Genomic DNA, 115,343 nt, shown 5'->3' with positions numbered 1-115,343 from the left:
ATTTAGGATTCACATCCAAAATCTGACGGTCTTGAGCACCAATAGCTCTGGTTGGAGTACCATCTGCATTGTATTCACCGGTATATCTCACTTTGATCATACCTGCATTTCCACCAGGCTCCAGGATGTTGCGGTACGGATCTTCTTCTTGCCACAGGCCAATTTTTTCGTAGTCGTAGATGACATTGATTGGGTGGCCCACAAACCACCAGTTGGTTTCATCTCTAGGGTTTTCGCCAACAAGTGAAACGATTTTGTTGCGGTTGCCATACATATTAAGCCCTGCTTCCCAAGTCCAGCCGTTCAGGTTATCCAAGATCACCCCATTAAGGGATAACTCAATACCCTTGTTTTGGGTGGCACCAATGTTGGCTGTATAGCTGTCCACACCAGAGGTATAAGGCAATGGAACTCCTAACAAAATATCTTCAGTCTTTGTAATGTAGTACTCAAGAGTACCTGATAAACGGTTGTTCAACACTGCAAAGTCTAAACCATAGTTCCAGGTTTTAGAAAACTCCCATCCTAATCTTGGGTTTGGAAGTTGGCTCACATATAAACCGGTTTGGTAATTGGAAGGACCAAAGTTGTATGGTCTGGAATTCAACAACCCTAGAGTGGCATATGGGGCAATTGATTGATTGGAAGTTCTTCCGTACCCAACACGCAGTTTCAACATGTTGATAGCTGAGACACTTTGCATGAAAGACTCTCTGGCCACATTCCAACCTAGTGAAACCGCTGGATAGGTATGCCATTTATAACCTGGTGCTAACCTGGAAGAAGCATCAGAGCGAACAGTAGCAGTAATCATGTACCGATCATCATACGAATACATCGCCCGACCCATCCATGACATCAAACCGCTTTTCCAATATTGCTGATCATTTGGATTAACAGTGATCTCACCTGCGGCCAGACCCAGGTTGTAGAACTGGAAAGCATCCGCTGGAATGTCCCTGGCCGCAACCCGTGACCTGTTGAATCTGGTATCTGAGGCAGAGTATAAACCTACAACATTGATATTGTGCTTATTAGCAAAGGTACGGTCATACGTTAATAAGTTCTCAATGGTCCAGTCAGTAGTCACCTGGTTGCTGACAGAGGCCGTTGAAGGAGTTGTAGCAACAGCATTGTTAATGCCCGGACCTGTATAGGCACCACCTTGGCTCTGGCGGTAGTTAACCCCCAAGTTAACTCTGTATTTCAGGCCATCTACCCCCGGAATCTGCAATTCGCCAAATACGGTATTGTAAGAAGACAAGGATCTTGTTTGGCTCAACCAGCTATCTTTCAGATCCTCAACAATATCTCTTGTGTAGAGCCATTGTTGATCTTGCGGCATTTGGATTACCCGTTTCAGGGTGCCGTCTGCATTGTAGGGGTTGGCAAGAGGCGATAAACTCAGGATACCATACAAGCCCACGTTAGAACCTTGGGAGAGGCTGTAGTTGTTGTTTGTCGTGAATCCTAAGCGGACATGCTTCCCAATACCTTGATCCAGGGTACCACGCACTGAGTAACGGGTATACTCCTGCGTAGGAATTACCCCTTGCTCATTGTAGTAACCTGCGTTGAAGTTGTAGCGGCCACCTTCAGTACCTCCAGAAACGCCCAAATCATGGCTCATGGTCATACCTGTTTTGTAAAACATGTCCTGCCAATCAGTATCCACATCATTGGATTCATCAGCACCCTGGCCTTGGTAACCTGAAGCTTTGCGAAGCGCAGCCAGTTCTGGGCCGCTCATCATGTCGTATTTAGAGAAGATTGTTTTAGCCCCAACAAAGGTATTATAGCTTAACTGTGGCTTCTGACCTGCTCTACCTCCCTTGGTAGTAATCAACACCACCCCGTTGGCACCACGTGAACCGTAGATAGCAGTGGCAGAGGCATCTTTCAAGATGTCCACACTCTGGATATCATTTGGGTTTATATCGCCAATAGACCCTGGGAAGGGAATACCATCCAATACAATCAGGGGGTCATTGCTGGCCGAAAGCGAGCGAGTACCCCTAATCCGAATTTGGGTAGCGGCCCCTGGCTGCGACGATGACTGCGCAAATTCCACGCCTGGCAAGCGGCCTTGCAAGGCTTGGGAGATATTCGCAGAAGGCACCTCCCGCAAGGCATCGCCATTGATAGAGGCCACAGAACCGGTTACCGCTTCTGCTTTCTGAGTACCGTAGCCAATCACCACCACCTCATCAAGGGTCTGCTGGTCTGAGGCCAGCGTAACGTTGACGGTAGTTCTGCCATTGATAGGAACCTCTTGCGGCAGGAAACCAATGTAAGAGAACACCAGGGTACCCGTGGCAGAAGGCACGGAGATAGAGTAGTTTCCTTCCACGTCTGTGGGAGCCGCGGTTGAAGTTCCCTTCAGGAGCACGGTAACACCTGGCAAACCGGTCCCAGCGTTATCAGTAACCCGGCCGGTCACCGTCACATTGCCTTGGGCAAAGGACTGCAAACTAGCCAGGAGGGCAACAACCAGCATCAAGGCCAGTTTCATGGTTCCCGACTTCCGTAGCAGGGAAATCGAAGACCTGGGGTTTTGGGTAAGATTACCTTTCATACATAAATTGATTTGAAGTGTAGTGCTAGTAAGAGGTTAAGTGGTTAGTATATGGGTGATTGTTAAATCCTTCTTTCAAGGCCCGGCCGCTCGCTTTCCGTTTTCAGCCTCTTAAACTTTCCTGCCACAAGTAATCCAATGCTCAGGGCCAGCCCGTCTTTGCAACTTGAGGCAATGTTTTTTTGCCAAAATTTCAATCCTCAAATCTTACCACCCTGCCTGCCCGTACAGGACAGAAGCAAGTTTTTGGGGCAAAACTGGTCTAATTTCCTAGTTTTAATTGCACTGGGCTTACAAACACCCCTTCAAGGGTGCTTATTGACTCTACAAACTTGTATATTATTTTTAAATATTACAACCGATTTCATACATATTTTCAAAATAAATAGCAGAAACAAGGTCCCTGTTTTTGAAATTTGTGAAACTTACCTAATTTTATGGCACATGTACGTCATTTTAGAGCAACGCTACTCCAAAAAGGTCTAAAAGGTTTCTGCTCAGGGGCAAGAACCTGCTGTTTTCAGGCCCCTTTTTGAAAAATTGCTAAAAAACTGACGCACCCGGAACTGCTTCTATCGGGATTTTCTTATAATAAAAGACAGTTAACTTTTTAACAACTGAAACCGATTGCATACTTTTACCTAGACGGACCGCACCAGCATGGAGAAGGACATTACGATATATGACATAGCGCGGGAGCTTGACCTGTCTCCCACTACCATCAGCCGGGCCCTGAATGACCACCCAGCGGTGAACCAGAAAACCAAGCAGCGCATCTCTGAGGCGGCGGCCCAGATGGGGTACCGGTCTAACCTGTTCGCCAGCAACCTCCGGAAGCAGCGCACCAATACCATCGGGCTGATCGTGCCCCGGCTGGACAGCCCGTTCCACTCCTCCGCCATTGCCGGCATGGAGAAGATCGCCAACGAGGAAGGCTATAACCTCATCATCAGCCAGTCGCTGGAAACCGTACAGAAGGAGATTGCCAACGCCAAGACCATGTTTGACAGCCGGGTAGACGGGCTGCTGGTGTCGCTTTCCTTTGAGACCGAGAACCTGGACCATTTTGAGCGGTTCATCAGCAAGGGAATTCCGGTGATTTTCTATGACCGGGTGGCAGAGCATAAAGACTGCACCAGCATTGTCATAGACAACCTGCAGGCGGCGTACAAGGCCACCTCGCACCTCATTGAGCAAGGCTGTTCCAACATTGTGCACATCACCGGAAACCTGAAGCGCAACGTCTACGCAGACCGCCTCAAAGGGTACAAGTACGCGCTCATAGACCATAACCTGCCGTTTACCGAATGCAACGTGCTCACCGGCCAGATGACGGAGGAAGCCGGCAGACAGGCCGCCGAGCAGATCCTGGCCATGGATCCCTTGCCCGACGGCATCTTCGTCTCCAATGACACCTGTGCCGTGAGCTGCCTGAAAACCCTGAAGCAGGCGGGCATCTCCATTCCCCGGGACATGGCCATCATCGGGTTTAACAATGACCTTACCTCGCGGGTGGTGGAGCCCAACCTAACCACCATCAACTACCCCGGCCAGGAAATGGGCGAAGTGGCCCTGAAGGTGCTCCTGATGCAGATAAACGGCTCCACGGAGGGTATTCCCAGCAACACCATCAACCTCAGGTCAGACCTGATCATTCGGGAGTCTTCCCTGAGGGGCAAGGTGCTGGCCAAAAAGAAACCGTTACTGCTTTAACCGGCCTTCACGCCTCGCCACCGCGCCCATGCAAAACCTTTACGCTCCCCACCACCTATTCCGCCTGTTTTAGGGCCTTTTTTCTGAAAAGGGCCCTAAAACGCGTCACCCTTGTCCTGGCCCTGCGGGCAGACAAATCCCCCACACCCTGAACCAGATATGACAAACATGATCCGTACGAAATCATTCCTGAGTCTGCTTCTGCTGACTGCCTTGCTTTCGCTGCAACTGACCACCCGGGCCGAGGACGGCTACCGGCTGTGGCAGCGCTATGACCAGTTGCCCAGTAAGAACCACCTGAAACAGTACCGGCAAAGTCTGGGCGAGGTGATGGTGCAGGGCTCCTCCCCCACCCTCACGGTGGTAAAGGAAGAACTGCAGACGGCCCTGGGCGGATTGTTAGGCCAGCCAGTTACCATTACTGAGAACTCCCGCAAGAAAGAAATTCTGGTGGCGGGCACGCCTGCCTCTTCCGCCCTGATCAAGGGCCTGAACCTGGAGGCCGACCTGCAGAAGGTGGGCAAGGAGGGCTATGTGCTGGTCTCTAAGAAAGCCGGGGGCAAAAAGTACACGGTCATTGCCGCCAACACAGACCTGGGGGTGCTCTACGGCTCCTTCCACCTGCTGCGGCTCCTGCAAACCCAGCAAGACATCAGCAACCTGCAGGTGAGCAACAGCCCCAAGGTGCAGCACCGCATCCTGAACCACTGGGACAACCTGGACCGCACCGTGGAGCGCGGTTACGCCGGTTTCTCCCTGTGGGACTGGCACAAACTGCCCCAATACATTGACCAGCGCTACCTGGACTACGCCCGGGCCAACGCCTCCATCGGGATTAACGGTACCGTTCTCACCAACGTGAACGCCAACTCGCTGGTGCTTACCCCAGACTACCTGAGAAAAGTAAAAGCCCTTGCCGACACGTTCCGGCCCTACGGCATCAGAGTATACCTCACTGCCCGCTTCAGTTCCCCCATTGAGATTGGCAAGCTGAAAACCGCCGACCCCTTGAACCCCGAGGTGATTGCCTGGTGGAAGAACAAGGTAGACGAAATCTACCGCTACATCCCAGATTTCGGGGGTTTCCTGGTGAAGGCCAATTCTGAAGGCCAGCCCGGCCCGCAGAACTACAACCGCTCGCACGCCGATGGCGCCAACCTGCTGGCCCAGGCCCTGGCCCCCAAGGGCGGCATTGTGATGTGGCGCGCCTTTGTGTATGACAACAACGTGCCCGAGGACCGCGCCAAGCAAGCCTACACCGAGTTCAAGCCCCTGGATGGCACCTTTAAGCAAAACGTGATGGTGCAGGTGAAGAACGGCGCCATTGACTTTCAGCCCCGCGAGCCGTTCCACCCCCTGTTTGGCGCCATGCCCAAGACTCCGCTCATGATGGAGTTCCAGATTACGCAGGAGTACCTGGGCCAGGGCACCAATCTCGCCTACCTGGCGCCCATGTTCAAAGAAACCCTGGCCGCCGACACCTACGCCAACGGCAAAGGCTCTACCGTAGCCAAAGTGATAGACGGCAGCCTGCACAACTACTCGCTCACCGGCATGGCGGGCGTGTCCAACATCGGCAATGACCGCAACTGGACCAGCCACCCCTTTGGGCAGGCCAACTGGTACGCCTTCGGTCGCCTGGCCTGGGACCACAGCCTCACCTCAGAGGAGATTGCCGAGGAGTGGATCAAGATGACCTTCTCGCATGACCCGGGGTTTGTGGCACAGGTGAAGAACATGATGATGGGCTCCCGCGAAACGGTGGTGAACTACATGACCCCGCTGGGCTTGCACCACATCATGGGCTGGGACCACCATTACGGCCCGGGCCCCTGGATCAAAGACAAGCCCCGCGCCGACTGGACCTCGGTGTACTACCACCGGGCCACCGAGAAAGGCATTGGCTTTGACCGCACCAAGACCGGCAGCAACGCGCTGGCCCAGTACGCCCCGGATATACAGGCCCAATGGGGTAACCCCGCTACCTGCCCGGAGGAGTTCCTGCTGTGGTTCCACCACTTGCCCTGGGACTACAAAACCAAGTCGGGCAGAACCCTCTGGAATGAGCTGTGCTACCGCTACAGCGGCGGCGTGGACTCCGTGAGGGCCATGCAGAAAACCTGGAATACCCAGCAAGGCAAGGTAGATAAGGAAAGATTCAAGCAGGTGCAGATGCTGCTGACCATGCAGGAGCAGGACGCCAAGATGTGGCGCGATGCGTGCCTGCTGTACTTCCAGACTTTTTCAAAAAGACCAATTCCACAAGAACTTGAAAAACCGGCCAATACCTTGGAATATTACATGAGCTTAGACCCTAAGTTTGTGCCCGGTATTTAATTAGAATTAACCCATACCCATGAGTCAACCAACCACTTCCTCCGCCAAAGTAGCCATTGTCACGGGCGGTGCCTCCGGCATCGGCCTGGCCATTGTAGAGAAATTTATCCAGCAGAACGTCAAAACCATTGTCATTGGCCGCGACGAGCAGAAGCTACAAAGCGCCAAAGACACCTTTGGGGAGCTATGCCATACCATTTCCTTTGATTTAAGTAACCTGGCCGGCATTCCCGCCCTGGTGGAAAGCATCGTGCAGGAGCATGGCCAGATTGATGTGCTGGTCAACAATGCCGGCATCAACCAGAAAAAGCCGTTTGTAGAGGTAACCGATGAGGACTTTGAGCGCATCATCCGTACCAACCTTACCTCTGTGTTTGTGATGAGCCGCGAGGTGGTGAAAGCCATGCTCCCGCACGGGCAGGGCAGCATCATCAACATCAGTTCCATGGCCTCACAGTACGGCATCCCCAAAGTAATTTCCTACACCGCCTCCAAAGCCGGCATTGAGGGCATGACCAAAGCCATGGCCACCGAACTGTCGCCCATGGGCATCCGGATTAATTGCGTGGCCCCGGGCTTCATCAAAACGGCCATGTCGGCGAAAGCCATGGAGAGCGACCCCGAGCGCATGAACAAGGCCCTGGGCCGGACGCCCATGGGCGAATTCGGTACGCCGGCCGATGTGGCCGAAGCCGTGTACTTCTACGCCACCGAAGGCGCCAAATACGTAACCGGCACCGTGCTGCCGGTAGACGGCGGAAACTCCATCGGGTTTTAATCTATGCCAGCCGCCCCTTCTGCGGAAGGGGTGGCTGGTACGAAACCTGGCAAGGCCGTTTCCGGGCTGTTTTCTGGGAACTAGAGCCAAAAGACGTGCAGGTTGAAAGCCGCTTTTCAGGCGGTTTTCCCGCTTCGCTCCTGATGGGCCCGGCAAACCAGAAACCTGCTTGTTTTGTAAAAGCAGGCCTAAAACAGGATAGATGCCTTTCCGTTGACTTGGTACTCCCAGTCATATCGAGTTACTCAGGTTGGCCAGGTACTACCGTCACCTATAATCATGATTTTAAGTTAGACGCCGCGGTACGGCTGTTTGCTCCTTCGCTTCATCTATAAAACTGATAAGTACCTTCTAGTATGAGAAAGAACAGAATTCTGGTAGCAGCCGGCGTGGCGTTGGCTACCTTAGGCTCGGTGGCCAGCACCAACCTGCCCGCCGAGACCTCGTTGAAATCGGTGTTCAAGAATGATTTCCACGTGGGGGCGGCGCTCAACCACCGGCAGGCCATGGGCCAGGACCCCAAAGCCGAGGCCATCATTGCCCAGCATTTCAACACCATCTCGCCGGAGAACCTGCTGAAGTGGGGAAGCGTGCACCCGCAGCCCGAAACGTTCAACTACAAGCCCGCCGATGCGTACGTGGCCCTGGGCAAGAAGCACAAGCAGTTTATTGTGGGGCATACCCTGGTGTGGCACCAGCAAACCCCCAACTGGGTGTTTGAAGACGGCGCCGGAAAGGCCGCCAGCAAAGAGCAGCTCCTCAAGCGCATGCAGGACCACATTGCGGCGGTGGCCGGCCGCTACAAAGGCCAGATCAACGGCTGGGACGTGGTGAACGAAGCCCTGAACGATGACGGCACCCTGCGAAACAGCAAATGGTACCAGATCACCGGCGAGGAGTACCTGGCCAAAGCCTTTGAGGCCGCCCAGAAGGCAGACCCCAAGGCCGAGCTCTACTACAATGACTACAACATGTGGAAACCCGCCAAGCGCGACGGCGCCATCAAACTGGTGAAAAGCCTGCAGGACAAAGGGCTGAAAGTAACCGGTATTGGCATGCAGGGCCACTGGGGTCTGGAGCATCCCTCCATCCAGCAGATTGAGGAAAGCATCGTGAAGTTCTCGGCCCTGGGCAAAGTGATGATTACCGAGCTGGACATTGACGTGCTGCCCAACCCCAGCAACCGCCAGGGCGCAGACATTGACGCCACCTTTGACTTTGACCAGAAATACAATATCTACACCAAAGGCCTGCCCAACGAGGTGCAGCAGAAACTGGCCCGGCGCTACGCCGAGATTTTCGCCCTGTTCCACAAGCACCGCGACAAGATCAGCCGGGTGACGTTCTGGGGCGTGACCGACGGAGACTCCTGGCTGAACAACTGGCCCATCAAAGGCCGAACCAGCTACCCACTCATCTTTGACCGCAACTACCAGCCTAAGCCCGCCCTGGAGGCCATCGTGCAGGCGGTGAAAAAGAAAGACTCCTAAGCCGCCGCTTCCAGCAGAAAGCTAGGGTACCTTTGAAAGCAGCGTCCCCGTTTTGGGGCAGATTTTACGGAATCTGCCCCAAAACGGGGACGCTGCCTTTATGGCCGTTTGGCGAGATTAGTCTGGTTTGGCCTTTAGCTGGGCCTCTTCCAAAGCCCGAAGTTCCTGCAACAGGTGCATGGTGACCGGGCCGGGCTTGCCGGTGCCCACTGGGGCACCGTTCACCTGCACAATGGGCAGCACCCGCTTGGTGGTACTGGTCATGAAGGCTTCCCGGGCCCGCCCGATGTCCTCCAGGGTAACGGTGCCTTCCTGCATCTGGTAATGCCGGCCGGCCAGTTCCAGCACATTGCGGCGGGTGACGCCCAGCAACACATCTTTGTCTGGGGTGAGCACCGTGTGGTCCTTCGTGACCAGGAAAAAGTTGCTACGCGGAAACTCGGTGACCACGCCCCCGCGGTGGTACAGCACATCATCGGCCTGCTGGGCTTTCACCTGCTGCAGCAGCCGGATGCCCATGGAGTAGTTGATGGTTTTGGCCCGGGGCAGCTCACGCACGTAGTCGTGGGTGATGATCCTGAGGCCGGCGTCAATCTGCTCGGGGCTGGGCAGGGTCAGGGGCTGCTGCGTGATGATAAGGTTGGGCGCGGCCGGCTCGTAACCGTTGGCCGAGTACCCGCCCGTGAGAATCATCTTGATACCCGACTCGGGCAGCCCGTTCATCTGGATCAGGCGCTCAATAGTAGCCTTTAGGGCCTCCTCCGTCAAGGGCACCTCCAGGTCCATGAGCAGGGCAGAACCATAGAAGCGGTTCAGGTATTGGTCCAGGAACAGGGGCTGGTTTTCCTGCACCTTGAAAAAATCAAACACGCCGTAGCCGCGCTGGATGGCCAGGTCGCTCACGTGCAGAAAGGCGCCCTCCAGCGGCAGGAAATCATCGTTCAGAAAAGCAAAGGTGTTATGGTCTGATAACATGGTGTTTCTTTAAGAGGTCTAAGGTTTTCTCCAACGGCAGCGCCTCCACCCGGGTCTTGTGATAGCCCACGGTGGTCTGGGCTTTGAACAGGGCGTTCAGGATGGCTTCTTCGGTGGCTTCAATGGTGGCCATGAACAAAGGCGACATGTCATCATTGCGCAGGTACGTGGTGGTCTGGGTCCTTTCCTTGCTTTCATACGGAACCCGCAGGCCCGGGTGGGTGGAAAACGCGATCACGTAATCGCCGCTGCCGTTAGAGACAATGCCGCCGGTTTTGCCCAGTCCCAGCATGGCCCGGCTGGCCATGCGCTCCAGGTTGCGGGCTTCCACGGGCGCATCGGTGGCCACCACAATCATGCAGGAGCCATCGGCCTTTTCCAGGATCTGCTGCCGGAAGGAGAACCGTTCCAGGGCCTCGCCCACCGGCACCCCGGCTACCTGTAGCGCGCCGCCGAAGTTGGTCTGCACCAGCACGCCCACGGTGTACCCGCCCAAAGCCGCCGGCAACTTGCGGGAAGAAGTGCCCACCCCGCCCTTAAACCCGAAGCAGATGGTGCCCGTGCCGGCGCCCACGTTTCCCTCTTCCACCGGACCCGCCTTGGCGCTCCTGATAGCCTCCACCACGTGCTGCTCCGTGACGTGCCGCCCCCTGATGTCGTTGAGGCCGCCGTCGTTGGTCTCGCCCACCAGCGCGTTCACCGACTGCACCCGCTCGTTGCCGGGCTGCCGCAGCGTGTAGTCTACCACGGCGTTCATGGCGGTGCCCACGCTTAGGGTGTTAGTGAGGATGATGGGCGTTTCCAGGTTGCCCAGTTCCTGCACCTGCGTACTGCCGGCCAGTTTGCCAAACCCGTTGCCCACGAACACGGCGGCCGGTACTTTCTCCTGGAACAGGTTGCCGCCGTGCGGCAGAATGGCTGTTACGCCGGTCCTCACGTGGTCGCCTTTCACCAGGGTCACCTGCCCCACCCGCACGCCGGCCACATCGGTGAGGGCGTTGAGAGGGCCGGTGGGCAGCACCCCAATCCTGATGCCGTAGTCGCGCACTCGTTTGCGGTCCTGGGCGTGGGAGGACAACACCAGGGTGAAGAGCAAGGAAAGCAGCAGGGGCAGCAGATGTTTCATGGGCGGTGCGTGGTTACAGGGGTAAATCTATTGGTTCTGTTCCAATTATCCCATGCCAGGGTGCGTTCCCCTGCCGCCGGTTTTGCCTTAAATCGGGAAAAAGGGGCCCAAAAGGCATTTTATTTTCTGCCGCTTTAGAGTATCTTTCTACAAAATCCATACGAATGAACAGACGCAACTTCTTACGAACAGGCTCTCTGGCCGGCATCACCGTTTCGGCCTTAGGCCTGGGGGCCTGCGCCACCGCCCCTACTACTTCTGCCACCCCACCCAACCAGGACACCGCCCCGGCCCCTACGCCGGCCACCGCTGCCAATGCTTCGCCCACGGAGTTTCAGCTGAACGAGGTGACCATTCAGGAACTACAGCGCAAAATGCAGTCTGGGGAACTCACTTCAAAAGCCATCACGCAGCTGTACCTGGATCGCATCCAGGCAGTGGACCAGAGCGGACCCAAGCTGAAATCGGTGATTGAGGTGAACCCAGACGCCCTGCAGATTGCCGAGGCCCTGGACCAGGAACGCAAAGCAGGCAAGGTACGCGGGCCGCTGCACGGCATTCCGGTCATGGTCAAGGACAACATTGACACCCACGATAAAATGTCTACCTCGGCCGGCGCCCTGGCCCTGGCCGACAACAAAGCGGCCAAAGATGCCTTCATTGTCACGCAGCTGCGCAACGCCGGGGCGGTGATCATCGGGAAGACCAACCTGAGCGAATGGGCCAATTTCCGGTCCACCAACTCCTCCAGCGGCTGGAGCGGCCGCGGCGGCCAGACCCGCAATGCCTACGTACTGGACCGCACGCCCTGCGGCTCCAGCTCGGGCTCCGGGGTAGCCGTGTCGGCTAACCTGTGCGCCGTAACAGTGGGCACCGAGACCAACGGCTCTATTGTGTGCCCGGCGGCGGTGAGCGGTGTGGTGGGTCTCAAACCCACCGTTGGCCTGGTGAGCCGTACGGGCATTATCCCCATCTCCCACACGCAGGACACCGCCGGACCCCTTGCCAGAACGGTGACCGATGCCGCCGTTCTCCTGGGTGTGCTGGCCGGCGTAGACCCCGCCGATGCCGTCACCAAGGAAAGCTCAGGCAAGGCGCACCAGGACTACACCCGGTTTCTGGATGCCAACGCCCTGCAGGGCAAGCGCATTGGCGTGGAGAAGTCGTTCATGCAGGGCCACGTGGCCATTGACGCCCTCCTGCAGAAAGCGTTGGACCAGCTCAAGAGCAAAGGCGCTACCATTGTGGAAGTGGAAGTGGTGAAGAAAATAAGGGAAGTGTCTGGCAGCAGCTTCAAGATTCTGCAATATGAGTTCAAAGACGGCGTGAACAAGTACCTGGCTTCTGCCAACGCCCGGGTGAAATCGCTCCGCGACGTGATTGAATACAACAAGCAGCACGCCGCTGAGTCCATGCCTTTCTTTAAGCAGGAAATCCTGGAAATGTCTGATAAACTGGGCGACCTGAACACCAAGGAATACAAGGAGGCGCTGGCCAAGCAGGTACCTGGTTCGCGGGCCGCCATTGACAAGATCATGCAGGACAACAAACTGGACGCCATTACCGGACCTACCTACGGCCCATCGTGGTGCATTGACCTGGTGAACGGCGATTCCTTCACGGGGTACGGGTTGTCTACCCCGGCGGCCCTTTCGGGATACCCGCACATCACGGTGCCCATGGGCCAGGTGCAGGGCCTTCCTATCGGGCTCTCGTTCTTCGGGAGAGCGTACTCAGAGCCTCAGTTGCTGGCCATCGCCTACGCCTACGAGCAGGTCTCGCAGAACCGCAAGGCGCCCCAGTTCCTGAAGACTGCTACGCCTTCATAACCCATGCTTATTTCCGGGCTGATTCTGAAAAATCAGCCCGGAAACGGGTAAGGCTGGATACCGTTGAATGGCTAGTCACTTGTAGGTTATGCTGTAAAGGATTTTTTGGGCGAAACAGGCCGGCGCTGAACTAGCATTACTACCGCTGGCCCACAAGATCCTTTCAGGATAACAAAATGGGGAATCCAAAGGGACCTTCAGGATGACGATAAAAAGTGCTTTGGAAGGGCTTCGTTAGTAGGTAATCAATAGGAGTAGTCAGAAGTTGGTGATTCTTGCAGGTGGTTGCTTGCCTGAGTTCTCCAGGTTGATTTACAGTTAATTCAGATTGACTGAACACCCAATCAAAAAGGGCTTGAACCGGTGGTTCAAGCCCTTTTGCATTTGACGTTACACTGAAATCCTGCGGCAGCTGGCACATACTTACCGCAGAATGCGATTCGGGGCCGTTTTCTGAAAATCGGCCCGAAAAGACCCGGGGTCCTATACTTTAGAGACCGCTGGCCGACGGGTGGCTACTTGCTTGGCCGATTTTTTCTTGAGCTTGTTCCACCAGATCAGCGTTCCCGTGATGGGCAAGCTGGTGGCAATCAGGCAGGAGATGAAATAGATGATCTTGGAGAAGGTGCCGAAGATCTCGCCCAGGTGCAGCCCCCGCACAGAGGCGGCAATCTGCTCGTTCAGCTTCTTGTCTTCAAACTTCTCTACCTTGAGGGCTTTGCCAGTGTACTGGTCCAGCTGGACCTTGTCAGAGGCGGCCAGGGTAAAGAACCCGCTCTGGGTTTTGTTCAGCACCACGGCGGCGGCGGAGTCTGGGGGCAACGAGATGCGGTAGTTTCCTTCATAGGGCAGAAGACCGTCGGCAATGGCGATCATCTCTGCCAGGGTAGGCTTCTGGGCGGCGAACCCGGCCGGGTCTGAGTTCAGGGGCTTTTCGGCGCGCTGCTTGAAGATCTTGTCTCCCAGCAAGGCACTGGCCCCGTCGCGGTACCATTCAAAAGACCAGCACAGGCCAGTAAGGGCCATGATGAGCAGCAGGAACGAAGAATAGAACCCCAGGGTATTGTGCAGGTCATGGTTGAGGCGCTTCCAGTTGCCGCTGGTTTTGATCTTGAGGCCCTGCTTCCAGTTCTTGAGCTTTTTAGGGAACCAGATCACCAAGCCGGAGAGAATGATGAACACGAAGATGATGGTTGCAGCGCCCACCACAATCTTGCCCCAGTTCAGGGTGCCGGGCTCGGCTTTCACCATGAGGGTGCGGTGCAGGCCTTCCACAGTGTGAAAGAACTCGCTGGCGGGCCCTTCGGTGGTGCCTTTTACCTCGCCGGTGTACTGGTCTACCAGGTACGTGGTGCCGCGGCCGCCACCGGAACCACCTTTCCCGCCGGGTCCGCCCTTCTTGCCTTCCCCTCCTTTTGCGGCAGCGGGGCCGGCGGCACTTTTGGCTTGCTCGCCTTTGCCTTTTCCGCCTTTCTCACCGCCTTCTTTCTTGAGGGTAAGGCGATACGGCTTGGTGGGGTCTTGCGAGATCTGCAGGGCGGTTACCTTGCCTTTCTGGCTGGTTTGCAACTGGGCAGTGAGTTCATCTGGGCTAAGGGCCACGGCGTTGGCCGGCACCTGCACCTCATACTTCTGCGGCTCCAGCGCCTCCTCTATCTCGGTGTGGAACGTGAAGAGGGTGCCGGTGAGGCACACCACAAACAACACCAAACCGCTGGCCAGCCCCAGCCATAGGTGAAGGTCGTTGAACAATTTTCGCCAGGTGAACTCCTTTTTCATATAGGATCTTATAAGTGGTTGCTGCTGCTGCTCCCGGCAGGGAGCGCGGTTTGCCTACTGCCGGGAGATCAAGTGTATCTGTCTGCTAACCTAAAAGCGGTACGTAACGGTTCCTGAGAAATTGCGGGGCTGGATGCGGTCAATAAAGTTAGACCGGTAGGCATCATACCCCACTTTGTCAAAGATGTTGTTGAACAGCACCCGCACGCCCCAATGCTCCTGGAACTCATAGCCTAACTGCGCATTCACCAGAGTGTAGGCCTTGTTGTACCAGGGCGCGGTGTTAGGGTCAATGTTGTGGTACTGCACTCCGGGCAGGGTCCAGTCGTTGTATGGACGTTTGCCCAGGTAGTAGGTGCCCAGTCCCACGTTCAGGCCTCTAAGCGCCCCTTCCAGCACCGAGTAGTTGGCCCAGGCATTGAACGTATGCTTGGGGGTGTTGTTAGGCGCCGAGCCGGGCACAAAGGTAGTATGTTCTTTGTATTGGGCATCAATGTAAGCGTAACCGGCCACCAGTTCCAGGTTGGGCAGCACGCGGCCCGTTAACTCCACCTCGGCCCCTTTGCGCTCATCGTTGCCGCCTTTGGTGTAATAGCCGGCCGCTACCACCGCGCCGCTCTCGTCTACCCTGAACACCTGCAGGTTCATGTCTTTGTTGTTGATCTGGAACAGCGTGAGGTTGAATCTGAGCCGGTCATGGAACCAAGACGTCTTCACGCCGGCCTCGTACTGGTCAATGCGCTCCGCGCCCAGGGCGTTGCCGTTCACATCCACCACCGAGGCGGTTCTGGGGTTGGTGCTGTTGGTGTAAGAGCCAAACACGTTGATTCCTTCCCGCACGGTGAACAAAACGCCGGCCAGCGGATTCCAGAAGTTAGAGCGCTCAATTCTGGAGCCCTCTGGCGTACTGGTCTGGGTGGTGCTGTAGCGCACCCCGCCGTACAACCTCACCCAAGGCGCTAGTTGAATCACATCCTGCAGGGTAAGGCCCAGACGGGTGTCAAAGGAGTGTGTGCCGCCGGTGCGCTGGAAATTGGCGATGTTGGCGGGCAAGGTATTGGTGATGGTGGCTGGATCCAGCACGTTGATCTGGTCTACGGCAATGGAGTTGAACACGGGCTCTTCCAGGTCAATGGTGCGGTAGTCAAACCCAACCTGGAAGGTGTGTTTAATAAAGCCAGACTGTACATCGGCCCCCACTAAATCCACTTGGAACACGCTGCTTTTGTCAAAGCGGGCCTGGTTGTGGGCAATGGAGCGGTTGTAGATGTTTACCTGGTCAACATTGATTCCCTTGCTGGCATCGGTCTTTACCGGGGCCAGCGAAGTACGGATGGCGTCTGAGTCATAGTTAGACCTAAAGAAGGCGGCCCGCAGGTAGATCTTGTCCGTCAGGTCGCGTTTCACCCGGGCGGCAAAGGTGGTGTGTTTCACCGTGGAAATGTCTGACTCAAACCCCAGGAACCGGTCACGGGGCAGGTCATAGATCTGGTTTTCTTTGTTGCCCACGCTCAGGTTCACGGTACCGGCGTCAATGGTCTGGTTGTTGTTGTAGTAGTCCATCTCCAGCACCACCGAGGTTTTGGCGTCTGGCCGCCAGGCCAGCGACGGGTTCACGTAGAACGATTCCTTGGTCATGTGGTCGCGGAACTTGCCGCCGGTCTCGTAGGCGCCGTTGATCCGGAACGCCAGGGTGTTGGTCTCGTTCAGCACGCCCTGCACGTCAAACGTGGGCCGCACCAGGCCAAAGCTACCCACCCGCAAAGAGGCCTGCCCGGCATTCTCAAACTTGGGCGTTTTGGTGACCACGTTCACAATTCCGCCGGGGCCGCCCAGGTCGGTGGCCGTGCCCATGGTAATGGAAGAGGCACCTTTCAGTACCTGGATGCTTTCCACGCCTTGCATATCAGTGGAGAAACCCATGCCCCGGAAATCGGTGAGGACCCGCACGCCGTTCTTCAGGGTGGGGATGCCCCGGAACCCGCGCGACGAGATACTCTCGCGCACCCCGCCGTAGGTGGCGTAGGTATACACGCCGGGCACGTTGCGGGCCGCTTCCATCACCGTTAAAGCACCTTGTTGCTCAATCAATCGGTCAGAGATCACTGAGATGGACTGGATCTGGTCAATGGGTTTGAGGGGAAGGCGGGTGATGGCGTCCAGTTTATCGGGCTGCTTTTCGCGTTCGCCAAACACCTCTACCTGCTTAATTTCATTGGAAACCGGGCGAAGCACAAACGAAAGCTCCAGTTCCTGGTTGCTCTGCAGCTGAAACTTCTGGTCTACGGTCTGGAACCCGATCATGGAAACCCTGATCTGGTAGGTACCTTCGGCCAGGGGCCTGATTTCATACGCACCGGTCTCGGTGGTGGAGGTGCCGTAGGCGGTGCCTACCAGCGCCACGGTGGCGTAGGCCAAGGGAGAGCCGTTTTCCTGCGTAATGGTGCCCCTGATGAGGGAAGTATGGCGCTGCGCGAAGGCAAGCTGGGAGAAGAAGAGGAAGAAAGTATAGAGGGTTAGTTTTTTAAACATTACCTAGGGGTTTATAGCAACAAGGCACATCTGGGTGAAACAGCAGGGGGCAAACTCGTCAGCCCGCCACCCTTGTTATTTAGACATCTTCTAAACAGCAGCAAACTAACTACCTATTTAGATTAATTACAAATAATGAAGCTAAAATCTGCCCGATCCCGGAACTTTTCTGGCGCAGGCCCAAACAACTGCCCGTTCAGGGGTTTTCGGGGCCTTTTTCAGTTTCCGGGCAAAATCCGGCTGGCGCCGATTTCAAGGTAGAGATGCGGGTGGGACCGTTTCCGGGCTGTTTCCCAGAAAATGCCCCCAAAACAGGCCAACAGCCGCGCTACCAACCGAAAGCGCTCTTTCAAATGCCCGGGGCGGTGCGTAACTTACTGCGCATTTATACCTCTCTATGCTAAGAAAACTGATCTTTACCGGGGCTTTGCTGGCGGGCGCGTGGGGCGCGGCCCAAGCCCAGAACACACCGTCCTGGATGCGCTACCCGGCCATCTCGCCCGATGGGCAGACCATTGTGTTCACCTACAAGGGTGACCTCTACCGCGTGCCGGCGGCCGGCGGCAACGCCATTCCGCTCACCGCCCACGAGGCGCACGATTTCATGCCGGTCTGGAGCCGCGACGGCAAAACCATTGTGTTCGCCTCAGACCGCTACGGCAACTTTGACCTGTTCCAGCTGCCGGCCACCGGCGGCGAGGCGCAGCGCATGACCTTCCACTCGGTGAACGAGTACCCCTATGAAGTGGGCCCCGACAACAAGACCGTGTACTTTGGGGCGGCCCGCCAGGATGCGGCCGCTAACCGGCAATTCCCTACATTTTACCAGCCCGAGCTCTACAAGGTGGCCCTCACCGGCGGCCGCGTGCAGCAGGTGTTGACCACCCCCGCCGAGGACGTGAAACTGAGCCAGAACGGCCAGACCCTGCTGTACCATGACAAAAAAGGCGGCGAGAACCAGTGGCGCAAGCACCAGGTGTCATCGGTGGCGCGCGACCTCTGGAGCTATGACACCAAAACCGGCCAGCACACCAAACTCACCACCTACGCCGGCGAGGACCGTACCCCCGTTTTCGCCGACAATGAGAAAACCATCTATTATCTGAGCGAGGCCAGCGGCACCTTTAACGTGCACAAGATGGCCGTGGGCAACCCGGCCTCCGGCAGCCAGGTAACCCAGTTCACCAAACACCCGGTGCGGTTCCTGAGCGCGTCTGCCAACGGCGTGCTGTGCTTCAGCCAGGACGGTGACCTGTACACCATGCCGGCCAACGGGCAGCCCCGGAAAGTGAACGTGGTCATCGCCGCCGACGCCAAAACCAACAATGAGCGCATTGTGCCGGTAGCCGGCAACGGCGTGCAGGACCTGGCGGTGTCGCCCAACGGCAAGGAGGTGGCCTTTATCTACCGCGGCGAGGTGTTTGTCTCGGCGGTGGAAGGGACCGCCACCAAGCGCATCACCAACACCCCCGAGCAGGAACGCAGCGTGAGCTTTTCGCCCGATGGCAAGACCCTGCTCTACTCCAGCGAGCGCGGCAAAGGCTGGAACATCTACCAGACCCAGCGGGTGCGCGAGGAAGAGCCTTATTTCTACGCCTCTACCCTGCTCAAGGAAACTGCCCTCATTGACAACGACAAGGAAAACTACCAGCCCCAGTTCTCGCCAGACGGCAAGGAGATTGGCTTTGTGGAAGACCGCATGACCCTGAAGGTGTACAACCTCAAGGACAAGAAAGTACGCACGCTGCTCACCACCAATGAGCTGTTCTCCATGCGCGACAACGACCTGTACTTCACCTGGAGCCCCGACAGCAAATGGATCTCGTTTGAGTTCTCGGAGCCCGGCTACTGGAACGGCGAGGTGGGCATCATTGCCGCCGATGGCAAGGGCAAGCGCATGAACCTCACCGAGAGCGGCTACCAGGACTCTGAGCCGCAGTGGATGCTAGGCGGCAAAATGCTCATCTGGCAAAGCACCCGCGAGGGCATGCGCGCCCAGGCCAACAGCGGCGGGGCCCAGTCAGACGTATTCGCTCTTTTCCTCACGCAAGACGCCTATGACAAATTCAGGCTGAGCAAGGAAGACTACGCCTTACTTAAGGAACAGGAAGAGAAAGCTGCCAAGGAGAAAGACAAAAAGAAGAAAAAGGACGAAGACTTGGCCATTGACTGGGAAGGCCTCAAAACCCGCAAGGCCCGCCTCACCCTGCACTCGTCTAACCTGTCAGACGCGGTTGTCTCCAAAGACGGCGAAACGCTCTACTACCTGGCCCGCTTTGAGCGGGGCTACAATCTCTGGAGCACCAACCTGCGCACCAAGGAAACCAAAATGGCGGTGACCCTCAACGCCAACCGCGCCACCATGGACTGGGACAAAGACCAGAAGCACCTCTTCCTGCTGGCCGACGGCCGGGTGATCAAACTGGACCCTGCGGCCAACAAACAGGAAAACGTGAGCATCAGCGGCGACATGAACCTGAACGTGGCCGCCGAGCGCGCCTTCATGCTGGAACACGTGTGGCGCCGCACCCAGAAGACCTTCTACACCGCCGGTTTCCACGGGGCCAACTGGGAGGCCTTGAAGCCCGACTACGAGAAGTACCTGCCGCACATCAGCAACAACTATGAGTTCTCTGAGCTGCTGAGCGAGCTGCTGGGCGAGCTGAACGTGTCCCACTCGGGGGCCAGCTTCTCCAACGTGCCGGTCAACGCCGATGCCACGGCCTCGCTGGGCGTGTTCTTTGACCAGAACTTCACCGGAAACGGCCTTAAAATAGAAGAAGTAATCCTGGAAGGCCCGCTGCAGAAAGCCGGCCTGGACGTGAAACCCGGCATGATCATAGAGAAGATTGACGGCGAAACGCTCACCCCGGACAAAGACTACGCGCAGTTCCTGAACCGCAAAGCCGGCAAGAACGTGCTGCTCACCGTTTTGGACCCTGATTCCAGAAAACGCCGCGAAATCACGGTGAAGCCTATCACGGCGGGCGAAGAGAACGCCCTGCTGTACAAGCGCTGGGTGCGGCGCAACGCCGAGGAAGTAGACCGCCTCAGCAACGGGCAGCTGGGTTACGTGCACATCCCCAACATGAGCGACCCCAGCTACCGCACCGTGTACGAAGAAGTGATGGGCAAGTACGCCAACCGCAAGGGCATGGTGGTAGATTCGCGCAACAACGCCGGCGGCGACCTGGTGGCCGACCTGGCCATGTTCCTGAGCGGCAAACAGTTCCTGAGCTACACCACCGACAACCGCTCGGTGGGCCTGGAACCTTCCTTCCGCTGGACCAAACCTAGCATTGCGCTGGCCAATGAGGCCAACTACTCAGACGGCCACTGCTTCGCGTTCAGCTACCAGGACCTGAAACTGGGCAAGCTGGTGGGCATGCCGGTGCCGGGCACCTGTACCTTTGCCGGATGGGAAAGCCTGCAGGACAACAGCCTGCGCTGGGGCGTGCCGCCGCTGGGCGTGAAAGACGTGCAGGGCCGCTACCTGGAGAACCTGCAGACCGAGCCAGACGTGAAAGTAATGAACGAGTATGACCAAGTGAGCAAAGGCAAAGACCAGCAACTGGAGGTAGCCGTGCAAGAACTCCTAAAGGAAGTGAAATAATCCATTCCGCTTATTACTGAAAGCCCCGGCCCTACCGCCGGGGCTTTCTTTTTGCGTATGATCCTACCATGAACGACAAAGACCTGAGCAAATTCCTGAGCCTGGTACTCCGGCACCAACCCCAGAAGATCGGGATCACCCTGGACCCAAACGGCTGGGCCGAGGTGGCAGAACTGCTGAACAAAATGCAGCAAAAAGGCATGCCGGTTGATCTGGAGCAGCTGCAGCGGGTGGTTGCCACCAACCACAAACAGCGCTTCGCCTTCCACCCGGACCAGACCAGGATCAGGGCCAACCAGGGCCACTCGGTGCCGGTAGATGTGGGACTTCTTCCCGCCACTCCGCCGGAGATCCTGTTTCACGGCACATCCACGGCCAGCGCTGCGGCGATCATGGGGGAAGGAATCAGGAAACAGTCCCGCCTGCACGTGCACCTTTCCGCAGACGTGCCAACTGCGTTGCAGGTAGGCCGCCGGCACGGCAAGCCAATCGTTTTCAGGGTGAAAAGCCAGGAAATGCACCAAAACGGTGAGGTCTTCTATCTGTCTGAAAATGGCGTCTGGCTCACGGAGTACGTGGCTCCGCAGTACCTGGAGGTAGACCCCGCCTCCGCAGATTTGCCCCTGCCCTGAATTGATACCGCAATAACTCCGCGGGCAGCCTCTGTTTCAGGCTTAGCGGTGCTGAACCGTTTCAGGGGTCCTTTCCTGAAAACGGCCCCAAAACGCTTCTCCCATTATTTTAAGAGAATACCTGCGGAAGCTGCTGCCACAGGGTGTAGCCTCCCATCCAGGCCATGAGCAGCACCACCAGTCCCCCAAAAAAGGTGAGCCAGACCGGATGCCGGTACGCGCCCACGGTTTTGCGTTGGTGGGCCGCCACCAGAATGGTGGCCAGGGTAACGGGCAGAATCAATCCGTTCAGGGCCCCGGCCAGCACCAGCAGTTGCACCGGCTTGCCCACCAAGACCAGGACAAGCGTGGAAACCAGGATAAACCCGATGATTACCCAGTTCTCGTACCGCTGAATGCCCCCGTGGAAGGACTTGATAAAGGAAACAGACGTGTACGCCGCCCCAATCACCGAGGTAATGGCCGCTGACACCATCACCACCCCGAAGAGCTTGTAGCCCACCGTTCCGGCCGCCAGCTGAAACATCGAGGCCGGCGGGTTGGCATCGTCCAGCACCAGGCCTTTGGCCACAACTCCCAGGGAGGCCAGGAACAGAAAAACCCGGATGAGGGACGCCACCGAGATGCCCCAGATGGCGCTGGTTGTCACCTGCGGCAGGGCGGCCGGCCCTTTCACCCCGGCATCCAACAGGCGGTGCCCCCCGGCAAAGGTGATGTACCCGCCCACGGTGCCTCCCACCAGCGTAATAATGGCGATGACGTCCAACTGGTCGGGCAGAAAGGTCTTCTGGAGCGCCTCTCCCACCGGGGGAGCAGAGGACACCGCCACGTACACAATCAACAAGATCATCAGGAAGCCCATGGCCTGGGCAAACCAGTCCATCGCTTTTCCGGCCTCTTTCACCAGAAACACGGCAATGGAAATGGCCGCCGCCATCCAGGCCCCCGTCTCCACCGACACGCCAAACAGCACGTTAAAACCCAGGCCTGCCCCGCCCACGTTCCCGATGTTGAAGGCCAGTCCGCCCAGCACAATCAGCACCGAGATCACCAGCCCCAGGCCCGGCAGCACCGCATTGGCAATGTCCTGCGCCCGTTTCTCAGACACGGCAATCACCCGCCACACGTTCAGCTGCACGCCCAGATCCAGCAGAATAGAAACCAGGATCACAAACCCAAAGCTGGCCCCCAGGCTGCGGGTAAACACCGTGGTTTGCGTCAGGAAGCCCGGCCCCACCGCCGAGGTGGCCATCAGAAACGCGGCCCCCAGTAAAACACTCCAGTCCTTTTTTTGTGGCATGAGCGATTGCGTGAATGATTGAATATGGGAGAGTTTGTTACATCCGTTTCGGGGGCATTTTCCCGTTTTAGGGCAGAAAACAAAATTACTCCTGTTGAAAAATGGCTGCCCTTCTGAGCTGCCGAAAAGGTACCGGCCTGGTAGGGTTTATTGAACCGCAGAGACCTGAATGCCTTCCTGCCGCAGCGCATCCCTGATTTGCCGGGCGAACGGGAGGGCGTGGGCCCCATCGCCGTGCAGGCACACCGTATCTGCCTTGATGGCCACCTCGGTGCCCTGTTGGGAGACTACTTTCCCTTCCTTCACCATCCTGATGACCTGCCGGAGGGCTGTCTGGGAATCGGTGATCAGGGCGTTGGGCTGGGTTCTGGGAGTGAGGGTTCCGTCTGGCTGGTAGGTGCGGTCGGCGAAGACTTCCTGGGCAGTCTGGAGGCCCAGCTTTTCGCCGGCCCTGATCAGTTCGCTGCCCGCCAGGCCGTACAACAGCAACTGCGGGTTTACCTTGTAAATGGCTTCGGCGATGGCCTCGGCCAGGGGGGCGTTCACGGCGGCCATATTGTAGAGAGCACCGTGGGGTTTAACGTGGTGCAGCGTTCCTCCCTGGGCGGTCACAAAGGCGGCCAGCGCGCCTATCTGGTACACGGTGAGGGCGTAAGCTTCCTGGGGTGAAATGGCCATCTCCCGCCGCCCAAAGCCCACCAGATCGGGCAGGCCGGGGTGTGCCCCAATGGCCACCCCGTGTTCCAGGGCAGCCCGCACCGTTTTTTCCATTACCAGGGGGTCGCCGGCATGAAACCCGCAGGCCACGTTAGCAGAGGTGACGTAGGGCAGAATGGCTTCGTCCTGGCCCAGGCGGTAGGCTCCGTAGCTTTCGCCCATGTCACAGTTTAAATCCACAGAGAGGGTCTTGCTCATCTTTTACGTTTTAGGGAAAGGGCACTTTTAAGTTGCGCTAGGTGGCGCTCCTGCTCGTACAGCAGCCGGTAGGCTTCTTCCAGGGTTACCTCCTGAAACCGGATGCGCTGCCCCGGCAGTACCTGGGCCAGGGCAGCAAGATCGGCGCGGATTACCTGCCCTATCCGGGGGTACCCGCCGGTGGTCTGGTGGTCGGCCATGAGCACGATGGGGTTTCCCTGGGGCGGCACCTGCACCGTGCCAAAGGTCACAGCCGTAGACAGCAGCTCGCGGGGCTCCGCCAAACCGAGCGCAGGACCTGCCAGCCGGTAGCCCATGCGGTCCGACTGGGGCGTTACCTGGAACGGCTGCTGCCAGAAGGCCCGCTGGCTTTCCCGGAAAAACCACCCGTACTCCGGCCCCTGCAGCACCCTGATCACCAGCTCCTGCCGGAAGCCCTGGTACCAGGCTGGGCGCACAAACCAAGTTGTCCGCTCAAGATTCTGGTGCCCCGTTTCCCAGCCAAGAGGTGGGAATTCTGGGTTGGAGCTGCCCGGGCAAGGCACCATCGCCTGCTCCTGCAGCGGCGCGCCTTTTAAACCGCCAATGCCCGCCCGCAGGTAAGTAGACGCGCTCCCCAGCACCAGCGGCACCTGGATGCCGCCGGCCACCGCCAGGTAGCCCCTGGCGCCCTGCCTGGCCCTGCCCACTTCCAGCAGAGCGCCTTTCCTTACCAGCAGGGGCCGCCAGGCAGGAACCGCCTTGCCGTTGATCTGGGCCGCGAAACTACCGCCCGTGAGGGCAATGAGGTGGTCTGCCGCAAACCGAAGGCTGGGCCCCAACATGGTAAATTCCAGGGTGGCGGCCTCCTGGGCATTGCCCACCAGCCAGTTGGCCACCCTGTGCGCCACGGGGTCCATGGCTCCGCCCACTATCACGCCCTGCTGCTGGTAGCCCCAGCGGCCCAAATCCTGCACCGTGGTGAGCAGTCCCGCTTTTTCCACCCTAAGGCTCATGCGTGCCTCCCTCCTGCCAGTGGCGGAACTCCTGCTCAGAAATGGGGTAGAACCTCACGGTGTCCCCGGCTTTGAGGAGGCTGGGCGATGAACTGTCTGGCCGGAAAAGGGCCCGTGGCGTACGCCCGATCAACTGCCAGCCGCCGGGCGTTTCCAGCGGGTAAACCCCGGTCTGGTGACCGGCAATGCCCACCGAACCAGCCGGGATGGCCCCGCGCGGCGTGGCTCTGCGGGGGGCGGCTATCCGCTGATTCATGCCGCCCAGGTACGGAAACCCCGGCGCAAACCCGATCAGGTACACCACGTACTCCGGCTGGGTGTGTAGGGCAATCACTTCTTGGGGCGTGAGCTGGTTGGTTTGGGCCACAAATTCAAGATCTGGCCCAAAAACGCCGCCGTAACACACCGGTAGCATGACCGCCTCCGTGGCTTCAGGCGCAGCCCCCGGTTCCATTCCTTGCAGCAGTTCCTCCACCTGCCGGGCTACCCGGTGGTACGGGGTTGGGTGGCAATGGCCGCTTACCTGCAGCGGGTTAAAGTAGACGGTGACCGTGGTGTACGCCGGCACCAGCTCCAGGAACCCGGGGAAAGGCCGTTGGGCAAGCCGGCGGGCGCAGGCCTGCACCCGCCGGAACGTTTCGGGCGAAATGGTGTCGCCCAACTGCACCACCAGGGCCGCCTCGCCCAGCGGGTACAGCTGGTACTTAATTTTCTGAGGAAGGGAGGCCGCCGGGTTCGCCATTTCGTTTGGGTTGGTGGTAGTTAGTACACCGCCGGGCTTTTGAACGGAACCAGGGCCAGCAGCACCGCCTGCTCATACAGTTCCTTGCGGTCCAGCACGCCCTGCGACAAGATACCAATGGCACCGCCTTTTTGCTTGGAGTTTACCTGCCTAAAGATCTGGTCGTTGGCGGGCCCCAGCTCCACCCCCTGGGCGACCAGCTGGGCCACGGCCTGGGGCAGGAAGAAGGTGCCTGATCGGGCCTTGCCCACTTTCTCGCCGGCCTGCACCACAATCCAGGCGAAGGTGGCCAACTCCCCGTCCGTGGCTTGCACGCCCCCTTCCAAGCCCACCCAGAAATCGGCGTCGGGGTGGGCGGCGCGGGCGTTTTGAACCCGGTTGAGGGCCCCGGTGAGGGTTTCCTCGTCTGAATAGGGCTGGTCGGCCACGCCCGAGGCAACCGACACCGGCTCTGCCCGGAAGGTACTCTCGGGGAACATCCGCTTCAGGCCGGCCAGGGCCGCCTGTACTTTCACGGGGTTGGTAGAGGCCACCACTACTTTCTTTTCCATCATGGGCTAAGGTCAAAAGGTCAACTGGGGCAGGCCGACTCGGTTTTAGGGCCTTTTTAGGCAAAACAGGCTGAAAACAGAGTTCCTTCCCCTACATTCCCCTGCAAGAAAAGAGAAGTTTGTAATTTTGAAAAGCATGAAAACTAACTTTAGCAAATACTTTCTCACAGGCTCGCTTTTTCTGAGCGTGGCCGCCACTACCGTTTCCTGCCAGCGGGGTCCTGCCGGCCCCCACCCAACCGCGGTTACCGTAGAGGCCGGGGTCTCCAAACGGCTGGCCGAGGCCAGGAAACGCGCAATCTCCAACCTGGCCTACCGGCTTGCCTTGGACATTCCGGCCCGGAAGCAAGACCCAATTCAGGCCAGTGAGACCATTACCTTTGACCTGACCGACCCGAAGCAGTCCCTGCCCCTTGACTTTAAGGAAAAGCCCGAGAACGTGGCCCAGCTTACCGTGAACCAGAAACCGGTACCCGTGGAGTGGGTGAATGAGCACCTGATGCTTCCGGCCAGATTCCTGAAAAAGGGCCCCAATACGGTGGAGGTCCGGTTTGTGGCCGGCAATCTGTCGTTGAACCGGAACAAGGACTTCCTCTACACCTTGCTGGTGCCCGACCGGGCCCGAACGGTGTTCCCCTGCTTTGACCAACCCGACCTGAAAGCCACCTTCGCCCTCACGCTCACCCTCCCCCGCGACTGGAGCGCTATCGCCAACGGGGCCGTGGAGGAAGAAACCATCAGCGGCAACCGCAAGACGCTGCGGTTCAGGCAGTCTGACCTCATCTCCACGTACCTGTTCTCGTTTGCCGCCGGCAGGTTCCACTCCATTGTGCGGGAAGACAGCAAGCGGGCCATGCGGTTTCTGCACCGCGAGACCGATGCCTCCAAGCTGAAGGAAAGCCAGAGCCACATCTTCCAGCACCACCAGGATGCGCTGCGCTTTCTGGAACAGTACACGCAGATTCCGTACCCGTTCCAGAAGTTTGACTTTGTGGCCATCCCCGACTTCCAGTACGGGGGCATGGAGCACGTGGGGGCCATTCAGTACAAAGCCTCCACCCTCTTCCTGGACCAAGGCGCCACCCAGGACCAGCAGATTGCCCGCGCCAGCCTCATTGCCCACGAGACCGCCCACATGTGGTTTGGCGACCTGGTGACCATGCCGTGGTTCAATGATGTCTGGATGAAGGAAGTCTTCGCCAATTTCATGGCCGACAAGATTACCCAGCAGACTCTGCGGCACGCCAACTATGACCTTAAGTTTCTGATAGACCACCTGCCCGCCGCCTACAGCGTAGACCGCACGGCGGGGGCCAACCCCATCCGTCAGGAGCTGGACAACCTGCAGGATGCGGGCTCCATGTACGGCAACATCATCTACCACAAAGCCCCGGTCATGATGCGGCAGCTGGAGCAGCTCATGGGCGAAGAGCCGTTCCGGAAAGGGGTGCAGGACTACCTCAAGAAGTACGCCTTCGGCAACGCCACCTGGCCCCAGCTCATTGAGATCCTGGACCAGTACACCCCCGCCGACCTGCAAGCCTGGAACCAGGTGTGGGTGAACGAGCCCGGCCGGCCGGTCATTGACTACTCGCTCCAGACCAACGGCGGCAAGATAGAGCGGCTGGTGCTTACCCAGCAGGCTGAGGATGGTTCTGACCGGCTCTGGCCCCAGTTTTTCACGCTTATCCTGGTCTACCCAGACCGCACCAGGGAGATACCGGTAAACCTGAATGCGCGGCAGGTGACGCTGCAGGAGGTGGCGGGCGAAGCGGCGCCGCAGTACGTGGTCTTCAACACCAAAGGCCAGGGCTACGGCGTGTTTCCGGTAGATGCCCGGGGCACCTCGGCGCTGTTCAGCCTCAAAGATCCGGTGGTACGGGCCTCGGCTTACATCAACCTCTACGAGAACATGCTCAACGGCCGCTCAATGGAACCGGGGCAACTGCTGGCGCTTTACCGCGGCGGCCTCCAGCAGGAAACCGAAGAGCTGAACCTGAAGCTGCTCACGGGCCAGTTGTCGGATATTTTCTGGCGCCTGCTCCGCCCCACGGAAAAGCTTCAGCTGGCCCCGGCCCTGGAACAAGAGCTATGGACGGCCCTGGAGCGAAACCCCGATGCCAACTCCAAGAAACTCCTGTTCAAAACCTACCAGAGCATTGCCCTGACCAAAGCGGCCCAGGACCGGCTGTACCAGATCTGGGACAAAGAGCAGCCCCCTCAGAACGTCACCCTTACCGAGGAAGATTACACCTCGCTGGCCTTGGCCCTGGCCGTACGGGACTACGCCGCGCCCACGCCCGTTCTTGCCAAACAACGCACGCGCATCCAGAACCCCGACCGTAAGCAACGGATGGAGTTCCTGATGCCGGCCCTTTCGCCTGAGGCGGCCGTGCGCGATGCCTTCTTTGCTTCCCTCCAGAAGGAGGAAAACAGGGAGAAAGAAGCCTGGGTGGTCACTGCCCTGGGGTACCTGCACCATCCCTTGCGGGCCGCCACCTCAGAGCAGTACCTGCCCGCCAGCCTGGAGCTGCTGCAGGAGATTCAGCTTACCGGCGACATTTTCTTCCCCTACAACTGGCTTTCGGCTACGCTGGGTGCTTACCAGAGCCCTTCGGCAGCCCAAACGGTGCGCACGTTCCTGCAGCAGCACCCAGCCTACAACCCTAAGCTCAAGGCCAAGATCTTACAGGCCGCCGATCCTCTGTTCAGGGCAGAGAAACTGGTGGGCAGCGCCAAATAAAGAGCTGATAGTTAATACTTAGCAAGGCAGCCGGTTCACGCAGCGTGTCCTTGCGCCGCCAGGAAGCATCTACTTGGGTTTATTTGCGTACAAGCCCAAGCAGCCGGTTAGCCCACCGGCCCCACAAGCGTGTTGGCAGCTTTCTGTCAACACGTTTGCTTTACGCCCAACAAGTGGCCCCAAGACCAGGCAAAGGGAGCAGCGCGAGGCTTCAATCTACTAAAACCACAAGAGAAGGAACACTGGACATGCAGGTGAAGGATAAACTCAAGAAATACTACCAATATTATCAGGAACTGAAGGCGCAAGGCGGCCCTGAGGAAAACACCCGGCTGTTTGAGGCGGTCATTGAGCTGGAGGAGGAGATCATGGCGGCCTACGGCATTCCGCCCACCCACGACCACCTGCAGATCCTGTGGCTGTTCACCGAGGCTCCCGAGCTGTCCCCGGAGGTGCTCCAGGAGGCGCAGGCGCATTTACAGCAGGCCGCCACCGCCCACCTCACCGCCCCCGTGAAGACCAACCTGGAGGTGCTGCTGGAGGCGCGGGAAGAAAAGCAAAGTGCCTTCAACGTGCTGCCCGAGATTGGCCAGCCTACCCACGACTACCCCATTTTCCTGTATGAGGAACTGCTCTTGAAGGGCAAAGCCACCCCAGAGGCGGTGCTGCAGGAAATGGAAACTGTAAAGGAGTTGGATTGCTACAGTGAGGTGGCCACGCTGCTGTACCAACACCGCAAGTCATTCCGCCGAACCAAGATCTACAAAACGCTCAAACCCCAACTCCACTTCCTGGACCTGTACCTGCAGCAGTTGCGGACCCTGGGAGAGAGCGGCGAGGGCAGCACCTTTGTCTCGGCCATGGTGGCCCAGGCCGAAGCGGAAGAAGTCCGCCAAGCCTCCGCAGGAAACCCGAAGGGCATAGACCCGGCCACCTACACCCCAACCTCGGTCCTGCTCACAGACCCCGTGGAAATAGAGGAGATTGTGTATGACGAAGACACGGCAGTAACCGTGAACGGCACCCTGCACGCCGCCCCTGAGGCCAAAAGCATTTCGCTGGGGTTTGCCATGGAGGAGCTGGTGGCCCTGCTTTCAAACTACCCAGACCAGGGAAAGCTGGTTCTGGAGCTTTTTCAGCAAATCGCCCAGAAAAGGCTCCCCGACTCGCCGCACGTCATTGACCTGCGCGACTCCACCGGAAGTACCCTTACCGTTGATCAGCACTTTTTCAAGGTGTACAAACCCCTGGTGGTAGATGAGGAAGGCCGGCACCAGATCATGCAGGAAGAATTTTACCTGGTGGAGGAGGTGATAGACAAGGCCGCTGCCCACGAGGCCCAGGAGGACACCACCAAGGCATCGTTGCAGGGCATTCTCACCCAAATCCTGCAACGATACCACGTGTACGTAGGGCTGCTTTATGAAGGCGCCGATGAGCAAGAGGCCCGCCAGCAAAGCGGCTTGGGTGATTCTACCCTGTTTGAGCTGGCCAAGATCTTGTACAGCCTGGAAAAGCACGGTTCTTAGGCTACCCACGCAGCATTTCTGGTTTTATTGGGAAAGGTTAATGTACTTCTGCTTTGGCCTGGCTTTCTGTTTAAGGGCTGTTTTCAGGATTCTGGCCCTAAAACGCCCAGGCAGAAAAATTCTATTTGAAACTTACCAGGCTGTTTTACAGCCAAATGCCTTGCGGTCCCAAAAAAATATATAAACTTTTTCTTCCTGGGTTTTGAAGATTAAAACCAACCCTCTACATTTGCACCATCAAAACGGAATGGTCCGTTCGTCTAGGGGTTAGGACACCAGATTTTCATTCTGGTAACAGGGGTTCGATTCCCCTACGGACTACAACGGCTTGACAAAAGGTCAACCAACTACTACATCCTTATTTTGGTCCGTTCGTCTAGGGGTTAGGACACCAGATTTTCATTCTGGTAACAGGGGTTCGATTCCCCTACGGACTACTCAAAAGCCTCTCAGTTAACTCTGAGGGGCTTTTTTATTGCTCTTCGGACACTATTCGGACACCAATATCCCACGATACCACAATAAGACTGCAGTTAGCCTTCTTTTCAAACAGCCTTTTGTTGGAACCACTGGAGGGCAACTTTCACGTAAAGGTGATCATATCAACCTGCAATACTAGTAACCCTATTCTCCTACTATGCCTAGCTATTGATGCTAAGTTTGAATTTCATAGGATAGGCAAGGAATTACTCGGACTTAGACACCAAGCAGACAGAAGGAATTGAGTATTTGAATTAGCTGATTACAAGAATAGCATTTGCTAGAACTGAGGCGAAAGTAAGCAGCAGAAGCTGCGCAGACAAGCAGCAAACAGGATAGTTGAAGCAAGGATTATTTTGAAGTGAAATGCAAAGTAAATTTACCTAGGTGATGCTAGTGTCACGCGCTAAAACATCGAGTTGTTGTTGGCTGAGCGCTTGGGTATTACCTGCAATACATCCCAATGTTCCACTATTTTCCCGTCATCGTCAAAGCGGAAGATATCAATACCGGCATAATCCTCGTCGGTGGGCCAATGTTGGTAACAATGCAGTACCACTAAATCGTTCTCTGCAACCGCTCTCTTGACTTCCACACGCTTGCCTGGGTACTCCCTTGCCATCCACTCAAAGTAGGCGATGAAAGCCTCCTTGCCGTCACCCACGTGCGGGTTGTGCTGGATGTAAGTACCCCCTACATATTTTTCAACCGCCTCGCTGGGGCGACACTGATTGAACATCAGGTCATAGAAACCCATGGCATTCTGTTTAAGCTGCTCACTTCTGTTCATAGCGAGACCAAGTATGGTAAATAAACAGACGGACGTCCTCCTACCAAGTGAAGTACGCCCGTCTGTTTGTGAGGTTAAACGCGGTTAAAACCCAAACTTACCGTTCTGGTTCTTCCACTCTTCCTTCGGGGTGATGGTCTCCAGCACGTCCCAGTGTTCGGCGATCTTGTGGTTCTCCACCCGGAACAGGTCATAGAAGGAGGTGTGCTTCCCGGCGAAACTTCCCTCGCTTACCACCAGCACGAAGTTGCCCTCGCCTAGCACCTTGTGGATAGTATCGTACTTCATGGTGATGCCAGCCTTGCCCATCGCCTCCAGCGCAGCACCTAGTCCTGACAGCTGGTCGGCAATCTGAGGGTTGTGCTGAATGTAGTTGTCACCATTGAAGTAACCTGCCAGCTTCTCCATGCGACCGTTCACCAAGATGTCATCCACAAAATTTTTCACCAAGGCTTTGTTTACCTCTGTCTTCTCCAGGTCTGTGGCTTGCGTGGGGCCGTCAATCATAGTATGGCCGCTCGGGTTAGGGGAGGTCGGCGTCTGCTGGAGGTTGTCCCAATGCTCTACTATCTTACCGTCCTCAAAGCGGAAGATGTCAAAGCCAATCTTTGGGCCGAAGAAGTTATAGTCCGTGTGGGCGAACACGAAGTCGCCGTCTTGGAAAACGCGCACGGTATTTACCTTCGCTGAGTTGGGAGGAAGCTGAGCCAATGCCGCGCCGAAACCGGCAAGACCATCTGCTATGCCCGTGTTGTGCTGGGTGTACTTGTTAGGGTTGATTACGGCCACAGGAGTCGACTCACCCGTCTCAATGGCTTTCAATAGGTCTACTACTTGTTTCTTGGTCATTTCCGTCTTCTTTAGGGTTGATTGGTTGATTAACTCAGAGGAGCAGCTGCTAAGTCCCATTGCCACGGCTAGGGAAAGTACTGATGCTTTTAAAATCTTCATGGTGTTTCGCTTTGATTACATCACAAAGGTCCGGCTAATCAGGGCGGGCGGAAAGGTAGGTTTGGGCGGAAGGATGATACATTCAGTCCAGCGCCAGACTCTCGCGAAATTCCACGGGCGTGGTGCCATGGTGCCTGCGGAAGAACTTGATAAAGTTTGTGGGCTCGTCAAAGCCCAACTCGAAACCGATCTCCTTGATGCTCTCACTCGTATGGGCCAGGAGGCGCTTGGCCTCCAGCATCACCCTGGCGTCGATCACATTCTTGGGCGACTTCCCCAATACCCTTGAGGTGGCTTGGTTCAGCCGCTTCTCAGTGACGCTCAACTCGCCCGCGTAGCTGCTCACCAGTTTGAGTTGCCTAAAATGGGCGTCAACCAGGTCCTTGAACAGGATGGTGTAGTCCAAGTCGGCGCCAGGCTTTATCGCGGTGAATCCCTGCTTCCGGCGCTCCCGCTCGGCCAGCAGCAGGAAGCTGTGAAGACAGTTCTGGAGGACTGCCGCGTGGTTTGGCTCGTGGGCGTTCCCTGCCTCCTTTTCCATGAGCAGGAAGAGGTCCTGCAGCATATCGGAGGCTTCCTCTATCTGGATGCGGGAGACATCAAGTAGGTCGTTGAACAGGATTGAGTTGCGCAGGAACTTGAGGTCCTTGTCGGTCTTGCAAAAGAAACTGTCCGTGAACAGGATGGCTTTGGCCTCATACCTCACAGCTGAGTCAAACAACTGCACGGTGTCCTTCTTCAGAAACAATAATGTACCGGGTGTTATGGCGACAGGGCTAAAATCTGCCAAATGGGTGGGTGCCCCCTTTTGAAACCAGATGACGTGGTAAAAGGCAGTCCTATGGGGAGAGGTCAAGATTTCCTTTTGCTTCTGGTATAAATCTGAGATGGAGACAATCTCAAATTCAGCCGGCAAGCCCTTCTTGAAACCGTAGGTCCTTATTTGCTCTGTCATCGCTGTTTTACGCTGGCCTGTCTCATGGATTGGGCGGGATTGTTACTCCTACGTTAATGAAAGTATTGATAGCTAGTTATGCGTGGCGGTTGACTTGATGAGGCATAGCTGTTGGAGTGCTTAGTGGAGCTTACAGAAACTTATAAATAAAGCTATTCTCATATCGAGGCCACGCAATTTTAGCATTAATGTACCTAGCCTATAATGGCTCTTATGTTCAGAAGGCGGCAGGCATTGCTGCGAAAACCTGGGAGCTGTCCTGTAAAGTTTCCGTTTTCCGGGACACCGCTTGACTCGATTCCAATGGTAGATAGCCCGAAAAGCCAACGGAAAGCCAACGGAAAAGACAACGGTTAGTCGACGTGAAACGCACCGTTGGCCATGGTTTAGGCCAATGGTGCAAACAGAGGTTCCACAGGGCCCGGAAAGCGTTGACCCAACCTTTGTTAATGTGATACCAAAATCTGGCTCGGGAACCTGCTGTTTGATGGGACAGCTGCTTTGCTCTTGCTCCCCTGCTACCCTCTACTTGGCTTCCACCGAGGGAGAAGGTAGCGCCCATGGGCATTGCCCCGCAGTGCCACAAAGAGCAGTGGTGGTGCTGATGGGTTTACTGCTGGCATAGGAGCCACGCTTCTGCATCAGTTTCCTTGTCAAAGGTCCTGATCTCAAACTCATCATCTATGCGCTGTATCAGGGTCTCTACGGTGAGGGTGGCATAATAGCTGGCGGGCACTACGTACGCCAGGTAGCGCAGCCCTGCTTTGCGCATAGCGGGCGCCCATTCGTTTTGAGCCCATTCCAAGGCCATGTCCCAGGAGCCAATCACATTCTGATTGCTGTTCAGGAGTTTGGAATAAGGCTTTTCTTGGATCATCTACAGAAATTTATAGCCGCCCTCCTTTACCGTCTCAACAGACTGTACGCCGTACCAGTAGCCATAGAGCAGTGAATCGGTTTGGCTTCTTCTGGCCCGGAAAAAAACGTCACCGAATACTTTTTTGAGTTCTACCTGATCTTCCATGATAATTCCGTCAACTAAGGTTAGATGCTATTGTTGTCTAAAGAGTACTGTCTCAGCCATTGCCGGGCAGCGTCCATGTTGCCAAACACTTTTACCCTGAAAGCCGTGATGGTAGAGAAGAAGTTAGAGGCAGTGGATTCTGCAAATGACTCCGGCGTGGTAATCAGGGCAAAGTGCTTTATCCCGGCGTTGGCGGCCTGCGGACTCCATTCATTTACCACCCAGTCTATGGAGTGGTCCCAGCCTCCTACCACATGGCTGGTATCATTAAGCACACAGCTGTAGCCGGATTCCCGCACGGCTTTAGTGTACGCCAAGGCACCTGTCTTAATGTTTTCCTCCGTCAGGTATCCAAACCAATCTGTGTGTATCCACTGATTTTCCTGATCTTGGGTAATGGTTAGAAAGATTCTGTCAAATACGTTTGTAAGTTTTTGAGTCATACTTGAGCTTCAAGCCGCAGGTAAGGTGGTGAGATAAGATTGTTACTCTTTCTTCCCTTATTGAAATCTAAACACGCCATTGGCTATGCCTCAAGTGAGTGGCTCGCCTTCAGACTTGTTTCTGACCAACCAACAATGGAAGAGGCAACAAAGATACTCCTAACAAGTATTCCGAGCCCATGCTATTTCCCAAAAGCAGTACGTAGGAACTATATAAAAGTATACCGGCTTTGCTAGAAATTAAGATTCTGCGTAGCGAAGCAGTGACTTGTGTGATAACTTCTCTTCCCTAAGCTTTTCACAAAGCTGTCGCCCCCCTGGCGTTATTCTCAGGATAAGATTTTACCTTCATTGACTTGGTAGGAGGCCTGGGGCTTCCCGCCTGTAAATCGCTTGTTCTCATCAGGGAAAGTCTGAGAAGGCTTCATGCCAGAGCACTATTCTGTCCCTCACACCTTAGTTAATGTTGCCCTTCTTCCTGTTTTTGGGCCGTCCTTTGAAAAGCGGCCCAGAATGCTTTAAGGCCGCAGGTATTCCATCAATATGAGACTTTCGCTTAGCAGGAATGATACCCTTTTCCGTAGGGCACACCCTTTGCAGCTGCACAGCCCTTATAGGGCGCCTTGAAGTGTCGCTGTCCCAGAGCGCAGGCGGATAGAGGGCAGATGCTTCAATGCGGTGGGGTGACTGCAATAGGGATTGACATGGCTTGATAGGCAAGGCGTCTCACGTTGCCAAGCCTCTCTCTGTGCCAAAGTACAGCCGACTACGGTAAGCCCTTCTCCAACTCCTCTACGGCAATGGAGGCGAGGTTCTCCAAAATCTTCTGCTCGCCTGCGGAGAACTCCCTGGGTTCCTTGTCCACGTTGCAGAGTGCGCCGATGTTGTGGCCGACCCTTTGCCGCTGCCCATGGGGCGGTTTGATCATAGGCGCAGACAAAGGTCACGGGGCTAGCCGGTCCTCCAACTCATCCATGATGATGAGGGACAGGCCCTGCAACAGCCGCTCATCCTGCTCCGAGAAGGCGCGGGGGCGTTGGTCGCAGACGGCAACGACCCCGATGCTGTAACCGTCCGCAGTCCTCAGGGGGGCGGCGGCGTAAAACTGTAACCCCAGCTGCCCGTGCACCAGGGGGTTGGACGCTAGGCAAGGCTCGTCTTTGGCATTCTCGAAAACGGTGACGCCGTCCTTCAGGATCGCCATGGAGCACAGGCTGATGTCCCGGGCCACTTCGCTGATCCCCTCTAACCCCACGCTCGCCCCCACGATCACAGCGGTGTCCCTCACGAAGCTGACCAAAGCCATGGGGACCCCGAACATGTGGGCCGCCATACTGGCCACGTGCTGGAAAGTCCCCGAAAGCTCATACTCCTTCTCCAATCCGTAGCCCTGCAGCCTCTTGAGCCTCTCCCGCTCATTGGCTGGGATGCCCCGCCGCTCAAATCTGTTGCCCATACCTCTTCTCCTTGCTTATGGCATGCATATACCGCCTTATACCGCCTTGGGTTGGGGCCCGGTGGTTTTTTCTTCCGCCTCCCGCCTGTTTGCGGGCTTGCCTTTGCCTGCCGACACGTGCACGGTGGCCTCTTTGGTCAGCCCTTGGGGAGGTAGATCAGGAACCTGGTCCCGAGCCCCACCTTGCTGCTAACCTCTATATGGCCACCCATGGCCTCCACCTGGTTCTTGACCATGAACAGCCCCAGTCCCCTTCCCTCCCTGCCCCGATGGAAGCGTTTGTAGAGCTTGAAGACGTCTTTCCCCGCTTTCCCCATGTCAAAGCCTGAGCCATTGTCGGAAAGGGAGATGAACACCCCCTCACCCGCGCCGGGGTAGCAGGTCACGCGTATCCTGAGCTGGGTTCCCTCCCCTCTGTATTTGATGGCGTTGGAGATCAGGTTATGGAAGACGCTGTACAGGTAAGCCCTGTTCGCCCTGATGTTGGTCCCTCCCGCGATTCCGTTGACCACCTGCCCGCCTATTTCCCCAAGCTGCCCCTGGAAGGAGGCAAGGGCCTGCCCGAGGACAAGGCCAAGGTCAACCTCCTCCTGCTGAAGGGCCCCCTTGCCCTCGCGGATGCTCAGGATCGTGTTCATGTCGCGCAGCACCATGTCCAGCCGCAGTACGCTTTCCCTCAGGTAGGAGAGCGAGGTGCCGAATCTATCCGGATCCCGGGGGGCACTTGCCAAGGCCTCGGCCAACCCTTGGATGTTCGCCACGGGGGCCCTGAGGTTATGGGATACGATGTAGGTGAACTGCTGGAGGTCCCTGTTCTGCCGGTACAGGTCTTTGGCCACTTCGGTCAGTTCCTGCTCTGACCGCTTCAGGGCTGTGATGTCCGTCTGGATCTCGATAAACCCCGTTATCCGGCCTTCCTCCTCAAAGACCGCGTTGATCTCCACCGACAGCCACACCTCTTCCCCGGTTTTCTTCAGGTTCAGCACCTCGAAGGAGATCGGCTCCCCGGAAAGCAGCCTGCCCTCCAGGGAGGCGAAGGATTTCCTGGAGGCCTCGCTGCTGCGCATCAATTCCGAGGGTTGCCGGCCAGAGGCCTCCTCCAGGGAGTAGCCCGTCAGCCGGGTGAAACCGGCGTTCACCCACTCGATGTTCCAGTCCCGGTCGGCGATGATGACCCCGTTGTTCGCCTTGCTGGCTACCAGGGAGAGCCGCTCCAGCTCCTTCCTGTACCTCACTTTCTCGGTGATATCGGCGAAGTAGATGGAGAGGCCCTCGGAGGAAGGGTAAGCCTTCACCTCCAGCCACCTGCCGGTACCCGAGAAGTAAGCCTCGAAATAGGCTGACTCGCCCGTCTGAGCAATCTGGTGGTATTGCCGGTAGAACTCCCCGTTCAGCTCGGAGGGGAACTCCTCCCATGCGTTCCTGCCCAGGTGGTAGCCCCTGTCCAGCCCCAGCAGCCGCTCGGCCTCCCGGTTCACCGAGGTGAAGTTCCATTCCCAGTCAAGGGTGAAGAACCCGTCGCTGATGCTCTCGAAAATGGTCTCAAGCTTACGGGCCTGCCTCTGGATGGTCTCATAGGCGCGCAGCATCGGGGTGATGTCCTTGGCGATGGTCTGCACCCCGATCACCTGCCCATTCGCTTTGACCGGCAGCTTGACGGTGTCGAAGGTCCGCCGCTCGCCCCCGGCGGTCACCATCTCCATGTCGCACCGGAGCGTATCCCCGCGCAGGGCCGCCTGCAGGGATCTCTCCGCGACCATGGCCGTCTCCCCGGGCAGGAAGGAGGATGCGCCTTTCCCCACGACATCCTCCCCGGCGAGGCCGAGCGTTGAGGCGAAGCAATCGTTCACCTTCGTCACCAGGCCATCGCGCCCCTCGAGGAAGATGATGTCCGGGTTCTGGTCGAAGAGGCTCCTGTAGTGCTGCTCGCTCTGCTGCAGGCGCAGCCTGGCGACCTTCATCTCGGTGATGTCTCGGCCGATGGCGTAGATCATCCCGTCCGTGTCTGACCAGGTCAGGGACCACATCATGTGGATGGTGCGCCCGTCCCTGTGCACGTAGCGGTTCTCGAAGGAGGTCAGCCTCGGGTCAGTCCTCAGGCCCCTGATGGCCCGGTCCGTGGAGGGGTAGTCCTCCGGCAGGAGCAGCTCAGCGTAGTTGAGTCCTATCAGCTCGCCCTTGGTATAGCCCAGGATGGACTCGCAGGCGCCGTTGACGTGGACGAAGTTCCCCGATTCGTCCGCCGTGCAGAGCAGATCCGGGGAGAGATACGCCAGCCTGCCCCAGACCTCTGCCTTTGTTTCTTTTTCGATGTCGTTCAAAAGGAAGCTCAGTTATATGGCCATAGATTTAACCTTCTTGCAAAAATACAAGAACAAAGATACGGCGGCAATCCAATAACCCTTATCAACTAGCTGTGATTACTGTCTATACCCAACATTGCCGTCAAGCAATAGGAATGCGGGATTCGCAAAATGCAAAACAATATACAAAGCATGATAGTAGACGTGGTCCAAAGCCAACGGTGGGGCAGATATCTTGGGGGCGTTTAGGGTAAGTAGCAGAAGAATCCGATTCGGCGATCGGGCTGTCTCATGGGGCAGGTTCAGCAGGGTATCACGACTTGTAATATGCGAAAGCCAATGATGCCCACGTTTTGCTGGCGGCGGGTTTCCGTCGCCACCCGTCAACTGTCCACTCCCCTGAACCCAACGCTTAGCAGGGGTGGCAATCCGGCGCCTCTCAGCCGACCCTAGGGGTGCTGGAACTTATCCCTCCGCTTTTCCCGTCTTAGGTATTGAAAATTCAGCCAGGGTCAGCCCTACTTTGTCCGGGCGTTTGCTGGTCAACATCTTTCGCATTGCCCTCATTACGTCAGGTTTCAAGGCAATACCCGATGCCAACCCTATGGTAATTTCAGGGAAAATCCCATTCCGTCGGTTCTGGCCGCCTTGCGCCTACCCCAAGCTGTGATAGGTTATTTGATTTGCAGGTCAAGCTGCCTTCCCTCCTCCAAGGCCTTTTGGTCCATTCGCGCACCGACCGCACTGCCAATTGCCAGGCCCAGGGGTAGTCCTAACCCCAGGAAAGCCATATTCCCCAAGGCCAATCCAAAGGCGGCCCCGATCGGTAACCCGATGGAGGACATACCGACCGCGAGCCAAAGGTTTCGGTAGTGGGACTTGGGGACCAGCTTGAGCTCTTGCTCAACCAGCTTGACAATCCCGGCCTGCTTCTCTTTGATGCCTCTCAGCAGCATGTCCCCGGAATCGGGGATTGAGTTCACCTCTTCTATGTCCTTGTTTATCGAAGCAGTAACCCCGTAAGGTAAATCCCTTTTCGACAATTCAACCAGAAGCTTTTCAAATTGAAGGTGCGCTTTGCCTACCTTGGTACTCGGCCCAAGGCCCTGCCTTTGTTTCAATCGGTCTATTTCCATGGTTTCTATTTAAAAAGTTAAATCCCTGCACCCGACCCTCCCGGTGTCGGTGCAATCAGGGGCTAGGCTTGTTTCCTAATTACCCATGGTGGGGTGCTGCCTGCCAACCTCTATCATCAAAAATCTGATCAGAATCCGGGGGTATCTTCCAATTCGCGTAGGTTTGATTCCATCACCTTTATCCTTTTGAAATAGACAGCCCTGTAATACCAATACCTGAGCAGGAAAGAGATGCCAGTTAGGGCAGTGGATGCCAGAATGACCGCAGTTACGGACAGGCCGGAGCCGGTAAGAAAAACCGCGAACACCGCGTAGAAAGCCACCGGGGAGATAAAGAGGAAGACCAGGTTGGTGAACCGGTAATAGCTCCTGAAATCCGAAAGAATCTTCCTAAGTGCCTCTTTCGAGCTGGCGTCGGTATTCTCCGTGAAGATCTCCTCCTGCCGGCTGTAGGCCCACCTTGAGAACAGGGCAAAACCAACCAAGACCGCGACCAGGGGAAGCTTCGCTGATAAAGTATAGCCCCCGACGCCCCTATAGTATTGCCAAACCAGGTAACCGATCGCTAATAGGATCATCAGGGCGGAGTTCCATCCGCCGACCCTGTTCCAGAAGGCACTTTTTCCCTTCAGTTCCCCCAGGGAGCCAGTGTTGCTTCTGATGATCCTGTCTATGGCCTTCCGGGTATGCCCCTGCTGGTCGGGTGCCTCCTTCCGGGCGGCGCCCCAGCGTTCTTTGAATTCGTCCAGTTCCATGCTATTCTTCTATGCTTACCAGTGTCCTCAGTTGCCCCTTGATCCTGTTGAGTTTGACTCCCACGTTTGACTCCGAAATCCCCAGCACCTCGGCCATCTCCCGGTAGCTGCAGTCTTCCAGGTAAAGCAGGGTCAGGGCCCGGTCCACCTGGGAGAGCCGCTGGATCGCCCGGTACATGGCCGCCATCTCCTCGCCGGAGTCACCCTCCACGGCCGGGACCATGAACGCCTCGGGACCAAGCTCGGCGAACCGCCCCGCCCTGGACTCTTTCCTGACCCTGGTGATGGCGTTATTGAGGGCGACCCGGTACATCCAGGTGGTGACCTTGGAGCCTCCCCGGAACGACGGGTAGGAACGCCAGAGCTGCAGCACGATGTCCTGGAACAGGTCTTCCCTGTCTTCCCTGGAACTGCAGTACATGTTGCAGACCTTATGGATAAGGCCCTGGTGGTTTTCGATGAGTGAGAGAAACTGCTCTTTCAAGATGCTCGGTGTTTCCCGGTTAGTCGGGGAAAGAGGCGAATCCTTAAGGGAAATCGGTATTTTATTTTACCTGCTTAGGTGTTGATTAGTATGTGACTGATTTTTAAAGAGAAAGAAAACCTGTTTTTTAACAGGATGGCTATCAGAGTTCATTCCAACCCCGCTGGCGAGGCCCTCTCCCGGCTGGATTAAGGCAGGAGTACCAGGTTCGGTTGCTCGCCAATCCTCCGTCTGAAAATGGCAAACCATAGGATATACTGCTTCCTGGAAGGGAATGCCTGGTAGGTTGGTGTTACATAAAAAGAGTTATAGGCTGGGTGGCTCTTACTCAGCCTATAACCACTCTTACGTTAAACAGGCTTAATTTAGGAAGTCAGATCTCCTCTCCCCTACTGCAAATACTCTTCAAACTCCACTAATTCATTGTGGATAAAGTTCGATAATTCCATCCTACGGTCTACTCAAAAGCCTCTCAGTTAACTCTGAGGGGCTTTTTTATTGCTCTTCAGGCACAAAAATGAAATGGCTCAAGGATTTCTGATTCCTGTCGCATCTTGTTAGCCACCAGTCAGCGTAAGTTTATCTAATTTCCATTTGCCACCTATCTTCTGACTCCCCTCCTTCTAACATGAGCCTAATCAAACGCTGATTCTTCCCAAGCGTTTTATCACTCTCTGTTGCTTTACCCATTTCGGCTTACTACACTTCGTCAGTCAGATACAACTGGTACTTTTTCCCCTCCATTTACAAGAAGCATTCCGTAGCCATTCCTGCTCCATGGGTCCTTGTCCAACTTGTAGAGTAGGAAATAACGGGTCTGCGGGAGTAAACAATCATACCAGTAACGTGTGCCGCTAACCCAAGCTTTCAGATCGAACCCACCTGTACCCTATGGCCAATCAGCTATGTTTCGGCTCCTACACGCATATAAAAGTAGATTCGGCTTGGTTTCAGACAATACCTGCCTGCGCCATAATCCTATTATCTAATTTAATAGGATATATTTACATTCTATTATATACCGGAATTCTATGAAACAAACCTTAGTCCTGCTATTGGGCATTATATTTCTCGCTTCCTGTGAAATAATTGAAAATGAAATTGTAGAAATCAAGCCTAAAGCCAGGGACATTACCCTGAAAGTGGACCAGGTGTACAATGATTCCACTATCAGCTTGCGGTGGGACAAATACGGAGCGAGCGACTTCAAAAAGTATAGCCTATTCAGGTATGCCACCGTACTGCAGAATGGACAGTTGATTCAACAGCGCAAAGAACTGAAAAGCTTTGACAGCCCAGATTCTGTTACGTACATGGAGCGGGACATGCCTCGCTCCCTGCGGGTAGTCTACCAGCTGTACCTCTCAACGGACACTGCCACTTATGCGGCCGGTGGCGCTTCCTACACCAGGCCTGACATCACCAATGTTGGCCTTTTTAATGATGCCCTCATCAACACAGACAAAGATTATCTGTATCTGTGTGACATGGGCACCGGCACTATAATCATCTTTAACTACGCGACAAATAAAGCAATCAGGAAACTAGACCTGAAAGGTCCGATTGGTTACAGTGCCCTGGGCAGTTATGGCGGTTATCTGAACGAACTTTACGTGCCCGATGCCAATGGGTGGCTCTACATTCTGGACGCTCTTACCCTGGAAACAAAAGAGAAATTATATATAGGAGGCTACCAAGTCACCTCTGTGGTTGAAGAGGCCGGAAAGCTTTTTGTTTCCTCCTCTGATTTGAGCTTTGAAAGGATGGATGACAATTCTCTGAAGGTTTACGACCGGGCCACGCTGAAGCTGGTGGGCAGAACAGGCACCTGGAGTAACACCCGGTTGGTTCTCCTGAAGAACCCTGTCAGCCAGACCGCAGACATCGAATTAATTGATATTACCACAAATATTTTACCCACCGACCTAACCTATTACCGGTTTAACTCATCAGGCAATCCTCTTGCCAAACGCGAGGATTCCTACCATGGCGACCACCCGCTAGACCCAGCCCTTGTGAAGGCTTTCCCGGATGGGCAGCGCTTCATCACAGCCAGTTCCGGAGCTGTTTATAACAAAAACCTGCAGTATGAGAAAGTCTTGGCCCCCAGCTATACATACAATGGGCGTTACTTGGACTTTGCTTTTAACGGCAGTGGTAGTTTGATTTATGGTGTACTGAACAATGAGAATAAAATTGTAGCCATTGATTACCCGTCAGGTACCATCACCAACACCTACGCCACTTCTTTGAAGCCATACCGCATCTTCAGAGATGGCAACCAACTCATTTGCCTGACCAAGCCAGAGTTCAGTGCAGATTCTTATTTCTTCGTGGAAAAAATTAATGTACTATAGATGCCTATGTGCCTCAGAACCGGGAACAAACTTTTCACCATACTGCTGCTAGTCATGGCGGCCATTGGATTTGGGTGCTCAAAAGAAGAAGATATCTTTGTGCGGATAGAGCAGCCCACCAGTAGCTTTAAAACATACATTGCTGAGCCAAACTACCCTAAGCTCAGAAGGGAGTCATCGGTGGTGCTGCTGGACTCTGCCGTCTACTTCAAAAACCTCTCTGATTCTTCTCAAACCAGTAGCTACCAATGGGACTTTGGAGACGGAACCACCTCCACAGAACGGCACCCTGTGCATTCCTATACTAAAAAAGGGAAGTACAAGGTAAAGCTCATCACAGCCAATTATAATAAAGCCTTCGACACGGCAAGCGTTACCATTACGGCCGTTGTCGGGCAAAAGAATATAGCCCTAGGGCCAAACGTGAACAACAGTTCCATTGATGTAGTGGAAACTGTAAGGGGATTTCTGCTTCTGGGCAGGCAAAATGATGCAACCGTTTATACAGAACCAGCTACTACCTATCTCATGCAACTGGACGAGAACATGAACAAGGTGAGTATAAAAACGTACCCTTCCACTACCAGATTTAACTCAATCTCGGCCACAAACGACGGCAACGTGGTACTTACCGGAACAACCACCGGTGCCGGGCAAAATAACCAACTGATCAAGCTAGACCAGAATGGTACCCTCCTTTGGGCCCGTCAACTGGGAGAAAACAACAGCTATTCCAAGGCGGTGCCCACCCCAGACAATGGCTATCTGCTAACGGGCTCCAGAAACCCAATCGCTGGGACCAACGGCACCCCACAAACTGTTCTCTTAAAAACAGATGCAGAAGGCAACAAGGTGTGGGAGAAGTTATTAAACGAGGAGGTGGTTATGCAGCAGGCCTACAATACAGTAGTGGAAAATGACGGGTATGTGCTTGCCGGCCTAAAAGGGAAAGGTGCTGAAGGACTTGCCTGTTCTTATTGCGACTCTCTGGTCATTGCTAAGTTTAATACCAACGGGGCCCTCACCTGGAAAAACACTATTGCCTGGGCAATCAATTCAGACAATCTCTGGGATACAAAAATCTCAAAGTTGCAGAACGGGCAATACGTAGTCATCAATTCCAATGCCCGTGGGCTCTACTTCTTTTCTGCAACAGGCGCATTTCTGGACAGAAAGCTGCTTAGCAATACTACCTACGCCCACACGGGCACAAAAGCAGGCAACCTGGTGGTGTTAAATCATGAATGGGGAAATGGATTTAGAGCAAGTGTGACTGGCCTGAGCCCCGAAGGCATAAAGAAGTGGGAAGGCCGTCTAGACGGTTCACAAACTCTTCAAAGCGGCGGCATCCGCTGTTGCTCAGACAGCTGGCCCGTCACTATTCATGCGCTTAAGAACGGGGGGAGTATTATGCTGGCAAACCGTGTAGACCAAAGAGAAGGCAGCTATAGCTACATTGATGTACCGGTGTTACTGCAGTTTGATGAAACAGGCCAGATACAATAGCCTTTATTAGTGGCTTTGGAGCGCTTAATGACCAAGGCGATTGAGTAAGTTCAAGCTTTTCCTTGGATGGCCCTTGCTTTCAGCCTGCAAGGGAAACCTAGGTTACATTTTCTGGTGCACAGGTAGTACATTGCTACCCATGGTTTAGGCAAGGTTTGCCTGTGGGCAAAATTCAGGTAATAAGCCTTTCTTGCCTTACAGTAACCAGGCTCTTGAAATTTCTCCTACCAGGATGCTTCCTTGATGAAAGCAAGACCACTCTCCTCCGGGAGGAGTATGGCTGAAGTTGTTTTCCTGACAAATGAACCGACGGCTATTTATTGGTGTGAATAGCCGTCGGTTCATTTGTCAGTGTTAGATGTGTTGCATATCCAGTAGGCGTCTGACTACTTCTTAGCCTGGGGCTTGAGGAAATTATTAACCTCCAGCCAATGCATGAAGGCATCGAACCAGCGGTTGCTGGTTCTGTCGGGATTGCCGAGGCCGAAGCCGTGCCCTCCATTTTGGTAGAGATGAAACTCCACTGGGATGCCCGCTTTGTACCAGGAGTCCACCACCCCGAACTGACCGCGGAAAAGGAAATCATCGGTGGCGATCACGTTGAACATGGGCGGCGCATTCTTGGGCACCTCCACCGGACCCATACCGCCGTAGATCGGTCCAATAAAGGCCAGCTTCATGGTCTTGGAGTTAAGGGTGGAGTGCATGGTGAGACCGGCACCCGCCGAAAAGCCGATCATGCCAATTCTGCCCGTATCAACCCCCCACTCCTTGGCCCGCTTGAGGATCAGGGCGTAGGCTGCCTCGGCGTCCTCCAGTTGGTTCGTTAGGTCTAACTGCGGCATGCTGGGCGGGGTGGCACTTGCTGAGGCAGTGGTGGAGGGGGCTGGGGCATTGCGGGGCCGGTCCATCCAGGCCTTGAAGTCCTCCAGCGATTCCGGCGTGGGGTGCAGCCGGTACTTCAGCACGAAGGCCGCGATTCCTTTATCCGCCAGTGCCTGGGCTACTTCCCAGCCCTCATTGCTCATGGAGAGCCACCGGAAACCGCCCCCGGGTGCCACAATTACGGCCGTGCCATTCGCCTTGCCCGGGGCAGGCAGAAAGGGCGTCAGGGTTGCGGTGGAGATGTTCCTTGCCATGGGATCGCCCCACTGCTTGAACCAGGTCTCAGGGGCTTTCTGGTCATCTACCCCGCCCGTACCCAGCGGAATGGCTTTGGGCTCGGCAGGGGCTTTGAGGGGATAGATGGTACCGTCCTGCGCCATGACTGGGGCGGCAAAAATCAGGAAGGAGGCGAAAAGCCACGCTTTCGCTAAGTGTATCGGTTTATAAGGCATAAAGATGATGGATAGGTATGCGTTTAACTATTTAATAGGGTTATGCAATTTCTGAAGGATGAACGCCTTGATCTGGCGCAAGCGGCCGCTGGTCACTCCGTTTCGGGGCTTTTTTCCCAAAAACAGCTCTGAAACAGAAGCTTAATATTTAAAGGCACGAGCGGACGCTTGCGCCATAACCTGAAATAAAAACTCTAATAAGCTTCTTAATTGATAGGATTATGTAATTCTGAAAGGCGAGCAAAGGAGTTCCGTCTACCCAAGCCGTAGACAAATCTCCCTTGTCACCGTGTATGGATTCTAAAGTAATTAGGCCTTCTACTGGGGAAGGGCATCATTGGCAGAAGTGGCGTACAAACCAATCAAAGTACCCGTAAAACCACCGGCCACATTGGTGGAGAGAATATCACCCGACACGGGGCCGCCCAGGTCCACGAAGTCTTTTCCGTTGGTGGAATAGCTAAACTGGTAGGCATCTCCTTCGGCCTTTACCCTGAGTTGGATAGGTTTCTTGACCTCTATTTTCTGGCTACCAATGATTTTAGAGACTCCTTTCTCGGTTCTTTCCAGCACCAGATAATTGTCTTTGCCTTTTTTAGTGAGACCAAACACGTAGTTGAATTTCTCGCTTTGCACCAACGCAATTCCTGCCAGATCTTTTTCTGAGGCCGGCTTGTAATCAAGGGTGGTGGTATAGGAGAAACTGTTGTGCTGCTGACGAAGGAAGAGCGTTGACGTAGGTTTAAGCTCCTTGATGTTTGTTGGGAAGGGGTTGATCTGCAAACCTTTCCTGGATGGAGAAATAAACGCCTCGCGGGGCCCTCTTAAACCCACCCAGCGGTAATCCAGGTTCTTAGAAGTAAAGTTGTCGGTGAAGGTGAAATTCCCGTTGGGAAAGAAGCCTTCTTTTCCGGCTTTGTTCACCACTCCTGCCGGGGTTTTCAGCTTTGGCTCCAGTGGAACCAGGCCATTCACGAAAATAGGAAACTCCCCTGACCAGTCAACCGGCAAGATAAACGTCTCGCGTCCAATGTTGACTCTGTTCTTTTCATTTGGGCGGATGGCCAGGAACACGCCCCAGTATTTATTATCGGGACCAAGCACCAGATCGGCATGGCCGGCCCAATCCACTTTGTTAGTCCGGTTGGGGTTCAAACTTCTCTGGGACAGGATAGGGTTGTTAGGAGCCGGGGTATAGGGGCCCATGGGAGAATCGCTCACGAACACCACTTCGCTGTGGTTTCCGCCCGTACCGCCTTCGGCGCACATCAGGTAATACCGTCCGTTCTTCTTGTAGATATGGGGGGCCTCAATCCAGATCGGTTTTTTCTCGATATCCACGCCACCGTTCACGATGATCTTGTCGGTGCCGGCAATGACCTGGTCCTTGGCAAGGTCATATTCCCACACCTTGATCACGCGGTGGCCTTCATACAGTTCTGTTCCTTTATCCGGGGCATCATTGTGCACCACATAGGCTTTCCCGTTGTCATCAAAGAACATAGAGGGATCTATTCCGCCGAATTTCAGCTTGTAGGGCTCACTCCATCCTTTGGCCGGGTCTTTGGATTTCACCACAATGTTTCCTGCCCCTCCGGCAAAAGCCGTCACAATCATGTAGAACGTGTCATTGTTGGGATTATACTCTATATCCGGGGCATACACACCGGCGCTGATAGGCGTATCATGCACGTTTAGCTGCGAAACGCGGTCCAACGCGTGCCCGATCTGCGTCCAGTTCACCAGATCCTTGGAATGCAAAACGGGAACCCCAGGAAAAATGGCAAAAGAGGAAGCTACCAGGTAATAGTCGTCGCCTTTGCGGGTGATGGCGGGATCTGGATAAGCCCCCTGTAAGATAGGGTTGTAGAATTCACCCTCCTTTAACGGATAGTTTTTGTATACCTGATCATTCCCCTCATAGACAGAGTTGGAAAACACTGGGGCGTTTTGAGCCCGTTTTTTCAGATTTTGGCTGTTTGCGTTAAACCCGATTGAAAAACACATGACCACAAGTGCACAGAGCAAGCTTACCCGGCCTTTTCCGTTAAGAGCAGATCTAATTTTAATTCTCTTCATCTTTAATTATTAGGTGTTTGTTTTAAGCGTATTTTCCTGAAAACTCCCCTAAAACAGGAGAGCAGGAAAAGGTTGATTGGATTAATGATTATTCTGAAAATCTCCAGTAGTCGAAAAACAGGATGTTGCTGGCTGCTTTTCCTTTGAAGACAAAATAGACATCATGAACGCCGGTTACTTTTTTTACATCGGTGGAAACCAGGGCCCATCTGTCATTCCCGCCGGTGAGCGGCACGTTCACGGTACCTATCAACTCGCCTTCCACACTTCCTAACCTGACTTCCATGGTCACATGGCCGTTATGGGTGGTACCAAGCCGGGCCGTCAATTTGGAGGCGCCTGTTTTTCTAAAATCCACGTCTTTTACTTTGGTGTAAGCGCCGTTCCGCAGGGCGGTCACAAATACGCCAACCTTCTCATTCTGCCCGGATTTCACCCCTTCAGACCAGGCCATGGTTTCTGCCTCGTTCTTCACAAATGGGTTTAAAGGGGCCAACCCTTTCGTAATTCCCTTTGTCATTTTCATGGGCTGTATGGTACCGTCTTTTTTGAACGCCACTTCTTCTACCGCAACGGAGCGGGTAAAACCGCCGCCACCCGGCAAGGCTCCGTTGTGATAGAAGAAATAAGTCTTCCCTTTGAAGTCAATGAGGCCCGGGTGATTGGTAAAACTGCCGCCTTCGGTAGGCATCAACACCCCCTGGTATTTCCAGGGGCCTGTAGGGCTGGAGCTGGTGGAGTAGCCGATATGCTCTGGAATGGGGCCTGCGGCGTATAGCAGATAATACAACCCTTTGCGCTTGTAGAGCCACGGGCCTTCCTCGTAGGTGGTGGGCCTTTCCGGGTTGCCCTCGCGCTTGCCAAACGATTCTACCGTGTTGGGCACCTTCACCACTTCTCCCTGGTAAGAAATCATGTCCTCATTCAGCTTGACGTAGTAGCACTTGGGGTTGCCCCAATAAAGATAGGCCTGCCCATCGTCATCTATGAACACATTAGGATCAATGTCACCCCCTCCGCTTTGAATTAAGGGCTTGCCCAGCGGATCTCTGAATGGCCCGTACGGACTATCAGCTACCGCCACCCCAATGGCCATTTGGTTATCATGGGTAGTTAAGGGAACATATAGGTAAAACTTACCTCCCCGTTCTATGCATTGCGGCGCCCACGCGTTTATTTTGGCCCAGCTAAAATCAGAGTAGGACAGAATGGTGCCGTGATCCGTCCAGTTCACCATGTCATCAGTGGTATATAACTTCCAGTCGTTCATGGTAAACCAGGTAGATTCGTCTTCATCGTGGCTGGTATACAGGTACAGTTTGTTGTTATACACCATGGGTGCCGGATCGGCGGTATAGGTGGTCTGGATGATGGGATTCTGCGCCTGGGCAAAACCCGGCACCAGGCAAAGTGCCCCCACCCAGCTGATTGTCTTGAAAGGATTAGTCATATTTAACACGCTTTTACTTTGAAAGCCACCCTCAATCTTGCTGAAAGTGGCGGTTACTCTGCTTGGGTTATTTGCCCGTTTATGCGGAAATAATCGAAATCTACCTGGCCGCCGGGCGTTTTGGTGGCGTAGTTGAAGAGCCCGAAGCGGTAACCCATGAAATGCGGGATGGTGTAAGCCATCTTCAGCGACGAGCCGATCTTGGTCCAGGTCTTCCCGTCCAGGCTGTAGAAGAAATTCGCCACATCCTTCCGCTCCCTGAAATCGCATTCTGCCTTCAGATACACCTTGTTCTGCTGGAGGGGAATACGCCCGACTTCCTGCGGTCTTCCGGATTGGGCGTTGACCATGACAATGGATTTGGCCCCGTTTTCAGATTTCACCCCCACTAAACCATACCGTTGCTGCAACAAGGCAAGACCAGCAAAATCGCCCTCCTTCATGTTGGACACGTCTACAAGGGTGGAACCGGTGCTTTCCGGCCCGATGGTGCGCTGGGTAAGCGTGTTTCTGGCCAGCAGGAAGGACGTATCTACCCGGCCAGTGGTCAGGCTCAGATAGCCTTTCCGCTTCGTGACGGACCAGAGTTTGTTATCTGGATTGTGGTTCCACTGCCAGACCAACGGCAGGGCCACCTCGCCTTTCCTGCGGGTGAACTCATCTGAGGCCACAATGCCCGGCATCAGGCCTTTGCTGGCAGGCAGGTTCAGGGCATCGGGCACTTTGCCGTCCACCCCCAAAACGGGCCAGCCATCCTGCCACTTCACCGGCACCAGGTACGGGATGCGGCCCACGGCCCCATAATCCCGGAACAGATACGCGTACCAAGCACCGCCTGGGGTATCAATCAGTCCACCTTGGGCAACGCCTTTGTCCTGCAGGGCCACCCGACCTTCATAGGGTCCGGTGATTTTATCTGCTCTATGCACAATCACCGTCCGCATGCCGTCTTTGGGCCAGGCGATGTTGAACAGGTAGTATTTCCCGTTCACCTTGAAAAGCTGAGACCCCTCGGCCGGTAAACCCACATTTGGTCCGGCCGGAGCACTGGCATTGTCAATGAGTACCCGTTCCGTGCCTGGCTTTACTCCGGAAAGGTCTGCTTGGAGCTCCAGTATTTTCAGGTTACCGGCACCGTAGATCAGATACACCCGCCCGTCATCATCAAAGAAGATGGTATGGTCATGGTAAGACGGACGAAAAGAAATTGCCTTCCAGGGACCTTTCTCGATGTCTTTGGTGGTGTACACATGGGTTTTCCCGGTGGTTTGCGCAAAAGTGGTCAAAACGTACGTGCCCTTGTGGTACCGCAGGCTGCTGGCCCAGGAGCCTCTACCGTAGGTGCTTTTTCCGTTCGTCAGGTTCAACTCATCCACATTGGCCAAGGTATCATAGGCGTAGTTTACCAGTTGCCAGTTCACCAGGTCCTTTGATTTCATGATGGGCACCCCTGGGCTCATGTGCATGGTGGTGCTGCTCATGTAATAAGTGTCCCCCACCCGGATCATGGCCAGATCGGGCACATCGGCGTGGATGATGGGGTTACGGGCGGTACCCTGGCCAAGCGAAGGCAAGGTCCAGCAGAGGGAAAGAAGGGTCAGGAAAGCTATGCGCGAAAGTTTCTTATTCATACGTATCTATGTTCACTATCAGGAAAAACTGCTGCCTGTAAATCTACAATTGTTTTTCAGACACTTTTAAAATCAGACACAGTCCCGCAGCTTTAGCGGGGTTACCCTGCCTCTGTTCATCATCCTGACGGACTAAACTGGAGAGGTAACCGCTGAGCTCCGGATAAACCAAGCAACCAACCCGTACGGCAAAGGAGTTGCCAATTGTCAGGATTGCGCCAGGGCAAAAAAAGCCTGCCAGAACTTGCCTCAGCGGGTTCTAACCAGTGCTACATCATCTACATAGCAAAAGGCATGTGCCTGGCCATCTGCCACAAACCCGATTTCCACCTTGCCGCCCTTTACTGAGATATCCTTTAGCTGAATTGTTTTCCAGGTGGCGTTTTCTTCTTGAATGCTGTGCTGAACCAATTTGCCGTTGCTTTGGGCGTACATTTCCAGTTTGGCGAAGCCCCCGCTGTTCTTCACTTTGGCGGTGAGGGTGTAGCGCCCGTCCTCCAGTGTGACGTAAGGGGAAGACGCAATCACCTGAAATGTTTTCCGTTTAAAGGCTACTTTGTCACTGAGCTGGAGGCTCTTTTCGCCTATGACCTCCTTCCGCTCGCTTTCCGTGTTCATGTGGTTCAGGACCGGCGAATCAGCGGCGCCTACTTCCAGTTTGTTCCCTGCCAGCACCATGGTGGCCCAACCGGTCAGTTGCTCCTGGACCGGTTTTACCGGGCTGGGGATGGCCCTACGGTCGGCCTCAAAGCTGCCGTTCTTCACATAATTGTTATCCTTGGCTACCTCCCACTTGCCCGTTTTCTCGTTCAGGTTCCAGGAGTGGAGCGAGTTGAAATGGGGCGTACTTCCTTCAAATGAAAGCGGAACCCATTGGTTGTACCCCAACCCGTTGCCCGCAAAATCTGCCCAACGGTCGCCGCAGTACACCACGGTCTCTTGTTTGCTGCCTTTCACGGTCACAAAAAAGCCGGTCTGGGTCACATGCGAGAAGTCATCGGTAACCCCGTTCATCACCAACATCTTGTCAGTGGGCAGGTAAGGTCCCCTGATGTCATCGGCCACCAGGTAATACGCATGTGAAGAGTCCCACCCATACAGATCAGACGCGGCCATGTAGTACTTTCCCTGGTACTTAAACATGCAATTTCCTTCGCGGCCCGCCCCCTTAAATATCTGGGTGCAGTCCAGCAGGGTGACCTTTCCGTCTTTTACGCCAATCTCCGAGACGTAAATCTTGTGCCGTCCTTTGCCATACGAATACACCAGGTACGACTTGCCAGTATCCTCATCGGTAAACACCGTCTGGTCGCCGGTGTTGGTGGTGCCAATCATGGGTTCCATGTTGATTTCCTGGTGCCGCTTGAACGGGCCTACCGGAGAATCGGCGAGGGCGACCAGCACTCTGCTGCCGTATTGGACAAACATGGCGTACTGGTTCACCTCCCTGACGTACGCCACGCCCAAGCGGCCAACCCAGGTCTGGCGCCAGGGGTCCGCAATATTGCTTTTAGTCAACACGTCTCCCTCAGCTTTCCAGTTTACCAGATCAGTGGAGGTATAACAGGTAACCGACTTAAAGGTGCTGGTGGGCAGCGTAACGGAGGGATTCTCACGATACAGGGCGGCTTCCTCATATTGCACGCCATACCAGAAGTACTTCACTGCCCCCGTAACAGGATCAGGGAACCGGAAGATACCACCGCCCTGGCTGTAAATAGGCTGTCCGTCTTTTGTATTCCAGAACCTATCATTCTTGATATTACCCAACTGGGCCTGTGCCGCATGCCTTGGCCCCAGGACGACCGCACCGGTCAGTAACAGCATGTACAGTACACTTGCGGGAGTAGGTTTTGCGGGCATCTTTATCTGTTTGATGTTTATTTCAAATCCCTTCAACCCGGTGCGCAGCAATCGCATGGCCAGGGAGGGCGATCTGGAACACTGGGCTTTCCTCCAGCCACCAGAACATCAGGTATCTATGGGCGGTCAGCTACCTGCAGATCTGATGTTCAGGGGGAAGGCAAGTTCTTACTTCAAATGCTCAGGAAGTATTTCCAGATGAACAACCAATATCAGACGGGTTCCGGTAAAAACCAAACCCACAGATGATAAGGAAATGAACGTGAACTTGAAACCAGGACTAGCAACAACATGGGGTGGGCCATCTGACCGGTGGTTACGTGCTCAAATGATCAATACTTTCCTTCTTTGGCTTTCCGGTACACCTGAAAAAGCCGGTAAGATGTGTTCTTTCCGGCTTTTCGTTTTTTATCCTGTCTACTTTCTCCAGCCTACCGCAACAAGCAACACCGTAGTTTATGAGATGGGCTTTCAGATGGAATGGGTTTTAGACTATCGCACCTGACCAGGCAAGGGCCCACTACCCCGCCCCTACAGCAGGTACTCCCCTCCTTCTCCCGTGATGATCAGGGTAATGCCTCCTTTGGGTTCCTGGGTAAGGCTGTTGACGTTCCTGATCTGAATTCCCACGGCCTGGTTTGGCTGAAGCCCGAAATACGGGATATGTAGCGCAAAGCGGGTCTGCTGTGCCTGTTCGCCCAATAAGCGGTAATTTCTGAAAATCTCCCTGAAAACAGACGGCCTGGCCTGCCCCGCCTCCAGCTCACGCAGGGCGGCCAGGGTCTGCTGGGTAATTTCCGCCTGCCGTTGCACGTCTATGCCCTCGGGGTGCTGCGAATGGAACGAGAAACTGCTGAAATACCCTTGGTTCTGGAAATCCTGGTGCAAGCGTACCTCGGCCATCGGGCCGTCCTGGTTGGCGGGTAAAACCTCAGGCTGTAACTGCCCCACCATTTGGTGGGCGGCGTACTGGTTTACCTCAAATTCGGCCAAAAAGGGGTGCCTTAGCGCTAACAGCTGGCTTGGGTCCAGGGGCACCAGGGCAATGTGCTCCATAGCGTTTAGTGGATGGATCAGCTCAAAGTGGAACACGGTTCCCTGCGGAACGATCATCAGGTTAAGCTGGGCCACGTGCCGGTCGTGCACGGGCAGCAGCTGGTAGTCGTCCAGGGGAAGGTCTGCCGGGGCGAAGGAAAATACCCTGGCGAACACGCATTTATGCCCGCCCTCGGTGCCCGGCACCTGGTACCTGAGCCCCACCTTGGTGGCCCCCATCGCGTCTACCCAACCGCTGGAGACGCCTATCTTTTTGGCAAACTTGGTGCTGAAGCCCAGCGTGGGATTGGCCAGAAAGAACTCCACGTTGGCAGACGGCACCATCAGGTCGCCGCGGTTACGCACCGTGCACTCCAGCAGGTAGGTCTGCCCCGCCTCCAGGGTCTTGGTGTAGGCAGTGGCGGCGGCCACGGGCGACAGCGTAATATCAGGCGAGTTCCAGAACACCTCCGGCCCGGCCCAGGGCCTTGTGCCCAGATCAGTATCATAGGAGCGGATGTACAGGTAGGAACTCTCCTCAAAGGCCGCAGGGGTTGCCCCCTGGTGGTTGCCCGGGTGATCAGAAGGGATGCCCGGCACACCATCGTGCGGTTCTGGCATTGCCTGAAAAAAGCCGGGCAGTTCATGGACCGCTACTTCCTTGGTTCTGCTCAACTGGGCCTGCAACTCCCGTACATACTGGCCAGCTCTTAGTGTTTCTTCTGAAGGCATGGGGCTACGCGTTAGGTTAGGGAATGAACTGCAGGTGCACCGGCTCAGCGGGGTTGATCCGTTCGGGGTAGTCGGGCTTGTCCGGTACCTGGGGCGTCACTCCCAAGTTAAGCCTGCTCCAGCACAGGTAGCCATAGCCCCGGTCGGCGTCCAGGTTAAAATCGGGGAACGGCTGGCCTTTCTCCCAGCGGCGGTACAGGGCATGGCTCAGCTGCAGGGCGTTGCCCAACTTGAGCCACTCGGGGCCGGTGTTCAGCAGGGTTCCGTCTGGGCCTCCCGCCGGCGCGCCCTCTTTGGTCAGGGAAGCAAGGGTGTCCAGCGCGGTGTGGTCATAGGCGACGGCTCCCCAGGCGTAATGCATGGCCTCCTTAGTGAAGTAACTTGCCGGGGCTGCCGGCGCGTGTACCAATTCACCGCCCGACCTGGGATAGATCAGGTGCCGCTCAGCCCGTATTTCGGCCGGAACCGTCTCTGCCGCCCACCTTTTCAGGGGGAGAAAGGCCTGGATGGCGGAAGCGTTGACAAAGCCCGGATCTGTATTGCCTGGATTTGAAAACTGCCGGAACCGGGGCTCTTCCAGGTGTTCGTTCATGGGGAACGCCAGGCCATTCAGGGCCACGCCCAGGCGGAAGTTCTGGAACGCGTCATAGAGTTGTTCATAGATAAGGCACGCCGCGTACCGGATGGTGGCCGACCCCATGGTGGCGATGGCCCCGGCCACCCCATCGGCGATGGCGGCCGCGGCCATGATGGGCGCCAGGGCCATGGCCGCCAAGGCCTTGAGGATGCCCCAGATGCCGCCCTTGCCGGCTTTGCCCAGCGAATCCTTCAGGAAGTCTCCCGCCTCGCCCAGGTTATCGGTGGCCTTTTCCCAGACTTCTCTGAGTTCTTTGCTGAAGGAGTACGGCACGGGGGCGGGCAGGGTGCCGGTGTCGGTGGCACTTCTGAACCACTTGTGCCAGAGCCGGTAGGTGTTGTTGAGGTCTTCGGTGGTCATCTGGCGGCCGTATTCCACTTGAGACGGGTCTCCGTCTTCTTCATACACCTGGTTGATGGCCTTGAGGATCAACTGGGCCAGGGGCTCGGGCAGGCTGGTTTTGGGGTCGGGTACTTCGTCCGCTAATCCTTCTTTCTCCTTGATTGTACCGGTGTAGTTGAAATTGTACAGCGCATGCAGGCGCGACCGGTTAAAGTCACCGGCGGTGGTGTGGTGGAAGTTAAACACATCCTGGAAGTTCTCGGCGGTTTTATGGCGCTGCGCATGGGACCGGTATGGCCCGCCCGAGATGATGTTCACGTAGGGGTGCCCCACCGTATCGGCGGCAAAATGCGTCAGGTAGCCCAGGGCGTAGAGGTGCTCCGGCGTTCCCCGGGACAGGTCCAGCAGGGCCTTGGCGAATTTGCCGGTTTTGCGGTAATGCAGGGCGTCAAACCACCACCAGCTTTCCCCGGCGGCCTTACTCACTCCATCGCGGTACGGGTGATCCAGCTGATCAAACAACTGAAACTCCGAAACATACTCCTTCACGGCCTCGGTCAAGTCTCCCATAAGACCTTCCAGGAGCTTGTTGATGGCTTCAAAGTCTTTCTGCAGGCTGCTGAGCAGGGCAGAGTCTTCTATGACGGCGTTGGCGGCCTCGTCCAGCTCCTTCAACTTAGCCAGGATAGGTTGGGGGACGGCTTGCAGCAGGCTCTGCTTGAACCTTTCTATAAAGTCATAGACCTTAAAATACGCCTCCACAAACCTGCCCAGGATGGGGTCCATGTCTTTGGTGTTGAAGAAGAGAAAGTCTGGCCCCTGGCAACCCAGGAACAGGTAAGGCAGGTGGGCCTTGTCTTCCAGCAGTTTCTTCAGCTCGCTGTACCCTTCGGGTCCGGGGCCCATGTGCAGGGCGTGGGCCGGGTTGCTTATTTCAGCCGCTAACCGCTGCGCGATAAGGTGATGGATGGCTGGACCGGGCATAAACAGGGCGTTAACGCTACATGTAACTTTCAGATTTCATCCCACTGGTTGCCTCCCCTGCTACCTCCTGAGGTTTTCCTTTGTTTTTAGAAAAAAGGCACAGAATCGGGGCCTGACTTGGAGTTTCCCTGAAGGCGCCGTTTCTGCCGCGTTTTACCGGAAACAGACGAAAAACAGGCCCTGCTCCTGTTAACCAAAACAAAGGAGCGCCGAAGACGCCCTCAAATTGAAAAAGCGTGGACTGTAAGGGAAAAGGCAGCGGTAGGAGGCGTTTGCAAGACCAAAGGCTAAAGACATAGCCCTACGCGGGGCAAGGAAGGAACCCATGTGGTTCCTGAGGTAGGTCCGGCAACAGATTCTCAGATTACAACTAAAAATATCGCTCCACTGGCCTAGAGACAATACTTAAAACTGAGTAATTAAACTGGTAGTGCACTTCTGCAATCCCTGCGGTACTGCAAAAACAAAAACAGCCCGGAAGAGTATTCCGGGCTGTTTCAAGGGTTAAGCTACGTTTTCTTTTAGTGTCAGGAGTTCCAGCTGCTGTTCGCTCCGGAGGAATCCTTGCAATGCACCCCCAAGCCAGTGCGAATTGAAGCTGGAAGAGCCTGAAAGATGGGTCTTCGGCCTATTGGTCGGTGCGGAAAGGCGAGGCGGGCAAGCCTTCCTTGTTGTACAGGTTGGCCCCGTCTGGGTTATCGGCCCAGGCGTAGCGGACCCACTTGGGGGCGGGCACCTCGTCGCTCCACACCACCACCTTGTCGCCCTCAATTCTGGCTTTGGCCCAAACGAATTTCTTGTCTTCGCCGGCAATCGCAAACCAGTTTAGTTCTTCGCCATCCTGGGAAGTAAGGCCGCTGCCCACATTGGTAAAGCTCAGGATGATCTTGTTGCCCTCAACGGTGGACGACTGGTAGAGCGGCCCCGATGAGACCAGCTTTTTCTCGCCGTAAATGAGTTTCTGGGCAGCCAGGGCCAAGCGCTCGCCCACGTCTTTCTTGTTGTCGGGGTGAATGTCGTTCCACTCGCCCAGTTCAATGGTGACGGCCATGGCCGTGTTCGGCACCGATAAGGTCTGCAGGGCCGCTTCCCGCATGAGGGCCCAGTTGCTTTCAGACGGCAGATAGTTGACCTCCATGAAATTAGGAAGCTGCACGTACAGGAACGGCAGGTTGCCCTGTCCCCATCTGGCGCGCCAGTCGCTGATCAAGGCGGGCAGTAGCTTTTTGTACTCCGCCGGGTTGCCGGCGTTGCTTTCGCCCTGGTACCAGAGGAATCCTTTTAAGGTGTAATTGGTGGCTGGGGCCACCATGGCATTGTACAGGGCGGTGGGCTGGTTCTGGGCGTTGATGCCGCCCTCAATCCCGCCGGTGGCCGGACGAAAGACCTCGCCCACTTTGTACTGCCAGGTGCCTTTCAGGTCAAGGGTCTGGCCGTTGGCTTCTATAAAGTAGGGCTTGTCTGGCACAAAGCCGCCTTTGCCCCCCTGGTTGGTCACCCGTACCACAAACAGGTTTTTACCGGGCTTTAACACGCCGGCCGGCAGGCTGTATCTGCGCTGCGGGTACTGGTAGGTGGTTTTGCCCACCTCCTGGCCGTTCACGTAGAGCACATCGGCATCCACAATTCTCCCCAGGAACACCTTGGCCGGTACCCCCGCCATGGCTGCCGGCACGTCCACTTCGCGGCGGTACCACACCACGCCGTTCAGGTCTTTGATGCCTTGGTCTTCCCAGTACCCCGGTATGTTGATGTTGCGCCAGTTCTTGGGCTGATAGGCGGTTTCATACCACTTTACGGCGCCGGTAAGCCCCTTGTCCTGCTCCACTCTTGGCGGGCGGGCATTGGCAGCGGCCTGCACGCGGCGGGCTATGCCGTTCACGTAACTTGTGTCCTGGTTTTTGGCGATGGTAGCCTGAATGGCCGGAAACTCCTTGAAACCGGCTTCGCTCATCCAGGCTTCAATGGGGGTGCCCCCCACGCTTGCGTTGATCAAGCCGATGGGAATGCCGTATTGCCGGTACAGCTTGCGGGCGAAGAAGTAGGCGACCGCCGAGAAGTTATTCACATCCTGCGGGTTTGCCCACTTCCAGGAAGCTGGCGGCAGATCCTGCGCGGGGCCTGCCAGGTTCGTGGCCGTGGGAATCCAGAAGTGCCGGATCTGCGGATAGTTGGCAGTGGCGATGTCCTGGGCGTAGGTGATGTTGTGCAAAGACATCTGATGCACCATGTTGGACTGCCCGGCACACAGGTACACATCTCCCAGCAAAATGTCTTTGACGGTGATCTGGTTGCTGGCCTGAATGTCCATGGTGTAGGGTCCGCCCGCTTTCATGGGCTTGAGGGCTATTGCCCATTTGCCATCGGCCCCGGTAGTGGCCTTATAGGATTTGCCCCTGAATTTCACCGTGACTTTCTCGCCGGGAGCGGCCCAGCCCCAGATCCTGGTTTTGGCATCGCGTTGCAGCACCATGCCATCGCTCACCAGGCGCGGAAGCCGTACCTGGCCATGGGCGGCAGCGGCAACAAAAAAGAGAATTACAAAGAGCAAGGATTTTCCCTTGCCGGCAACGTTGGAGTAATAAGGCATTTTACAGGTTTACGATTGTGCGATTGAACTGGGGTAAGCGCCCTCTGGCAGCACCAGGTTTACAGAACAGAAACCCCATGCAACCGAAGCGGTGAGAAAAAGCCTTGCCGGCGTTTTCTTCCAGGACCCTTAAGTAACAAATAAAAGAATTATACGCCGTGTTCCCAACCAATTTGCCGGCTCTTTCGCCCGCTAGGGCCTAAGGTTTTCCCTTTCTGAGGAAAAGGAACTAAGCTGGACTGGCTTTGAAGCACTTGCTTACGTGAACATCGGGGCGTCTTTCCACCAAGCGGCTGGATGGCATTGAAGAAGCATAATGCATTTGAAAATTCTGCCTCAGTCTGGAAGTAACTAATCAAGGGCAGTCATTGATACAGTTTCAGGTGCCACCCACCTTGCCCGGGCGATCTGTTTCAAGGGCGGAATTGGAAAAACGGGCCAAAAACAGTGTTGCTTTCCCGCTTGCGAAACGATATCTGAACTGCTTCAATCCTTCATCCTAGCTGTTGAAAGCAGCCCCTTTTCCATAAACCACTACTTTCTCCTCCAATAAAAAAAGGCTACCGGTAAACGATAGCCTTTTGGGTGTAAGGGTTGATGCTGTTCCCACCTACGGGAGCCTTCGCTCAGGATAATGCTTTGCCTGGAACTAGCGTTTCACGGTTGCGGCAGGAGCGCTTTTGATTTCGGCGGGTTTAAGCCTGTAGGCTTTGCTGTCTTTCAGCTGCACGGTCCCGGTGGTGAGCAACTCCACTTTGGTGAAATCTTCATTGGGGAAGAAGATGTCGGTCATTACGGTTCTGCCCTCGTTGGCGAAGACTTCCACGGAGGCTACATCCAGCAACAGGTGCAGTTTCAGGTTGCCGTTCTCCAGGGGCAGAGGGGCCGTGTGCTTTCCGGCGAAGGAATCTTTGAAAGTGGTTTTGCCGGCCTTGGTACGGTCAATGAAGAGTTCCTGCTCCGCTACCGAATACCCTACATCCAGGTGTTCGCCCTTGGTGTTGGAAAACCGCAGCACTACTTCCTGGGCCTTGGCCACGTCGAGGTTCAGGTCCAGTTCCAATAGTGGGGTGTTGAGGCTGTAGCGGTCGCTGAGGGACAAGGTGCCCTTTACTTCCTGCGCCTTGATGGCTACCGTCCCGGTTCTGAGTTTCTGTAGTTCTTTCACGGGGGTGCTGAACAGCCTGATGCCCTCAGGGGTTTGCCGCAGCGTAAGTTCGCGCGGTACGGTGTTGGCGCTACGCCAGGAAGCGGTGGGCACCTCGTTGGCGTAGAGCCAGTTGCTCATCCAGCCCAGGAACACACGTCTGCCGTCGGCTTTGGGGAGGTTGGCCCAGGTTACCCCTGCGTAGTTGTCGGTGCCGTAGTCTACCCAGATGCCGTCCGGACTGGGTTTGGCGGGCAAGTCTGCCAGCATGATTTGGTCTACCAACAGGTGGCCCCATCCGCCGGTTTCCTGGTCTACTATCTCCAACCTGGCCCGCTTGCCTTTGAGGCTTTTAGTGTCCAGGGCTACCCAGTCTAACGTTTCGCTGTTGTTTCCGGTAGCGCTCCCCACTACCTTTCCTTCTACCAGCAGGTTCACTGCGGTACGGCCGGGGTGTTTGCCGCCGCCTATCCGCAGGTTCAGGTAATTGGCGTCTATGGTAAACTCCGGAGAGGTTAATTTACCCGTGGCCCCATCGCCTTTGGCAAAGGAATTTACCAGCCCCTGGCCCATAAACCCGCTTACCTTTTGCTGGTTGCCCAGGCCACCGGTGGCCGGACCAGTCCCGAACGCCTCGCCTTCGGCTTTCCAGGTGCCGTAGGTTGTGCCTTCAAAATCAGCAATCACTTTTCCCGCAGGCACGGCATGCTTCTGCGAAAGCGCCTGCTCAAAGGACTTGTCCAGCACAAACCGGGTGCCGTCAAAGTCCCCTATGAAATACTGGGTGGCCGAGCCGCCGTTTGGCCCACCCGGGTTAATGCTCACCAGCAGCACCCATTTTTCCTGCCCGTTTACCCGAAGGGGGAACAAATCCGGGCACTCCCACACTCCCCCGTGGGCCCCAATGTTTGCCCCAAATTCACTGAGTTTGTTCCAGGTCTTGAGGTCTTTGGAACCGTAGAACTCAATGTGGTCCAGCACCGCCAGGGTCATGACCCATTGCTGGGCTTTCTCGTTCCAGTCTACCTTGGGGTCGCGGAAGTCCCGGATTCCGGGGTTCTTCAGCACCGGGTTCTGCTCGTACTTCTTCCAGGTACGGCCGTTGTTCAGGCTGTAGGCGATGCCCTGGGTCTGGTAATCAATGCGGCCGGCTTTCTCCAGTTCGGCATTGTGGTACGTGTAAATGGCCACCATGGGCGGATTTTCTTTGGTACCCAAACCAGAGGTGTTGTTCACGTCCACCACGGCACTGCCCGAGAAGATAGTACCGTGCTCATCTGGATACAATGCGATGGGCAAGTGCTCCCAGTTCACCATGTCTTTGCTCACGGCGTGGCCCCAGTGCATGGGCCCCCAGGTAGTGCCGCCGGGATGGTGCTGGTAGAACAGGTGGTACTCGCCGTTGTGGTACACCATGCCGTTGGGGTCGTTCATCCACTTGGCCGGCGGCGTGAAATGGTATTGCGGGCGGTGCTGTTCTTGCGTTGCCACCGGGCTTGTAACGTTTGTAGTGGCACAACCGGCTGCCAGAAACGCCGCTACCAGACAGGGCAATAAAGTGGTCTTTTTCATGGTCTTCTAATTAAGATATCATGTTTGGGGCCTGTTTTAAGCAAAACAGGCCTAAAACAGACTTGGTTGAGGGTATAGTTTAAGTCAATTATTGTGGGCCAAGGAGTTTCACCTCAGAGAAAGAAGCCTGGGTTCCGGTAGCGGTAAGGCCCCATGCTTTTCCGGGCATGCCGTATATGCGGTTACTTAGGGCGACCATTCCATTCAGGTAGACCACACAAACAGAACCACTGATGACCACGGTCACCTCATAGGTGGTACCTGCCTGCACGTGCACTGGCACCCTGGTGATGAGCTGGGTACTTGCACCGGAGACTTGGTAGGCCGCAAGTTGGCTACTACCGGGCTCCAGCAGTACTTTATAAGATTGTTGCGTGGGGTTATCAGCGTTAAATACAAAACCAGCAGTTCCCGCGCCTGATTCTATCCGGATTTTGGCGGTGATCTTTTTGGAGCCCGCCAGGGCGCTAAACGTGTTGTACGCAGGAGAAGCGGTTCCATTGAGTTGGTACGTAGTGCCACTGCCGCTTACCTGACCAACCTTGCTTTTTACCTGCAACGCAGCTTCCCGGGTGAAAAGAGCAGCTACGGTTTCAGGCGCTTTCACGCCTAATGTGCCGTCTGGGGCCTGGGTCAGCTCATGCACCACCAGGTTACCCGCCCACTCCTTATTGCCCGTGTCATTTTCAGGCATTCTCCGGGCGGTCCAGCCAAACAGGTAGCGCTTGTTGCCGTCAGAAGCGGTTTTGGCCGCATAGAAAAACTGTCCGTCCAGCAGGTCATGGGTGGGTTTTACCCAGGGACCTTCAGACGAGCTGGCCATGCGGTACCGGGTGCCGGTCATGCCGCTCCAGTTTTCTGAGAAGAACAGGTACCAGTAATTGCCCATCTTGAACACATCGGCACACTCCAGCATCAGGAAGTTCTCTTCAGGAGTGGTGGTATAGAGCGGGCCCTTAGAGGTCCAGTTATTTGACGCGGGGTCTTGGGTGGTGAACAGCAGCACCACGGCCTTGCGGGCGCTGGTTTGGGTACTTACCAGCATCCAGTACTCATTTTTCTCCGTGTTGAAGAACACCTGCGGGTCGCGGAAATCAAAGTCATAGTACCCGGCTGGAGCGGTTAGCTTGAAAGTGGTGTTTTTGGTCCAGGTTTTCAGGTCGGTGCTGGTGGCATACAGTACACTCTCCCGGGGGTTATTCTGCACAAACGCCGGTATGCCGTTATGGCCGGTATAGTACATGTAATAGGTATTCCCCACTTTCACGGTAGAACCGGTGCCAATGGCAAAATCTGGCTGCGTGGTGGTGCCATACGGAATCATGCGCCCCGCATAAGCGTAATCTGCCAAGTTGGTGCTTTCAAACTTATGGATGTCATGGAAGCCCTGCCCGGCAGGTTTCTCCCTGGCATCGTGCAGGAAGAACAGGTGAAACTTACCGTTATCATAGTAAGGCATAAGGTCTCCCACCCACCCCGTGGTATTATACGGGTTGGGAGAACCCAGCCAGCCTGAGGGGGGCTGCGGATAGATGTTCACCTCTTTGGCTTCTTCCTTTGTTCCCGGCTCTTGTGGAGCCGGGTCATCCTTGCTACTGCAGGCGGCCAAACTCATCAATACCATCAGTACTACCCACTTATTTACTTTCATTTTTTACCTGTTTTTTTGAGAAAAAGCCCCAATCTGCACCTCCTCTGCAGGCATGCAGCCCGGGACAAATTCCTGTTACACTTCAGCTGAATTACTTGGTGAGAACCCTTTTGGTGACGGTACCCGATGAGGTAGTCACTCGTACCAGGTAGAGCTTTCCCTTTGCCAGGGTGTCTTTTACCGGTATGGTCACCCGGGTGCCCGAACGCACAGAGTACCGGCTCCACGGCAGGCCCTGTATATCAAAAATTTCTACCTGCGCCTCTTCGTTTTTCAAGCCTGAGAGGTCAAGGGTAAAGGCCTCCTCTGCGGGCACAGGATAGATCCGGATCCTTTCCAGGGATGGACTCTCCAGAAAATCATCTTCTATGCCCGTAACCTGGGTAAGCACCGGTATCTGTAAATCATCCAGGTTCAGGTGACCGTACCCTCCGGTTTCCTGATCTACCACTTTCACATAGCAGGTGGTGCCCACAAAACTTTCGGCATCCAGTACTTTGGGGGCATACCCTTCATCATTCAGTCCGGTAGCTTTCAGGAGCACCGTATGGTCAGAGGCTCTTACCAAAGCCACGTACAAGGTGTTCAGGTTTTTCCCTCCGCCCAACAGAAACTTAATCTTACCGTCGCCCGCCAGCGTAAATTCAGGGGTTCTGAGTTCGCCGGTCTGCGCATCGCCGCCCGCCTTAAACCCCCAGAGGTGTTTTTCTCCCTGCTGGTTAAAAGGCCCACCCCAGCCCCAGTTGGTTTCATTGGTGATGTCAGCCAAGCTGAAAGCAGATCCGGTCACGATCAGGTTACCAAAATCACCCTGCTCAAAATCATAGCGCCAGGTACCGGTAGCACCAGCGGCCAGGACCGTGACGGTAGCCTGGTCTGAAAAGGCCCCGTCTGCCGAGGTAGCGGTAATGGTAGCCGTACCCTGCGAAACCGCAGTTACTTCACCGGCAGCATTGACAGTGGCTACCGCCCCGTTGCTTGAACTCCACATCACATCTTTTTGGGTAGCGTTACCGGGTTGGGTTAAGGCATGGAGAGGTTCTTTGGCGCCAGGGGTCATGACCAGCCTCTCTTTACTGAGTTCCAGACTGGTAGTGGCTACGGTATAAGGGATGGTGATATCATCAATGTTCAAGTGCCCCCATTCGCCGGTGGCCTGGTCTACTACCGCCACATAGCACCGGGTGCCTATATAGGCACTGCCATCCAGTACTTCCCTCTCGTATTTTTCCTGGTTCTTGCCGGTAACTTTTGCCAGCACCTGCTTGTCTGAGGCCCTTACCAGGGCTACATAGAGTTGGTCGGGGTTTCTGCCCCCACCCAACAGGAATGTTATTTTCCCGTCGCCGCCCAAAACAAAGTCTGAGGTTTTCAATTCACCGGTCTGAGCGTCTCCTCCTTCTTTTGCTCCCCATAGGTGCCGTAATCCCTGCTGGCCAAAAGGCCCCCCGTTGCTCCACCGGGAAGCAGCAGTGACATCTCCACCGCTAAACGCCTGCCCGGTAACGGTAAACCCAGCCAGATTTCCCTGCTCAAAGTCATAGCGCAGAAAATGAACGGGGGCTTCGCCTGGGGTTTGGTCCGGAACCGCCTGGGCCATCTCCCAGCCTTCCACGGAGAGAAACCGGGTTGCGCCGCCTTCTGAAAACAGCTCAACGCCCTCACTGGTGTTTAGGGTAGGGTAAATGCGGTTAGAGAAGGCGGCGGCATCATTGATGAAAACGTCTATGACCGAGTGGTCTATAAACACCTGAAACTTATAGGGCTTCCCGAAAGCTTTGGCATCATAGGAGCCAGATAAGAGCACCTTTTCCTCCGTTTGCGGAGAGAGGGATGATTTTCTTTTATCCAGAAAGAACTTCTGGAGCTGGGTGTCATAGTACAAAGACGTGATCTCCTCTTTGTTGGGTGAGACCCTGAAATTTATGCCGTAGCGGGTACCAGTGGCCGTGGTGTCTACATAGGCGACCAGCTCAGTGCTTTTACCGGCTACCTCGGGTAAGGCAGCGGTGGCCGTTACTACCTGCTCCTCATATCTTTTGTAAGTGCCTGCCTGCCGTAGATTGGCTAAGGCCGCCAGTGGTTTCTGGCCCAACGTTCTACCATCAGGCATCAGGTACCAGGTGCGGGGCAAGGAAAACAGGTGGGCCCACCCTGCGTTCAGTTGGGCCTGGGAGGAGCGGCGCTCGTCCACAATGCCAATGCCCACGGTCTCATTGTTGTAATCAGTTTCAATAGTAGGAGACAGATGGCCATGGATAACGTCCAGCATCTTGGGTTGGGAATAATCAGGGGCGAATCGCCCGCTTTGCCACACCCCGGTCCAATAAACGGCCCGGGTATACTGGCCAGGACCGTATTTGTTAACGCTTCCGCCTATGGGGTTCACCACCAGAATATGCTTCCCGTTGCCTATGGGGGCAAACACCGGCATCTCCCAGATAGCCGAGCCAATGTCCATCAACCGGTAGGCAATGGAGGTAAAGGTAGGATTGTAGGTCCAGTTCAGCAGATCCGTTGACGTGTAATAGGCCAGTCCGCCGCCGGTACTTAAGGCCGCCCCAATGAGCATGTGCCAGGTACCCCCTTCCTGCCAGAGGAAAGGATCACGGAAGTCATTGACATGTTCTTTCCCGATAATGGGGCCGTGCTTTACCCAGGTTTCTAGGGCCGGATCAGTACTGGTAGCCAGGGCGATACCCGGGTTGTAAGAGCCGGAATGGTTTACGTTGGTGTAGAAGGCATACCCCTTGTTCTGGTGCATGACTACATCACCAGACCAGATGCCTTTCATGTCATACCCCGAGGTAGCAGACCATTGAAGGCTTGGCCACAGCGCATCTTTCACATTGGTCCAGGTTACCAGATCAGGGCTTACTAGGTGGCCCCAGTGCATTTGTGTTTTAAAGGGCCCGTTTGGGGTGCGCTGGTAAAACATGTGGTACTGCCCATTATGCCTTACCAACCCATGAGGCTCGTTGGTCCAGTTGGCCGGGGGCAAAGCGTGGTACTTAGGACGCTGTACATCCAGGGCAAAACGCTCGGCAGGAACTTCCAGAGAACGGATGCCCAGGCTGGCCGCTTTGGCCGCCCCCGCCTGGTAATGACTCAGGATGGTGGAGGCATCCAGGCTCTGGGTGTAGAACCGCGTTTCATCTATGGCTCCGTTGAGGGCGTTGAGCAGGAAGATTCCATCTTTTCTATCTGAGTTACTCTTGCCAATCAGCAGGGGCACGGCAGCTTCGTTTAGCTCGCCATTCACGGGAATACTCACCGCCCCTGCTTCGGCGCCGTTGAGATATACCTTCATACTGCCCGCCGCACCATCTACCACCGCCGCCACATGCACCCACTGGTACACGGGGAACAGCCCCTTAGCCTGGCAGGTGTACATCTGCCCGCTGATGTTGGCCCTGAAGTACCAGTTACCAAACGTATTTACGCCTACCTGGAACCCATTTACCCCGTTTGTCTGACTAATAAGGGCAGAGGGAGTAAGATTGGCAAAAGGAACCTCGGCATCAGAAGGGTAGCTTTCCAAGGCAACCCAGGTCTCAAAGGAGAAATGCTTCCCGTAGTTGACGGTAGAACTGGCCTCCACCCACGTAGAAAATCCATCTAGCCGTAAGGCTTTCCCTTCAATGCCAGCCACCCGCTCTGGCCGGCTGAAATTATTCCGGATAGGGTGATTTGCTCCTGATACAGCCTCCACGGCAGCGGTATGCCCCTCCGCCTCTTCAAATGAAAACCGGACCGCCGGCGTTTGAGCCAGCGCACCCAGCGTGATGAAACTTGTCAGGAAAAAGGGTAAAACTTTTTTCATGTGTTTTGCTCCTGTTTTTTTATAAAGTAAGGCAAAAGCTGTTGCACGGGACAACCTTCTGACTACTGCAGCACTACTTTCTTAGTCACCGTACCTCCCCCTTTTAGCTTGATCTGTAAGAAGTGGAGTCCCTTCACCACCCCTGCCTGGGGAACCTGCACCACCAGGTCTGTTGAGGGAGTGGCCTGTTTGACTATCGGTAATCTTTGCCCCGAGAGGGTAATAAATTCTACCGCCTCTATGGGTTGGCGACTCCTGATCCGGAAGGTACCTTGTGAGGGATTTGGATAAACCTGGATGGCTGCTGCCAGCGGGTTCTCTTCCTCTGCCTGCAAGGGGTCTTTCTGCCAGATAGACCCCATTGGCCAAAAGTTGAACGACTTTACCCGCACCTCTTCGGCCCCAAAGAAAGAGAGCCCGGTGGCCTGGGCCGAGGGAAAGATGCGGGCAGTCTGCACCAGGGCACCGTCGTTCACAAACACCTCCACCGAAGACTCATCCACAAAGATCCTGAAGCGCAGTTCCTGCTCCTTTTTCTCTAAAGGGGCGTAAAACACTTGGGCATACCCCCCTGAGAAATGAACTCCGGATTTACTGCGATCAAGGTAAATGGCATTGGTCTCAGGGTCATACCCTATCTCCGTAACCTCCTGTCCGCCTTTCCTGACCTGGATACCCGTTTTAGCAGTGGTATTTCCGGGAACCAGGACAAACTGCACCTCATACCGGGTACCTGCTATGGCGTGGGCCGCCAGCTGTTGGTTACTGCCCGTGATGCTCTGGTTTTGGAAAGAAACCGGAGCCGGAGCAGCCCTTAATTTTTCTACTTCCTGCACCGGGGTTTGGTAGAGCCTTACCTGCCCGTCCCCGTTTCGCCGCAGCGCCAAGGCTCTGGGCAATGACATACTTCCCCTCCAGGTACTGGTAGGAAGGTTGCCCGCGTACGACCAGTTGTTCATCCAGGCCAGCCATACCCGTTCATAGGTACCCTGGGGTTGGTTTTCCCAGGACCTGCCCGCGTAGAAGTCAGGCCCGTAATCTGTCCAGAGGGCTTCCCTTGTCTCGCCTTCAATTATGGTATCCGAGAAGTAGATATGATCCACATTGAGGTGGCCCCAGGAGCCCGTTACCTCGTCTACTATTTCAATAAACGCCTGCTTGCCTATGAAGTCATTTACGTTCCAGGCTTTCCACCTGAGTTTCTCCTCGTTCTGGCCGGTAGAGGAAGCAACCACCTGGCCATCAACCAGCAACCTGACCTCTGCCCCACCCGGGTGGTTTCCGCCACCCACCAGCAGATTGATCACCTCATGTTGGATGGTAAAAGCAGGGGAAGTAAGTTTTCCGGTAGCTCCATCCCCGTTCAGGTAGGAGTTAACCAGCTGCCGCCCCCGGTACCCTGTCACCACTTGTTGGCCGGGCAGGGTTCCCGCTGCGGGTTTTGCCCCGAACGCGGTACCAGTAACCGCCCATGCGCTATAATTGCTTTCCTCAAAATCCTCAAAAAGAACGCCCTCCGGCAAAGGGGTTTCCTGGTTGAGCAGCTCCCTGAACTCTTCGGTAAGCGTGAACCGTGATCCATCAAAGTTCCCCAGGAAGTACTGCGTACCGGACCCGCCTGAGGGCGAACCCGGGTTGATGCTTACCATTAAGACCCAAACCGGCTCTGCTTGTCCGGCTACGGTTAACCTGAACAAATCGGGGCATTCCCAGACGCCGCCATGGGCTCCTACCGTTTGCCCGAAGCTACTTTCAAACCCCCAGTTCTTAAGGTCTGGGGAAGAGTAGAACTCTATGCGGTCAGCCACGGCCAGGGTCATGATCCACTTGCCTGATTTCTCATGCCAGAACACCTGCGGATCTCTGAAGTCAGCCACTCCCCTGTTAGGCAACACAGGATTGCCGGTGTATTTTCGCCAGGTTCTTCCCTTGTTCAGGCTGTAGGCAATGCTCTGTTTCTGTTTATCCCCGGCGCTGGTGTAAATGGCTACCATGGCCCCGGCCCCAAACCCGGCGGTATTGTGGTGGTCAATGACCGCTCCCCCAGAGAAGATCTGTCCCTGGGCATCGGGATAGAGGGCCACCGGCAGCTCTTCCCAGTGCACCAGATCGCGGGAGACCGCATGCCCCCAGGACATACTGCCCCACTGGGTCCCAAAGGGGTTGTACTGGTACATGAGGTGGTACTCGCCATCCAGGTACACCATGCCACAGGGATCATTGATCCAGTTGGCTTTGGGCGAGAAATGGTATTGAGGCCTGTAAGGCTCATTGTAACTGGTTGACTGTGCCGAGGCCCGGAAACCCAGGCTGGCTGCCAGGCCAACACAGCAGATAAATAAAACCTTACAGACCATCTTTTCCATCATTAATTAGCGGCTAGGTACCTGATTGCGTTCTCGGCCAACTTCTCCACATTGGCCTGGTGGGCATTGGTCCCGCTGGGGTTGATGGTTCCTTTGTCGTTCTGGTTCCATTCTATACCGCCTATGCCCTGCCAGATACCTCTTCCTTTGAATTCATTGGTGGGAAGCAGCTCTACAATGCCGGCCATGAAGTAGTCGCCAATACCATCCCAGGTGGCCAGCCATCTTGCGTTGTTCTGCTGCGTGAAGGTGGTATAGGCACTCTCACTGTCGTTGGGCAAGCCGTAGATGGCAGGGATTTCTACCAGCACAAAGTTGTGGTCTTCTCTCCAGCCTGCCCCCAAAACCGGGAATGTCTTGCGCCCATCGCCATGGGCGGTCAGGTTGATGCCGGCAAACAAGCCATGGCTGCTGTTGTCTTTGTTGCGGTTTACATTCACGTTTACGCCCCAGGTGTCACCATTCTCAAACCCTTGTCCGTTGCCAATGGCCAGGCGGTAAGTGTTCTCCATCCTTTCCAGGTCAAAGAAGTACTGGTTGGCATACCCCAGCATGTAGAAATTACCGCCTTCTTTGTACCAATCCTTGAGTTTGGCAAGCACCTCCGGGTCCTGCGAGATAGCAGGCATGGTAAACTTCTCCTCGGCATCCCCATCCAGATACCACATAATGGTTTTGAACTTGCTCAGGTCCACGGTGCCGTTTTTTATGTCCTGGAAGCTTACAAAGGCAGCCAGGTCATCGTCATACTTATCAAAGAACCAGGTAGCCAGCGCTTTCTCATCATCGTCCTGTATGTTGGCCACGCTGCTGTGGTGGCTCAGGAAAGCCGTAACGCTCAGCACATTGGCAGAGACCGTGTACTTCTTAAACAGGTTGCCATTCACCAGGGTAAAGGTCTGGGGCGACCTTAGGTCCAGCGGGGTTCCGGAGGCAGGACTGATGGAGGCTCCCTCTGAGACGGAGATGGCAGGAACAACATGGGAGATGTCGCTTCCCCCGGGGTAGGTGATTACAATAGTTCGCTTCTTCTCGTCAATGGTCACCTGCTGGGCTCCCTGCACCTGAAAAGAAAGGATATCTACATCGCCGTCTAGGTCTAGCGTAGATTCAGAATCTTCCTCACACCCGCTAATCATGAACACCATCACAAATAGGGCAAGGAGTGGTTTTATCGTTAACCTTATTTTTTTCATCTCTGGATAATTTTCATCTGAAACTGTATACAAGCACTTTCAACTTTGTTCTTGGCTATAAGCACCCGGCCTGTTACTCATAGCCGGGGTTCTGCACGTATCTGTTTTCACTGAAGAAAATCTGGTTCTGAGGAATAGGCAGGTATTCATGCTTCCCGGCGGTGAAGCTGCCTTCCTTGAGGTACTCCCGGCGGGTTTTCTCTGTGTCCAGATACTCATTCATTACCTGGGCAGCAATACCCCAGCGTACCAGATCAAAGAACCGTTGGCTTTCCATGGCCAATTCCAGTCGGCGTTCAAACCGAAGGGCCTTGCGGGCATTCTCCTTGTTCCACTCAATGTTCACCCCTGGTTCATAAGGCTGCACATTGTAGTTGGCCAATTGGGTCCCGGTGGCATGTCTGAGCCGGGCCAGGCTGGCAGCAGCCCGGCTTCTCACCTGGTTGATCAGTGGCAAGGCTTCCTCCAGGCGATCAAGTTCTATGAGGGCTTCGGCTTTCATGAGAAGTACATCGGCGTAGCGCAGGACTATTCTGGCCTTGGAGTTGGCCCGGAAAGGATCGGCGTTCATGAACCCGGGGTCATCCGGCGAAACGTTTTCCTTCAGGGAGTTGAAGTACCCGTAGATATCGGGCGTACGGCTCCAGCTGTTGTCAAAGATCCGGTTGGTTTCATACTTCCAGGGGTTTCCCGGGCGGGCCACGGTATGGTCTAAGCGGGGATCAACGGTATGCAGGCCAAAGTCAACGTTCTGCTGATTAAAAGTATCAAACAAGGGCACGCCTGCTGAGTTGGTTCTGAAGGCATTGACCAGGTTCTGCGACGGCTTCTGGAAGTCACAGCATCCCAGGCCCTGCGGGCTGGACAGCATATCTCCGTAATTCACCCTTCCGTCTGCCCTACCCCAGGCACCACCGCGCACTACCCCGTCATTGGCAGAAAACTGCACCGCAAACAAGGACTCTCTTCCGTTCTCAAAAGGACCGGGCAGAAAGTTATTGGCGAAGTCTGGCTCAAGCCCGTGGTTAGAGGAGATCACTTTGTTGGCTGCATCAATCACCTGCTGCAGGCGCTGCGGGTTGATGTTGGTCACCTGGTGCCGATCATTTTTCTCGTATGCCTGGTACAACCGGGTTTTGGCCAGGTACGCATAGGCGGCAATCTGGTCGGCCCGGCCTACCTCTGGTTGCGTGAGCGGTAGGTTTGCCGCGGCGTACTCAAAGTCCTGCGCAATTTTCTCCCACAACTGATCGCTGGTAAACTCATCGTTGGTAATGGTGACATACTCTTCTGCGGGCACATTCTCATCCATGTACGGGATGCGGTTGAACAGGACCTTCAGGGCAAAGTAGAAGTGCCCCCTTATAAAGCGCAACTCCGCCTTGCGGGTATTTACCTTGGGGTATTGCTGCTCCGTGAAGCCATTCACAATTCTAAGTGCAATATTAGCCCGTCTTACCCCGCTGTAGAGCTGAAACCACATGGCGTCAATCTCCCCTATTTCTGGCCTGGTTCCCGTAAAAGTCTCCAAAAAGTGGTAGCCCTGGATGTCCCCCGGGTCGCGGCCTCCTTTGTAAGCATCATCTGACCGGATGTTGCCGTAGGGCCACAGGCTATTGGGCGCATTGTACCAGTCATTGGCCAGAAAAGAGTAGGCGGCAATCACCAGCCCCTCTGCGTTCTCCGGGGAGGTGAGTTGGCCTTCATTCAAAATTCCTTTTGGGTCTACTTCCAATTGGTCCTGACAAGCGGTGCTCAACGCCAGGGCACCCACAACTGTCAATAAAAACTTTTTCATATAGATCTTTTGCTGTCAGTGAATGATTAAAACCTGATGTTTGCACCTACTGTACCCACAATTGGGTTAGGATACCCGTACCCGGGGTTCTCAGGGTCAATACCAGTGAATGATTTGCTCTTTAGCAGGATGCCTAGGTTATCGCCGCCCACGTACACCCGCAGCGATTGAATCTTGAACCGGGAGGTAAGCGCCGGATTGAAGGTGTAGCCTACCTGGGCATTGCGCAACTTCAGATAAGAGCCTTTTTCAATAAAGTAGGTTGAAAACCGGGACTCAAAGTTGGCATCTGTGAGGGAAATGGCCGGAATGTCTGAGTCTGGGTTGGTAGGAGACCAGCCATCCAGTAAGCGCGTGCCTTTGTTGGATCCTGTTTCAGAAACACTCCAGAAATCAGTGATAAACTTCCAGTCATTCACTACGTCAATACCAGATACTCCCTGCAGGAAGAAGTTGAAGTCAAAGTTCTTGTACCGGGCAGAGGCATTGAAGCCGTAAGAGAAGTCTGGGTGCGGTCTGCCAATCCAGGTACGGTCTTCACTGTTGATGACATTGTCATCATTCAGGTCTTTGTACCGGATTCTGCCCAGGCCTTTTCCATCCTGCGCCGCATGGGCGTCCAGTTCCTCCTGTGTTCTGAACAAACCGTCGGCCACATAGCCGTAAAAAGACCCCAGCGGACGGCCCAGGATGTTCTGGTCAGTACCATTTCCGCCGTAGGCGTTTACCACCGAGGCAGGAAGCTTGGTCACCTTGTTGCGGTACATGTCAATGTTCCCGTTGAGGTCCAATGACAACTGGCCAATTTCGGTACGGTGGCCAATGCTCAGCTCCAGTCCTTTATTCTCCATTGAGGCGCCATTCACCCACTGGTTACCGCCTTCGCCCAGCGTAGCAATGTAAGGGGGCAGGATAAGAATGTCGGAGGTTTTTCTGATATACGCCTCGGCACTACCATAAATCTTCTGGTTGAACAAGGTAAAGTCTACCCCCAGGTTTGACATGGTAGTGGCTTCCCACCGCAGGTTAGGATTGGCGTTCTGGGCAAGTCTGAAGCCCGAAGGCAGCACGCCGGTCTTGTTGCCGTTGATGTCGTAAGCCGTTGTTGCGTAGTTGGCCAGATAGATGTTGTAGATGGCATTGTTGTCAATTTCCTGGTTACCGGTCATACCCCAGCCAAAGCGCAGCTTCAGGTCATCAACAAAGGCAAGGTTGTTCTTAATGAAACCTTCCTCGCTCAGACGCCAGCCCACCGAGAAGGCGGGAAAAGTACCAAACCGGTTGTTCTGCCCGAAACGGGAAGACCCGTCGCGTCTGATGGTGAAAGAGAACAGGTACTTATCGGCAAAGGAGTAGTTGGTTCTGCCAAAGTAAGACAGCAACACGTGCTCTGCCCCGCTACCAGACACCCCGGCTACCCCGGTACCGGCATCCAGATACATGAAGTCGTCGGTCTCTAACTCAAACCCGGTTCTGGTGGCCGAGAAGGTGGTGAAGTAATCTCTGAAGTATTCTACCCCGGCCAGGGCGCTTACCCGGTGGTTTCCAACGGCGTATTCATAGTTGAAGGTGTTGGACCAGGTGGTTTTCACGCTGTGGCTCTGGTTGTTGTCAAGGCTGTTGTTGGGGTTGTTGAGATAGCCAGAGGTGTATTTCTTCTGATACCTTCTATGGGTGTAATTGCCATAGTCTATGCCCAGGTTACTTCTGAACTTCAAGCCTTTCAGGATCTCCGCCTCGGCGAACAGGTTCCCGAACAAGCGCATGAAGTCATAGTTGTTATGCTTGTTGTCTTCCAGCAACCGTACCGGATTCTGGCGGTCATTCATGCCGCCTACCGGTCCGCCCCAGCCGCCGTCTTCGGTCCTGACCGGAATGATGGGCAGCGCCTGCATGGCCTCGTTCATGGGCGAGGCACCCACTTCCTTGGTTTTGGTGATGCTCAGGTTCTCCCCTACAATGATCTTCCCTCCAAAGAACTTGTAATCTGTGTTGAGACGAAGCGAAAGGCGGTCAAACTCTGACGTCTTGATCACCCCCTCATTCTTGAAATAACCCAGAGACAAGAGGTAGTTACCGTTCTCGGTGCCGTTAGACATAGAAACGTCATAGTTCTGGATTACCCCGGTGCGGGAAATTTCCTTGAACCAATCCGTGTTGGAAGAACGCATGGTGTTGTTCTCGTCCAGGTACTTTGGCACCAGTACCTTGTTCAGGACTGGCCGACCTGAGGCCGGATCTACGTTCCAGTCAAAGAAGTAGCTCACGCTGTTGGCGTTGGGGTCACGGCCAGCGTTCACGTTTGCCTGCCATAAAGCTCTGCCATACTCCTCAGTGTTCATCATGTCAGTTCTGGTGGTAAACCTAGAAAAGGACGAATACACATTCGCGTTAATCTGGGGAACCCCCTTGGCGCCTCGCTTGGTAGTAATCACAATCACCCCGTTACCGGCGCGGGATCCGTAGATACTGGCGGCAGAGGCATCTTTCAACACCTGCAAGGACTCTATGTCGGCTGGGTTCAGTTCATGCATTCCTGCCTTGGTGGGCACCCCATCAATGATGTACAGGGGGTCATTGTTGTTGAACGTACCAATCCCCCGGATGCGGACCGTGGCAGGTGAGCTCGGGGACCCGTTACCCGTTACTGTCATCCCGGCTACCCTGCCTTGCAGCGCTTTCACCGGGTTTGCCACCGCCTGTCTTTTCATGTCATCTGTGTCTACCACAGAAACGGCACCGGTTAAATCCTTTTTCCGTTCGGTCTGGTACCCTGTCACTACTACTTCTTCCAACACCTTCACATCAGGCTGCAGTTTTACCTGTATGTTGCTTCTCCCGCTCACAGCCACCTCCTGCGAAAGAAACCCCAGGTAAGTGACCACCAAGACAGCATTGTCTGCTGCTCTCAGGGAGAATCTTCCATCTGCATCAGTGGTAGTGCCCGTGGTAGTGCCTTTCACCACTACCGATACTCCTATCAGCGGTTCATTTTTTTCTACGGATAGTACCTGACCGGTAACTTCCGTAAGGTTTTGCCCCTGCACGGCACGCACCGTACAGAGCAAAACAAGCATTAGGTGTAGGAATCTTTTCATATGTTCTGATGTGATTTTAGTTGATTAGAGAGGTAAGTGCTCTTTATTCATGTTGGTAAGCGACTCTACAGTAATCTCCTGGGGCACATAAGCCGGGGTAGCCCCTCGCTGCGTAGCCAGGAAAGCCCCAATCAGGCAGGCTCTCTCCAGGGTATGATCCAGTGGTTTTTGTTGGAGGTAGTTGGTGAGGAACGTAGCCAGGAAGGCATCACCGCTGCCAATGGTATCTTCTACTTCTACCTGAAAACCTTCATGTTCAAAGTAGCCTGTCTCATTCAGGGCGGCAGCGCCCTGGTCTCCGCGGGTCACAATCACCAGTTCCAGGTTAAAGCGGTCTTTGAGGAACTGCATCTGTTGTTTTGGGTCTCCCTCTGCTCCCAGCCACTCGCAGAGCTCTGCCAGTTCCTGGTGGTTCATCTTTACTATGTCGGCAAACTCTAGCAGGGTCAGGACCCGCTCTGGGGTGTAGTGCGGCGGCCGAAGGTTCACGTCAAAGATCTTGAGGTTTGCCAACGGCAGGTACTGGAACAAAGTCTCTTGGGAAGTGGTGTTGCGTGCTACCAGGCTGCCGTAAATAAAGACATCGCTCTGCGAGATCAGCTCGGCGGTTCTCTCTTCAAACTGGATGTAGTCCCAGGCAACCGGCTCCACAATCTTGTAGGTGACCTCGTTACGATCAGAGATGTTGGCTTTTACCACTCCGGTGAGGTGGGTTTGGCCGGTTTGGATCCAATCGGTATTGACGTGCTGTTCCTTCAGGAAGGAAACCAGTTCTTTGCCCAGGTCATCGTTGCCCACCCTACTCACCACCGCGGGATCAAACCCGTTGCGGCGCAGGTGAATGGCCACGTTCATAGGGGCGCCGCCGGGCAGTTTTCCGCTGGGCAGGATGTCCCATAGTACTTCTCCGAAACAAACTATCTTTTGCTGCATAAAGGGTTTTGGCTTAGTGGAAGACAACGCTTTTTTCAATTTTCTCCAGGGAGGTGCCTTTGGTCTCGGGCATCATGCGCCACACAAAGATCAGTTGCAGCACCATCATGCCCGTGAAGATCATGAAGGTATTGCCCCCGCCCAGCGTTTCGGCAATGTAGGGGAAGCTGAAAGCAATAAGGGCGGCCATGATCCAGTGGGTGAAGCTGCCCAGGGCCTGGCCTGACGCCCGTACCTGATTGGGGAAGATTTCTGAAATAAACACCCAAATCACGGCTCCCTGGGAGAAGGCGAAGAAGGCAATGTACACAAACAAGTAGATGGGCACGGCAATGCCGCTGAATTCTTCCTGGTAAAAGGCCTTTGCCACCAGCCCCAGCGTCACGATCAGCCCCAGGGAACCGATGAGCATGAGGGTGCGCCGCCCAAACCGGTCAATTACGTTCATGGCCAGCAGCGTGAAGAGGAAGTTCACCAACCCAATGCCCGCCGAGGAGAGCAAAGCCGATTCCTGCCCCAGGCCCACCATCTCAAAAATGCGGGGCGCGTAGTAGATGATGGCGTTAATGCCCGAAACCTGGTTGAAGAAGGCAAACAAGACCGCCAGCGTGATAGGCAAGGAGTATTTCTTGGAGAACAGGGAAGGCTTGTGGCCCTGGTCATCTGTTTCCTGGGCAGACAGCAGAATGTCGGTGACCATCTGGTTCACGTTGGCGTCTGGGTTGGCAATCTGCAGGGTTCTTTTGGCCTCTTCGGTTCTGCCTGGCCGCATCAGGAGCAGCCATCTCGGGCTTTCGGGTACCACCAGCACCATCACCAGGAAAATGATGGATGGCACGGCCTGCACGCCCAGCATCCAGCGCCAGTCATGCTCCCCTATTCCGGCAAACAAGTAATTAGACAGGTAGGCGGCCAGGATTCCGAACACAATATTGAACTGGAACAGGGCCACCATTTTGCCCCTGGTCTTGGCCGGGGAAATTTCAGAGATATACAGAGGAGCCGTCACCGAAGATACTCCAATGCCCACTCCACCCAGGAACCGGAAAACCAGAAACGTGTACCAATCCGGGGCCAGGGCAGTGCCCATGGAAGACAGCAGGTACAGCACCGCAATACCGAACAGGGTGTTCTTACGCCCGTACTTGTCTGAGGGAATGCCGCCCGTGAGGGAACCCAACACCGTTCCTATTAAAGCAATGGCTACCGTTAAGCCGTGTTCAAACACATTTAGTTGCCATAATTTCTGGATGGCTTTCTCAGCCCCAGAGATAACCGCAGTATCAAACCCGAACAAGAAACCGCCCAGGGCTACTACAATGGACCAGAAGAATACTTTTTTGTTTGCCATGAAATTGAAATGTTTTTCCCGAAGGTAGGCTCCTCGCATAACCTTTCATTTCAGCAGATTCTCAAAAAACATTCATTTTGATACCATCGGCAAAAACCACTTAATACTATGATTATCAATCAATTAAATTTCATATTTCACACAACTCCCTTTCATTTTTGTAACCTGGGTTACGGTTTTGATACATCAGGCAGGGCTTCACCGGAGTTTGAGCACAGATTTTCTTGTTTCTTGGCTTCTTTTTGAAAAACACGCAGGAAACCCACCTGGTCACCGGCTTATTTTGCCGAAATATCAAAGAAACAGAACCAAAGTTTAGAGAGGGCGATGACATGGCACTGAACGTGGCTGCCCTGCTTTAGTGGCTAACTAAACATTATCCTGCAAAGCTTCCGTGGGGGAAAGCGGGGTTCTATCCTTTTTACTCTGCCCAAGAGCACGTCAGTCCCGCTAAGACTTCAGTCCTACTTTTCGAAGGAGGCCCAAGTTGGTCGCGGCTGCAACGGCGGGCAGCAGCAACTTTCGAAACGATAAGGCTTAACCAACCTGCGTAGAGCGGATAAAAGTAAATTCCCTGTTTTGAGGCTGATTCTGTAAAATCAGCCCCAAAACAGGGAATTTGCATGCCATCGCCAAAATGGACTTACACCACGCTCTTCTCTTTCCCCGGCCGCGACGATTTAAAATCTGAGGGACTCATGTTGAAATGGTTCCGGAAGGCGGTGGAGAAATAGGTTGGCGAGGAAAAGCCTACTTCGTATGCTATTTCAGAAATGTTCATCTGGCTGTTTAGGAGAAGATGGCGGGCTTTCTTCAGGCGCGCTCCTACTATGTAGTCATTGAGGGAGTAGCCCAGCAGGGCTTTCATTTTCCGGTACAAATGCACCCTGGACATGCCCAGGGCAGCGGCAATGTCATTGGCGTTCATGTCGGGGTTCTGGAGGTTTTTCTCCACCAAAGCTGCCAACTCATTGATAAACTTTTTGTCCAGTTGTTTGGGCTGGGCGGTATGCACCTTGGTTTCTACCGCAATGGCGCTGTTGTAATAGACCTTGAGCAGTTCGCGGTTCCTGATGAGGCCTTTTACCCGCTCCAGCAGGTACAGGTAACTGAACGGTTTGGTCACGTACAGATCTGCCCCGGCCTGGATGCCGTCAATCTTATATTCCAAGCTATCTTTGGCGGTTAACAGCACCACCGGAATGTGGGAGGTGCGCATGTCATTCCTGAGGGCGGCGGTGATCTCCAGGCCATCTTTCTGGGGCAGCGTCACATCACAGATGATCAGATCAGGCACTATGTCAAAGGCCTGCTGCAGCCCGTAGGTACCCTGAGGCGCATCTACCACGTTGAACTCGGCCTGCAGCCTTGACACCAGGAACTCCCGCAGTTCTTTGTTGTCTTCAATCACCAGTACGGTATGCTCCTTTACCCTTTCAGAGCTTTCCTGGTCCTGCACATTGGCAAATAGTTCCAGATCGGCGTCCAGCACGCCCGCCACCAGGGGGGCGTTTTGTTCGGCCCTGGCCGTTCTTACCACAATTTCCTCTTCTTTCAGGTGGGCTTTCCCCAGGGGCAGTGTGAAGACAAAGCGGGTTCCTTCGCGTTCTTTGCTCACCACGGTAATGTCGCCGTGGTGCAGTTTGATGAACTCTTTGGAAAGGGCCAGGCCCAACCCGGTTCCCAGGCTTACGTTATCCTCGGCAGTGTAGAAACGGTCAAACGCGCTGGCGGCCTGGGTGGGAGTCATTCCCTTTCCGTTGTCTTCCACCGCCACCAACACGTGGGTACGGTCATCAGACAGCTCCAGGGTTACCGTAATGCGGCCGTTGTCTCTTGTGAACTTGAAGGAGTTGGAGAGCAGGTTGAAGAGGATCTTGTCAATCTTGTCACGGTCAAAGTAAACGTTGATCTCTTTCAGCTCAGATTTTACCCGTAGCTGGATGTGGCGCTTGCGGGCCAGCCGCTCAAAAGAATGGACCACTTCCTCCACAAACCTGACCAGGTCATTCTCCGTGGCCTGCAACAGCATTTTCTTGCGTTCCACCTTCCGGAAGTCCATCAATTGGTTTACCAGTTTGAGCAGGCGCAGCGCATTCTGGCGCACCAGCAGCATGTCCTTCTTCAGCCCTATGGAAATGTCGCTCTGCAGGGCATCCTCCACCGGACCCAGAATCAGGGTCAGGGGTGTCCGGAACTCATGCGATACGTTCGTGAAGAACTTCAGCTTTGCCTCCGTGGCTTTCTCGGCTTTGCGGGCCATGGCGGCAATCTGGTTGCGCTGTTCCAGGATCTCGCGGTTTTTGGCAATCAAGGCCTGGTTGGTCTCATGCCTGATCCTTAGGGAGTACAAGGCATACGCCCCTAGCACCACTACCCCGGTTAAGCTGCCAATTAAAATGTAGAGCAGCGTGCGTTGGTTGTTGTAAATCCTGATCTGCTCATTGATCTTGTTCTGCTGCCGGTTGATGTTCTCCTCCTGGGTAATGATCTTATTGGCCTGCTGTTTCATGATATGGACATTGCGCCCATCAATCACGGTGGTGTTCAGGAGGTTTTCCTTCTGGTAAGGCCGCCCCTGCAGGATGTTGGTGGCCAATTGCATGATCTCCTCGCCCCCGGTAGGATACAGAAAGGTAGCATCCAGGATGCCGTCTTCCAGGAACTGCAGACCGCCGTTGGGCCCGGGCAATCCATCAAACCCGGTGAATTTAAGCCGGTGCTGGGCCGGGTTCCCGTGCAGGCTCTCGTACGCCCCCTGGGCCATGACATCATTATGAGCAAAGACCAGGTCTACGTTGCGGAACTGGTTGAAAACGGCCGGGAAGCGCTTTTTGGCAACTTCCTTTTCCCACTCACCTTTTACTTCTGCCACTACTTTGAGATCGGGGAAACTCTTGGTGGCCTCCCTGAAGCCCCTGTGCCGCTCCACGGCCGCCGAGGAGCCCTCTAATCCCCAAACTTCTATGACGTTTCCTCTCCCGTTCAGCAAGTTGGCGATGTACTCCCCGGCCAGTTTCCCAATCTGGAAATTGTCGGCCCCCACGTACGCGCTGTAGGAAGAAGAGCTGATCTTGCGGTCTACCAGGATCACCGGAATGCCTTTCTCAAACGCCTCTTCCACTACCGGGGTAATAGGCTCTGCTTCATTGGGCGAGACAATGAGCAGATCTACCTCTTGGTCAATAAACTCCCTGATCTGCTTTACCTGCGCCGCGCTGCTGTTTTTGGCGTCTTTAATTTGCAGCTCCAACTCTGGATGGAAGGAGGCTTCCCGCAGCATCTCCTTGTGCATGGCTTTGCGCCAAGCATCGCCCTCGGTACACTGGGAAAAACCAATCTTAAACTTCTTAGTCTCCGGGGAAGAAGTGCACGCAGCCAGCAAAAGCACCAACAGGGCGAGGGTTCCCCCAATCCACTTCTCAAAAGCTATCTTTCCCATCTGTCTGGTGTAAGCGTGTTTGGCAAGGCAAAGTAAATTTCTATTCTTCTAAAGAACAGAGCCTGGAGTAAATAAAACAAGAACAATGAGGCTCTAAACTAACCAATCTTTAAGATTTTACCAAAGAAGAACAGAGCCGGGTAAGCCAGCCCCTGGTAGAATTCGGCTGATAATTTCTACCCGGTAGTGCTGAAGTGCCCAATTGACCGGTTGTGGGTACATTAACCGGCTAGTGGGTACAAAAAGAATGAGGGATATGTAAGCGTAAGTTAATGACATTATAAGCTCCACACCTAAAACAAGAGTCCACGTTGAACTTTCTTAAGGCAGCACTAGCATACGGGCAAAATGGTTTACGGCATGTAGATGTGAGATGGCAAACTCCGCTGTCAATAGGAGCTTAGCATAATATTAATACAATTCTATAAAACACTCAATTACTACAAAATCCTCATCTTAGCCGCATCTCTTTTTCTTACCGATTGCTTTCCAACTGATTACTTTCTTATCAAACCACTACACCCATAAGCCTATTTAAACTTGGCTTTATACACATTTATCCGGTCTACACACCTATTCATCGAATATAATTACAAACCATTCTTTACATAATTAATTTCGAATCGATTTAGTCTCACCCAAATACCCCTGCTCCCCTACTTCATCTTCTCAAGGATGCCTCCTACCTGTTAAAGCTTAACCCTTTATTTCAAATTGTTCAACCTAATCTGTAAAACATTATGAATGTACCCTTACTTACACATGCAAGGGCAAATGCAAGGCGCTACGGCATCCTGCTTTGTTTTTTGATTTTGGGCACGGTAGGTGCTTTTGCCCTAGGTGATGCCTACATGGATGCCGGATTACCTGCTCCTACCGTAACATCCGACAAAGATGATTATGTACCCGGTGAAATTGCGCACATCAGTGGCTCAGGCTGGGCATTAGATCAACAAGTACATGTTGAGTTTAAAGAAGAGCCTGATTACCCTGACTATCACGTCTATATTGTAGACGTTAAGCCAGATGGAACTTGGAGTATTGATTACCAAGTAGAAGAAAGGCATTTAGGTGTTAAATTCACAGTAACTGCTGTAGGTAAGCAGACTAGCTACAAATCTATCACTGTTTTTTATGATGCAAATGTTAATTTTGGAGCAACAGGATTAAGTGGCACCCCTCTTATTAAAGCAACTTATACAGTAAGAAATGAAGATAGCGACATTGTTGCTTCTGGCTACAAAGAATTTAATTTTCCTAACATTTCTACAGCTCCTAATGTAGCTGTAAATAAGGACCATAATATTACTGTGACATTCAACGATATAACAATTAATGGAATTAAATACACTGCTCCATCTGTAAATAGGAAGGTCACCAATGCTGCCAATACCCTTATAACGTTGTACGCCGCTTATACAGCAGCTTGTACAAGGCCATCAACTCCTGATGTTACTGTTGTCAACAACTGTGACGGCACATCCACTCTATCAACTGATGCAGGAGGTAGTTTGTTGTGGAGCAATGGCGCTAATACTTCTTCAATCAAAGTTTCAACAGGTGGAACTTACACGGTTACTACTACAGTAGATGGTTGCACTAGTTTGGCTGGTTCTGGATTAGCAGCTCCCAAAACCGCACCAGGTAAACCAACGATCACTGCAAGCGGCCCAACCACATTCTGTCCTTCGGGAAGTGTAAAATTAACGGCTCCTTCATCAGCTTCTTACTTATGGAGTAATGGCTCTACTTCTCAGTCTATAATCGTAACTGAAAGTGGAAATTACAGCGTTAAAGTTAAAAATAGCGAGGGATGTGAAAGTATAGCATCAGAACCAGTATCGGTAACAGTAGAAGATACAACTCCCCCTGTGCAGCCCAGGTTGGCTGCTGTGACAGGCGAATGCTCCGCCACCATAGCTGAGGCTCCGACCACCACAGACAACTGCGCCGGAACCATTACCGGAACAACCACCGACCCACTCTCCTACACAAACCAGGGCGACTACACCATCACCTGGACCTTCGACGACAAGAACGGCAACGTGACCACTGCCACCCAACTGGTGAGTGTGAAGGATGTGACCAAGCCGGTAATCACCACCCCAGCCGCCATCGCCGTTAATACCCCGGCCGGCCAATGCGGGGCAGCCCTGGACATCACAGCCCCGGCCGCCTCAGACAACTGCTCGGTGGGAGCACCAACAGGCTCCAGAAGCGACAGCCGCCCGCTGACCGAGGCCTTCCCCGTGGGCACCACCACCATCACCTGGACCGTGACCGACGCCAACGGCAACCAGGCGGAGCCCGTGACCCAGACCGTGACTGTCACCGACAACATGAAACCGACAATCACCGCCCCAACAGACTTGATTGTTAGCGCCAACGCCTCCTGCCAGGCTTCCGACGTCATCTTGGGCACTCCGGTGACTTCTGACAACTGTGGCGTGAAGTCCGTAACCAACGATGCTAAGCAGACCTTCCAGCTCGGACCCAATACTGTGACCTGGACCGTAACCGATGTCAATGGCAACCAAGCTACCGCCACCCAGACCGTGACCGTAGTCGATCAGACCGCACCTACAATCGTCGGAACGCCAGCCAATATTACGGTAGCCGCCGGAGCCAACTGTCAGGCTACTGTAAACTTCACCGCTCCTACGGCTACTGACAACTGCGGGTCTGTTACTCTAACTTCCACCCATGAGCCTGGGGCCATCTTCGCCTTAGGCACCACCACAGTTACTTACACGGCAACTGATGGAACTGGTAACCAGTCTTCTGCCTCTTTCACCGTAACCGTAGAAGACAAAACTGCTCCAGTGGTAACCGTGCCAGCTAACATCACGGTCAACAACGACGCGGATGCCTGCGGAGCAGTAGTTACGTACCAAGTTTCGGCTACCGACAACTGCTCTACCGTCACTCCCGAGAGAACAGAAGGCCTAGCCTCTGGTGAAGTATTCCCGATAGGCACCACCACCGTGACCTACGCTGCGAAGGACGCGGCCGGCAACGAAACTACCCAGAGCTTTACTGTAACCGTACTAGACAACAAAGCGCCGGTGCTGACCCTAGCCGCTGACCAGACCTCTGGCACTGACAAGGGAACCTGCTCAGCAACAATGGCAATCCCGGACGCCACTTTCAGCGACAATTGTGCGGGCAGCAAATTAAGCTGGACCTTGACGGGCGCAACGACTGGAAACGGCCATGGTCAGGTAGGGACCCGCGCCTTCAATCAAGGAGTTACCACCATAACTTACACTGCCACTGACGGGGCTGGCAACACGATCACTGACCACCTAACGGTAACAGTGACCGATAATGAGGCTCCGGTCCTGACCGCCCCGGAAGCCGTTCAGGTAGCCGCCAACTCACAGTGTCAGGCCACTGGCGTAAACCTGGGCTTGGCCAAGGCCACCGACAACTGCTCGGCCACTGTTAAGGTGACCAACAACGCCCCTACCACCTTCTCATTGGGCACCACCACCGTTACTTACACCGCCATTGACGAGGCAGGCAACACCACCACCGCCACCCAAATCGTGACCGTGACCGACAACACCAAACCAGTGATCGCCACTCCCGCCGCCATCGCCGTCAATACCCCGGCCGGCCAGTGCGGGGCAGCCCTGGACATCAAGGCCCCGGCCGCCTCCGACAACTGCTCGGTGGGAGCACCGACCGGCTCTAGAAGCGACAGCCGCCCGCTGACCGAGGCCTTCCCCGTGGGCACCACCACGATCACCTGGACCGTGACCGACGCCAACGGCAACCAGGCGGAGCCCGTGACCCAGACCGTGACTGTTACTGACAACATCAAGCCAACTCTGACTTCCGTGCCAGCAGATGTAACCATCAATGCTTGCTCAGCTGTTGCAAAAGAAAGAGTGATCACCAGCTTGGCCACAGCTACTGACAACTGTACTTACACCATCACAAACGATGCCCCTGCTAATTTCCCAATTGGTCAGACTACTGTAACTTGGACTGCCACCGATGCAACAGGAAATACCGCTACTGCTACTCAACTGGTAACTATTGTTGATATCCCAAAACCAGTTTTTGAACCGTTAGTATTTAAGCAAGGAACCTCTGTCTTAACTGCTCCCAATGTTCCGGTTGGCACCTTCTTGACTGTGGAAGCACCTATCAAAGGAAGTTCCTTGACTGCAACTGCTGAACTGCAAACCAGTAGCGGAATCTCCATAAAAGGAGCAACCAAAAAAATCTCAGAAGCAAATGGAGTAACCAGATTCGGCTTCGACTTTACTTCCCTTCCAACTGTAGGAGTTTACAAACTCCATATTACAGCTATCAATCTTGGTTGTGCAACAGAAACACTCACCTATGAATATGTTGTAGTCTTTGATGAAGGAATGGTTACAGGCGGTGGATGGATTAACTCTCCAGCAGGAGCCTTGAGAACATCCTTTAATACTGCAACCCCTGCTACTGAGTTAACCGGGAAAGCTAACTTTGGCTTTGTTGGGAAAAACCAGAAGGGAGCCAACGTTCCTACCGGAAACACTGAGTTCCAATTCCACGCCGGAAGCATGAACTTCAAGAGTACCAAATATGACTGGTTAGTGGTATCAGGCACTACGAAAGCTCAGTTCAAAGGGGAGGGTACCATAAACGGAGCTGGGTGGTACGGCTTTGTTTTAACTGCTGAAGCGGGTGGAATAAACGTTGGCAAGTTCAGGATTAAGATTGTAAACAAGGCCAACGGAAGCCTTGTGTATGACAATGCTGATTTATCAGCTACTGCTTCTGCCACGTTATCGGCTGACGAAACCTCCTTAGCAGGTCATACCTTGATCCAGGGAGGGTCAATCAACATCCATAACTCTTCTGTTAAAACAACCAGCAAAACCACCAGCGCTGTGGCAGTGGCAAAGTTACCGGTTGCCGCAAAGGCCAGACTCACCAGCTACCCGAACCCAATGACCGATGAGGCCTCCATTGAGTTCAGCGTGGCGCAGGACGGGGAGTACAGCCTGGACATCTTTGACCTGAAAGGCGCTTTGGTGAAACACGTGCAGAAAGGCAAAGCCGTAGCCGGTGAAACCATCCAGGCCAAATGGGATGCCAGAGCAACCAAAGTTGGAATGTACATCATTAGGGTATCTACCGGCTCAAACGTGCAGACCCTGCGGGTGGTAAGGCAATAACCCGCCGGTACCAGCACCTAAAAGTCCCTTGCTTCTGAAAGCAAGGGGCTTTTTTATTATCGTCTGTTTTAGGGCTGTTTTGAAGAAAACGGGCCAATTTCACGGACCGGCACCTTCCCTGTAGAGGAGGACTAAGCCTTTACAAAACCAATTGCTTCTGCAAGCGGTGGAGGGTTTCCTGGGCATCGGTGCAGAGGCCGGGGTGTACGGCCGAGGTTTGGACCACGGTGCTGCGGGTGGCGGTCAGCCACCGGAAACGCGAGGCCAGGGGCAGTTGCCCGATGGTGCCGCCGGTCTTGCCGCCGGAGCAGATGCGCACAAAGGCCTGCAGCCGCTCCTCTAATTCCGCCAGGTCCAGGTCACAGGAAAACGTACGGAGCCGCTCTTGGTCCACGTGAAAGATGGTTTGCAGAAACCGTTGGGCCGGGCAGTAGAGAATGACACCCACATTGAGAAACTCCTCGCGTTCTACGCACGGCACTACCCTTAGAACGGCGTACTCAAATAAGTGCTTTTCTTGCATTCTGTGCTTCTTTGACAAAAATTTCTGAATGGGCCAGGCGGGTTTCCAGGAAGTGGGCATACACCTGCCGGTGTTCTTCTACGGTGGCGAACGGCGAGTCTCCGGTCAGCCAATCGTCGGGGATCAAAGCGATGATGGCCTGGATCCGGTCTGGGGTAAGAAGGGCTTTGAACTCGGCGTCCACGGCCTCCAGTTCGGTGGCCCGGGGCAGCAGCACGTGGTCTTTTACCTGCACAAAGGGCCGCTTGGCCTGCTCCTGCCAGTTCTGCCAGTTATGATGGAAGTAAAAGGCCGCGCCATGGTCAATCAACCACAGTTCCTTATGCCAGACCAGCATGTTGGTGTTGCGGGCGGTACGGTCCACGTTGGTGATGAGGCAGTCCAGCCAGACCACCTGCGAGGCGAGCCGGGGGTCTACTTGGTTCACCAGGGCATCAAACGTGATGGCGCGGGACAGGTAATGCAACCCCAGGTTGAGCCCCACGCTGAACTGCAGCAGGTCCTGGATTTCCTCGTCGGGCTCTGCCCGGCCAAAGCTCTCGTCCAGGTGGGCGAACACCAGCTCAGGAATGCGCAAACCCAGCAGGCGGGCAATCTCCCCCGCAATGAGTTCGGCGATCAGGGCTTTCACGCCCTGGCCGGCTCCCCTAAACTTAAGCACGTACAGAAACTCATCGTCGGCTTCCACAATGGCCGGCAGTGAACCTCCCTCCCGGAGCGGCGTCACGTACCGTACCACGTTCACCGACCGGAGTTCGGGTTGGGTAAATTTCATAAATTGGTATCTTCTCCAAACAAAACCACCGGGCCCGGCCCTATGCTACCAGGCAGGCCCAGCTTTGGGGAACGGAGACAAAGGTAAAAAAGATTCTGGTGCGCCCACCACCCGCCGCTTCCGGCCGCTATTCCTCCAGGAGCCACTGGAAGGCGGCCTCTTTGTCAAAATGGACTTTGATGGGCCTGGCCGAAGCGGGCTCCTGACCGGCCGGCTTCTCGTACACCCGGGTGGGATTGGTCATGACAAAGCACTCGGGCGCCATGACAATGGCAAAACGGCGGAGCTGGAAGGAGCTGAACAAGGGTGCCATGTTCTGCACCAGCCAGGTCTGGTTCTCGGGGAGCATTGCTTTGATCTGCCGGGCATCGGTGAGCCAGAACCGCACGCCTTTGGTGGCGGCAAGGTCAAGGGCCAGCCGGTAGGCATTCCGGAACTGCTCACCCGCCGGACTCTGCAGGAACGTTAACTGCAACACCCCCGCCTCTTTGTCCAGCTTTATCTGGGCCACCTCGTCTTCGTACAGGTTTTCCAGGGCCAGCGGCACCAGCTTTTCGGCTCCCCTCAATTCCATGGTTCTACTCCTTTCAAGAAACAGGTTGACCTTTTGTTGTACTTGGCCTGCCGCCAAAAGTTACCCAGAATGTGGTTGATGAGTACGTAGAAACCGAAAATACCCGCTTTTAGGTATCAGCCGCTTTTGCGTCCTTTCCACTTCTTCACCGACTTTTCCTTTTCTTTCTCTGCCTTGAGCTTGGTGAACTCGGCATCTGGCAGGGAAATGGCGTAGTACGCCGAGGAGAGGATGTGCAGGTTTTCATCAAAGTCGTACTCCAGGCTCAGGCTCAGTTGCTTGTCGGGGTTTAGCACGTACTCCTCCCCCACTTTGTCATACACCCTGAACTCGTACTCGCCCTCCTCGGCCTGCTTGCCCGGAACCCGGGCCAGGCAGTCGCCGGTAATCACCAGGGGCGTCTCCAGTTCCTCCTCGTACGAGAAGTCCTGGTAGTACTTACCGTCTTTGCGGCTGGTCAGGTACTCCACCGCATCAAGGTACACTTCAATGTTCTGGTGCTTGTTGTCCCGCTTGGTACCAATAGTCAGGATATTGCCTACTACTTTCATGCTCTTTCTACGTTAAGGGCAGACCCGCGGTGTTGGTAGTACCCCACCCGGCCTGCCCGTTCAGGGGCAAAGGTACATCCTTCCCCTGAAAGGACTTATACTCCCCAAGGGCACGCGGTCTTTAGCGGCCGAAAGCCGGCCTGTTTTGGGGCCGTTTTCCCGAAAATTGCCCCAAAACAGCGCCTTGTACCCTGCGGTTAATTGTACCGGCCCCGGCGCTGGGAATCTTCCAGGAACAGTTGCAGGAAAATCTTCTGGTCAGTGATGACGGAGCGTTGGGTGGGGTACTGCGCCAGGCGCCGGTTGGTGGTGTACCCGAAGTGCTCATACCCCAGGCTCACGTTCTTGAACAGCCGCACCGTTACCCGGGGCCTGACAATGCCCACCGAGTTGGAGCCCTCCAGCCCTTCAAAGGTGTTGAGCCAGTAGTGGTAGTACACAAACGCCGCCGAGGCGTACTTGCCCAGGCTCAGGGTGCTTTCCAGCTTGGCATGCAAGCCGGTGGTGTACACGTAATCGCGCAGGCCGTTTTCATCGGGGGCGAAGCGGGTGCTGTTGCCCGCCAGCGGAATCACGCCCAGGTGCACGTTGTTGTACAGGTTCAGCTGGTTGCTGAGGGGCAGGCGTGTGAACAGGCCTCCCCCGAAGCCCAACGCCCCCAGCTCAAAGTTGCGGGTGTTCCAGTAGTCATAGTACTGAAAAAGGCCGGTAAGCACCGAGAGTTTGCCAACCTGGCTGTTTTTCCCGAACAGGATGCCGTACCCGGTCACGTTATTAAGGGTGCCGGCCAGGGTGTCGCCGGCGCCTTTGCTAAGCTCTACCCGCACCCGGAACAGGTCAAAGGGTTTGCGTTTCTGGAATTCAAAGGGATTGCCGTAGTCCAGTTGCACGTTGAGCAGGGCTTTGTTCTGGCCCAGACCAAACACATCGTCTTGCCGCTGGTTGAGGCGGTGCACCCCGGCAAACAGGGTAAGGTTAAGCGGCTCTTTCTCGTAGACCTCTTTGTTGGTGACCTGGAAGGTTTTGCCCTGCAGCAGGCGGTTGAGGCCCCGCACGGGATTCACCAGGCCGGCAGCAATTTCGCGCAGGGCGCGTTCCCCGCCCCGGGTGCGGTCGTCCAGAATGTTGGAGCTGAGCCGGTACAGGATCTCGCCCAGGGCGGCCCCGTTGAGCGGCGTGTAGATCATGTCGTTGTACGAGGGCAGGGTGTTCTCCCCGAAGTACTCCCAGGTAAGGCTGCCGCCCACTGCAAACGGCAACGACTGCCAGTAATTATAGCCCTGCGAGCGGGCCGCGTTGAAGTACAGGGTGCCCTGGTACGGGTGCCCTATGAAGTTGATGCCAAACTCATCGGTGTCCCACTCGGGGCGGGAGCGCAGGTTGGTTTTCCAGGTGCTGGGGCTCACATAGCCGTAGTCGGCCTTGGCGATGTAACGATTAAAGCCCATGAACACGGCGTTCACACCCAGCACCTGTACGGCGGGTTTCCAGAAGGGCTGGCGCGGGTTGTAGTCGGGATCATCATGGAGCAGGTCGCCGTATTTGTTGAAGCGGGTGGTGTCCAGCAGGAACGCGTTGGTGGGCTCTGTGCCTCCCAGCGAGTCACGGAAGAGCCGGGCCTTGCGGGCCTTGATCTGCTGCAGTTGCTGCTCGCGGGAACCGTGGCCGGGCTTCACAGAATCTGGCTCCGTGATCACTTGTGCCTGGGCCATCAGCGCAGCGCACAGGCTTAGTAGAAGGGTAAAGGTCAATTTCATAGAGGGTGCAAACCGGCCCAGAGCGGAAGGGGTGAATACCCGGTACGGGGCGCTTCCGAGTCATGTCTCTGTACCTACACGCGTCATACGGGAAACCCGCAGAAAAGTGTACTTCTCCCAGCCGATAGCCTTGCCAGGGCAGCCGTTTAGGGGTTGTGCCGTCCTGTTTTCGTCTTATTTTCAGGAAAACGGGCCCGAAACCTGGTTGAACCCTGCTGCCAGCCACCTTGTTTTCCTGGCAAACAACCCCTGCCCGTATGCTCCGGTGGATAGACGTGATCAAATATGCCAAATACAGCAACCCCGAACCCTCCCGGCGGGTAGAGAAAACCGAGGCGGAGTGGCAGCGGCACCTCACCCCACAGCAGTTTGAGGTATTACGCCGGAAAGGCACCGAGCCGCCTTACCGCAACGCCTACTGCAAGTCGTATGACCCGGGCGTGTACGTGTGCGCCGGCTGCGGCACCCCGCTGTTCAACTCCACCGAGAAATACCACGCCATCTCGGGTTGGCCCAGCTTCACGCAGCCCATCGCCAAAGGCGCCCTCAAGTACCTGTTTGACGACAGCCACCACATGCAGCGCATAGAGGCGCAGTGCAACACCTGCGACGGGCACCTGGGCCACGTTTTCCCCGACGGCCCCGCGCCCCATGGCCTGCGCTTCTGCATCAACTCTGAAAGCATGGTGCGGCTTGCGGAGCCCGAGCAACAGGATGGTGAGAACGCCTGACCGCACCCTGTGAAGGTTACCTAACGCAATCCACTAGAGTAGAGTCCAAGAGCTTTGCCGTTCTCTGGTAGTTGCGTTGATGCCATTACAGAATTACAAGAACTTCCTTGCTGCATCTCTAAAATCCCCTCGCTCGCCTCTGGCGAGTGTGAGAAATTGGGCGGCCTCTGGCCGCGTTGCGGGCAAGATTTCAGGTGAAGTACCTAGCGGCGAGACGCCGCCCGATGGCTCACACTCGCCAGAGGCGAGCGAGGGAGTACTGTAACAAACCTTTACCCACAACCCAAATAGGAGCTATAAAAAGAAGAGTCCCCATGCTCCACCTCACCGGTGAACATGGGGACTTTTCTTTTATCTGTTTCAAGCCCGATTAAAGGAAAACAAGCTTAAAACGGGTTTACGGCTACTGCTTATTTCTTCGCCTTGGCACCATTGGTTTTCTGTCCGGGTACTGGGAAGCCGCGGTCACGCATGAGGGCGTCAATCTTGGCGTCACGGCCGCGGAACAGGCGGTAGGCCTCGGCGGGGTCCATGGAGTTGCGCGGGGCAAACAGGTACTTCACCAGCTTGGCGGCCACTTCCTTGTCATAGAATCCGCCCGGGGCTTCTTCAAACGCCTCGGCGGCGTCTGAGGTCAGCACATCGGCCCACAGGTAACCGTAGTAGCCGGTGGCGTAGCCTTCGCCGGAGAATACGTGCGTGAAGTGCGGCGAACGGTGGCGCATCACAATCTCTTTGGGCATGTTCAGGGCCGCCAGGGTCTCGCGCTCAAATTTATCGGGGTCCAGGCCGGTGGGGTCAGGCAGGGTGTGGAACTTCATGTCCATGAGCGCCGAGGCCAGGAACTCGGTGGTGGCAAAACCTTGGTTGAAGGTGGACGCTTTCTTGATCTTGGCGACCAGTTCCGGGGGCATCACCTTGCCGGTTTTGTGGTGCTTCAGGAACTGGTTGATCACCCGGTCGGTGGACAGCCAGCGCTCCAAGAGCTGCGAGTGGAACTCGGTGTAGTCGCGCACGCCGCTGTTGAGCGTAGGGTACTTCACGTTGGAAGCCAGGAAGTGCAGCGCGTGGCCGAACTCGTGGAAGAAGGTGGTGGCATCGTCCCAGGAAACCAGTACGGGCTCCCCCGGCGCGGGCTTGATGAAGTTGGAGTTGTTGGACGCCAGCACCGTTTTCTTGCCATCAAAGGTGGTGTGGCTGCGGTACGGCGACGCCCAGGCGCCCGACCGCTTGCCCGGACGCGCGAACGGATCGAGGTACCACAGGCCGATGTGCTCGCCGGTAGTCTTATCGGTCACTTCCCACACGTTCACGTCTTCGTGGAAGACCGGCACCGAACCTTTGGGCACGGGCTTAAACGCGAAGTTGAACAGCTCCCCGGCAGTATAGAAAATAGCCTGCGTGAGATTGCCCAGCTCCAGGTATTGCTTCACTTCGTCAGAGTCCAGGGCATACTTCTTCTTGCGCACTTTCTCGGCGTAGTAGCGGTAATCCCAGGGCGCAATGGTGATCTTCGCGCCGCTGGCATTGGCTACGGCCTGCATGTCTTTTACCTCCTCTTTCACGCGGGCCAGGGCGGCGGGCCAAACGGCTTCCATTAAGGCCATAGCGTTTTTGGGATTCTTGGCCATGCGGTTCTGCAGGCGCCAGTCGGCGTAGGTGTCGTAGCCCAGCAGTTTCACGCGCTCGTCGCGCAGCTCCAAGATACGGGTAATGTTTTTGTTGTTGTCGTTGGCGTCACCGTTGTCGGCGCGCGAGTAGTAGGTATTCCAGACTTTCTCGCGCAGGGCCCGGTTGTCTGAATAGGTCAGGAACTGATCCATGGAGGAACGGGTGTTGGTCACGGCGTACTGCCCTTCCTTGCCCCTGTCGGCGGCGGCTTTGGCAGCGGCTTTCACAAAGCTTTCGGGCAAACCGCCCAACTGGTCTTTGGTGAAGTAGGTCACGTATTTCTCCTCATCGGCCAGCACGTTGTTGCCGAACGAGGTGTACAGGGAGGAAAGCTCTTTGTTGATGGCGGCGTAGCGCTGCTTGGCTTCGGGGCTCAGGCCGGCGCCCTCCATGGCGAAGTCTTCGTAGATGAGCTGCACCACGCGCTGCTGGTCGGCGGGTAGGGGCGTTTTCTGCGACAGGTCGTACACGGCCTTGATGCGCTCAAACAGCTTGGTATTCTGCGAGATCTTAGACCGGAAGTCAGAGATCTGCGGCGCCAGCTCGGCCTGAATCTTGCGGAACTCCGGCGTAGACATGTTGCTGCCCCAGATGCCGTAGTAGATGAAGGCCCGGCTCAGCGCCTCGCCGGCTTTTTCGTAGGGCACAATGGTGTTCTCAAAGGTGGGCGCGGCCGGGTTGTTGGTAATGGCGTCAATGTCGGCCAGGTGCAGGGCCATGCCTTTCTCCATGGCGGGCTTCAGGTCGGCCAGGCTCATTTTGTCGAAAGCCGGAACGCCGCCGTACGGACCGGTCCATTCGGCCAGCAGGGGATTATCCAAGGTTTCTTTCATCTGGGTGGCGGCCGGAGCGGGTGTAGCGGTGGTGGAGGCGGTTTGCTGGGGCTGCGTGGAGGTGCAGCCTACCATGGCCAGCATCACCAGTAAACTAGGCGCCTTGCCAGCCGGTAAAATAAGGTTACGCATCATACATTTCGTTCAAGGCAGAAGCCCTTTGCAGGCTGCTGCGGGTGTACTAAACCTTAAATTTACTGAAATTCGGGGAAAACTGCCCAAAAACTGTGCTGAAGCCGGCCCAGAAACCATGCTCACGGTTTAAAAGCCACCTGGCTGCCGCTGTCAGGCTTGCCCTGCTTGCAGCACCGCCTGTACCGCCTGGGTTATCTCTTCCAGCACCTGCCGCCATGCCTCCTCGTCGCCGTTCAGGAAGAACTTCTGGTTTACCTCCAGCTCAAAGCCGGCGTAGTGGTTCTGGTCAAACTTGCCGCGCAGGTGGGTAGGAAATCCATCGGCTGAGCCGGGATAAGGCTGGTTGAACAGGACCTTCCGTTCCGGGTTCGCCTCCTGTAAGTGAGCTTTCAACTGGTGCGCCAACCTTTCCTCCAGGGACCGCTCCGGGTCATACAGAATCCCGACCTCGGCCGGGCGCACCTCGCCCTCCAGCGCCGGGGTAAACGTATGGATGGCCAGGTGCAGCACCTGGTGCCCCGCCGCTGTTTCTTCCTGTATTTTGGCTTCCACCTCGCGCCGGTGCGGGAAGTAGTACTTTTCCAGAAGGGCCTGCTTTTCTTCTTTAGCTAGTTCCTTGGTGTAGGGTGAGAACAACTCCTGGGTGCCCAAAGACCGGTTGCCCTCTACCAGCAGGCGCGAGGTAGTGACGCTGTAGAGCGGCAGCCCAAGCCTGCGGGCCAGGTGCCGGGCCAGCCAACCCGCCCCAAAGTCAATGGCTTTGTGCGAGTACAGCACATCTTCCTTTCCCGCAAACAGAAAGGCATACTCGCCGGGAATCTCGTTGCCGGCGTGCTCACAGGTGAGAATACAACAGAGGGCCATATGCCGTAAGGGGGTTAAACCAGTTTATGGGCTGTTTTACGCAAAAGGGCCCCGAAACGGCGGAGCGGCCTGCGCCGAATCATGGGGTGAATGCAACGGTGCTGCCCTTTGGGGTCACTTCCAGGGAGACCAGGCTGCCCAGAATCAGGGCCTGGTTGTCTTGCCCGTGCCCCGCCGGAAACCCGAAACACACCGGAAAATCATACTCCTGCACCGCCTCCAGCACAATCTCCTCGGGGGTTTTCCCAAACGGCGGCTCGTCTTCCTCAATCTCAATCAGGTGGCCCACCAGGAGGCCTTTCACGTAGTCAAACTTCCGGGCCTTTTTCAGCGAGGTCAGGTAACTGTCTAGCCGGAACTTGTGTTCGCCCACCTCTTCCAGGAAGAGGATCTTGCCGTTGGTGTTCACTTCAGAAATGGTGCCTTTGGCGTTGCACAGCACGCTGCTGGTGCCGCCCACCAGCATGCCCTCTGAGGAACCCACGCGGTTCAAGGGGTGCGGGTCTACCTGGTAAGTCAGTTCCTCGCCAAACAGGGCCTTTCTAAGGGTTTCCCAGGATTGGGGCTGAAAACCGGCCTCCAGGTCTGCGGCCATGGTGCCGTGGATGGACGCGGTGCTGAGCATGCCTTGCACGTGGCTGTGCAGAAAGGTGGTGTCGCTGTAGCCCACCAGCCACTTGGGGCTGTACTTAAAGGTATTGAAGTTCACCTGGTCAATGATCCGGATGATGCCGTAGCCGCCCATGGTCTGCAGCACGGCTTTGATGTCTGGGTTGTCCAGCATGTGCTGCAGGTCCTTCCTGCGGAGCTCGTCCGGGCCGGCAAAGCTGCCGTGCCGGGGCCCGATGGTTTTCCCCAAAACGGGTTCCAGTTTCCATTCTTTCAGGATCTCTACCAATTGGTCTATGTACTCTTGCTGGGTGTAGTTGCTGGTGCTGATCACGCCAACTTTGTCACCGGCTTGCAGAAAGGGAGGAATAATCATGGCCTGCTTTTTTCCACCGGAACGCAAGCCACCCGCTGAGGTTGGCTCTCGCCCCAAATCACGTACTTTCCAGCCCATTGCCTGCGTGTTTATACGGAAGAGCGCTGCGCATTTCCGTTTCCGGACTCCTTTCGGAAAAATGGGCCAGAAAGGGAATACCGCCCCGCTGTCCCGCAACCCACTTTGAATAAAGCCTGGATTCCGTAGCTTTGGCCTTGTTTGCAAATCACCATACCCCCTACGCCTGGGCTTTTCCACTTATGCGCACTTCTTCCTTGCCTTTTTCCGGGTACCCCTCCCTTTTTAGGGCGATTTTTCTGCTGTTGTTTCTGGTCCCGGCCTGCAAAGGCACCGCAGACCTTTCCCAATCCGGTCCAGAAGCCATCCGGGAGGTGGAGAGGCTGGAAGACCGGTGGATGAAGGCCCTGGTCCGCAAGGATACAGCCGCCATGAGCCAGTTGCTGGCCCCGGAGTTTACCCTGAGCGGGAGCAGTGCCGTGCTGGAAACCAGAAAGCAGTACCTAGAGACCTCGGCCATGCCGGAGCGGGCGCTGCAACCGCTCCTGCTTGAAGACCGGCAGTTCAGGGGCTACCCCAACACCGTGGTCTCTACCGGCCGAACCAAATATGCCGGCACCTGGAACGCCAACGCCTTTGCCATGCCCGTGCGCTACACCCACGTGTACGCCCGCGTGAACGGCTCCTGGAAAGTGGTGACCGCCCACCTGAGTTTGATCCAATAAAGGTGAACGCTTTACCTTTACCGCCGCAAAGCAAGAGAGCGTTGGAAGCACCAGAGGGAGAAAACAAGACCGTAGCCGAAAAAACCGGCATCAACATCAAGAATGAGCGCTCCTTGCACGCCGCCCTGAAACAGTGGTACGCCCAACCCCAGGACCGGTTTGAGGTGCCCGTGGGTGGGTTTGTAATTGACCTGGTGCGGGGCCGCCAGCTGGTGGAGATCCAGACCCGCAATTTCACGGCCATAAGGCCCAAGCTGCAGGCGCTCCTGAAAGACCACGCCGTGCACCTCATCCATCCGGTTACTTTTGAGAAATGGGTGGTGCAGGTAGACGCCAAGGGCACCTCGGTGCTGTCGCGCCGCAAATCTTCTTACCGGGGCGCCCTGTCAGACCTTTTTGAGGAGCTGGTGCGGCTCCCCGAGCTGGTGCAGCACGCGGCCTTCACGCTGGAGTTCCCCCTCATCAGGGAAGAGGAAGTGCGGTGCCGGGATGGGAAGGGCAGCAAACGACGCAAGAAAGTCAGCCTCAAAGACCGCAAGCTGCTGGAGGTGGTCAGCACGCATACTTTCACCTGCGCCCAGGATTTTCTGCAGTTCTTACCGCCCACCCTGCCGCAGCCTTTTTCCAACAAAGACCTGGCCCAAGCCCTGGGGTTGCCGCTGCACCGCTGCCGCCAGATCACCTACTGCCTCCGGAAGATGGCCGCCCTGGAGCTGGCGGGAAAGAAAGGCAACGAGCTGCTCTTCCGCCAGGCCGTGGCCCCTTGTCAGGAACTTGCGGGCTAAGGGGTCTGCCAAATTGCAGCTGCAGGACCAAACAAAACAGCGGGCGTTTAGGGGCCATTTTCTTAAAAATGGCCCCTAAACGTCCGCTGTTCACTTCCGGGGCAGCCTGCTTTGGTTTTAGGCGCTTACTGCCGCTCGGTCAAGTCCAGTAAGGAGATGGTGTATTCTTTGGTGGTGCTGTTGTAGGAGAAACCGTACCGCATGGGGTACAGGCCCGCCTTCTGGTACGCCGAAGGCTGGGGCACCGCTATGGTTTCGCCGCCGCGGGTGGTCAGGCTGGTGAGGTAGGCCAGGGTGAACATAGGCTCATGGAAGATAAAATTCCCGTCTATGGAGCCGTAGAGGAAATTGCGGGCAAACTGGCCAGGGGCATTGTTCTGGTCTGTCACGTCAATCCAGTGAGCGCCCATACCGGGCACCACCCCGGGCGTAAGAATGTAGTTCTGGGGCACAAACCGGGCCTCGGCCTCCTCGTCCATGGCGGCCTGCCCCTCAATGTTGGCCACTTCAGCCTCTGGTATCATGTAGAAGTGGGCATCAAAGTGCGGCACGTTGTACAGTCCGGGCGGTTCGTGGCCCTGCGGGTTCCAGTCTAGCATGACATGGTTGTAGAGCGTCTGGTTGGCTTGTTGCGGCAGCGGCAGCGTGTACATACGCATGGCATTTCCCAGGTTAGACAAGGCCCCCTCTGACAGGGTGATGCCTACCGCGGTTGGCGTACCGGCCGCGTTGGTGGTGACCCAGGCCTTGGCGGTGCCCTGCCCTACCGCCACGGGAGCACCGTAAAAGGTACCTTCCAGGTTGTCTTCATCATCGTCTGAGCAGGCGGGCAATAGAAAGGAGAGGAACAGCAAGGCACCGCTAAGCAACCTGCTGGCAAGCGAAAAAGGTTTATCCATCTTTGAGAAAGGATTACGGATGAGCCACTCCCCCTCCGGCAGCGGCCGGCTAGCCACTTGGTTCGGCTAAGAGGTCTCATCCAGGCAAATACGGCTACAGAGGGACGTGGCAACACGTCTGGTGGGGAAAGCAGCACCCCGGGGCGGAGTGGAAGGAGAGGAAAAAGAAATGGAAAAACGGAAAGAACTAGGCTACGCGGCTGGGCTCAAGGACAATGTGCATGTCAAAGGTAGCGGCCAGGCTCCCCACGCGGGCCACCATGGTTTCTGACACAGACTCCCGGAAGGCATTTTCTTGCGTGGCGGGCACGCCAAAGCTATGGAAGAAGGCGTGGAACCCCTTGGGGCTATGCAGGTTCAGCCATTTGTTTGGCCCTGGCCCGGGGTTGCGGAAGGTGTGCAGCGTGTTGGGGGGAAGGTCAACCCACTCGCCCTCCCGGAGCAGGCGGGTTTCGCCGTTTACCGTAAACTCCATCTCCCCTTTCAGGACAAAGAAGAGCTCGGCGAATTGGGTGTGGTGGTGCGGGGGCGGACCCGGTACGCCGGGGGCAGTTTCACCGATGGCCAGGTCATAGTCTCCGGTGGTGGGCACGGGCGTGATCCCATGCCCCATAACCCAAAGTTTTTCTGGTGCTTCCATGTGATCATCCTTTACAGTGCTTGTGCGGTTTACCTGTTAAATGTAGGAAGAGATTTGCTTCTCGGCAAGTTTTATGAGACATTTATCTCATGAAAGACCATTTCTTGCAAAAGGGCAGAACCAACCAGAAACTCAGGACCAGGCAGGCCCTGCTGGCGGCGGCCCGTGAGATCCTGCAAACCAACGGGGCTTTCTCGCTGGACGAAGTTGCCAAAAGGGCCCTGGTCTCCCGGGCCACGGTGTACCGGTACTTCTCAGACGCCGAGACCCTGCAGATGGAAGCCAGCCTGGACATTAAAACCAAATCGCCGGAAGAGCTGCTGCAGGGTCTGGACCAGGCCCCAGCCACCCAGCGGGTCTTGTGCATCCAGCAACACCTCTTTGACATTGCCCGCCAGAATGAGAGCGCGTTCCGGGCCTACCTGGGGGCAGTGCTCAAACTGTCGGCCACCCAGCAGGAACAGGGCAGCAAGCTCAGGGGCTCCCGCCGCATTCCCATGCTGGAGACGGCCCTGGCGCCTTTTAGGAGTTCCCTTACCCAGGAAGAGTACGCCCGGCTGGTGCACGTGCTGGCGGTGCTCAGCGGTATTGAGGCGTACATCTCCCTCAAAGACGTGAGCAAGCTCTCGTACAAAGAAGCCACCCAAACCATTCAGTGGGGAATCTGCACCCTGGTGCAAGCGGTGCTGGCCAAAGCCGAGTAAGCCTTGCCCCCAGGCTGCCCCTGGTAAAAGCTCCGCCACCGCGGCACGGCCATTTCGTTCTAACACAAAAAAACTGTTTAGGGCCTGTTTTCTGGAAAACAGGCCCTAAACAGTTTGCTGCGTGTGCTTTGCCCGGAGACCTGCCCCGCACCGCCCCTAAGAGGTCCGCTCCAGGGAGAATTGCCTCAGCCAGTCCTCGGCCTTGGACCGGTCATCAAACACTTTGGCCCTGAAGGCCGATAACTTGGCGTAAAACGTAGAAGCCGTTGACTCGGCAAAGGTCTCGGGGGTGGTGATCATGGCGAAGTACTGCAAGCCTGCCCGGGCCGCCTTGGGCGACCACTCCTTCAAGACCCACTCCAATGAATGGTCCCAGCCCCCCACAATCAGGCGGGTGTCGTTCAGGACGCATTTGTAGCCTGCCTCGGCCAGGGCGGTGGTGTAGGCGTGCGCGCCGTTCTTAATGTTTTCCTCGGTTAAATACCCCATCCAGTTCACGTGCACCCATTTGTTGCGGTGGTCCACGTCAATGGTCAGGTACACACGGCCAAATGGGTTCTTCAGTTCCTGCCTCATGCTTTGCTTAAAACGGCAAAGTAAGGAAAGATTTGCTTTCCGGTAAACACCCGGGGCGCTGTCCCACAAAACTGCCTTTGGGGCGGGGAGCCAGCAGGGGTGCCGTTTTCCATCCGCTCTGGCGGAGTCTGCGTAGACGCCGCTACGCTTTAGGCTGTTTTTCATCCATTCTCCGCAAAAGGAGCTAAAAACGGGGCTTCGGCAGCAGCTTTCTCTCCTACTTTACCAAAACCAGCCAGGCAGCGGAAAGGGCTGTAAAACCCGGCGGGCCTTAACGGGGTAAAGACTACTGGCAGCGCCCTTTCACCCAACCCGGTACACAGTGGTCCTAAGAAACGTGATTCTTCTTGTGGTCTTTGCCGCCAGCCTTGGCTGCACGCAGAAAAGCCACCATGCCCGGGGGCTGGTGACCCAGCAGGCCATGGTGGTAACGGCCCACCCGCTGGCCTCCCAGGTGGGCGAAGCCGTGCTCCGGCGCGGCGGAAACGCCGTAGACGCCGCCGTTGCGGTGCAGTTTGCCCTGGCCGTGGTCTACCCCGATGCGGGGAACATTGGCGGCGGCGGTTTTCTGGTGCTGCGGCAACGGGACGGTACCGCCGCCGCCCTGGACTACCGCGAGAAAGCCCCCGCCGCCGCCCACCGCGACATGTACCTGGACCCGAACAAAGAGGTAGTGGAAGACCTGAGCCGGAAGGGCCACCTGGCGGCCGGAGTGCCCGGCACGGTAGACGGCATGGTGCAGGCCCACCAGCAGTACGGTAGCTTGCCCTGGCCCGAGCTGGTGCAGCCCGCCATTGACCTGGCCCGCCGAGGCTTTCCGCTTACCCAAAAAGAGGCCCGTAAACTCAACCGGGAGCGCAAAGACTTTCTGCGGTACAACACCCGGCAACCCACGTTTTTTCTAAAAGACCACTGGCGCGAAGGCGACACCGTACGGCTAGCAGACCTGGCCCGCACCCTGGAACGGATCAGGGATAAAGGCCGGGCGGGCTTTTACGAGGGCCCCACGGCAGACCTGCTGGCCGCCGAGATGAAACGCGGCGGCGGGCTCATCACCAAGGCCGACCTGGCCGCGTACCGGTCGGTGTGGCGCACGCCGCTGACCGGAACGGTGGGGCCGTACAAGGTCATCTCCATGCCCCCGCCCTCCAGCGGCGGCATTGCCCTGCTGCAGCTCCTCACCATTGCCCAGCACTACCCGCTCCCCGAATGGGGCTGGAACAGCGTGCCTGCGGCGCACCTCATGATTGAGGCCGAACGCCGGGTGTACGCCGACCGCGCCAGGCACCTGGGCGACCCCGACTTCTACCAGGTACCCGTGGCCGGCCTCCTGGACACGGCCTACATTCGCCGCCGCATGCACGGCTACTCCCCCACCCGGGCCACCGACAGCGACGACGTGTACCCCGGCGTGCCCGCCCCGCCCGAAAGCCCCCACACCACCCACTACTCCATTGTAGACGCGCAGGGCAACGCCGTGTCGGTGACCACTACGCTCAACAGCAATTTCGGGAGCAAGGTGTTTGTGGGTGGGGCGGGTTTCCTGCTTAACAACGAGATGGACGACTTCAGCGTGAAACCGGGCTATCCCAACGCCTTCGGGCTGGTGGGCGAAGAGGCCAACGCCATTGCCCCCGGCAAGCGCATGCTCAGTTCCATGACGCCCACCATCCTGGAGAAAGACGGCAAGCTGTTCATGGTAGTGGGCAGCATGGGCGGCTCCACCATCATCACCACGGTGTACCAGATCATCCAGAACGTGACGCGCTTCGGGTTTACCATGCAGGGGGCCATCAGCGCGGGGCGGTTCCACCACCAGTGGCTGCCCGACTGGGTGCTGTGTGAGTGGGGCGCGCTGGGGCCCGGCACCGGCCTGGCCCTGTGGCTCAGGGGCCACAAGATAGCGCCCAAATACGGCGGCATTGGCCGGGCGGCGGGCATTCTGGTGCTGCCCGACGGCCGGTTGGAAGGGGGCGCAGACCCGCGCGGCGATGACACGGCGGCGGGCTTCTAAACTTCCTCCGTTTCTAGCCCTTTTTCGGGAAAACAGCCCTGAAACAGATAGAAATTAATCGCCTCATCTTCAAGCAATTCCTGCTTAATTCTGTATCTTAGGCTACACCAACGCCAGAAAAGATGCCGCACGTTCAGGAACCATGCACCACCATTGATGACGTCATCGCGGAGCTGGACCGTATTGTGCAGCACTGCCTCCAGACCAACGACAAAGCCGGGTACTTTGCGGTCTTGTATTACTGCGTCACCTGCCGGGTGCGGGAAGGCATCAGGAAGAAAGAGTTTGACGACAACGCCCGCATGGAGCGCCTGGACGTGCTGTTTGCCAACCGCTACCTGGCCGCCTGGCACCGCTGGAAAGCCGGCCAGAAAATCACCCGTTCCTGGCAGGTCGCCTTCCAGACTACCACGCTTTCCACGGCCATTATCCTGCAGCACCTGCTCCTGGGCATGAACGCCCACATTAACCTGGACCTGGGCATTGCCACCGCGGAAACCATGCAGGGCCAGAACCTGCAGGCCATCAAAAACGACTTTAACCGCATCAACGCCATCTTAAAGGCCATGGTAGACAAAGTGCAGGACAACCTGGGCCTGGTGTCTCCCCTGTTCCGGCTGCTGGATGTGTACGGCAGAGACCGCGACGAGCTGCTCACCGGCTTCAGCATCCAGGTGGCCCGCGACGGGGCCTGGTGCTTCGCCGAGGAGCTGAGCGCCCAGACCGGCCCGGCCTATGAGGCCTGCCTGGCCCGGCGCGACCAGCGGATTGCTGTTCTGGGCCAGCGCATGGCCCACCCGCTCAGCAGGATGCTCCGGTTCACGCTCACGGCCATCCGCACCTCAGAGTGGCGCTCGCCGGCCTCCACCATCCGGCTGCTCCGCTTCGCCGATGCGCCGGCCCCTGCTCCTGCCCTTGGTTAAGCGGCTTTTTCGCCCTGCATGGCCAGGGTGCCTTCGGTGGGGCCCTCCATCCTGAAAAACAGGCGGGAAATAGGAATGAGCATGATGCCCGCCACCGCAAAGGCAATAAACGACACTTTCAGGCTAAACGCGTGGGCCAGGTAGCCAATCATGGGCGGCCCGATGAGCATGCCCACAATGCCGAAGGTGGCAATGAGCGAGATGGCAATGCCCGGTGAGTACGTTTTGGAGGAACCCGCCAGCGTGTAGACCATGGGAATGACCGAGGCCGTGCCGAAACCCACCAGGGAGAAGCCCACCATGGCCGGCCAGAATGTGGGGAACAGAATGGCCAGGCTGATGCCCGAGAAAATGAGCAGGGCGCTGAGCAGGAAGGTAGCCTGCATGCCTATTTTGTCAATGATCTGGTCAGAGATAAACCGCGACAGGGCCATGAAGGTCATGAACACCAGGTAACCGGCGGTAAACACCTCTTCCCGTACCACCTGCTGGAAGTAAATGCCGCTCCAGTCAAACATGCCGCCCTCGCACACCGCCGCAAAGAACACCAGCAAACCAAGGTACAGAATAAAGGGATCGGGCTTTTTGAAGGCCAGCTTGTTGCCCGTGGCAGAACGGTCGTTCCGGAGCAGGTGGCCAAAGGCAAACACGGTGGCCAGCACGCTCATGCCCGACACCAGGAGCAGGTGGGTGGTCATGGGCACCCCCATGGAAACCAGCAGGGTGGTAAAGCCTACCCCCACAATGCCCCCCGTGCTCCAGAGCCCGTGAAAAGACCCGTTTATTTTCTTGTCAAACTGCTTCTGCAGGGTAATGGCCTGGGTGTTCACTGAGATGTTGAAGATGCGCATGCTCAGCGAGAACAGGAACAAGGCCATGACCAGGGTTGCCGGCGTTTGGGCCAGGGCAATGAAGGAAAGGCAGATGGAGTTGACCAGGAACCCCACCGAAAGGGGAATGCGGGTCTCAAACCTAGACACCAGCCACCCCGACAGGGGCAACCCGATGAGGGAACTCACCGGCATGGTGAGCAGAATGGAGCCCAACTGGGCTTCATTGAGGTCCAACGCGGTTTTAATGGTAGGTATTCTGGAAGCCCAGCTGGAAAAATTGAATCCTGAGAGGAAGAAGAAGGCGCTGAGGGCAACCCTCTGGGTGTGAATTGACTGCATGGTGGTAAGATAAGCCTGCAAATATGCGCTATTTTACGGGAGCAGGCGGTACATTTCCTGAAACAGGCCCGCCCGCTCCCCTACTGCGCTGGCAAGTGCAGTGGTTGAATCGAAATGCTCCGCCCCGGTTACGTGCCCGAAGGGTAAAGGTCTGGCGGCTCGTTTCTTACGGTAATGGTCTGGATAGGATGCAGGGCACGGGTGCTGTCCAGGTACAGAAAGGCGTCATAGCGTTTGGGCATAATGGAAGGCACGTAGTTGCCCAGGTGCTCCAGTTTGGGGTTGTACACCACCCCAATGGCGCGGTGGCCCACCGGCCGGTTCAGCACCTTGTTCTCCCGCAGGTCTTTGGACAGGATGATCTTGTTGGTGGGGCTCAGCTGGTGCAGGATGGCCTCCCAACTGCCCGGGGTGGCGGGCGGCACCGGCATGGTTTGCAGGGGCGCGCCCCAACTGCTGGCGGCAATCACAGTGCCCCGGTGCGAGCCGAACCCCACAATGAACACGTTTTCCTCGCCGTACTCCTTGCGGGCCAGCTGGCCCACGTTCACCTCGCCCTGGCTGGCCATGTCGGTGTAGCGGGCGTCGCCCACGTGGGTGTTGTGCTCCCAGACAATGGCTTTGGCGTCGGGACCGTGGAAGTCCAGCAACCGCTTCAGGGTCTGGGCCATGTGGTGGTCCCGGATGTTCCAGGACTCGGTGTTGCTGGTGACGGCGGCCCGGTAGTAGCGCTCGCCGTTGAGGGCCACCAGAGCATTCTGCTCGGCCACAAACTGCTCCTCGGTTTTGGCGGCGCCGGTGGCCTCACTCCGTTTCTGCACTTCCCGCCAGAGGCGGCTGGTTTCGGCGCGGCAGTTGGCGCTGGCGTTGGCCACCGCCTGGGCGTACTGCATGGCATCGGCGCTAAACGGCTGAAAACACTGGTGCACCTGGCGGGCGGCTTTCACCAGGGCGGCATCGCCCTGCAGGTGCGGCATCAGCTCGGTCATCGACTCCCACAGGCAGTACACGTCCAGCCCGTAAAAGCCTACTTTCTGGGCGGCCGGCTTGTCCTGGTTGTAGGCGTTAAGCCAGGTTACCAGCGAGGCCACCTCGTAGTTGCCCCACATCCAGGTGGGCCAGCGGTTGTAATGTTCCAGCAGGGCCACGGCGGCAGCGCTGTCTTGCCGGGGGCCTTTGATGAACTGGTTCACGCGGTAAGAATCGGCCCATTCGCCCTCCACAGCCACAAACCTAAACCCTTTTTCCTGCATCAGGCGCCGGGTGATGGCGGCCCGCCAGGTGTAGTACTCGGCGGTGCCGTGCGAGGCCTCCCCCAACAGCACCACCCGGGCGTCGCCAATTTCTCGCAGCAGCACGTCCAGGTCCCGCTCATCGCGCAGCGGGTAGTTGGGGATGGTGAGCGTCACGGCCTTGCCGGCTTTCTGGTCCCCGTCCTGCCCCGGCGCCTGCCGGCAGGCTACCGCCAACAGCACCAGAAGCCCCGCCAGCCAGTGGTACGCACGTGGTTTTCTTTGCTTGGTCATACTACACATTGCTTTCTGCTTTTGCCCTGTTTTCCTGAAAAAGGCCCCGAAACAAATCTCCCCAGGGCTGGCCTATTTCCTGGTCAGGAGGGCCGCTGAGGCCAGGGTAACGCCCGCCAGCAGCACCCCGGCGAGCGAAAGGCCTGCCCGTTTCTTGCCCTTTTTGCCCGAATCCTGCGGCAACCAGCCGCCGTTTACCTTGTTCCAGTTGGTGATGGGCGCGTACAGGTTGCCCTGGTACGGACCCGAAGGTTTCTTCCGGAAGTGCTGCTGCGCGATCATCTTCTGCTGGAACTTGTCAAACCACCTGGCCGGGAGCACCCAGCGCTGCAGGCGCATCATGCGCGACATGTTGCCCACCGTCACCTCCTCTTTGGGCTCTTTGGTCAGGCGGACAATGGCCTCGGCCACCCGGTGGGCCTGAATGATGGGCTTTGGGGGCTTTACGCGCCGCCCCATGTAGTTGCCGGCGTGGTGGAAAATGGGCGTGTCAATCACCGCCGGCAGCACGCAGCACACGTGAATGGCTTCTTCATCGGCCAGTTCCTGCGCCAGGCTGATGCTCAGGCCGCGTATCCCAAATTTGCTGACGGTGTACGGAATGGAGAACGGCTGCCCCACCAGCGCCACCATGGACGAGACGTTGACGAGGGTGCCCCGCCCCTGGCCCTTGAACTGCCGGATGGCCGCGCGGGCCCCGTAAATGTACCCCAGCAGGTTAATGTCCAGGAGCTGGCGGATGTCCTGGGTGGGGATTTCCTCAAAGTGGCCGAACAAGCCCACCGCGGCGTTGTTCACCCACACCTCAAACCCGCCAAAGGCTTCCCGGGCCCGCTGCGCCAGGGCGTTGACGTCTTCTTCCCGGGCTACATCGGTGGGTACGGCCAAGGCCCGCACGCCCAGCTGCTCGCACTGCGTTACCACCTGCTCCAGTCCGGCCGCAAACCGGGCGGCCAACACCACGTCCCAACCCTTGCGGGCGAACTCCAGGGCGGTGGCCCGCCCAATTCCGCTGGATGCCCCTGTGATTACTGCTACCATACTTATCCTGCTCCACGTAGATGCACTGCTATGGGTACGCCCCGGCTCTTGATTGGTTAAGCGGCCCCACTGGAATTAAGTATTTGCCACACGGCTTTACGCATTTCTCGCAACCCATAGGGAACCCACCCATTCCCTGGCCAGGGAGAGGCCAGGTGGTGAGATGCGGCGTTCAACCACGGACAGGTTTTCTCCCTACCTCAACGGTCCCCTGCCTGGCGGCGTTTTGGCCCTGTTTTCCCAGAAAAAGGCCTAAAACGCAAGGCTCTGCTATGACCGTAAGGCGGGCCCAGACGCACCTTCTCCGGGCAGGGCACCGGGCCTGGGGTAACGGCTTCTTCCCTAATTCTGCCTACCTTCGGGTTCTCAACCCCTAGGCGATATGGCAGACAAGGAGCAAACCAGGCCCACCACCGCGGCGCACCCCAACCATTACTTTTTACCGGGAGTCTGGGTGCCCACGCTCAGCTACGCCCTCCTGGCCCGCCACTCCTCCGCCGAGGCCCTGGCCGGAGGTCCCGCCGGGGTTGACCTGCAACCCCAGCAGATAGAACTCAACACCGCCACCCTCTCGGGCACCTCGCCGTTTGGGCGCTTCCCAACGGTGGCGGTGGTGCAGCAGGAAGCGGGGCTGCTGGTTTCCTGCAGCTGCCCGCTGCCCAAACGGGCCCTGTGCCCCCACCAGGCCCAGGTACTGCAGTTGCTGCAGAGCCGCCAGGACCTGCGCGTGTTCTTTGACGCGCCGCTCCGGCGGGAAAAGATCAAGCCCATTGCCGCCCAGTACGGCCTGGCCGAAGAAGAAAACCTGGACCAGTACTTTGCCCTGGAGTACGCCCACCGAACCCTGCACATAAAGCCCCGGTTACCCGAGTTGCTGCCCCTCACCCCTGAGACGCAGGCGTTTCTGAAGGAAAAACTGGTGCCGGAGGAGCCCAAGCTTCCAGTCCAGACCCTTCCATCGGCGCAGCCCCACCATGACACCCGGCGCATCCTGGTCTTGGGCGAGCACAAGTACTACAAGCACCTGCACGTAGAGTTGCTGGAGGCGGCGGTGGCCCAGACGGGCAAGATCAAGAACCCGCTCAGGCAACTGAACCCGCTGGATTTTGTCTGGCAAACCAACAACCCCCAGGAGCTGAAGTTCTACACCGGCCTCTCGCGATTCCAGAACAACTACAACGCCGAGGTTACCCCTACCGACCTGGAGGCCCTCAAGGCCCTGGTGCTGAACCCGCTAGGCCTTCCGATTTACGCCCAGAAACCCGAAAGTCAGGGCAAACTGACGGCCAGCGCGCTGGAGCCGGTGGAGGTGAGCCTCGCCCCGCTGGATCTGGAATTGGAGGTGGAGGCCCGGGAGAATTTCTACTACATCACGCCGCGGGTACTGATTCAGGGGCAGCCGTTCGCCCTCAAGCAACTGCCGCTCCGGCTGGGGCATTTTCTGGAGGCCGAGCGCCGCCTGTACCTGCTCCACAGCCCCGACCTGCGGCGGGTGGTGGAGTTCTTCCAAAAGCGGGGCCACCGGCTGCTCATCCATGCCTCTAAGTTTGACGAGTTCAGGGAAACCATTCTGGCCAACCTGGAGACGCGCCTTAAAATTTCCTACGCTTTCCTGAAACCCGCCACGCCGCAGCAGCTGACCGAACAGGGTTTTGACCTGGACCTGGAGCGGCTGCTGTACCTGTCAGAATCGCAGGATTTTATCTTGTTCACGCCCGTGATGCGGTACGGGCACGTGGAGGTCCCCGTGTTCACGCAGAAGCAGATCTACGCCAAAGACGCGCTGGGCCAGAGCTTTACGGTAGTGCGCGACCGCGAGGCCGAACACAAATTCACCTCGGCGGTGCTGCGCGAACACGCGCTGTTCAGGGATCAGCTGCACCTGGACTCGTTCTACCTGCACAAAAGCCGTTTCCTGCTGGACGATTGGTTTCTGGAGGCCTTTGAGAGCTGGCGGGGGCAGGGCATCACGCTGCTGGGCTTCAAGGAACTGCAGAGCCTGAAACTGAATCCGCACAAAGCCAAGATTTCTATTCTGGTCACCAGCGGCATCAACTGGTTTGACACGTCTGTAGACGTGCAATTCGGGCAGCAGAAGGCGGGGCTCAAGGCGCTGCACAAAGCCCTTCGCAACAAGCAGCGGTTCGTGCAGCTGGACGACGGCAGCCAGGGCATTCTTCCGCAGGAGTGGCTGGAGCGGCTGCAACGCTACTTCAGCGCGGGCGAGGTGGCGGGCGAACGCCTGCGCACGCCCAAGATGAACTTCCCCCTTATTGAGGAACTCTACGAGGAAGAGGTGCTGAGCCAGGAGGTACGCGGCGAACTGGCGCTCTACCGCCAGAAACTCACCCACTTTGAAGCCATTGAGGAAGTACCCGTGCCCGAAGGTTTGCGGGCCTTGCTACGGCCGTACCAGCGGCAGGGCCTCAATTGGCTGAACTTCCTGGACCAATTCAACTTCGGGGGGTGTCTGGCAGATGACATGGGGCTGGGCAAGACGGTGCAGGTGCTGGCGTTTCTGCTGGGGCAACGCGGCAAGGTAGACCGCAACACCAACCTGGTGGTGGTGCCTACTTCGCTGCTGTTCAACTGGCAGGCGGAGGTGGCCAAATTCGCGCCGAGCTTGAACGTGCTCACTCTCTACGGGAACGGGCGGGTGCAGCACCTGCCGCAACTGGACGGCTATGAACTGGTGCTCACCACCTACGGCACGCTGCTCTCAGACATTGCCCTGCTCAAGAACTACCGCTTCAACTACGCGGTGCTGGACGAGAGCCAGAACATCAAGAATCCGCAGAGCCAGCGGTACCGCGCAGTGCGGCTCTTGCAGGCGCGCAACCGACTGGTGCTCACGGGCACGCCGCTGGAAAACAACACCTATGACCTGTACGGGCAGCTGAGTTTCGCGTGCCCGGGGCTGCTGGGCAACCAGCGCTATTTCAGAGATATTTACGCCAAGCCCATTGACCAGTTCAAAGACTTTAGAAGGGCCAAAGAACTGCAGCGCAAAATCAGTCCGTTCCTGCTCAGGCGCACCAAAGAGCAGGTAGCGCAGGAGCTTCCGCCAAAGACCGAGATGGTGCTGTACTGCGAGATGGGTACGGCGCAGCGCGAACTCTACGCGGCGCATGAGCGCGAAATCAGGGAGTTTATCTCGGCCCAGGCCGAAGAGGAGATACAGAAGCACCCCATGCACGTGCTGCGCGGCCTCACCCGCCTGCGGCAAATCTGCAACTCCCCCGCCCTGCTGCCCGATGATGCGGGCATAGGAGAACCCTCGGCCAAACTGGAGGTGCTGCTGGAGCAGATTGAAAGCAAGGCGCCGCACCACAAGATTCTGGTGTTCAGCCAGTTTGTCTCTATGCTGCAGCTTATTGAAGAGGCGCTCAAAGCGCGCGGTATTGACTACGCCTTGCTCACCGGCCAGACCAAAGACCGGCAGGGCGCGGTGGCGCGGTTCCAGGAGCAGGAAAACGTGCGGGTGTTCCTCATCAGCCTCAAGGCGGGCGGAACGGGCCTCAACCTCACCCGCGCCGACTATGTGTACCTGGTGGACCCGTGGTGGAACCCCGCCGTGGAAAACCAGGCCATTGACCGCACCTACCGCATCGGCCAGGACAAGCACGTGGTGGCCGTTCGGCTCATCTGCCCCAACACCGTGGAAGAAAAGATGCAGAAACTACAGGCCAGCAAAAAGGAACTGGTAGACGATCTGGTCAAGACCGATGGCGGTATGCTGAAGGCCATGAGCAAGCAGGAGTTGCTGGCGTTGTTGGGGTAAGGCGTTTTAGGGCTGATTTAGAGAAAACTACCCTAAAACGCCTTACCTCTGCGTAGTATGTGACCCTTTTATGGCCCCTACTATGGCGCGGACTTACTTCCAAGCCTTGCTTTATCAGGTAAACACCAAGGTTACAACCGCGCTTTAGTGGGTCCTTGTACCTTTTGTAAGGTTCAAACTTAAAACCCATTCCATTTTGCTTCTGGCTTAATTGCCTTCACTCACTATTTCAGAACAAACAGATCTATATACCATTGCTCATCTTTCAGGTGAGAGGAATATAGTTAAAGCACTGTGGAATTTCCCTGAATCTGGCATCATGAGTTGGAAAGCATTCTTCCACCTTAACACCTCCACCATGAAACCAAGAAAAAGAATGTACGCCAGCTTGCCGGTTATAATGGCTACCTGCACCGTTTTAGTCGTGCTGCTTCCCATCTTTTTAATCACGCCTTTCACGTATGCCCAACAAAGCCAGGCCCAGGAGGAGCAGGATTCCGAATTTAAAACTCACCCAAATGGTCTGATCTACAGCACAACAACCATCTCGCAACTCAAAGGCATTGTAGATTCCCTGAGCCTGAAATTCAAGGTCTGTGAACTGCACAAAGACTATAGAGCCTTACCACAGACTAAGGGTCACTATGTGCGGCTGGAAAAAGGCAATATCTCAGCCGCGGTAAGGGATTTAAAGCAGAATATTTCCTTTGAGGAATTTATAAAGAAGTATGCCCATGCCACTTGTGTGAAGGACCTGCTGGTGGCAAAAACCCAAACCGAAAGCTACGATGGAAAGGAAACAGTAGAGTTCTTTAGTTTGCCCCTGAACGGGAAGGGAGACTTTACTCTTGAGGTAGAAGCCACCACCACAGCGTACGAGCAGCCTTTGAAAGGGAAATGGATTTTCGAGTATTGGGATAAAACCTCCTATTCAGATGAAAAGCTTGAGGCTTTCTACTTCCCAGAGGAATTCAAGGCACCTTCCCTCCCCATAAAGTATGCCCGCATGGTACAGTATGCAGACTGCATGATTGACACCACTGCACAGATTTACCTGGAATCTGACTGGGGCAGAGCCAGTAGACCAGAAAAAACTCCGGCTGCTTTGGACCGCTTCATGAACTATGTACATCAGGCAACCAATATGCCTGTGTATGATGAAAAAACGAATCTTATTATGAAGACTACTACCATTGGTATCATGTCACCAGAAAGAACAGAGTGCAGAACGATCTGTCAATAAGAAAGGAATTTACGTCTCTGTTAGCAGAAGCTTTACCCGTTGCTTTGCAGGAAGGCGGCTATGACGAAGAATTTGAAGAATATGTTGGCCAATACATTTCTAAAAAGGCAGAGCTGGAATTGAAAAGAAAACGCCGGGTAGTAGGCAGTTGCAGCCAGGACACTGCTCCCAGGGAACACGCCGTGGCCATTGCCCAGCTCTCGGCGGAAACAGTGAATTGGGAGACTTTCCTGCGCGCCCACCTAGACATTATGAACGACAGATTTGACCGCGCTTCTGATGGAAGTTATGCCTGGGCTGGCAGAAAAACCTACATCCGGGAACTGGAAGTATTAGATATCAACGTGCCAGACCTACTCATAGGCATTAGCCTTCGCCTTGAAAACTCCGGCGAAAACCACTATTACGGCAACATAGGCAGGTTAGGCCGCGCCTTATCAGAATCGCAGCATGCCACAACAATCGAGAGCCAACTCCTGACCATGATCAAAGACAAACAACTGGATGATTACAACAGAATTCTACTCTATTACCTGTTCCTGAACTACAACCACCATCTAGCGGATAAAAACCATAAGAGAACAAACGTTAAGCGCTTGAATGAGGCTGTGCAACATCTACCAACTCACCTGGCAGCCAGAGCTCTAGTGAAAGAGTAAACACTTGTCATCCCCTTACTCCCTTCATAGGAGGACGACATGCGTGCTGCTTCCTTACTAACTCAGATAGAATTCTATAAGCTCCTGCTTCAACCATTGAAGCTTAACAGAGAACACTCACTGCCCTTACCGGCACCGCAACCGCCAGGTGGCCTGAATTTGTCCGCCGGTGCGGAGGGCCTGCAATTGGGGCTCAGTGGCTACCGCCAGCAGGTTAGGTACTGCACTGAGTGTGTCATAGGCCGGGGCCGCTACTTTGTCCACCACCAGGCCGTTGGCGTAAAAGAACTGCTCCGCTTCCTCAAAGCTGGTGAACAACTGGTCTGGGACGCCTTCCTGCCGGAAGAACGCCTCCCAGGCGTTGGCCTGTTGGGTACCGCGCTGCACAAAGGCGTGTTGCAGGTAAATGTCTGAGGTAATCCAGCAGCCGCCGCGCGCCTGGAGCACCGCCCTGATGGTCTGGCACAGCTGCTCCCGCTCTAAGCGGCTCAGGTACACTAGCAGGCCTTCAGTCACTATCGCCAGCGGCCCCGGGGCAAACCGGTCTACGGTAGCCAGAAACTGCGCCCGGTCCATCACGTCCAGCGCCTGCAGTTCCAGGCGGCTGCCTGCCGGAAACTGCAGGTGCAGGTCTTCGCACAGCTGCGCCTTTTTCTCAATGAGGTCCGGCAAATCGGTATCAATGCAGTGCCGCACGTGCCCCTGCTGCACCAGCGCCTGCCCCCTGAACGAGAACCCCGACGACAGCTCCAGCAACTGGTGCAGCCCGCTTTCCAGAATCAACTGCTGAACCGTGGCGTAGCGGTGCTCAAAATGCACCACGCTGGCCCAGGCGCCAAAGTGGGTGCGGTCAAAAGAATCCTCCAGTTCCTGGAGCGTAAAAAGCAGCCGGGCCGCCTCCCGGGCGTAGGGCAATTGGGTCTGGGCCTTGAGCAGCAGCAGGGCCGCCGCCGAAGGGCTGATGGTGGTGTAATCTCTGTTCTGGTTCATGGGGTTCAACAATGAAAGACCCAAAACTAGCGGAACTACCGGCCGAAGTATTGTAAAAAGTGGACATGCCCAGTACGCTACTCCAACTGGTTGAACAGCGCCCCGAAGGCATTGTCTTTCTGCGCATACTGCTGCGGCGTGTGCCCCGTGAAGGCCTTGAACTCCCTGATGAAGTGCGCCTGGTCATAAAACGCCTCGCTCCCTACTACCGGAGGCACCCGCGGGCCCTGCGCCGGCAAGGAGAGCAAATGCTTGAACCGGACAATGCGCGCAAACTGCTTTGGCGCTAGCCCCACCATCTCCTGAAACAGCCGGTTTAGGTGCCGCTGCGAGTACCCGGTTCGCTGCGCCAGCGCGTGGATGGGCAACTGCCCCCGGTCTCTGAGGAGTGCCCCAACCGCATAGCGGGCCATCTCCTCCAAAGGCCGGCCTGGCCGAAGTTGCTCCAACAGGAACTCCTGCAGCTTTTGCGCCATCAAGGCCGGTTCCCCCAGCGTGAGCAGCTGGTCGGCCAAGCGGGGGGCGGCAGCGCCCCACAGCTCCTCTCCGGATACCAGTCTATTGGTGGTTTCCTGCAGCGGGAACGGGAAAAACCGGTAGGCGGCAAACGGTTGAAAGCTTAGCCCCACCGTGAGCACCTCGCCGCCGCCGTCCAGCAGCACCGGTCCGGTTTGGTGCCCAATCAGGCTCAGGCTGGCCTGGCGGGTCTGGAATAAATCACGGCCCTGCACCAGGGTGCTGTAGGTACCCTTCACCGTAAACGTGAGGGTCAAATGCCCCGACGGCACCACCGTCTTGATATCGGTGAGGGCCACGTCATACCGGCTCTCAAACGCCCACACCTTCCGCAGGTAAGGCTGCAGCGCCACTAGAATGGGGTACTCCTGAAACTTCATGCGTAGGATTGGTGTAACTGCCTTGCTTTTCTGCCGCGCAAAGTAATCAATTCGCAAACTTCCCAGAAATAGCCCCATGCGAGTTTTCCAACACCAGCGTTGGCGGAACCGCTTTCCTACAAAGACGCACCCACAGTAGCGCGTACGCGGGAGCGTCCACGCAATCCTGAGCCTTTCTGCCCACCAGAATGTGGGCTGTTTTCAGGAAAACGGCCCCAAAACAGCCAGCGGCCTACGCCTGGTTACACGCCGTAATGCGCCTTCAGCACCTGCACAAATTCTTTCTGGTTGTGCGACCACGGAATGTGCCCGCTTTCGGGGATA

Annotated in this window: 77 protein-coding genes and 2 tRNA genes (2 of these 79 only partly in view); 23 read left to right on the top strand and 56 right to left on the bottom strand. The window is 55.8% G+C overall.

Translation table 11 applies throughout. The annotated features are described in order from the left end of the window. Positions 1–2,575, bottom strand: the 5' portion of a protein-coding gene (locus JT718_RS10400; protein WP_205502399.1) for a SusC/RagA family TonB-linked outer membrane protein. 539 nt of this gene lie to the left of the window's left edge; 2,575 of the gene's 3,114 nt are visible here — the first part of the coding sequence; its start codon is at positions 2,573–2,575; its stop codon lies off the left edge, out of view. Positions 2,576–3,235: 660 nt separating this feature from the next. On the opposite strand from JT718_RS10400, the gene JT718_RS10395 reads away from it, so the two are divergent. The 4 genes from JT718_RS10395 (at position 3,236) to JT718_RS10380 (ending at position 8,893) form a co-directional block, all read left to right on the top strand. After that, positions 3,236–4,288: a LacI family DNA-binding transcriptional regulator gene (locus JT718_RS10395; protein WP_205502397.1), complete on the top strand. Its 1,053-nt coding sequence runs from the start codon at positions 3,236–3,238 to the stop codon at positions 4,286–4,288. Positions 4,289–4,456: 168 nt separating this feature from the next. Then, positions 4,457–6,625: an alpha-glucuronidase family glycosyl hydrolase gene (locus tag JT718_RS10390; protein ID WP_205502394.1), complete on the top strand. Its 2,169-nt coding sequence runs from the start codon at positions 4,457–4,459 to the stop codon at positions 6,623–6,625. A gap of 19 nt (positions 6,626–6,644) precedes the next feature. Next, the gene (locus JT718_RS10385) at positions 6,645–7,403 is read left to right on the top strand and encodes an SDR family NAD(P)-dependent oxidoreductase (protein WP_205502392.1); all 759 of its coding nucleotides are present in this window, start codon (positions 6,645–6,647) and stop codon (positions 7,401–7,403) included. 356 nt (positions 7,404–7,759) lie between these two features. Continuing rightward, positions 7,760–8,893, top strand: coding sequence for an endo-1,4-beta-xylanase (locus tag JT718_RS10380; RefSeq protein WP_205502390.1), 1,134 nt, complete (start codon positions 7,760–7,762; stop codon positions 8,891–8,893). Between the two features lie 117 nt (positions 8,894–9,010). Here the strand turns inward: JT718_RS10380 and JT718_RS10375 are convergent, their stop codons facing one another. Both JT718_RS10375 and JT718_RS10370 read right to left on the bottom strand, forming a co-directional pair. After that, positions 9,011–9,868, bottom strand: coding sequence for an aminotransferase class IV (locus tag JT718_RS10375; RefSeq protein ID WP_205502388.1), 858 nt, complete (start codon positions 9,866–9,868; stop codon positions 9,011–9,013). Beyond that, complete coding sequence (locus JT718_RS10370; protein ID WP_205502386.1) at positions 9,852–10,994, bottom strand: DmpA family aminopeptidase; 1,143 nt, start codon at positions 10,992–10,994, stop codon at positions 9,852–9,854. The genes JT718_RS10375 and JT718_RS10370 overlap by 17 nt, the downstream gene beginning before the upstream one ends. A 164-nt stretch (positions 10,995–11,158) precedes the next feature. Between JT718_RS10370 and JT718_RS10365 the strand changes: the two genes are divergently transcribed. Beyond that, positions 11,159–12,823 (top strand): amidase, encoded by a 1,665-nt coding sequence (locus JT718_RS10365; RefSeq protein WP_205502384.1) that lies wholly within the window; start codon positions 11,159–11,161, stop codon positions 12,821–12,823. Positions 12,824–13,306: 483 nt separating this feature from the next. Here the strand turns inward: JT718_RS10365 and JT718_RS10360 are convergent, their stop codons facing one another. Continuing rightward, complete coding sequence (locus JT718_RS10360; RefSeq protein WP_205502382.1) at positions 13,307–14,602, bottom strand: PepSY-associated TM helix domain-containing protein; 1,296 nt, start codon at positions 14,600–14,602, stop codon at positions 13,307–13,309. Positions 14,603–14,692: 90 nt separating this feature from the next. Then, complete coding sequence (locus JT718_RS10355; protein ID WP_205502380.1) at positions 14,693–17,134, bottom strand: TonB-dependent receptor; 2,442 nt, start codon at positions 17,132–17,134, stop codon at positions 14,693–14,695. Between the two features lie 397 nt (positions 17,135–17,531). Between JT718_RS10355 and JT718_RS10350 the strand changes: the two genes are divergently transcribed. Together JT718_RS10350 and JT718_RS10345 are read left to right on the top strand one after the other, a co-directional pair. After that, positions 17,532–20,747 carry a S41 family peptidase gene (locus JT718_RS10350; protein ID WP_205502378.1) on the top strand — a complete coding sequence of 1,072 codons (3,216 nt, stop codon included), beginning with the start codon at positions 17,532–17,534 and terminating at the stop codon, positions 20,745–20,747. Between the two features lie 68 nt (positions 20,748–20,815). Next, positions 20,816–21,379, top strand: a complete 564-nt coding sequence (locus JT718_RS10345) for an RNA 2'-phosphotransferase (RefSeq protein WP_205502377.1) — start codon at positions 20,816–20,818, stop codon at positions 21,377–21,379. A gap of 109 nt (positions 21,380–21,488) precedes the next feature. On the opposite strand, the gene JT718_RS10340 is transcribed toward JT718_RS10345, so the two are convergent. The 5 genes from JT718_RS10340 to yjjX form a co-directional block, all read right to left on the bottom strand. Next, entirely contained in the window at positions 21,489–22,679 is a 1,191-nt protein-coding gene (locus tag JT718_RS10340) for an NRAMP family divalent metal transporter (RefSeq protein WP_205502375.1), read from the bottom strand. A gap of 147 nt (positions 22,680–22,826) precedes the next feature. Further along, on the bottom strand, positions 22,827–23,594 hold the full coding sequence (locus tag JT718_RS10335; protein WP_205502374.1) for a LamB/YcsF family protein: 768 nt from the start codon (positions 23,592–23,594) through the stop codon (positions 22,827–22,829). Beyond that, positions 23,591–24,589 (bottom strand): 5-oxoprolinase subunit C family protein, encoded by a 999-nt coding sequence (locus JT718_RS10330; protein WP_205502372.1) that lies wholly within the window; start codon positions 24,587–24,589, stop codon positions 23,591–23,593. The genes JT718_RS10335 and JT718_RS10330 overlap by 4 nt, the downstream gene beginning before the upstream one ends. After that, the gene (pxpB, locus tag JT718_RS10325; RefSeq protein WP_205502371.1) at positions 24,579–25,331 is read right to left on the bottom strand and encodes a 5-oxoprolinase subunit PxpB; all 753 of its coding nucleotides are present in this window, start codon (positions 25,329–25,331) and stop codon (positions 24,579–24,581) included. The genes JT718_RS10330 and pxpB overlap by 11 nt, the downstream gene beginning before the upstream one ends. Positions 25,332–25,351: 20 nt before the next feature. After that, the gene (gene yjjX, locus JT718_RS10320) at positions 25,352–25,885 is read right to left on the bottom strand and encodes an inosine/xanthosine triphosphatase (protein WP_205502369.1); all 534 of its coding nucleotides are present in this window, start codon (positions 25,883–25,885) and stop codon (positions 25,352–25,354) included. 133 nt (positions 25,886–26,018) lie between these two features. Here yjjX and JT718_RS10315 point away from each other — a divergent pair, with 133 nt between their 5' ends. The 4 genes from JT718_RS10315 to JT718_RS10300 all read left to right on the top strand — a co-directional run bounded on the left by JT718_RS10315 (position 26,019) and on the right by JT718_RS10300 (position 30,591). After that, positions 26,019–28,625: a M1 family metallopeptidase gene (locus JT718_RS10315; protein WP_205502367.1), complete on the top strand. Its 2,607-nt coding sequence runs from the start codon at positions 26,019–26,021 to the stop codon at positions 28,623–28,625. 248 nt (positions 28,626–28,873) lie between these two features. Continuing rightward, positions 28,874–30,154, top strand: coding sequence for a hypothetical protein (locus tag JT718_RS10310; protein WP_205502365.1), 1,281 nt, complete (start codon positions 28,874–28,876; stop codon positions 30,152–30,154). A 249-nt stretch (positions 30,155–30,403) separates the two neighbouring features. After that, positions 30,404–30,475, top strand: a tRNA-Glu gene (locus JT718_RS10305). A 44-nt stretch (positions 30,476–30,519) separates the two neighbouring features. Further along, positions 30,520–30,591, top strand: a tRNA-Glu gene (locus tag JT718_RS10300). 449 nt (positions 30,592–31,040) lie between these two features. On the opposite strand, the gene JT718_RS10295 is transcribed toward JT718_RS10300, so the two are convergent. The 11 genes from JT718_RS10295 to JT718_RS10245 all read right to left on the bottom strand — a co-directional run bounded on the left by JT718_RS10295 (position 31,041) and on the right by JT718_RS10245 (position 40,931). Next, positions 31,041–31,424: a nuclear transport factor 2 family protein gene (locus JT718_RS10295; RefSeq protein ID WP_205502363.1), complete on the bottom strand. Its 384-nt coding sequence runs from the start codon at positions 31,422–31,424 to the stop codon at positions 31,041–31,043. Between the two features lie 84 nt (positions 31,425–31,508). Further along, on the bottom strand, positions 31,509–32,273 hold the full coding sequence (locus JT718_RS10290) for a nuclear transport factor 2 family protein (RefSeq protein ID WP_205502362.1): 765 nt from the start codon (positions 32,271–32,273) through the stop codon (positions 31,509–31,511). A 184-nt stretch (positions 32,274–32,457) separates the two neighbouring features. Then, positions 32,458–33,330 (bottom strand): helix-turn-helix domain-containing protein, encoded by an 873-nt coding sequence (locus tag JT718_RS10285; RefSeq protein WP_374729164.1) that lies wholly within the window; start codon positions 33,328–33,330, stop codon positions 32,458–32,460. Between the two features lie 610 nt (positions 33,331–33,940). After that, positions 33,941–34,207 (bottom strand): hypothetical protein, encoded by a 267-nt coding sequence (locus JT718_RS10280; RefSeq protein ID WP_205502358.1) that lies wholly within the window; start codon positions 34,205–34,207, stop codon positions 33,941–33,943. Positions 34,208–34,374: 167 nt separating this feature from the next. Beyond that, positions 34,375–34,797: a SpoIIAA family protein gene (locus tag JT718_RS10275; protein WP_205502356.1), complete on the bottom strand. Its 423-nt coding sequence runs from the start codon at positions 34,795–34,797 to the stop codon at positions 34,375–34,377. A 766-nt stretch (positions 34,798–35,563) separates the two neighbouring features. Next, positions 35,564–35,737 (bottom strand): hypothetical protein, encoded by a 174-nt coding sequence (locus tag JT718_RS10270; protein ID WP_205502355.1) that lies wholly within the window; start codon positions 35,735–35,737, stop codon positions 35,564–35,566. A gap of 3 nt (positions 35,738–35,740) precedes the next feature. Beyond that, complete coding sequence (locus tag JT718_RS10265; RefSeq protein ID WP_205502353.1) at positions 35,741–36,253, bottom strand: GAF domain-containing protein; 513 nt, start codon at positions 36,251–36,253, stop codon at positions 35,741–35,743. Positions 36,254–36,390: 137 nt separating this feature from the next. Further along, positions 36,391–38,574 (bottom strand): PAS domain-containing sensor histidine kinase, encoded by a 2,184-nt coding sequence (locus JT718_RS10260; RefSeq protein ID WP_205502351.1) that lies wholly within the window; start codon positions 38,572–38,574, stop codon positions 36,391–36,393. 656 nt (positions 38,575–39,230) lie between these two features. Continuing rightward, positions 39,231–39,692 carry a hypothetical protein gene (locus JT718_RS10255; RefSeq protein WP_205502350.1) on the bottom strand — a complete coding sequence of 154 codons (462 nt, stop codon included), beginning with the start codon at positions 39,690–39,692 and terminating at the stop codon, positions 39,231–39,233. 128 nt (positions 39,693–39,820) lie between these two features. After that, positions 39,821–40,447 carry a hypothetical protein gene (locus JT718_RS10250; protein ID WP_205502348.1) on the bottom strand — a complete coding sequence of 209 codons (627 nt, stop codon included), beginning with the start codon at positions 40,445–40,447 and terminating at the stop codon, positions 39,821–39,823. Position 40,448: 1 nt separating this feature from the next. Next, positions 40,449–40,931, bottom strand: a complete 483-nt coding sequence (locus tag JT718_RS10245) for an RNA polymerase sigma factor (RefSeq protein WP_205502346.1) — start codon at positions 40,929–40,931, stop codon at positions 40,449–40,451. Between the two features lie 1,031 nt (positions 40,932–41,962). Here JT718_RS10245 and JT718_RS10240 point away from each other — a divergent pair. Both JT718_RS10240 and JT718_RS20660 read left to right on the top strand, forming a co-directional pair. Continuing rightward, entirely contained in the window at positions 41,963–43,288 is a 1,326-nt protein-coding gene (locus tag JT718_RS10240) for a YncE family protein (RefSeq protein WP_205502344.1), read from the top strand. Positions 43,289–43,342: 54 nt separating this feature from the next. Next, the gene (locus JT718_RS20660; RefSeq protein ID WP_262897346.1) at positions 43,343–44,794 is read left to right on the top strand and encodes a PKD domain-containing protein; all 1,452 of its coding nucleotides are present in this window, start codon (positions 43,343–43,345) and stop codon (positions 44,792–44,794) included. Between the two features lie 386 nt (positions 44,795–45,180). Here JT718_RS20660 and JT718_RS10230 read toward each other — a convergent pair whose 3' ends face one another. The 18 genes from JT718_RS10230 to JT718_RS10145 form a co-directional block, all read right to left on the bottom strand. Then, positions 45,181–46,131, bottom strand: coding sequence for an alpha/beta hydrolase (locus JT718_RS10230; RefSeq protein WP_205502340.1), 951 nt, complete (start codon positions 46,129–46,131; stop codon positions 45,181–45,183). A gap of 318 nt (positions 46,132–46,449) precedes the next feature. Next, the gene (locus JT718_RS10225) at positions 46,450–48,138 is read right to left on the bottom strand and encodes a glycoside hydrolase family 43 protein (protein ID WP_240337034.1); all 1,689 of its coding nucleotides are present in this window, start codon (positions 48,136–48,138) and stop codon (positions 46,450–46,452) included. A 160-nt stretch (positions 48,139–48,298) separates the two neighbouring features. Further along, positions 48,299–49,660 carry a glycoside hydrolase family 43 protein gene (locus tag JT718_RS10220; RefSeq protein WP_205502336.1) on the bottom strand — a complete coding sequence of 454 codons (1,362 nt, stop codon included), beginning with the start codon at positions 49,658–49,660 and terminating at the stop codon, positions 48,299–48,301. 53 nt (positions 49,661–49,713) lie between these two features. Then, positions 49,714–51,291: a glycoside hydrolase family 43 protein gene (locus JT718_RS10215; RefSeq protein WP_205502334.1), complete on the bottom strand. Its 1,578-nt coding sequence runs from the start codon at positions 51,289–51,291 to the stop codon at positions 49,714–49,716. A 249-nt stretch (positions 51,292–51,540) separates the two neighbouring features. Then, entirely contained in the window at positions 51,541–53,154 is a 1,614-nt protein-coding gene (locus tag JT718_RS10210; protein ID WP_205502332.1) for a family 43 glycosylhydrolase, read from the bottom strand. Between the two features lie 531 nt (positions 53,155–53,685). Next, positions 53,686–54,921, bottom strand: coding sequence for a hypothetical protein (locus JT718_RS10205; protein ID WP_205502329.1), 1,236 nt, complete (start codon positions 54,919–54,921; stop codon positions 53,686–53,688). A 16-nt stretch (positions 54,922–54,937) separates the two neighbouring features. Then, positions 54,938–56,884: a zinc dependent phospholipase C family protein gene (locus JT718_RS10200; RefSeq protein ID WP_205502327.1), complete on the bottom strand. Its 1,947-nt coding sequence runs from the start codon at positions 56,882–56,884 to the stop codon at positions 54,938–54,940. 628 nt (positions 56,885–57,512) lie between these two features. Beyond that, on the bottom strand, positions 57,513–59,474 hold the full coding sequence (locus JT718_RS10195; RefSeq protein ID WP_205502324.1) for a sialate O-acetylesterase: 1,962 nt from the start codon (positions 59,472–59,474) through the stop codon (positions 57,513–57,515). A 649-nt stretch (positions 59,475–60,123) separates the two neighbouring features. Beyond that, positions 60,124–62,193: a glycoside hydrolase family 32 protein gene (locus JT718_RS20720; RefSeq protein WP_205502322.1), complete on the bottom strand. Its 2,070-nt coding sequence runs from the start codon at positions 62,191–62,193 to the stop codon at positions 60,124–60,126. Between the two features lie 88 nt (positions 62,194–62,281). Beyond that, positions 62,282–63,844 (bottom strand): glycoside hydrolase family 32 protein, encoded by a 1,563-nt coding sequence (locus JT718_RS10185; RefSeq protein WP_205502320.1) that lies wholly within the window; start codon positions 63,842–63,844, stop codon positions 62,282–62,284. A gap of 91 nt (positions 63,845–63,935) precedes the next feature. Continuing rightward, positions 63,936–67,667, bottom strand: coding sequence for a GH32 C-terminal domain-containing protein (locus tag JT718_RS10180; RefSeq protein WP_205502318.1), 3,732 nt, complete (start codon positions 67,665–67,667; stop codon positions 63,936–63,938). A gap of 62 nt (positions 67,668–67,729) precedes the next feature. Beyond that, on the bottom strand, positions 67,730–70,036 hold the full coding sequence (locus JT718_RS20715; protein WP_317195499.1) for a GH32 C-terminal domain-containing protein: 2,307 nt from the start codon (positions 70,034–70,036) through the stop codon (positions 67,730–67,732). Continuing rightward, on the bottom strand, positions 70,036–71,181 hold the full coding sequence (locus JT718_RS10170; RefSeq protein ID WP_205502314.1) for a DUF4960 domain-containing protein: 1,146 nt from the start codon (positions 71,179–71,181) through the stop codon (positions 70,036–70,038). The genes JT718_RS20715 and JT718_RS10170 overlap by 1 nt, the downstream gene beginning before the upstream one ends. Before the next feature lie 121 nt (positions 71,182–71,302). Further along, positions 71,303–73,027 carry a RagB/SusD family nutrient uptake outer membrane protein gene (locus JT718_RS10165; RefSeq protein ID WP_205502312.1) on the bottom strand — a complete coding sequence of 575 codons (1,725 nt, stop codon included), beginning with the start codon at positions 73,025–73,027 and terminating at the stop codon, positions 71,303–71,305. A 26-nt stretch (positions 73,028–73,053) separates the two neighbouring features. Beyond that, positions 73,054–76,125, bottom strand: a complete 3,072-nt coding sequence (locus tag JT718_RS10160; protein ID WP_205502309.1) for a SusC/RagA family TonB-linked outer membrane protein — start codon at positions 76,123–76,125, stop codon at positions 73,054–73,056. Positions 76,126–76,149: 24 nt separating this feature from the next. Next, a complete protein-coding gene (locus JT718_RS10155) occupies positions 76,150–77,058 on the bottom strand; it encodes a carbohydrate kinase family protein (RefSeq protein ID WP_205502307.1) in 909 nt (302 codons plus the stop codon). Positions 77,059–77,071: 13 nt separating this feature from the next. Further along, positions 77,072–78,409 (bottom strand): sugar porter family MFS transporter, encoded by a 1,338-nt coding sequence (locus JT718_RS10150; RefSeq protein WP_205502305.1) that lies wholly within the window; start codon positions 78,407–78,409, stop codon positions 77,072–77,074. 643 nt (positions 78,410–79,052) lie between these two features. After that, positions 79,053–81,851: a hybrid sensor histidine kinase/response regulator transcription factor gene (locus JT718_RS10145; protein ID WP_205502302.1), complete on the bottom strand. Its 2,799-nt coding sequence runs from the start codon at positions 81,849–81,851 to the stop codon at positions 79,053–79,055. Between the two features lie 1,871 nt (positions 81,852–83,722). On the opposite strand from JT718_RS10145, the gene JT718_RS10140 reads away from it, so the two are divergent. Next, positions 83,723–87,028 (top strand): HYR domain-containing protein, encoded by a 3,306-nt coding sequence (locus tag JT718_RS10140; protein ID WP_205502300.1) that lies wholly within the window; start codon positions 83,723–83,725, stop codon positions 87,026–87,028. A 139-nt stretch (positions 87,029–87,167) separates the two neighbouring features. Here the strand turns inward: JT718_RS10140 and JT718_RS10135 are convergent, their stop codons facing one another. The 5 genes from JT718_RS10135 to JT718_RS10115 all read right to left on the bottom strand — a co-directional run bounded on the left by JT718_RS10135 (position 87,168) and on the right by JT718_RS10115 (position 91,208). Continuing rightward, positions 87,168–87,551, bottom strand: a complete 384-nt coding sequence (locus tag JT718_RS10135; RefSeq protein WP_205502299.1) for a DUF3037 domain-containing protein — start codon at positions 87,549–87,551, stop codon at positions 87,168–87,170. Beyond that, positions 87,529–88,326 (bottom strand): HipA family kinase, encoded by a 798-nt coding sequence (locus tag JT718_RS10130; RefSeq protein WP_205502297.1) that lies wholly within the window; start codon positions 88,324–88,326, stop codon positions 87,529–87,531. The genes JT718_RS10135 and JT718_RS10130 overlap by 23 nt, the downstream gene beginning before the upstream one ends. A gap of 127 nt (positions 88,327–88,453) precedes the next feature. Beyond that, on the bottom strand, positions 88,454–88,900 hold the full coding sequence (locus tag JT718_RS10125) for a hypothetical protein (RefSeq protein WP_205502295.1): 447 nt from the start codon (positions 88,898–88,900) through the stop codon (positions 88,454–88,456). A gap of 116 nt (positions 88,901–89,016) precedes the next feature. Next, positions 89,017–89,451 (bottom strand): hypothetical protein, encoded by a 435-nt coding sequence (locus JT718_RS10120; protein ID WP_205502293.1) that lies wholly within the window; start codon positions 89,449–89,451, stop codon positions 89,017–89,019. A 197-nt stretch (positions 89,452–89,648) separates the two neighbouring features. Beyond that, complete coding sequence (locus tag JT718_RS10115) at positions 89,649–91,208, bottom strand: DUF3943 domain-containing protein (protein ID WP_205502291.1); 1,560 nt, start codon at positions 91,206–91,208, stop codon at positions 89,649–89,651. 257 nt (positions 91,209–91,465) lie between these two features. On the opposite strand from JT718_RS10115, the gene msrB reads away from it, so the two are divergent. Then, on the top strand, positions 91,466–91,939 hold the full coding sequence (gene msrB, locus JT718_RS10110) for a peptide-methionine (R)-S-oxide reductase MsrB (RefSeq protein ID WP_205502289.1): 474 nt from the start codon (positions 91,466–91,468) through the stop codon (positions 91,937–91,939). Positions 91,940–92,349: 410 nt separating this feature from the next. On the opposite strand, the gene JT718_RS10105 is transcribed toward msrB, so the two are convergent. The 3 genes from JT718_RS10105 to JT718_RS10095 all read right to left on the bottom strand — a co-directional run bounded on the left by JT718_RS10105 (position 92,350) and on the right by JT718_RS10095 (position 96,427). Continuing rightward, positions 92,350–94,578: a M3 family metallopeptidase gene (locus JT718_RS10105; RefSeq protein WP_205502287.1), complete on the bottom strand. Its 2,229-nt coding sequence runs from the start codon at positions 94,576–94,578 to the stop codon at positions 92,350–92,352. Between the two features lie 150 nt (positions 94,579–94,728). Next, complete coding sequence (locus JT718_RS10100) at positions 94,729–95,442, bottom strand: N-formylglutamate amidohydrolase (RefSeq protein WP_205502285.1); 714 nt, start codon at positions 95,440–95,442, stop codon at positions 94,729–94,731. Positions 95,443–95,521: 79 nt separating this feature from the next. After that, the gene (locus JT718_RS10095) at positions 95,522–96,427 is read right to left on the bottom strand and encodes a S66 peptidase family protein (protein ID WP_205502284.1); all 906 of its coding nucleotides are present in this window, start codon (positions 96,425–96,427) and stop codon (positions 95,522–95,524) included. A gap of 260 nt (positions 96,428–96,687) precedes the next feature. Here JT718_RS10095 and JT718_RS10090 point away from each other — a divergent pair, with 260 nt between their 5' ends. After that, positions 96,688–97,170, top strand: a complete 483-nt coding sequence (locus JT718_RS10090; protein ID WP_205502282.1) for a nuclear transport factor 2 family protein — start codon at positions 96,688–96,690, stop codon at positions 97,168–97,170. Between the two features lie 41 nt (positions 97,171–97,211). Next, entirely contained in the window at positions 97,212–97,955 is a 744-nt protein-coding gene (locus JT718_RS10085; RefSeq protein ID WP_205502279.1) for a DUF8091 domain-containing protein, read from the top strand. 125 nt (positions 97,956–98,080) lie between these two features. On the opposite strand, the gene JT718_RS10080 is transcribed toward JT718_RS10085, so the two are convergent. Both JT718_RS10080 and JT718_RS10075 read right to left on the bottom strand, forming a co-directional pair. Continuing rightward, a complete protein-coding gene (locus tag JT718_RS10080) occupies positions 98,081–98,854 on the bottom strand; it encodes a DUF5602 domain-containing protein (RefSeq protein ID WP_205502277.1) in 774 nt (257 codons plus the stop codon). A 187-nt stretch (positions 98,855–99,041) separates the two neighbouring features. Further along, positions 99,042–99,494 carry a cupin domain-containing protein gene (locus JT718_RS10075; RefSeq protein ID WP_205502275.1) on the bottom strand — a complete coding sequence of 151 codons (453 nt, stop codon included), beginning with the start codon at positions 99,492–99,494 and terminating at the stop codon, positions 99,042–99,044. A gap of 89 nt (positions 99,495–99,583) precedes the next feature. Here JT718_RS10075 and JT718_RS10070 point away from each other — a divergent pair, with 89 nt between their 5' ends. After that, positions 99,584–100,198, top strand: coding sequence for a TetR/AcrR family transcriptional regulator (locus JT718_RS10070; protein WP_205502273.1), 615 nt, complete (start codon positions 99,584–99,586; stop codon positions 100,196–100,198). A gap of 156 nt (positions 100,199–100,354) precedes the next feature. Here the strand turns inward: JT718_RS10070 and JT718_RS10065 are convergent, their stop codons facing one another. Further along, complete coding sequence (locus tag JT718_RS10065; RefSeq protein ID WP_205502270.1) at positions 100,355–100,774, bottom strand: STAS/SEC14 domain-containing protein; 420 nt, start codon at positions 100,772–100,774, stop codon at positions 100,355–100,357. Between the two features lie 421 nt (positions 100,775–101,195). On the opposite strand from JT718_RS10065, the gene ggt reads away from it, so the two are divergent. Next, positions 101,196–102,788, top strand: coding sequence for a gamma-glutamyltransferase (gene ggt, locus JT718_RS10060; protein WP_205502547.1), 1,593 nt, complete (start codon positions 101,196–101,198; stop codon positions 102,786–102,788). Positions 102,789–102,910: 122 nt separating this feature from the next. Next, a complete protein-coding gene (locus JT718_RS10055; protein ID WP_205502268.1) occupies positions 102,911–103,711 on the top strand; it encodes a DUF5995 family protein in 801 nt (266 codons plus the stop codon). On the opposite strand, the gene JT718_RS10050 is transcribed toward JT718_RS10055, so the two are convergent. From JT718_RS10050 to JT718_RS10040, 3 genes are all read right to left on the bottom strand, one after another. After that, positions 103,708–104,883, bottom strand: a complete 1,176-nt coding sequence (locus tag JT718_RS10050; protein WP_205502266.1) for an MFS transporter — start codon at positions 104,881–104,883, stop codon at positions 103,708–103,710. The two genes, JT718_RS10055 and JT718_RS10050, sit on opposite strands and share 4 nt — an antisense overlap. A gap of 128 nt (positions 104,884–105,011) precedes the next feature. Further along, positions 105,012–106,409, bottom strand: a complete 1,398-nt coding sequence (locus tag JT718_RS10045) for an erythromycin esterase family protein (RefSeq protein WP_205502265.1) — start codon at positions 106,407–106,409, stop codon at positions 105,012–105,014. Between the two features lie 72 nt (positions 106,410–106,481). After that, positions 106,482–107,450, bottom strand: a complete 969-nt coding sequence (locus JT718_RS10040) for an SDR family oxidoreductase (protein ID WP_205502263.1) — start codon at positions 107,448–107,450, stop codon at positions 106,482–106,484. Between the two features lie 382 nt (positions 107,451–107,832). Between JT718_RS10040 and JT718_RS10035 the strand changes: the two genes are divergently transcribed. The 3 genes from JT718_RS10035 (at position 107,833) to JT718_RS10025 (ending at position 113,133) form a co-directional block, all read left to right on the top strand. Further along, complete coding sequence (locus tag JT718_RS10035; protein ID WP_205502262.1) at positions 107,833–111,231, top strand: DEAD/DEAH box helicase; 3,399 nt, start codon at positions 107,833–107,835, stop codon at positions 111,229–111,231. 358 nt (positions 111,232–111,589) lie between these two features. Continuing rightward, positions 111,590–112,474, top strand: a complete 885-nt coding sequence (locus tag JT718_RS10030; protein WP_205502260.1) for a hypothetical protein — start codon at positions 111,590–111,592, stop codon at positions 112,472–112,474. Next, on the top strand, positions 112,453–113,133 hold the full coding sequence (locus tag JT718_RS10025) for a hypothetical protein (RefSeq protein ID WP_205502258.1): 681 nt from the start codon (positions 112,453–112,455) through the stop codon (positions 113,131–113,133). The genes JT718_RS10030 and JT718_RS10025 overlap by 22 nt, the downstream gene beginning before the upstream one ends. 126 nt (positions 113,134–113,259) lie before the next feature. On the opposite strand, the gene JT718_RS10020 is transcribed toward JT718_RS10025, so the two are convergent. From JT718_RS10020 to JT718_RS10010, 3 genes are all read right to left on the bottom strand, one after another. Further along, the gene (locus JT718_RS10020; RefSeq protein ID WP_205502256.1) at positions 113,260–114,123 is read right to left on the bottom strand and encodes a class I SAM-dependent methyltransferase; all 864 of its coding nucleotides are present in this window, start codon (positions 114,121–114,123) and stop codon (positions 113,260–113,262) included. Positions 114,124–114,200: 77 nt separating this feature from the next. Further along, positions 114,201–115,019 carry a helix-turn-helix domain-containing protein gene (locus JT718_RS10015; RefSeq protein WP_205502254.1) on the bottom strand — a complete coding sequence of 273 codons (819 nt, stop codon included), beginning with the start codon at positions 115,017–115,019 and terminating at the stop codon, positions 114,201–114,203. Positions 115,020–115,261: 242 nt separating this feature from the next. Further along, positions 115,262–115,343, bottom strand: partial view of an alpha/beta fold hydrolase gene (locus JT718_RS10010; RefSeq protein ID WP_205502252.1) — the 3' end only. The gene runs 752 nt beyond the window's last position; 82 of the gene's 834 nt are visible here — the last part of the coding sequence; the start codon falls outside the window, past its right edge; its stop codon occupies positions 115,262–115,264.

It is taken from the genome of Rufibacter psychrotolerans (genome assembly GCF_016924645.1).
Taxonomy (GTDB): domain Bacteria; phylum Bacteroidota; class Bacteroidia; order Cytophagales; family Hymenobacteraceae; genus Nibribacter; species Nibribacter psychrotolerans.
The sequence above is the reverse complement of the archived record's forward strand: the minus strand, read 5'-3'. Positions and strand labels throughout refer to the sequence as shown.

What these genes read in the sequence shown, in the direction of transcription:
- JT718_RS10155 (WP_205502307.1), bottom strand. Translation starts at nt 77,058, where the DNA reads ATGCAGCAAAAGATAGTTTGTTTCGGAGAAGTACTATGGGACATCCTG.
- JT718_RS10135 (WP_205502299.1), bottom strand. Translation starts at nt 87,551, where the DNA reads ATGCAAGAAAAGCACTTATTTGAGTACGCCGTTCTAAGGGTAGTGCCG.
- JT718_RS10015 (WP_205502254.1), bottom strand. Translation starts at nt 115,019, where the DNA reads ATGAAGTTTCAGGAGTACCCCATTCTAGTGGCGCTGCAGCCTTACCTG.
- JT718_RS10090 (WP_205502282.1), top strand. Translation starts at nt 96,688, where the DNA reads ATGCGCACTTCTTCCTTGCCTTTTTCCGGGTACCCCTCCCTTTTTAGG.
- JT718_RS10310 (WP_205502365.1), top strand. Translation starts at nt 28,874, where the DNA reads ATGCAGGTGAAGGATAAACTCAAGAAATACTACCAATATTATCAGGAA.
- JT718_RS10165 (WP_205502312.1), bottom strand. Translation starts at nt 73,027, where the DNA reads ATGAAAAAGTTTTTATTGACAGTTGTGGGTGCCCTGGCGTTGAGCACC.
- JT718_RS10205 (WP_205502329.1), bottom strand. Translation starts at nt 54,921, where the DNA reads ATGCCTTCAGAAGAAACACTAAGAGCTGGCCAGTATGTACGGGAGTTG.
- JT718_RS10185 (WP_205502320.1), bottom strand. Translation starts at nt 63,844, where the DNA reads ATGAAAGTAAATAAGTGGGTAGTACTGATGGTATTGATGAGTTTGGCC.
- JT718_RS10315 (WP_205502367.1), top strand. Translation starts at nt 26,019, where the DNA reads ATGAAAACTAACTTTAGCAAATACTTTCTCACAGGCTCGCTTTTTCTG.
- JT718_RS10105 (WP_205502287.1), bottom strand. Translation starts at nt 94,578, where the DNA reads ATGATGCGTAACCTTATTTTACCGGCTGGCAAGGCGCCTAGTTTACTG.
- JT718_RS10040 (WP_205502263.1), bottom strand. Translation starts at nt 107,450, where the DNA reads ATGGTAGCAGTAATCACAGGGGCATCCAGCGGAATTGGGCGGGCCACC.
- JT718_RS10050 (WP_205502266.1), bottom strand. Translation starts at nt 104,883, where the DNA reads ATGCAGTCAATTCACACCCAGAGGGTTGCCCTCAGCGCCTTCTTCTTC.
- JT718_RS10350 (WP_205502378.1), top strand. Translation starts at nt 17,532, where the DNA reads ATGCTAAGAAAACTGATCTTTACCGGGGCTTTGCTGGCGGGCGCGTGG.
- JT718_RS10280 (WP_205502358.1), bottom strand. Translation starts at nt 34,207, where the DNA reads ATGATCCAAGAAAAGCCTTATTCCAAACTCCTGAACAGCAATCAGAAT.
- JT718_RS10065 (WP_205502270.1), bottom strand. Translation starts at nt 100,774, where the DNA reads ATGAGGCAGGAACTGAAGAACCCATTTGGCCGTGTGTACCTGACCATT.
- ggt (WP_205502547.1), top strand. Translation starts at nt 101,196, where the DNA reads ATGGTGGTAACGGCCCACCCGCTGGCCTCCCAGGTGGGCGAAGCCGTG.
- JT718_RS10055 (WP_205502268.1), top strand. Translation starts at nt 102,911, where the DNA reads ATGCCGCACGTTCAGGAACCATGCACCACCATTGATGACGTCATCGCG.
- JT718_RS10250 (WP_205502348.1), bottom strand. Translation starts at nt 40,447, where the DNA reads ATGGAACTGGACGAATTCAAAGAACGCTGGGGCGCCGCCCGGAAGGAG.
- JT718_RS10145 (WP_205502302.1), bottom strand. Translation starts at nt 81,851, where the DNA reads ATGGGAAAGATAGCTTTTGAGAAGTGGATTGGGGGAACCCTCGCCCTG.
- JT718_RS10130 (WP_205502297.1), bottom strand. Translation starts at nt 88,326, where the DNA reads ATGAAATTTACCCAACCCGAACTCCGGTCGGTGAACGTGGTACGGTAC.
- JT718_RS10030 (WP_205502260.1), top strand. Translation starts at nt 111,590, where the DNA reads ATGAAACCAAGAAAAAGAATGTACGCCAGCTTGCCGGTTATAATGGCT.
- JT718_RS10115 (WP_205502291.1), bottom strand. Translation starts at nt 91,208, where the DNA reads ATGAAATTGACCTTTACCCTTCTACTAAGCCTGTGCGCTGCGCTGATG.
- JT718_RS10395 (WP_205502397.1), top strand. Translation starts at nt 3,236, where the DNA reads ATGGAGAAGGACATTACGATATATGACATAGCGCGGGAGCTTGACCTG.
- JT718_RS10265 (WP_205502353.1), bottom strand. Translation starts at nt 36,253, where the DNA reads ATGGGCAACAGATTTGAGCGGCGGGGCATCCCAGCCAATGAGCGGGAG.
- JT718_RS20720 (WP_205502322.1), bottom strand. Translation starts at nt 62,193, where the DNA reads ATGAAAAAGACCACTTTATTGCCCTGTCTGGTAGCGGCGTTTCTGGCA.
- JT718_RS10345 (WP_205502377.1), top strand. Translation starts at nt 20,816, where the DNA reads ATGAACGACAAAGACCTGAGCAAATTCCTGAGCCTGGTACTCCGGCAC.
- JT718_RS10275 (WP_205502356.1), bottom strand. Translation starts at nt 34,797, where the DNA reads ATGACTCAAAAACTTACAAACGTATTTGACAGAATCTTTCTAACCATT.
- JT718_RS10285 (WP_374729164.1), bottom strand. Translation starts at nt 33,330, where the DNA reads ATGACAGAGCAAATAAGGACCTACGGTTTCAAGAAGGGCTTGCCGGCT.
- JT718_RS10255 (WP_205502350.1), bottom strand. Translation starts at nt 39,692, where the DNA reads ATGGAAATAGACCGATTGAAACAAAGGCAGGGCCTTGGGCCGAGTACC.
- JT718_RS10170 (WP_205502314.1), bottom strand. Translation starts at nt 71,181, where the DNA reads ATGGTGTTCATGATTAGCGGGTGTGAGGAAGATTCTGAATCTACGCTA.
- JT718_RS10180 (WP_205502318.1), bottom strand. Translation starts at nt 67,667, where the DNA reads ATGAAAAAAGTTTTACCCTTTTTCCTGACAAGTTTCATCACGCTGGGT.
- JT718_RS10220 (WP_205502336.1), bottom strand. Translation starts at nt 49,660, where the DNA reads ATGACTAATCCTTTCAAGACAATCAGCTGGGTGGGGGCACTTTGCCTG.
- JT718_RS10225 (WP_240337034.1), bottom strand. Translation starts at nt 48,138, where the DNA reads ATGTGTTTTTCAATCGGGTTTAACGCAAACAGCCAAAATCTGAAAAAA.
- JT718_RS10390 (WP_205502394.1), top strand. Translation starts at nt 4,457, where the DNA reads ATGATCCGTACGAAATCATTCCTGAGTCTGCTTCTGCTGACTGCCTTG.
- JT718_RS10385 (WP_205502392.1), top strand. Translation starts at nt 6,645, where the DNA reads ATGAGTCAACCAACCACTTCCTCCGCCAAAGTAGCCATTGTCACGGGC.
- JT718_RS10210 (WP_205502332.1), bottom strand. Translation starts at nt 53,154, where the DNA reads ATGCCCGCAAAACCTACTCCCGCAAGTGTACTGTACATGCTGTTACTG.
- pxpB (WP_205502371.1), bottom strand. Translation starts at nt 25,331, where the DNA reads ATGGCGAACCCGGCGGCCTCCCTTCCTCAGAAAATTAAGTACCAGCTG.
- yjjX (WP_205502369.1), bottom strand. Translation starts at nt 25,885, where the DNA reads ATGATGGAAAAGAAAGTAGTGGTGGCCTCTACCAACCCCGTGAAAGTA.
- JT718_RS10230 (WP_205502340.1), bottom strand. Translation starts at nt 46,131, where the DNA reads ATGCCTTATAAACCGATACACTTAGCGAAAGCGTGGCTTTTCGCCTCC.
- JT718_RS10355 (WP_205502380.1), bottom strand. Translation starts at nt 17,134, where the DNA reads ATGTTTAAAAAACTAACCCTCTATACTTTCTTCCTCTTCTTCTCCCAG.
- JT718_RS10370 (WP_205502386.1), bottom strand. Translation starts at nt 10,994, where the DNA reads ATGAAACATCTGCTGCCCCTGCTGCTTTCCTTGCTCTTCACCCTGGTG.
- JT718_RS10095 (WP_205502284.1), bottom strand. Translation starts at nt 96,427, where the DNA reads ATGATTATTCCTCCCTTTCTGCAAGCCGGTGACAAAGTTGGCGTGATC.
- JT718_RS10045 (WP_205502265.1), bottom strand. Translation starts at nt 106,409, where the DNA reads ATGACCAAGCAAAGAAAACCACGTGCGTACCACTGGCTGGCGGGGCTT.
- JT718_RS10150 (WP_205502305.1), bottom strand. Translation starts at nt 78,409, where the DNA reads ATGGCAAACAAAAAAGTATTCTTCTGGTCCATTGTAGTAGCCCTGGGC.
- JT718_RS20715 (WP_317195499.1), bottom strand. Translation starts at nt 70,036, where the DNA reads ATGATGGAAAAGATGGTCTGTAAGGTTTTATTTATCTGCTGTGTTGGC.
- JT718_RS10340 (WP_205502375.1), bottom strand. Translation starts at nt 22,679, where the DNA reads ATGCCACAAAAAAAGGACTGGAGTGTTTTACTGGGGGCCGCGTTTCTG.
- JT718_RS10295 (WP_205502363.1), bottom strand. Translation starts at nt 31,424, where the DNA reads ATGAACAGAAGTGAGCAGCTTAAACAGAATGCCATGGGTTTCTATGAC.
- JT718_RS10020 (WP_205502256.1), bottom strand. Translation starts at nt 114,123, where the DNA reads ATGAACCAGAACAGAGATTACACCACCATCAGCCCTTCGGCGGCGGCC.
- JT718_RS20660 (WP_262897346.1), top strand. Translation starts at nt 43,343, where the DNA reads ATGGCGGCCATTGGATTTGGGTGCTCAAAAGAAGAAGATATCTTTGTG.
- JT718_RS10335 (WP_205502374.1), bottom strand. Translation starts at nt 23,594, where the DNA reads ATGAGCAAGACCCTCTCTGTGGATTTAAACTGTGACATGGGCGAAAGC.
- JT718_RS10035 (WP_205502262.1), top strand. Translation starts at nt 107,833, where the DNA reads ATGGCAGACAAGGAGCAAACCAGGCCCACCACCGCGGCGCACCCCAAC.
- JT718_RS10075 (WP_205502275.1), bottom strand. Translation starts at nt 99,494, where the DNA reads ATGGAAGCACCAGAAAAACTTTGGGTTATGGGGCATGGGATCACGCCC.
- JT718_RS10290 (WP_205502362.1), bottom strand. Translation starts at nt 32,273, where the DNA reads ATGACCAAGAAACAAGTAGTAGACCTATTGAAAGCCATTGAGACGGGT.
- JT718_RS10215 (WP_205502334.1), bottom strand. Translation starts at nt 51,291, where the DNA reads ATGAATAAGAAACTTTCGCGCATAGCTTTCCTGACCCTTCTTTCCCTC.
- JT718_RS10195 (WP_205502324.1), bottom strand. Translation starts at nt 59,474, where the DNA reads ATGCCTTATTACTCCAACGTTGCCGGCAAGGGAAAATCCTTGCTCTTT.
- JT718_RS10330 (WP_205502372.1), bottom strand. Translation starts at nt 24,589, where the DNA reads ATGAGCCTTAGGGTGGAAAAAGCGGGACTGCTCACCACGGTGCAGGAT.
- JT718_RS10160 (WP_205502309.1), bottom strand. Translation starts at nt 76,125, where the DNA reads ATGAAAAGATTCCTACACCTAATGCTTGTTTTGCTCTGTACGGTGCGT.
- JT718_RS10240 (WP_205502344.1), top strand. Translation starts at nt 41,963, where the DNA reads ATGAAACAAACCTTAGTCCTGCTATTGGGCATTATATTTCTCGCTTCC.
- JT718_RS10375 (WP_205502388.1), bottom strand. Translation starts at nt 9,868, where the DNA reads ATGTTATCAGACCATAACACCTTTGCTTTTCTGAACGATGATTTCCTG.
- JT718_RS10070 (WP_205502273.1), top strand. Translation starts at nt 99,584, where the DNA reads ATGAAAGACCATTTCTTGCAAAAGGGCAGAACCAACCAGAAACTCAGG.
- msrB (WP_205502289.1), top strand. Translation starts at nt 91,466, where the DNA reads ATGCTCCGGTGGATAGACGTGATCAAATATGCCAAATACAGCAACCCC.
- JT718_RS10080 (WP_205502277.1), bottom strand. Translation starts at nt 98,854, where the DNA reads ATGGATAAACCTTTTTCGCTTGCCAGCAGGTTGCTTAGCGGTGCCTTG.
- JT718_RS10200 (WP_205502327.1), bottom strand. Translation starts at nt 56,884, where the DNA reads ATGCCCGGTCCAGCCATCCATCACCTTATCGCGCAGCGGTTAGCGGCT.
- JT718_RS10100 (WP_205502285.1), bottom strand. Translation starts at nt 95,442, where the DNA reads ATGGCCCTCTGTTGTATTCTCACCTGTGAGCACGCCGGCAACGAGATT.
- JT718_RS10120 (WP_205502293.1), bottom strand. Translation starts at nt 89,451, where the DNA reads ATGAAAGTAGTAGGCAATATCCTGACTATTGGTACCAAGCGGGACAAC.
- JT718_RS10360 (WP_205502382.1), bottom strand. Translation starts at nt 14,602, where the DNA reads ATGAAAAAGGAGTTCACCTGGCGAAAATTGTTCAACGACCTTCACCTA.
- JT718_RS10380 (WP_205502390.1), top strand. Translation starts at nt 7,760, where the DNA reads ATGAGAAAGAACAGAATTCTGGTAGCAGCCGGCGTGGCGTTGGCTACC.
- JT718_RS10365 (WP_205502384.1), top strand. Translation starts at nt 11,159, where the DNA reads ATGAACAGACGCAACTTCTTACGAACAGGCTCTCTGGCCGGCATCACC.
- JT718_RS10125 (WP_205502295.1), bottom strand. Translation starts at nt 88,900, where the DNA reads ATGGAATTGAGGGGAGCCGAAAAGCTGGTGCCGCTGGCCCTGGAAAAC.